The sequence below is a fragment of the Nocardioides anomalus genome, from assembly GCF_011046535.1.
Taxonomy (GTDB): domain Bacteria; phylum Actinomycetota; class Actinomycetes; order Propionibacteriales; family Nocardioidaceae; genus Nocardioides; species Nocardioides anomalus.
This window is the reverse complement of record NZ_CP049257.1, coordinates 3,898,790-4,011,300: the sequence shown is the minus strand read 5'-3', so window position 1 is coordinate 4,011,300 and position 112,511 is coordinate 3,898,790. Positions and strand designations below refer to the sequence as shown.

At 73.0% G+C, this 112,511-nt stretch carries 109 protein-coding genes, 1 tRNA gene and 2 pseudogenes (2 of these 112 running past the window's edge); 71 read left to right on the top strand and 41 right to left on the bottom strand.

Annotation, left to right across the window (positions count from 1 at the left end):
• Both G5V58_RS20015 and G5V58_RS20010 read left to right on the top strand, forming a co-directional pair.
• Positions 1–362: the final stretch of a haloalkane dehalogenase gene (locus G5V58_RS20015; RefSeq protein ID WP_165236627.1), read on the top strand. The gene continues 556 nt to the left of window position 1, outside the view; only the last 362 of its 918 coding nucleotides appear in the window; the start codon falls outside the window, past its left edge; it ends in the stop codon at positions 360–362.
• 4 nt (positions 363–366) lie between these two features.
• Complete coding sequence (locus G5V58_RS20010; protein ID WP_165236625.1) at positions 367–1,458, top strand: Kelch repeat-containing protein; 1,092 nt, start codon at positions 367–369, stop codon at positions 1,456–1,458.
• On the opposite strand, the gene trpS is transcribed toward G5V58_RS20010, so the two are convergent.
• Entirely contained in the window at positions 1,441–2,391 is a 951-nt protein-coding gene (trpS, locus tag G5V58_RS20005) for a tryptophan--tRNA ligase (protein WP_165236623.1), read from the bottom strand. The two genes, G5V58_RS20010 and trpS, sit on opposite strands and share 18 nt — an antisense overlap.
• Positions 2,392–2,554: 163 nt before the next feature.
• Here trpS and G5V58_RS20000 point away from each other — a divergent pair, with 163 nt between their 5' ends.
• The 5 genes from G5V58_RS20000 to G5V58_RS19980 all read left to right on the top strand — a co-directional run bounded on the left by G5V58_RS20000 (position 2,555) and on the right by G5V58_RS19980 (position 6,703).
• Positions 2,555–3,751 (top strand): acetoin utilization protein AcuC, encoded by a 1,197-nt coding sequence (locus G5V58_RS20000; protein WP_165236621.1) that lies wholly within the window; start codon positions 2,555–2,557, stop codon positions 3,749–3,751.
• Positions 3,752–3,933: 182 nt separating this feature from the next.
• Positions 3,934–4,116 carry a helix-turn-helix domain-containing protein gene (locus tag G5V58_RS19995; RefSeq protein ID WP_230486778.1) on the top strand — a complete coding sequence of 61 codons (183 nt, stop codon included), beginning with the start codon at positions 3,934–3,936 and terminating at the stop codon, positions 4,114–4,116.
• A 162-nt stretch (positions 4,117–4,278) separates the two neighbouring features.
• Positions 4,279–4,380: a 30S ribosomal protein bS22 gene (locus G5V58_RS19990; RefSeq protein ID WP_008356322.1), complete on the top strand. Its 102-nt coding sequence runs from the start codon at positions 4,279–4,281 to the stop codon at positions 4,378–4,380.
• A 36-nt stretch (positions 4,381–4,416) separates the two neighbouring features.
• Positions 4,417–5,505 carry an NAD-dependent epimerase/dehydratase family protein gene (locus tag G5V58_RS19985; protein ID WP_165236617.1) on the top strand — a complete coding sequence of 363 codons (1,089 nt, stop codon included), beginning with the start codon at positions 4,417–4,419 and terminating at the stop codon, positions 5,503–5,505.
• Positions 5,498–6,703 carry a lysophospholipid acyltransferase family protein gene (locus G5V58_RS19980; RefSeq protein ID WP_165236615.1) on the top strand — a complete coding sequence of 402 codons (1,206 nt, stop codon included), beginning with the start codon at positions 5,498–5,500 and terminating at the stop codon, positions 6,701–6,703. Before G5V58_RS19985 ends, G5V58_RS19980 begins: the two co-directional genes overlap by 8 nt.
• An 18-nt stretch (positions 6,704–6,721) precedes the next feature.
• Here the strand turns inward: G5V58_RS19980 and G5V58_RS19975 are convergent, their stop codons facing one another.
• The 3 genes from G5V58_RS19975 to G5V58_RS19965 form a co-directional block, all read right to left on the bottom strand.
• Positions 6,722–8,008: a DUF5667 domain-containing protein gene (locus tag G5V58_RS19975; protein ID WP_165236613.1), complete on the bottom strand. Its 1,287-nt coding sequence runs from the start codon at positions 8,006–8,008 to the stop codon at positions 6,722–6,724.
• A gap of 112 nt (positions 8,009–8,120) precedes the next feature.
• The gene (locus G5V58_RS19970; RefSeq protein WP_230487385.1) at positions 8,121–8,903 is read right to left on the bottom strand and encodes a sigma-70 family RNA polymerase sigma factor; all 783 of its coding nucleotides are present in this window, start codon (positions 8,901–8,903) and stop codon (positions 8,121–8,123) included.
• A 101-nt stretch (positions 8,904–9,004) separates the two neighbouring features.
• A complete protein-coding gene (locus G5V58_RS19965) occupies positions 9,005–9,889 on the bottom strand; it encodes an HAD family hydrolase (protein ID WP_165236609.1) in 885 nt (294 codons plus the stop codon).
• A gap of 42 nt (positions 9,890–9,931) precedes the next feature.
• Here G5V58_RS19965 and G5V58_RS19960 point away from each other — a divergent pair, with 42 nt between their 5' ends.
• The 8 genes and pseudogenes from G5V58_RS19960 to hemB all read left to right on the top strand — a co-directional run bounded on the left by G5V58_RS19960 (position 9,932) and on the right by hemB (position 17,600).
• Positions 9,932–11,563 (top strand): class I adenylate-forming enzyme family protein, encoded by a 1,632-nt coding sequence (locus G5V58_RS19960; protein WP_165236607.1) that lies wholly within the window; start codon positions 9,932–9,934, stop codon positions 11,561–11,563.
• Positions 11,560–11,811: a glutaredoxin family protein gene (locus G5V58_RS19955; RefSeq protein WP_165236605.1), complete on the top strand. Its 252-nt coding sequence runs from the start codon at positions 11,560–11,562 to the stop codon at positions 11,809–11,811. Before G5V58_RS19960 ends, G5V58_RS19955 begins: the two co-directional genes overlap by 4 nt.
• Positions 11,812–11,975: 164 nt before the next feature.
• Entirely contained in the window at positions 11,976–12,671 is a 696-nt protein-coding gene (locus tag G5V58_RS19950) for a redox-sensing transcriptional repressor Rex (protein WP_165236603.1), read from the top strand.
• A pseudogene (gene hemA / locus G5V58_RS19945) lies at positions 12,668–13,315 on the top strand (glutamyl-tRNA reductase); the annotation flags it as partial. The gene G5V58_RS19950 and the pseudogene hemA, both read left to right, overlap by 4 nt.
• Before the next feature lie 79 nt (positions 13,316–13,394).
• Positions 13,395–13,958 carry a glutamyl-tRNA reductase gene (locus G5V58_RS26450; protein WP_268991239.1) on the top strand — a complete coding sequence of 188 codons (564 nt, stop codon included), beginning with the start codon at positions 13,395–13,397 and terminating at the stop codon, positions 13,956–13,958.
• Positions 13,955–14,959 (top strand): hydroxymethylbilane synthase, encoded by a 1,005-nt coding sequence (hemC, locus tag G5V58_RS19940; RefSeq protein WP_456237809.1) that lies wholly within the window; start codon positions 13,955–13,957, stop codon positions 14,957–14,959. Before G5V58_RS26450 ends, hemC begins: the two co-directional genes overlap by 4 nt.
• On the top strand, positions 14,956–16,599 hold the full coding sequence (gene cobA, locus G5V58_RS19935; protein ID WP_165236601.1) for a uroporphyrinogen-III C-methyltransferase: 1,644 nt from the start codon (positions 14,956–14,958) through the stop codon (positions 16,597–16,599). The genes hemC and cobA overlap by 4 nt, the downstream gene beginning before the upstream one ends.
• The gene (hemB, locus tag G5V58_RS19930) at positions 16,599–17,600 is read left to right on the top strand and encodes a porphobilinogen synthase (protein WP_230486776.1); all 1,002 of its coding nucleotides are present in this window, start codon (positions 16,599–16,601) and stop codon (positions 17,598–17,600) included. Before cobA ends, hemB begins: the two co-directional genes overlap by 1 nt.
• A 295-nt stretch (positions 17,601–17,895) precedes the next feature.
• On the opposite strand, the gene G5V58_RS19925 is transcribed toward hemB, so the two are convergent.
• Positions 17,896–19,137, bottom strand: a complete 1,242-nt coding sequence (locus tag G5V58_RS19925) for a lytic transglycosylase domain-containing protein (protein ID WP_165236599.1) — start codon at positions 19,135–19,137, stop codon at positions 17,896–17,898.
• A gap of 220 nt (positions 19,138–19,357) precedes the next feature.
• Between G5V58_RS19925 and hemL the strand changes: the two genes are divergently transcribed.
• The 8 genes and pseudogenes from hemL to G5V58_RS19890 all read left to right on the top strand — a co-directional run bounded on the left by hemL (position 19,358) and on the right by G5V58_RS19890 (position 25,617).
• Positions 19,358–20,692, top strand: coding sequence for a glutamate-1-semialdehyde 2,1-aminomutase (gene hemL, locus G5V58_RS19920; RefSeq protein WP_165236597.1), 1,335 nt, complete (start codon positions 19,358–19,360; stop codon positions 20,690–20,692).
• Positions 20,689–21,384, top strand: coding sequence for a histidine phosphatase family protein (locus G5V58_RS19915; RefSeq protein WP_165236595.1), 696 nt, complete (start codon positions 20,689–20,691; stop codon positions 21,382–21,384). Before hemL ends, G5V58_RS19915 begins: the two co-directional genes overlap by 4 nt.
• On the top strand, positions 21,384–21,959 hold the full coding sequence (locus tag G5V58_RS19910) for a TlpA disulfide reductase family protein (RefSeq protein ID WP_165236593.1): 576 nt from the start codon (positions 21,384–21,386) through the stop codon (positions 21,957–21,959). The genes G5V58_RS19915 and G5V58_RS19910 overlap by 1 nt, the downstream gene beginning before the upstream one ends.
• Complete coding sequence (locus G5V58_RS19905; protein ID WP_165236591.1) at positions 21,956–22,714, top strand: cytochrome c biogenesis CcdA family protein; 759 nt, start codon at positions 21,956–21,958, stop codon at positions 22,712–22,714. Before G5V58_RS19910 ends, G5V58_RS19905 begins: the two co-directional genes overlap by 4 nt.
• The gene (gene resB, locus G5V58_RS19900; RefSeq protein WP_165236589.1) at positions 22,714–24,270 is read left to right on the top strand and encodes a cytochrome c biogenesis protein ResB; all 1,557 of its coding nucleotides are present in this window, start codon (positions 22,714–22,716) and stop codon (positions 24,268–24,270) included. The genes G5V58_RS19905 and resB overlap by 1 nt, the downstream gene beginning before the upstream one ends.
• Positions 24,271–24,479: 209 nt before the next feature.
• Positions 24,480–25,022, top strand: a pseudogene (locus tag G5V58_RS26135) (cytochrome c biogenesis protein); the annotation flags it as partial.
• Positions 25,023–25,074: 52 nt separating this feature from the next.
• Complete coding sequence (ccsA, locus tag G5V58_RS26130; RefSeq protein ID WP_230486775.1) at positions 25,075–25,254, top strand: cytochrome c biogenesis protein CcsA; 180 nt, start codon at positions 25,075–25,077, stop codon at positions 25,252–25,254.
• A gap of 3 nt (positions 25,255–25,257) precedes the next feature.
• Positions 25,258–25,617: a cupin domain-containing protein gene (locus G5V58_RS19890; protein WP_230486774.1), complete on the top strand. Its 360-nt coding sequence runs from the start codon at positions 25,258–25,260 to the stop codon at positions 25,615–25,617.
• On the opposite strand, the gene G5V58_RS19885 is transcribed toward G5V58_RS19890, so the two are convergent.
• The 3 genes from G5V58_RS19885 to G5V58_RS19875 are packed head-to-tail and all read right to left on the bottom strand — an operon-like array spanning position 25,614 to position 28,417.
• Positions 25,614–25,805, bottom strand: a complete 192-nt coding sequence (locus G5V58_RS19885) for a hypothetical protein (RefSeq protein ID WP_165236587.1) — start codon at positions 25,803–25,805, stop codon at positions 25,614–25,616. The two genes, G5V58_RS19890 and G5V58_RS19885, sit on opposite strands and share 4 nt — an antisense overlap.
• 28 nt (positions 25,806–25,833) lie before the next feature.
• The gene (locus G5V58_RS19880) at positions 25,834–27,189 is read right to left on the bottom strand and encodes a serine/threonine-protein kinase (protein ID WP_165236585.1); all 1,356 of its coding nucleotides are present in this window, start codon (positions 27,187–27,189) and stop codon (positions 25,834–25,836) included.
• 55 nt (positions 27,190–27,244) lie between these two features.
• Positions 27,245–28,417 carry an acyl-CoA dehydrogenase family protein gene (locus G5V58_RS19875; protein ID WP_165236583.1) on the bottom strand — a complete coding sequence of 391 codons (1,173 nt, stop codon included), beginning with the start codon at positions 28,415–28,417 and terminating at the stop codon, positions 27,245–27,247.
• A 17-nt stretch (positions 28,418–28,434) separates the two neighbouring features.
• Here G5V58_RS19875 and G5V58_RS19870 point away from each other — a divergent pair, with 17 nt between their 5' ends.
• From G5V58_RS19870 to G5V58_RS19860, 3 genes are read left to right on the top strand one after another with little or no spacing between them, the layout of a single operon-like run.
• Entirely contained in the window at positions 28,435–28,908 is a 474-nt protein-coding gene (locus tag G5V58_RS19870; RefSeq protein ID WP_165236581.1) for a hypothetical protein, read from the top strand.
• Positions 28,909–28,920: 12 nt separating this feature from the next.
• Complete coding sequence (locus tag G5V58_RS19865; RefSeq protein WP_165236579.1) at positions 28,921–29,706, top strand: crotonase/enoyl-CoA hydratase family protein; 786 nt, start codon at positions 28,921–28,923, stop codon at positions 29,704–29,706.
• A 7-nt stretch (positions 29,707–29,713) separates the two neighbouring features.
• Entirely contained in the window at positions 29,714–30,814 is a 1,101-nt protein-coding gene (locus G5V58_RS19860; protein WP_165236577.1) for a hypothetical protein, read from the top strand.
• A 655-nt stretch (positions 30,815–31,469) separates the two neighbouring features.
• Here the strand turns inward: G5V58_RS19860 and G5V58_RS19855 are convergent.
• The 8 genes from G5V58_RS19855 to G5V58_RS19820 are packed head-to-tail and all read right to left on the bottom strand — an operon-like array spanning position 31,470 to position 40,184.
• The gene (locus G5V58_RS19855; protein ID WP_165236575.1) at positions 31,470–31,913 is read right to left on the bottom strand and encodes a thioesterase family protein; all 444 of its coding nucleotides are present in this window, start codon (positions 31,911–31,913) and stop codon (positions 31,470–31,472) included.
• Positions 31,910–32,851, bottom strand: coding sequence for a 3-hydroxyacyl-CoA dehydrogenase NAD-binding domain-containing protein (locus tag G5V58_RS19850; RefSeq protein WP_165236573.1), 942 nt, complete (start codon positions 32,849–32,851; stop codon positions 31,910–31,912). The genes G5V58_RS19855 and G5V58_RS19850 overlap by 4 nt, the downstream gene beginning before the upstream one ends.
• Positions 32,848–33,735: a BKACE family enzyme gene (locus G5V58_RS19845; protein WP_230486773.1), complete on the bottom strand. Its 888-nt coding sequence runs from the start codon at positions 33,733–33,735 to the stop codon at positions 32,848–32,850. Before G5V58_RS19845 ends, G5V58_RS19850 begins: the two co-directional genes overlap by 4 nt.
• Before the next feature lie 16 nt (positions 33,736–33,751).
• The gene (locus G5V58_RS19840; RefSeq protein ID WP_165236571.1) at positions 33,752–34,870 is read right to left on the bottom strand and encodes a serine hydrolase domain-containing protein; all 1,119 of its coding nucleotides are present in this window, start codon (positions 34,868–34,870) and stop codon (positions 33,752–33,754) included.
• A 5-nt stretch (positions 34,871–34,875) separates the two neighbouring features.
• A complete protein-coding gene (locus G5V58_RS19835) occupies positions 34,876–36,684 on the bottom strand; it encodes an ABC transporter ATP-binding protein (protein ID WP_165236570.1) in 1,809 nt (602 codons plus the stop codon).
• Positions 36,684–37,547, bottom strand: coding sequence for an ABC transporter permease (locus G5V58_RS19830; RefSeq protein ID WP_165236568.1), 864 nt, complete (start codon positions 37,545–37,547; stop codon positions 36,684–36,686). Before G5V58_RS19830 ends, G5V58_RS19835 begins: the two co-directional genes overlap by 1 nt.
• Complete coding sequence (locus G5V58_RS19825; RefSeq protein WP_165236566.1) at positions 37,544–38,578, bottom strand: ABC transporter permease; 1,035 nt, start codon at positions 38,576–38,578, stop codon at positions 37,544–37,546. The genes G5V58_RS19830 and G5V58_RS19825 overlap by 4 nt, the downstream gene beginning before the upstream one ends.
• Position 38,579: 1 nt before the next feature.
• Positions 38,580–40,184: an ABC transporter substrate-binding protein gene (locus G5V58_RS19820; protein WP_230486772.1), complete on the bottom strand. Its 1,605-nt coding sequence runs from the start codon at positions 40,182–40,184 to the stop codon at positions 38,580–38,582.
• 189 nt (positions 40,185–40,373) lie between these two features.
• On the opposite strand from G5V58_RS19820, the gene G5V58_RS19815 reads away from it, so the two are divergent.
• Complete coding sequence (locus G5V58_RS19815) at positions 40,374–41,087, top strand: IclR family transcriptional regulator (RefSeq protein ID WP_230486771.1); 714 nt, start codon at positions 40,374–40,376, stop codon at positions 41,085–41,087.
• A gap of 25 nt (positions 41,088–41,112) precedes the next feature.
• Positions 41,113–42,216 (top strand): 23S rRNA (uracil(747)-C(5))-methyltransferase RlmC, encoded by a 1,104-nt coding sequence (gene rlmC / locus G5V58_RS19810; RefSeq protein WP_165236562.1) that lies wholly within the window; start codon positions 41,113–41,115, stop codon positions 42,214–42,216.
• On the opposite strand, the gene G5V58_RS19805 is transcribed toward rlmC, so the two are convergent.
• The gene (locus G5V58_RS19805; RefSeq protein ID WP_165236560.1) at positions 42,210–43,061 is read right to left on the bottom strand and encodes an alpha/beta hydrolase; all 852 of its coding nucleotides are present in this window, start codon (positions 43,059–43,061) and stop codon (positions 42,210–42,212) included. The two genes, rlmC and G5V58_RS19805, sit on opposite strands and share 7 nt — an antisense overlap.
• A gap of 136 nt (positions 43,062–43,197) precedes the next feature.
• Here G5V58_RS19805 and G5V58_RS19800 point away from each other — a divergent pair, with 136 nt between their 5' ends.
• On the top strand, positions 43,198–44,688 hold the full coding sequence (locus G5V58_RS19800) for a DHA2 family efflux MFS transporter permease subunit (RefSeq protein WP_230486770.1): 1,491 nt from the start codon (positions 43,198–43,200) through the stop codon (positions 44,686–44,688).
• Between the two features lies 1 nt (position 44,689).
• Here the strand turns inward: G5V58_RS19800 and G5V58_RS19795 are convergent, their stop codons facing one another.
• From G5V58_RS19795 to G5V58_RS19785, 3 genes are read right to left on the bottom strand one after another with little or no spacing between them, the layout of a single operon-like run.
• Positions 44,690–47,416, bottom strand: a complete 2,727-nt coding sequence (locus tag G5V58_RS19795) for a branched-chain amino acid ABC transporter permease/ATP-binding protein (protein WP_165236558.1) — start codon at positions 47,414–47,416, stop codon at positions 44,690–44,692.
• Positions 47,413–48,156: an ABC transporter ATP-binding protein gene (locus G5V58_RS19790; RefSeq protein WP_165236555.1), complete on the bottom strand. Its 744-nt coding sequence runs from the start codon at positions 48,154–48,156 to the stop codon at positions 47,413–47,415. Before G5V58_RS19790 ends, G5V58_RS19795 begins: the two co-directional genes overlap by 4 nt.
• Position 48,157: 1 nt before the next feature.
• Positions 48,158–49,390: an ABC transporter substrate-binding protein gene (locus G5V58_RS19785; protein ID WP_165236553.1), complete on the bottom strand. Its 1,233-nt coding sequence runs from the start codon at positions 49,388–49,390 to the stop codon at positions 48,158–48,160.
• Between the two features lie 257 nt (positions 49,391–49,647).
• On the opposite strand from G5V58_RS19785, the gene G5V58_RS19780 reads away from it, so the two are divergent.
• The 11 genes from G5V58_RS19780 (at position 49,648) to G5V58_RS19730 (ending at position 61,901) form a co-directional block, all read left to right on the top strand.
• On the top strand, positions 49,648–51,903 hold the full coding sequence (locus G5V58_RS19780; RefSeq protein ID WP_165236551.1) for a SpoIIE family protein phosphatase: 2,256 nt from the start codon (positions 49,648–49,650) through the stop codon (positions 51,901–51,903).
• A gap of 70 nt (positions 51,904–51,973) precedes the next feature.
• Entirely contained in the window at positions 51,974–52,198 is a 225-nt protein-coding gene (locus G5V58_RS19775) for a hypothetical protein (RefSeq protein WP_165236549.1), read from the top strand.
• 150 nt (positions 52,199–52,348) lie between these two features.
• Positions 52,349–53,632, top strand: a complete 1,284-nt coding sequence (locus G5V58_RS19770; RefSeq protein ID WP_165236547.1) for an ABC transporter substrate-binding protein — start codon at positions 52,349–52,351, stop codon at positions 53,630–53,632.
• Positions 53,629–54,408 carry an ABC transporter ATP-binding protein gene (locus G5V58_RS19765; RefSeq protein WP_165236545.1) on the top strand — a complete coding sequence of 260 codons (780 nt, stop codon included), beginning with the start codon at positions 53,629–53,631 and terminating at the stop codon, positions 54,406–54,408. Before G5V58_RS19770 ends, G5V58_RS19765 begins: the two co-directional genes overlap by 4 nt.
• Entirely contained in the window at positions 54,405–55,115 is a 711-nt protein-coding gene (locus G5V58_RS19760; RefSeq protein ID WP_165236543.1) for an ABC transporter ATP-binding protein, read from the top strand. Before G5V58_RS19765 ends, G5V58_RS19760 begins: the two co-directional genes overlap by 4 nt.
• The gene (locus tag G5V58_RS19755; protein ID WP_165236541.1) at positions 55,112–55,981 is read left to right on the top strand and encodes a branched-chain amino acid ABC transporter permease; all 870 of its coding nucleotides are present in this window, start codon (positions 55,112–55,114) and stop codon (positions 55,979–55,981) included. Before G5V58_RS19760 ends, G5V58_RS19755 begins: the two co-directional genes overlap by 4 nt.
• The gene (locus tag G5V58_RS19750; protein WP_165236539.1) at positions 55,978–56,997 is read left to right on the top strand and encodes a branched-chain amino acid ABC transporter permease; all 1,020 of its coding nucleotides are present in this window, start codon (positions 55,978–55,980) and stop codon (positions 56,995–56,997) included. Before G5V58_RS19755 ends, G5V58_RS19750 begins: the two co-directional genes overlap by 4 nt.
• A gap of 9 nt (positions 56,998–57,006) precedes the next feature.
• Complete coding sequence (locus tag G5V58_RS19745) at positions 57,007–57,993, top strand: helix-turn-helix domain-containing protein (RefSeq protein WP_165236537.1); 987 nt, start codon at positions 57,007–57,009, stop codon at positions 57,991–57,993.
• A 145-nt stretch (positions 57,994–58,138) separates the two neighbouring features.
• Complete coding sequence (locus tag G5V58_RS19740) at positions 58,139–59,932, top strand: FAD-dependent oxidoreductase (protein ID WP_165236535.1); 1,794 nt, start codon at positions 58,139–58,141, stop codon at positions 59,930–59,932.
• Complete coding sequence (locus G5V58_RS19735) at positions 59,929–60,990, top strand: maleylacetate reductase (RefSeq protein WP_165236533.1); 1,062 nt, start codon at positions 59,929–59,931, stop codon at positions 60,988–60,990. Before G5V58_RS19740 ends, G5V58_RS19735 begins: the two co-directional genes overlap by 4 nt.
• Positions 60,987–61,901: a dioxygenase family protein gene (locus G5V58_RS19730; protein ID WP_165236531.1), complete on the top strand. Its 915-nt coding sequence runs from the start codon at positions 60,987–60,989 to the stop codon at positions 61,899–61,901. The genes G5V58_RS19735 and G5V58_RS19730 overlap by 4 nt, the downstream gene beginning before the upstream one ends.
• A 20-nt stretch (positions 61,902–61,921) precedes the next feature.
• Here the strand turns inward: G5V58_RS19730 and G5V58_RS19725 are convergent.
• Positions 61,922–61,997 (bottom strand) — tRNA-Lys (locus G5V58_RS19725).
• Positions 61,998–62,154: 157 nt separating this feature from the next.
• Positions 62,155–63,666 (bottom strand): right-handed parallel beta-helix repeat-containing protein, encoded by a 1,512-nt coding sequence (locus G5V58_RS19720; protein ID WP_165236529.1) that lies wholly within the window; start codon positions 63,664–63,666, stop codon positions 62,155–62,157.
• Between the two features lie 637 nt (positions 63,667–64,303).
• Between G5V58_RS19720 and G5V58_RS19715 the strand changes: the two genes are divergently transcribed.
• From G5V58_RS19715 to G5V58_RS19690, 6 genes are all read left to right on the top strand, one after another.
• The gene (locus G5V58_RS19715) at positions 64,304–64,507 is read left to right on the top strand and encodes a cold-shock protein (RefSeq protein WP_028650227.1); all 204 of its coding nucleotides are present in this window, start codon (positions 64,304–64,306) and stop codon (positions 64,505–64,507) included.
• A gap of 196 nt (positions 64,508–64,703) precedes the next feature.
• Positions 64,704–64,847 (top strand): hypothetical protein, encoded by a 144-nt coding sequence (locus tag G5V58_RS19710; protein ID WP_165236527.1) that lies wholly within the window; start codon positions 64,704–64,706, stop codon positions 64,845–64,847.
• 67 nt (positions 64,848–64,914) lie between these two features.
• A complete protein-coding gene (locus G5V58_RS19705) occupies positions 64,915–65,208 on the top strand; it encodes a metal-sensitive transcriptional regulator (protein WP_165236525.1) in 294 nt (97 codons plus the stop codon).
• The gene (locus G5V58_RS19700) at positions 65,205–65,423 is read left to right on the top strand and encodes a heavy-metal-associated domain-containing protein (RefSeq protein ID WP_165236523.1); all 219 of its coding nucleotides are present in this window, start codon (positions 65,205–65,207) and stop codon (positions 65,421–65,423) included. Before G5V58_RS19705 ends, G5V58_RS19700 begins: the two co-directional genes overlap by 4 nt.
• Positions 65,420–66,286 carry a hypothetical protein gene (locus G5V58_RS19695; protein WP_165236521.1) on the top strand — a complete coding sequence of 289 codons (867 nt, stop codon included), beginning with the start codon at positions 65,420–65,422 and terminating at the stop codon, positions 66,284–66,286. Before G5V58_RS19700 ends, G5V58_RS19695 begins: the two co-directional genes overlap by 4 nt.
• On the top strand, positions 66,276–68,510 hold the full coding sequence (locus G5V58_RS19690) for a heavy metal translocating P-type ATPase (RefSeq protein WP_165236519.1): 2,235 nt from the start codon (positions 66,276–66,278) through the stop codon (positions 68,508–68,510). The genes G5V58_RS19695 and G5V58_RS19690 overlap by 11 nt, the downstream gene beginning before the upstream one ends.
• A 204-nt stretch (positions 68,511–68,714) precedes the next feature.
• On the opposite strand, the gene G5V58_RS19685 is transcribed toward G5V58_RS19690, so the two are convergent.
• Entirely contained in the window at positions 68,715–69,809 is a 1,095-nt protein-coding gene (locus tag G5V58_RS19685; RefSeq protein ID WP_165236517.1) for a hypothetical protein, read from the bottom strand.
• Between the two features lie 41 nt (positions 69,810–69,850).
• Here G5V58_RS19685 and G5V58_RS19680 point away from each other — a divergent pair, with 41 nt between their 5' ends.
• From G5V58_RS19680 to G5V58_RS19655, 6 genes are all read left to right on the top strand, one after another.
• A complete protein-coding gene (locus G5V58_RS19680) occupies positions 69,851–70,738 on the top strand; it encodes an NUDIX hydrolase (protein ID WP_165236515.1) in 888 nt (295 codons plus the stop codon).
• A gap of 175 nt (positions 70,739–70,913) precedes the next feature.
• Positions 70,914–72,044 carry a phosphate ABC transporter substrate-binding protein PstS gene (gene pstS, locus G5V58_RS19675; protein ID WP_165236513.1) on the top strand — a complete coding sequence of 377 codons (1,131 nt, stop codon included), beginning with the start codon at positions 70,914–70,916 and terminating at the stop codon, positions 72,042–72,044.
• A 108-nt stretch (positions 72,045–72,152) separates the two neighbouring features.
• On the top strand, positions 72,153–73,097 hold the full coding sequence (gene pstC / locus G5V58_RS19670; protein WP_165236511.1) for a phosphate ABC transporter permease subunit PstC: 945 nt from the start codon (positions 72,153–72,155) through the stop codon (positions 73,095–73,097).
• Complete coding sequence (pstA, locus tag G5V58_RS19665) at positions 73,094–74,188, top strand: phosphate ABC transporter permease PstA (protein WP_165236509.1); 1,095 nt, start codon at positions 73,094–73,096, stop codon at positions 74,186–74,188. Before pstC ends, pstA begins: the two co-directional genes overlap by 4 nt.
• A 5-nt stretch (positions 74,189–74,193) precedes the next feature.
• On the top strand, positions 74,194–74,973 hold the full coding sequence (gene pstB / locus G5V58_RS19660; protein WP_165236507.1) for a phosphate ABC transporter ATP-binding protein PstB: 780 nt from the start codon (positions 74,194–74,196) through the stop codon (positions 74,971–74,973).
• Positions 74,974–75,081: 108 nt separating this feature from the next.
• Positions 75,082–76,977 carry a lamin tail domain-containing protein gene (locus tag G5V58_RS19655; protein ID WP_230486769.1) on the top strand — a complete coding sequence of 632 codons (1,896 nt, stop codon included), beginning with the start codon at positions 75,082–75,084 and terminating at the stop codon, positions 76,975–76,977.
• 54 nt (positions 76,978–77,031) lie between these two features.
• Here the strand turns inward: G5V58_RS19655 and G5V58_RS19650 are convergent, their stop codons facing one another.
• From G5V58_RS19650 to G5V58_RS19630, 5 genes are all read right to left on the bottom strand, one after another.
• The gene (locus tag G5V58_RS19650; RefSeq protein ID WP_165236505.1) at positions 77,032–78,054 is read right to left on the bottom strand and encodes an inorganic phosphate transporter; all 1,023 of its coding nucleotides are present in this window, start codon (positions 78,052–78,054) and stop codon (positions 77,032–77,034) included.
• 7 nt (positions 78,055–78,061) lie between these two features.
• Entirely contained in the window at positions 78,062–78,679 is a 618-nt protein-coding gene (locus tag G5V58_RS19645) for a DUF47 domain-containing protein (RefSeq protein WP_230486768.1), read from the bottom strand.
• A 113-nt stretch (positions 78,680–78,792) separates the two neighbouring features.
• The gene (locus tag G5V58_RS19640) at positions 78,793–80,952 is read right to left on the bottom strand and encodes an RNA degradosome polyphosphate kinase (protein WP_165236503.1); all 2,160 of its coding nucleotides are present in this window, start codon (positions 80,950–80,952) and stop codon (positions 78,793–78,795) included.
• 45 nt (positions 80,953–80,997) lie between these two features.
• Positions 80,998–82,473 (bottom strand): hypothetical protein, encoded by a 1,476-nt coding sequence (locus tag G5V58_RS19635; protein ID WP_165236501.1) that lies wholly within the window; start codon positions 82,471–82,473, stop codon positions 80,998–81,000.
• Positions 82,474–82,483: 10 nt separating this feature from the next.
• Positions 82,484–83,548 carry a hypothetical protein gene (locus G5V58_RS19630; RefSeq protein ID WP_165236499.1) on the bottom strand — a complete coding sequence of 355 codons (1,065 nt, stop codon included), beginning with the start codon at positions 83,546–83,548 and terminating at the stop codon, positions 82,484–82,486.
• Between the two features lie 32 nt (positions 83,549–83,580).
• On the opposite strand from G5V58_RS19630, the gene G5V58_RS19625 reads away from it, so the two are divergent.
• From G5V58_RS19625 to G5V58_RS19615, 3 genes are read left to right on the top strand one after another with little or no spacing between them, the layout of a single operon-like run.
• On the top strand, positions 83,581–84,600 hold the full coding sequence (locus tag G5V58_RS19625; RefSeq protein ID WP_165236497.1) for an alpha/beta hydrolase: 1,020 nt from the start codon (positions 83,581–83,583) through the stop codon (positions 84,598–84,600).
• A complete protein-coding gene (locus G5V58_RS19620; protein WP_165236495.1) occupies positions 84,601–85,269 on the top strand; it encodes an SGNH/GDSL hydrolase family protein in 669 nt (222 codons plus the stop codon). It abuts the gene before it with no gap.
• A 25-nt stretch (positions 85,270–85,294) separates the two neighbouring features.
• Positions 85,295–86,074, top strand: a complete 780-nt coding sequence (locus G5V58_RS19615) for an SGNH/GDSL hydrolase family protein (protein WP_165236493.1) — start codon at positions 85,295–85,297, stop codon at positions 86,072–86,074.
• A gap of 4 nt (positions 86,075–86,078) precedes the next feature.
• Here the strand turns inward: G5V58_RS19615 and G5V58_RS19610 are convergent, their stop codons facing one another.
• The 3 genes from G5V58_RS19610 to G5V58_RS19600 are packed head-to-tail and all read right to left on the bottom strand — an operon-like array spanning position 86,079 to position 91,653.
• Positions 86,079–90,413, bottom strand: coding sequence for a hypothetical protein (locus G5V58_RS19610; RefSeq protein WP_165236491.1), 4,335 nt, complete (start codon positions 90,411–90,413; stop codon positions 86,079–86,081).
• Positions 90,414–90,466: 53 nt separating this feature from the next.
• Positions 90,467–90,826 (bottom strand): DsrE family protein, encoded by a 360-nt coding sequence (locus G5V58_RS19605; protein ID WP_196240528.1) that lies wholly within the window; start codon positions 90,824–90,826, stop codon positions 90,467–90,469.
• Entirely contained in the window at positions 90,823–91,653 is an 831-nt protein-coding gene (locus G5V58_RS19600; RefSeq protein WP_165236489.1) for a BKACE family enzyme, read from the bottom strand. Before G5V58_RS19600 ends, G5V58_RS19605 begins: the two co-directional genes overlap by 4 nt.
• A 93-nt stretch (positions 91,654–91,746) precedes the next feature.
• On the opposite strand from G5V58_RS19600, the gene G5V58_RS19595 reads away from it, so the two are divergent.
• From G5V58_RS19595 to ygfZ, 5 genes are read left to right on the top strand one after another with little or no spacing between them, the layout of a single operon-like run.
• Entirely contained in the window at positions 91,747–92,202 is a 456-nt protein-coding gene (locus tag G5V58_RS19595) for a hypothetical protein (protein ID WP_165236487.1), read from the top strand.
• 9 nt (positions 92,203–92,211) lie between these two features.
• Positions 92,212–92,640 carry a D-aminoacyl-tRNA deacylase gene (gene dtd / locus G5V58_RS19590; RefSeq protein ID WP_165236485.1) on the top strand — a complete coding sequence of 143 codons (429 nt, stop codon included), beginning with the start codon at positions 92,212–92,214 and terminating at the stop codon, positions 92,638–92,640.
• Between the two features lie 20 nt (positions 92,641–92,660).
• Positions 92,661–93,155, top strand: a complete 495-nt coding sequence (locus G5V58_RS19585) for an FABP family protein (RefSeq protein ID WP_165236483.1) — start codon at positions 92,661–92,663, stop codon at positions 93,153–93,155.
• 4 nt (positions 93,156–93,159) lie between these two features.
• Positions 93,160–93,567, top strand: a complete 408-nt coding sequence (locus G5V58_RS19580) for a Fur family transcriptional regulator (protein ID WP_165236481.1) — start codon at positions 93,160–93,162, stop codon at positions 93,565–93,567.
• Entirely contained in the window at positions 93,564–94,517 is a 954-nt protein-coding gene (ygfZ, locus tag G5V58_RS19575) for a CAF17-like 4Fe-4S cluster assembly/insertion protein YgfZ (protein ID WP_165236479.1), read from the top strand. The genes G5V58_RS19580 and ygfZ overlap by 4 nt, the downstream gene beginning before the upstream one ends.
• Positions 94,518–94,529: 12 nt before the next feature.
• On the opposite strand, the gene G5V58_RS19570 is transcribed toward ygfZ, so the two are convergent.
• Genes G5V58_RS19570 through G5V58_RS19560 form a run of 3 tightly spaced genes read right to left on the bottom strand, consistent with a single transcriptional unit; the run spans position 94,530 to position 96,908 of the window.
• Positions 94,530–95,282 (bottom strand): hypothetical protein, encoded by a 753-nt coding sequence (locus G5V58_RS19570; protein WP_165236477.1) that lies wholly within the window; start codon positions 95,280–95,282, stop codon positions 94,530–94,532.
• A 53-nt stretch (positions 95,283–95,335) separates the two neighbouring features.
• Positions 95,336–96,160, bottom strand: a complete 825-nt coding sequence (gene mshD, locus G5V58_RS19565; protein WP_165236475.1) for a mycothiol synthase — start codon at positions 96,158–96,160, stop codon at positions 95,336–95,338.
• Between the two features lie 10 nt (positions 96,161–96,170).
• The gene (locus G5V58_RS19560) at positions 96,171–96,908 is read right to left on the bottom strand and encodes a winged helix-turn-helix transcriptional regulator (RefSeq protein ID WP_165236473.1); all 738 of its coding nucleotides are present in this window, start codon (positions 96,906–96,908) and stop codon (positions 96,171–96,173) included.
• A gap of 107 nt (positions 96,909–97,015) precedes the next feature.
• On the opposite strand from G5V58_RS19560, the gene G5V58_RS19555 reads away from it, so the two are divergent.
• Positions 97,016–97,291: a MoaD/ThiS family protein gene (locus tag G5V58_RS19555; RefSeq protein WP_165236471.1), complete on the top strand. Its 276-nt coding sequence runs from the start codon at positions 97,016–97,018 to the stop codon at positions 97,289–97,291.
• An 84-nt stretch (positions 97,292–97,375) separates the two neighbouring features.
• Positions 97,376–98,869, top strand: a complete 1,494-nt coding sequence (locus G5V58_RS19550; RefSeq protein ID WP_165236469.1) for a sensor histidine kinase — start codon at positions 97,376–97,378, stop codon at positions 98,867–98,869.
• On the opposite strand, the gene G5V58_RS19545 is transcribed toward G5V58_RS19550, so the two are convergent.
• Positions 98,866–99,240, bottom strand: coding sequence for a hypothetical protein (locus tag G5V58_RS19545; RefSeq protein WP_165236467.1), 375 nt, complete (start codon positions 99,238–99,240; stop codon positions 98,866–98,868). The genes G5V58_RS19550 and G5V58_RS19545 overlap by 4 nt on opposite strands.
• 12 nt (positions 99,241–99,252) lie before the next feature.
• Positions 99,253–99,672, bottom strand: coding sequence for a VanZ family protein (locus G5V58_RS19540; protein WP_165236465.1), 420 nt, complete (start codon positions 99,670–99,672; stop codon positions 99,253–99,255).
• A 60-nt stretch (positions 99,673–99,732) separates the two neighbouring features.
• On the opposite strand from G5V58_RS19540, the gene G5V58_RS19535 reads away from it, so the two are divergent.
• The gene (locus G5V58_RS19535) at positions 99,733–100,179 is read left to right on the top strand and encodes a TlpA family protein disulfide reductase (protein ID WP_165236463.1); all 447 of its coding nucleotides are present in this window, start codon (positions 99,733–99,735) and stop codon (positions 100,177–100,179) included.
• 30 nt (positions 100,180–100,209) lie between these two features.
• Positions 100,210–101,502, top strand: a complete 1,293-nt coding sequence (locus G5V58_RS19530) for a hypothetical protein (RefSeq protein WP_165236461.1) — start codon at positions 100,210–100,212, stop codon at positions 101,500–101,502.
• A gap of 7 nt (positions 101,503–101,509) precedes the next feature.
• On the opposite strand, the gene gmd is transcribed toward G5V58_RS19530, so the two are convergent.
• Positions 101,510–102,484 carry a GDP-mannose 4,6-dehydratase gene (gene gmd / locus G5V58_RS19525; protein WP_165236459.1) on the bottom strand — a complete coding sequence of 325 codons (975 nt, stop codon included), beginning with the start codon at positions 102,482–102,484 and terminating at the stop codon, positions 101,510–101,512.
• A 280-nt stretch (positions 102,485–102,764) separates the two neighbouring features.
• On the opposite strand from gmd, the gene G5V58_RS19520 reads away from it, so the two are divergent.
• Genes G5V58_RS19520 through G5V58_RS19510 form a run of 3 tightly spaced genes read left to right on the top strand, consistent with a single transcriptional unit; the run spans position 102,765 to position 104,391 of the window.
• Positions 102,765–103,217 (top strand): DUF4395 domain-containing protein, encoded by a 453-nt coding sequence (locus tag G5V58_RS19520; protein WP_165236457.1) that lies wholly within the window; start codon positions 102,765–102,767, stop codon positions 103,215–103,217.
• 29 nt (positions 103,218–103,246) lie between these two features.
• Positions 103,247–104,095 (top strand): sulfurtransferase, encoded by an 849-nt coding sequence (locus G5V58_RS19515; RefSeq protein WP_165236455.1) that lies wholly within the window; start codon positions 103,247–103,249, stop codon positions 104,093–104,095.
• Positions 104,095–104,391, top strand: a complete 297-nt coding sequence (locus tag G5V58_RS19510; protein ID WP_165236453.1) for a DUF1416 domain-containing protein — start codon at positions 104,095–104,097, stop codon at positions 104,389–104,391. The genes G5V58_RS19515 and G5V58_RS19510 overlap by 1 nt, the downstream gene beginning before the upstream one ends.
• Positions 104,392–104,466: 75 nt before the next feature.
• Here the strand turns inward: G5V58_RS19510 and cysN are convergent, their stop codons facing one another.
• Positions 104,467–105,765 (bottom strand): sulfate adenylyltransferase subunit CysN, encoded by a 1,299-nt coding sequence (cysN, locus tag G5V58_RS19505; RefSeq protein ID WP_165236451.1) that lies wholly within the window; start codon positions 105,763–105,765, stop codon positions 104,467–104,469.
• Positions 105,765–106,679, bottom strand: coding sequence for a sulfate adenylyltransferase subunit CysD (gene cysD, locus G5V58_RS19500; RefSeq protein ID WP_165236449.1), 915 nt, complete (start codon positions 106,677–106,679; stop codon positions 105,765–105,767). The genes cysN and cysD overlap by 1 nt, the downstream gene beginning before the upstream one ends.
• Positions 106,680–106,891: 212 nt before the next feature.
• Between cysD and G5V58_RS19495 the strand changes: the two genes are divergently transcribed.
• Positions 106,892–108,205, top strand: coding sequence for a UDP-glucose dehydrogenase family protein (locus G5V58_RS19495; protein WP_165236447.1), 1,314 nt, complete (start codon positions 106,892–106,894; stop codon positions 108,203–108,205).
• Here G5V58_RS19495 and G5V58_RS19490 read toward each other — a convergent pair.
• Both G5V58_RS19490 and cysC read right to left on the bottom strand, forming a co-directional pair.
• A complete protein-coding gene (locus G5V58_RS19490) occupies positions 108,181–109,179 on the bottom strand; it encodes a sulfite exporter TauE/SafE family protein (protein ID WP_165236445.1) in 999 nt (332 codons plus the stop codon). The genes G5V58_RS19495 and G5V58_RS19490 overlap by 25 nt on opposite strands.
• Positions 109,180–109,361: 182 nt before the next feature.
• The gene (gene cysC / locus G5V58_RS19485) at positions 109,362–110,573 is read right to left on the bottom strand and encodes an adenylyl-sulfate kinase (protein WP_230486767.1); all 1,212 of its coding nucleotides are present in this window, start codon (positions 110,571–110,573) and stop codon (positions 109,362–109,364) included.
• A 34-nt stretch (positions 110,574–110,607) separates the two neighbouring features.
• Here cysC and G5V58_RS19480 point away from each other — a divergent pair, with 34 nt between their 5' ends.
• From G5V58_RS19480 to G5V58_RS19470, 3 genes are all read left to right on the top strand, one after another.
• Entirely contained in the window at positions 110,608–111,567 is a 960-nt protein-coding gene (locus G5V58_RS19480; RefSeq protein WP_165236441.1) for an asparaginase, read from the top strand.
• A 102-nt stretch (positions 111,568–111,669) separates the two neighbouring features.
• Positions 111,670–112,104, top strand: a complete 435-nt coding sequence (locus G5V58_RS19475) for a helix-turn-helix domain-containing protein (protein WP_165236439.1) — start codon at positions 111,670–111,672, stop codon at positions 112,102–112,104.
• Positions 112,105–112,109: 5 nt separating this feature from the next.
• On the top strand, positions 112,110–112,511 hold the 5' portion of the coding sequence (locus G5V58_RS19470; protein WP_165227620.1) for a hypothetical protein. 171 nt of this gene lie beyond the right edge of the window; the window shows 402 of its 573 coding nt (coding positions 1–402); the start codon lies at positions 112,110–112,112; its stop codon lies off the right edge, out of view.

Here is a 112,511-nt window from a genome sequence, read left to right as displayed (position 1 = left end):
TGCGCGGCCTGACCGAGGAGGTGCGGGCGGCCTACGACGCGCCGTTCGACACCGAGGCGAGCAAGGCCGGCCCGCGGGCCATGCCGACGCTGGTGCCGACGCGCCCCGACGACCCGGCCACCGGGGCCAACCGGGCCGCGTGGGCCGCGCTGGGCGCCTGGGACAAGCCGTGGCTCAACGCGTTCAGCGACTCCGACCCGATCACGGGCGCGATGGCGCCGATCCTGGCCCGGCACGTCCCGGGCGCGGTCAGCGTGACCATCGAGCGCGCCGGGCACTTCCTCCAGGAGGACGCCGGCCCGGAGCTCGCGGCGGCCGTCCGCGACTTCCTGGGAGCCGGATCGCGGCCGGACCCGTCCTAGCCGGATGCGCCTCCTCGCCGCGCTCCTGCTCGCCCTGGCCCTCGCCGGTTGCGCCGACGCGGACGGCACGGTGGACCGGCCGTCGGCGGGCACCTGGAGCCGGGCCGCCGACCCGCCGCTGTCGGCGCGCTACGGCCCGCTGCTCGCCTGGACGGGCTCGGAGGTGCTGGCCCTCGGCGGTCACACCGGCTCGGGCTGCCCGCCCAGCGCCAGCTGCGTGGACCAGCACGACGGCACCCGCGACGGCGCGGCGTACGACCCGGACCGTGACGCCTGGCGCCCCCTGGCCGACGCACCCCTGGAGGTGGACCGGTTCACCGGGCACGTGGTCGTCGACGGCGTGCCGGTGGTCGGCGACGACCGGCAGTGGTGGTCCTACGACGCGACGGCCGACGCCTGGACCGCGCTGCCGGCGGGCGCGGGGGGCGCTCCCGAGACGGCGCTGGACGGTGTGGTCTACAGCCACGTCCGCGCCCAGGTGCAGGCCCTCGACCTGGCCACGCGGACCTGGAGCGACCTGCCGAGCGACGACCTCGCGCCGCGGCTGCGCGACAGCGGGCTGTTCGCCACGCCCGTGGGGGTGGTGCTCATCGGGGCCGACGACAGGGACACGGCCCCGGACGAGCCGACCCTGACCCGGGCCGACCTGTGGGACGGCACGACGTGGCGGCGGCTGCCCGAGACGGGTCAGACCGGGCCGTTCGTGCACTGGACCGGGCAGCACCTGGTCAACCCCGACTTCGGGAGCGACGACGGCGGCGAGGTCGACGCCTGGGACCGGCCCTACCCCCACGGCGGCCGGCTCGATCCCTCGACCGGAGCGTGGTCGCCGCTGGCCGGCGACCCGCCGGCGTACGGCGACGCCGGGGCCGACGCCTGGCCCCTGGACGCCGCGTCCGGACCGCTCGTCGCCGTCGGCGGCTTCGTCTACGACGACGACGCCGGCACCTGGACGCTGCTCGGCCGCCCCGGCTCCCCGATCCGCCAGGACCTCGCCTCGGTCTGGGCCGGCGACCGGCTGGTCACCGTGGGCGGCACCGACCGCGCCTTCCGGCCGGTCGGACAGGCCTGGGCGCTCTCACAGCCCGATCGCTGACTGCGCCGCGGCCAGCACCGGCGCGGTGACCTCCCGGCACCGCGCGGCGCCCGCCTCGAACACCGAGGCGACGTGCGCCGGGTCGGCGGCCAGCTCGGCGTGCCGCTCCTGCACCGGCGCCAGCGTGGCCACGACCGCATCGGTCACCGCCGCCTTGAGCGCGCCGTACGTCGTCAGGCCGTCGGCCGAGCCACCGCAGGCCACCAGGACCGCGAGCAGGTTGGACACGCCCGGCTTGGCCGGGTCGGAGCGCACCGCGGACGGGCCGGTGTCGGAGTCGGTCACTGCGCGGGAGACCTTGCGGCGCACGACGTCGGGCGGATCGAGCAGGTGGATGGTGCCGGCGGTGTCGGCGGACTTCGACATCTTCCGGTCGGGGTGCAGCAGGTCCATCACCCGCGCGGAGCCGTCGGAGGCGGTGACCACCTCGGGCACGACGAAGACCGGTCCGTAGAGCCGGTTGAACCGCTGGGCCAGGTCCCGGGCCAGCTCGACGTGCTGCTTCTGGTCCGCGCCGACCGGCACGGCGGCGGGTCGGTAGAGCAGGATGTCGGCCGCCATCAGCGCCGGGTAGGTGAACAGCGAGACCCGCGTCGAGTCCACGCCGCGACCCTTCTCCTTGAACTGCACCATCCGGTTCAGCTCACCGGTCGTCGCGACGCACTCGAGCAGGTAGGCCAGCTGCGCGTGCGCCGGGACGTGGCTCTGCCGGAACAGCGTGGCCCGGTCCAGCCCGACCGCGAGGAACAGCGTGGCCATCTCGTCGGCGTACGCGCGGACCTCGGCCGGCGCGTGCGTCACGGTCAGGGCGTGCAGGTCGGAGAGGCCGTAGAAGGCGTCGTCCTGGCGACGCGACATCGGCAGCAGGGCCCCGAGGTAGGAGCCGAGGGTCAGGTGCCCGGAGGGGGTGAGCAGGGAGAGCGTGCGGGTCATGGGTGGAGCTCCTGGTGAGAGAGCCCACGGGTGGGACGCGTAGCGAACGGCCGCCCGTGGGCGGCCGGAAGGAAGAGGTGCGTGAGGACAGGTGGCCGCCGTCAGGCGGGCCACCACTGGGTACGACGCGTCGTCAGCACGCGCCCACGGTAGCGTCGCGGACATGGAGGGGGCCAGCGGGTGCACGGGCCCGAGCGCGGTGGTCTTCGACCCCACGCTGACCGACTACGACTTCGGCCCCGCCCACCCGATGGCCCCGGTCCGGGTCGCGCTGACCATGCAGCTGGCCCACGAGCTCGGTGTCACCACCGGCGGCGCGCTGCGCGTGGTCCCCGCGCGCCACGCCACCGACGAGGAGATCGCGACCGTCCACGACCAGCGGCTCATCGAGGCCGTCCAGCGTGCGGGCCGCACCGGCCGGGCCGAGCTCGAGGTCGGGCTGGGCAGCGACGACAACCCGGTCTTCCTCGGGATGCACGAGGCGGCGGCGCACGTGGTCGGCGCCAGCCTCGAGGCCTTCCGGCTGGTCGGCAGCGGCGAGGCCCTGCACGCCGCCAACATCACCGGCGGCCTGCACCACGCGATGCCCGACCGGGCCAGCGGCTTCTGCGTCTACAACGACGTGGCCATCGGCATCCGCTCCCTGCTCGACGCCGGCGTGCAGAGGATCGCCTACGTCGACGTCGACGTGCACCACGGCGACGGGGTGCAGGCGGTCTTCTGGGACGACCCCCGGGTGCTCACCATCTCCGTGCACGAGACCGGGCAGTTCCTCTTCCCCGGCACCGGCTTCGCCCAGGACGTCGGCGGCCCCGGCGCGGAGGGCTCCGCGGCCAACGTGGCCCTCCCGCCCGGCACCGGCGACGCCGGCTGGCTGCGGGCCTTCCACGCCGTCGTGCCCGACCTGGTCCGCGAGTTCGCGCCCGAGGTGCTGGTGACCCAGCACGGCTGCGACTCCCACGCCGAGGACCCGCTCGCCCACCTGATGCTCAGCGTGGACGGCCAGCGCGCGGCGTACCTCGCCCTGCACGAGCTGGCCCACGAGGTCACCGGCGGTCGCTGGGTGGCCACGGGCGGCGGGGGCTACGCGCTCGTCGACGTCGTCCCGCGCGCGTGGAGCCACCTGCTCGGCGCCGTCGCCGGCCGCCCGGTGGACCCGGCCACGCCGACGCCCGAGGCCTGGCGCGCCTACGTCCTGGAGCGCACCGGCGTCAGCGCGCCGCGCTCGATGACCGACGGCCGCACGCCGGCGTACCGCGACTGGCGCGAGGGCTACGACCCCGACGCGTGGCTGGACCGCGAGGTCAACGCGACCCGGACGGCGCTCTTCCCGCTGCACGGGCTCGACCCGCTGCCCTGAGCCTCCGACCCGTCCGGATCAAGTCGACACGCCCAGACAACTGCAGGCACTTTCGCGAACCTATTCCCCATGAGTCACAACTGCCTCTATTCTCCCTGAGGAGGCAGCGCGATGCTCACCGGTGGGGAAGCCGGTGACGCGAGGCCGAGGAAGAACGGTGCACGATGGTTGGTTCGGGGGACATGTCGGAGGCGAAGTTCCTCACCGTGGCCGAGGTCGCGGCGATGATGCGCGTCTCGAAGATGACGGTGTATCGCCTGGTCCACAACGGTGACCTGCCTGCCGTGCGCGTCGGCCGCTCGTTCCGGGTGGTCGAGGAGGACGTCAACGAGTACCTCCGCAAGAGCTTCTACAGCGCCGGCTGACCTGCGCCGTCCACGCGCGGGGAGGCTGTCGGCCACCTCACGTCTCGCCCATTCGGCGCCTCACGGTGCGGCGGATAGGCTTGCCCGGTCCTGTGGAGTGACCACGGGATGCTGGGGTGCGGCTCGTGGCCGTCCCGGGCTGTCCGTGGCGAGAGGTACACCGTGGGTTCGGTCATCAAGAAGCGGCGCAAGCGCATGGCGAAGAAGAAGCACCGCAAGCTGCTGAAGAAGACGCGCGTGCAGCGTCGCAAGCTCGGCAAGTAACCACCGCCTCCCCGTCCCCCACAGACAGGGTCTGAGATGGCGAGCGCCCAGGGACGGACCCGCGACCGGGTCGTCCTCGTGACCGGGGTCTCCCGAGACCTCGGCCGCCGCTCGGCGCGCGCCATCGCCCAGGACCCGACCGTGGCCCGGGTCATCGGCGTCGACGTCGTCCCGCCCCGCGGGGACGTCGGCGACGTGTCCTTCGTCCGCGCCGACATCCGCAACCCGGTGATCGCCAAGGTGATCGCCAAGGAGGACGTCGACACGGTCGTGCACATGAGCGTGATCTCGACGCCGGGCAGCGCCGGCGGGCGCGGCACGATGAAGGAGCTCAACGTCATCGGCACCATGCAGCTGCTCGCTGCGTGCCAGAAGGCGCCGAGCGTGCAGCACCTCGTGGTGAAGTCGACGACCACGGTGTACGGCGCGAGCAACCGCGACCCGGCCATGTTCACCGAGGACATGGAGCCGCGGCGCGCCCCGCGCTCGGGCTACGCCAAGGACGTCGCCGAGATCGAGGGCTACGTCCGCGGCTTCGCCCGCCGCCGCCCCGACGTCCGGGTCACCACCCTGCGCTGCGCCAACGTCATCGGCCCGCACGTGGTCAGCCCGATCACATCGTACTTCCGGCTGCCGGTCATCCCGACCGTGCTCGGCTTCGACGCCCGCCTGCAGTTCCTGCACGAGCAGGACCTGATGGACCTCCTGGTGCACGCGGTGCGCGCCGACCTGCCCGGCACCTTCAACGTGGCCGGCGACGGCGTGCTCATGCTCTCCCAGGCCCTGCGCCGGCTGCGGCGCCCGACGGTGCCGATGCCCGGCTTCGCGGTCGGCGGCGTCGGCAACGTGCTGCGCAGCGCCCGGCTGGCCGACTTCTCTCCGGAACAGCTCAGCTTCCTCACCTACGGTCGCGGCGTGGACACCACGCGGATGCGCGAGCGGCTCGGCTTCGAGCCGTCGTTCACCACGGCCAGCGCCTTCGAGGACTTCGCAGCCGGCCTGACGCCCACCGGTGGCCGGGTCGAGCGTGCGCTGACCGCCGTGCTCGACCAGCTGCCCTCGCCCACCGACCCGCCCGCGCTCACCTCGGTGACCGGCACCGCCGGGGGCGAGTCGCGTGGGTGACGCCGAGATCATCCCGATCGGCACCCGCGGGCGCCCCGGGCGCGGCCAGGGCAACGGCAAGCCGTCCGCCGCCTCGCGCAGCCTGGCCGGCGGCCCGTCGAACCCGCCCGGGAAGCAGCCGAGCCAGCAGCCGAGCCAGCAGTCGGGCCAGCGGCCGAGCCAGCGGCCGCGCGCACAGGCCGGCGACCGGATCGACGGTGCCGACCGCCCCGCCCCGGTCACGCCCGACGAGCCCGCGACGAGCCCGCCCGTGGCCGAGCGGCCCCGCCCCCCGGCGTACGCCGTCGAGCGGGAGCCCACCACTGGCATCCCGGCCGGCGACTGGCTGGCCGCCTTCCAGCACGCCTCGCGCGAGCTGTTCGGCGAGCAGTGGGAGCCGCAGCTGGCCCGGTTCCTGGCCTTCCTGCGCCGCCGGGTGACCGGTGACTACGTCGTCGACGAGTACGGCTTCGACCAGGAGATCACCGAGCGCTTCTTCCTGGCCGCGCTGCGCCCGATCGCGCAGAAGTGGTTCCGCATCGAGGTCCGCGGCGCCGAGAACATCCCCGCCGAGGGCGGCGCGCTCGTGGTCTCCAACCACTCCGGCACCATCCCGGTCGACGGGCTGATGACCATGGTGTCCATCCACGACACCACCGGTCGCTTCCTGCGCCCGCTCGGTGCCGACCTGGTCTTCAAGATGCCGGTGGTGAGCAGCCTGGCCCGCAAGGGCGGCACCACCCTGGCCTGCGCCGAGGACGCCGAGCGGATGCTGCGCAGCGGCGAGCTGGTCGGCGTCTGGCCCGAGGGCTTCAAGGGCATCGGCAAGCCGTACGCCGAGCGCTACAAGCTCCAGCGCTTCGGGCGGGGCGGCTTCGTCTCCGCGGCGCTGCGCACCCAGGTGCCGATCATCCCGCTCTCGGTCGTCGGCGCCGAGGAGATCTACCCGCTGGTGGCCAACCTGCCCTCGCTGGCGCGGGTGCTCGGCCTGCCCTACCTCCCGGTGACCCCGCTGTTCCCCTGGCTGGGCCCGCTCGGCCTGGTGCCGCTGCCCAGCAAGTGGCTGCTGGAGTTCGGCGAGCCGATCCGCACCGACGAGTTCGACGCCGGCGCGGCCGACGACCCGATGCTAGTCTTCAACGTCACCGACGAGGTGCGCGAGACCATCCAGTCCACGCTCTACTCGCTGCTCATGCAGCGGCAGTCGGTCTTCCGCTAGGAGCGTCGTCCGCGAGGACTACTGGCCGGCGCCGGTCCCGGCGCCACCACCCGTGCCGGATCCGGTCAGACCGCCGGTGAGGCCGCCGGTGAGGCCGTTGAGCAGTCCGTTGACGCTCTCGACGACGCCGGTGACGACCTGGTTGACGGTGTCGGTCACCGGGGTCAGGTCGACGGGCGCGGTCGGGGTCTTGGTGTCGAGCTTGCCGCCCTTGCCACCCTTGCCGCCGTCGCCCTTCCCGCCGTCACCGTTGCCACCGAGGCCGCCGGGCGGGGTGGGGACCACGTCCTGCAGACCCCCGCCGTCGGTGGGGACCACGCTGGGGGTCGGGATGACCGAGGGAACCTGGACCGGGTTGGTGGGTGGGTCGATGCCGCTCGGGTCGTTCTTGCCGCCGCCGATGGTCGCGTCCTCGCTCGGCGGGGGCTGGGTCAGCTGCTCGCCGGCCTCGGTGAGGGCGTCGGCGGCGTCGCCGACCGCGGTGGTGGCGCCGGCCACGAGCTGCGCGGGCAGCTCGGTGATCGGCTCACCGCAGGTCGGGCAGAGGTTGCTGGCGGTGGCGTCCTGGCTCATGACCACGGCGGCCGCGTCGACCAGGGCGTCGTGGGCGCCGTCGGGGATCGCGGACTCGAGGTCGCTCAAGGTCTCCACGCTCTGGTGCGTGAACTGCATGAGGTCCTTGATCGCGCTCTGGTCGCCGTTCTCCTGGAAGTCCTTGATGAGGTGATCGCCCGCCTCGCCGGCCTGGTCGGAGAAGGTGGTGAGCGTCTGCGCGATGAGCTGGGCGTCCGGGTCCGGCTTGCCGGACAGCTCGCGGACCTCGCTCAGGCGGTCCGAGGCGTTGCCGAGCATGGTCTTGCCCTTGGCGTCGTCGCCCACGCTGATGCCGGTGTGGGTGTTCTCGATCGCCCGCTTGAGCGGGTAGAGCGTGTCACCGGGGAGGGCGCCTTGGGAGGCCACCGCCATCGACGTGGTCGCGCCGATGATCGCGACGGCGCCGAGGGCGACGCTGACGCGGCGCTCGCCCCGGCCGCGGCGCGGGGTGATCGTGAGCCGGGCGACGTCGTCGCGGGAGCGGGCGGGGGCCGGGACCAGCTCGGTCTCGGCGGCGGCCATGAGCTGGGCGCGCAGGTCGGAGACGAACGCCGGCCGGGCCTCGGGCTCCGGAGCGGCCCGCAGCGCGCTGACCAGCTCGAGCAGCTCCGCGGTCGCGGGGTCGACGGCTCCTGCGGCGTCGTCTCGCCGCCCGCCCTCGACCAGCTGGTCGAATCGCTCGGCACGGCGTGCCGGGAACAGGGGGGTCATCGCTGCGGTCCTGTCTGGTGGTCGCCGACGCCGTCCCCGTGTCGAGGCGCCGACGCCACCCACAACGAAGCGGGGGCCGCCGGGGTTACGCGCGAACGCAGAGAACCGGGCATCAGCGGATCCCCTCGGGCATCAGCTTGGCCAGGTTGCGCACGCCCCGCAGCTGGAGCTGCTTGACCGCGCCCTCGCTGCGGCCCAGCACGGCGGCCGTCTCGGCGATGCTCATCCCCTGCAGGAAGCGCATGATGAGGCAGTCCTTCTGCTCCGCGGGCAGCTCGGTGAGCGCCTGCAGCAGGACCTCGTTGGTCAGGCTGGCCAGCACGGCGTGCTCGGGGCCCTCGGTGGCGTCGTCGTGCACGCCCATGTCCTCGGTGGCCAGCTCGAGGCGGGTGCGACCGGCCTTGAAGTGGTCGGTGGCCAGGTTGCGGGCGATGGTCATCAGCCAGGCGCCGAAGTCCTTGCCCTGCCAGCGGAAGTTCTGCATGTTGCGCAGCGCCCGGAAGAACGTCTCCGACGTGAGGTCCTCGGCCAGGGTGCTCGAGCGCGTGCGGTAGAAGAGGAAGCGGTAGACCGCGCCCTGGTAGTGGTCGTAGAGCAGTCCGAACGCGTCGCTGTCGCCCTTGCGGGCCAGCTCGACCAGCGCGATGAGGCGGGAGCGGTCCTCCTCGCTCTCCTCGGAGGAGGCGGCCAGGTCGGCGTCGCCGTAGCCCTGCCCGACGCCGCGGCCCTCGCCGACGCTGTCCCGGGCGGCCGCCTCGCTCAGCAGCCAGCCGTCGTGGGCCGAGCGGCTGCGGCGACCGCCGGAGCGGTCGGAGACCTCGGCGAGCGCGAGGGCGGGGGTCCCGGGCTCGAGGGCGCACGCGACCGCGACGCGCAGCGCGTCGAGTCCACGCATCACCTGCGGTCCCCAACCGGGCACAGGAGTCCCTCCCTCGTTCCCCCGTGGTGCAACTACCCGATCCTAGAAGAGTTAGTCACAACACGGGAAGAATCGGCCTACTCCCTCTTGCCGCGCAGCGAGATCCCGGCGGCCACCGCGCCGCTGGCCGCCCCGGCCAGCGCGCCCACCAGGAGCCCGGCGCGGGCCGCCTTGCGACCGGTGCGGTAGTCGCGGACCCGCCAGCCCTGCTCGCGTGCGTAGGCCCGCAGCTTGGCGTCGGGGTTGATCGCGCAGGGGTCGCCGACCAGCTTGAGCATGGGCAGGTCGTTGTAGGAGTCGGAGTACGCCGAGCAGCGGCCCAGGTCCAGCCCCTCCCGGGCGGTGAGGGCCTTGATGGCCTCGGCCTTGGCCGGGCCGTGCAGCATGTCGCCGACCAGCCGGCCGGTGTAGACGCCGTCCACGTGCTCGGCCACCGTGCCCATGGCGCCGGTGAGCCCGAGGCGCCGGGCAATGATCTGGGCGATCTCGACCGGCGCGGCGGTCACCAGCCAGACCCGCTGGCCCTGGTCGAGGTGGAGCTGGGCCAGGGCGCGGGTGCCGGGCCAGATCCGGTGCGCCATGGCCTCCTCGAAGATCTCCTCGCCGAGGTCCTGCAGCTCGCGGACCGTGTGCCCCTCGATGAAGCTGAGCGCCGCCGCCCGGGTCTCGGCCACGTGCTCGGGGTCCTCGACGCCGACCACGCGGAAGTAGAGCTGCTTGTACATCGCGCCGAGGATGTCGCGGGTCGTGAAGAACTCGCGCCGGTGCAGCCCGCGGGCGAGGTGGAAGATGCTGGCGCCCTGCATCAGCGTGTTGTCGACGTCGAAGAACGCCGCCGCCGTGGCGTCCGCCGGGTGGTGCAGGGCGGTCTCGACCTCGGCCGCGGCGGCGGCCGCCTCGCCCGCCAGCGTCGAGCGCTGCTGGAGGTTGAGCGGCGTGCGCGGCCGGTCGGGTGGAGCCACGGAGCGACCCTAGGCCACCGGCGCGTGTGGAATCATCCGTGCATGGCCGAGGGGGCGGATCAGGCGCACGCGGCGCCGACCGACGTCGCGGACCTGCTCGCCCGCGCCGCGGCCGAGGACCCCGACCGGCTCGCTGTCGTGGAGTCCGGCGGGCGCCGGGTGACCTGGGGTGAGCTCGACGACGAGGTGAGCCGGGTCGCGACCGGCCTCGGCGCCGCGGGCATCGTGGCCGGGCACCGCGTGATGCTGGTGCTGGGCAACCGCATCGAGTTCGTCACGACCTACCTCGGAGTGCTCCGGGCGCAGGCGGTCGCCGTACCGGTCAACCCGACGTCGCAGGCCGGCGAGCTGGCCCGCATGGTCGCCGACTCCGGCTCGCGGATGGTGGTCGCGGACGCCGACACCGTGACCGCGGTCCGCGAGGCCGCGCGGATGCTGCAGGAGGCCCGCGCGGTCGAGCACCCGGCCGGCTCGATCGAGGCCGACCTCCTCGCCCGCCTGGTCGTCCCGCGCATCGTCGTCGTCGGCGGCACCCTGCAGCCGGGGGAGCGGTCCTACGACCACCTGCGCGCCGACTCGCCCCGACCCGTGCCGCCGCTGCTCGACCCGGAGAAGCTCGCGGCCCTGCTCTACACCAGCGGTACGTCGGGCCGCCCGCGTGCCGCGATGCTCACCCACCGCGCGCTGCTGGCCAACGTCGAGCAGGTCGCGCAGGTGGACCCGCCCATGGTCCACGGCGACGACGTGGTGCTCGGCGTGCTGCCGCTGTTCCACGTCTACGGGCTCAACGGCGTGCTCGGCGTGGTCATGCGCCACCGGGCCAAGCTGGTGCTGGCCGGGCGCTTCGAGCCGCAGGGCACCCTCGACCTGATCGAGGACGAGGCGTGCTCGGTGGTCCCGGTCGCACCGCCCGTCTTCGCCTACTGGCGCGGTGTCGAGGGGCTGCGCGAGCGGCTCGGGCCGGTGCGCCTCATGCTGTCCGGCTCCGCGCCGCTCTCGCCCGAGCTGGCCACCGAGTTCACCGAGCTGACCGGCATCCCGGTCCACCAGGGCTACGGCCTGACCGAGGCCTCGCCCGTCGTCACCTCGACGCTCTGCTCGCCGTCCCTGCAGCCCGGCTCGGTCGGCGCCGCGCTGCCCGGCATCGAGCTGCGGCTGGTCGACGAGACCGGACGCCCGCCCGAGGGCGAGGACCCGGGCGAGATCCAGGTCAAGGGCGCGAACCTGTTCAGCGGCTACTGGCCCGACGGCTCGCTCGGTCCTGACCAGGACGGCTGGTGGTCCACCGGCGACGTCGGCTTCCTCGACGCGACCGGGGACCTGTTCCTCGTCGACCGGCTCAAGGAGCTGGTGATCGTCTCGGGCTTCAACGTCTACCCGGTCGAGGTCGAGGACGTGATCCGCGAGGTCCCCGGCGTCAGCGAGGCGGCGGTCATCGGTGTCGACGACCCCGAGACCGGCGAGGCCGTGGTGGCCTACGTCGTGTCGTCGGGCGACCCCGCGACGCTCGCGGACGCCGTACGCACCCACTGCGAGCAGCGGCTGGCCCGCTTCAAGCAGCCCCGGCGCATCGAGGTCGTCCCCGAGCTGCCCGTCGGCGTCACCGGCAAGGTGCAGAAGGGCCGGCTGCGCGGCATGGAGCGGCGCCGGGCGCTGGGGCTGCTCGAGCAGTGAGCGCCCGCGTGACGCTCTACTCCAAGCCCGGCTGCCACCTCTGCGACGACGCCCGGGCGGTCATCGAGCGCGTGTGCGCCGACCTGGGCGAGTCCTACGCCGAGCTCTCGATCCTCGACGACCCCGCGCTGCTCGAGCGCTACGGCGAGGAGATCCCGGTGACCCTCGTCGACGGCCGGCAGCACGACTTCTGGCGGGTGGACGAGACCCGGCTCCGCGCCGCCCTGACCGCCCCGGAGAACTTGTAACGCGCAGTTACCGGCACTTCCGACCCGTTGCAACGGGTCGGAAGTGCCGGTAACTGCGCGTTACAAGTGCGCGGCGACGACGTGTCGGAGGACACCTCCGCTGGTTTTGTTCTCTCGTTCACAAACTCTTAGAGTGGCGGTGCCGGCGGAACTGCGATGGCCCGATGGCCTCCCTCCGCGGCTGGAGAGAAGGTCTGGTGAGCGCCCGCACGACCGACAGCGCCCGGGACATCCCCGAGGCCACCGTCGCGCGCCTGCCCGTCTACCTCCGGGCGCTCACGACGCTGGTCGACAACGGCACCGCGACGTGCTCCAGCGAGGAGCTGGCCGCGGCCGCAGGGGTCAACAGCGCCAAGCTGCGCAAGGACCTCTCCTACCTCGGCAGCTACGGCACGCGCGGGGTCGGGTACGACGTGGACTACCTGCGCTACCAGATCGCCCGCGAGATCGGCGTGACCCAGGACTGGCCCGTGGTCATCGTCGGCATCGGCAACCTCGGGCACGCCCTGGCCAACTTCTCCGGCTTCCGCAGCCGCGGCTTCCGGGTGGTCGCACTGCTCGACGCCGACCCGACGCGACGCGGCGAGGTCGTCGCCGGCATCGACGTGCGCGACTTCGCCGACCTCGACGCGATCGTGCGCGAGCACGGCGTCGCCATCGGGGTCATCGCCACGCCCGCCACGGCCGCGCAGGACGTCGCGGACCGGATGGTCGAGGCCGGCATCAGCAGCATCCTCAACTTCGCACCGACCGTGATCGCGGTGCCCGCGGGCGTCGACGTCCGCAAGGTCGACCTCTCCATCGAGCTGCAGATCCTGGCCTACCACGAGCAGCGCAAGCAGGCGGAGGCGACGGCGTGAGCGTCCTGGTCGTCGGCGTCTCCCACAACTCCGCACCGGTCTCGCTGCTGGAGCAGGTCGCGCCGGACGCCGACGCCGTGCCCAAGCTGGTGCAGGCCGTCGCGGCGTGCGAGCACGTCACCGAGGCCGCGGTCATCGCCACCTGCAACCGCGTGGAGATCTACGCCGACGTCGACCGCTTCCACGGGTCGGTCGAGGAGCTGTCGCGGCTGCTCGTCGAGCCGGCCGGCGGCAGCACCGAGGCGCTGGTGCCGCACCTCTACGTCCACTACGACGACGGCGCGGTCTCCCACCTGTTCCAGGTCGCCTCCGGGCTGGACTCGATGGCGGTGGGCGAGGGCCAGATCCTCGGCCAGACCCGCGACGCGCTCCGGCTGGGCCAGGAGCTCGGGACGGTCGGCCCGTCGCTCAACGTGCTGTTCCAGCAGGCGCTGCGCGTCGGCAAGCGGTCCCGGGCCGAGACCGACATCGACCACGCCGCCCCGACCCTGGTCACCGCCGCGCTCGACCGGGCCGCGCGCCACGGCCGCGACGTCGCGGGCGCCCGGGTCGCCGTGGTCGGCGCCGGCAGCATGGCCGCTCTGGCCACCGCCACCGTGGCGCGCCGCGGGGCCGCCGAGGTGATCGTGGTCAACCGCACGCTCGAGCGGGCCCAGCGCCTGGCCGGTGAGTACGCCGGCACCGCGGTCCCGCTGGCCGAGCTCCCCCTCGGTCCTGGGCCGGGTGGATCTGGTCCTCACCTGCGCCGGCGCCCCGGGCCTGCTGGTCAGCCGCGGCCTGGTCGAGGCCACCCGCGGCGAGGGCGACCTGGTCTTCGTGGACCTGGCCCTGCCGCACGACGTGGACCCGGCCGTGGCCGAGCTCGACGGTGTGACCCGCATCGACCTGGCCGACCTGGCCGACGAGCTCGAGGCCAGCGAGGCCGGCCGCGAGGTCGACGAGGTCCGGCGGATCGTGACCCAGGAGGTCTCGGCCTTCCTGGCCGCGCGCCGCTCGGCCAGCGTCACCCCGACCCTCGTGGCCCTGCGCACCATGGCCACCTCGGTGGTCGACGCGGAGATGGACCGCCTCGAGCACCGGCTGCCGGCGCTGACCCCGCAGGAGCGCGCCGAGGTCCTGCACACCATCCGCCGGGTGGCCGACAAGCTGCTCCACCAGCCGACGGTGCGGGTCAAGGAGCTGGCCAACGAGACCGGAGCGGTCTCCTACGCCGCCGCCCTGGCCGAGCTGTTCGCCCTCGACCCCGACGCGGTCGACGCGGTGACCCGTCCCGAGGGCTTGTCGTGAGCACGGTGAGCACCGTGCGCATCGGCACCCGCGCCTCGGTGCTGGCCAAGACCCAGTCCGAGCTGGTCGCCGCGATGCTCCGCGAGCGGCTCGGCCTCGAGACCGAGCTGGTCGAGGTCCTCACCCACGGCGACCGCACCCAGGCCACCGGGACCCCGATCAGCGCGCTGCCCGACTCCGGCACCGGCGTCTTCGTCAGCGCCCTGCGCGACGCGCTGCTGCGCGGCGAGGTCGACGTCGCGGTGCACTCGCTCAAGGACCTGCCGACCGCCGCGCCCGAAGGGATCGCGCTGGCCGCCGTACCCACCCGCGAGGACCCGCGCGACGTCGTCGTGGCCCGCGACGGTCTCACCCTCGGCGAGCTCCCGGTCGGCGCGCGCGTCGGCACCGGCTCCCCGCGGCGGGTGGCGCAGCTGCACGCCCTCGGTCTCGGTTTGGACGTGGTCGGCGTTCGTGGCAACGTCGACACCCGGATCGCGAAGGTCCGGTCCGGGGAGTACGACGCCGTGCTCCTCGCCCGCGCCGGGCTGGCCCGGATCGGCCGGCTCGAGGAGGTCACCGAGGTGCTCGACCCGTTGCAGGTGCTGCCTGCGCCCGGGCAGGGTGCCCTCGCGGTGGAGTGCCGGGCCGACGACGCGCTGGCCGACGCGCTGACCGCGCTGGACGACCGGGCGAGCCGGGCGGCGGTCGAGGCCGAGCGCGCGGTGCTGGCCACCCTCGAGGGCGGCTGCTCCGCGCCGATCGGGGCACTGGCCGAGCTGGTCGAGGGCGAGGACGGGGAGGAGTTGTGGGTGCGCGCGGTCGCGCTCTCCCGCGACGGCGGCCTCTCGGTCCGGATGTCGGCCACCGGCGCCCCCGACGACGCCGCCGGGCTCGGCGCCCGGCTGGCCAAGGAGATGCTCGCCGACGGGGCGGCCGAGCTCGACGCAGGACCCGCAGGACCCGCAGCACACCAAGACGCAGCAACCGACCCAGCCACAGACAGGGTGCACGACGCATGACGCGAGGCAAGACCGCCACCACCACCGAGGCGACCCGCACGACGGGCCGCGGCTGGGTGTCCTTCGTGGGCAGCGGGCCGGGTGACCCCGACCTGCTGACCGTCCGCGCGGTGACACTGCTCGAACAGGCCGAGGTCGTCGTGACCGAGCAGCCCGAGCACGTCGACCTGGTCCGCCGGCTGCTGGCCCTGCCGGCCGAGTGCGAGACCCCGGTCTTCGTCGACGGCGGCTTCGGCGAGGACGGCCAGCCGCTGACCCACGCCGCGCGCGCCAAGGTCGTGGTCAAGCACGCCAAGAAGGGCCAGCGCGTGGTCCGGCTGATGAGCGGTGACCCGTTCCTCTACGCCTCCGGTCCCGAAGAGGCCCAGGCCTGCGCCAAGGCCGAGATCGGCTTCGAGATCGTCCCCGGCGTCTCGTCGGTCGCCGCGGTCCCGGCGTACGCCGGCATCCCGCTGACCACGCAGAAGCACCGCGAGCTCACCGTCGTCACCGCCCACGACAAGGTCGACTGGGCGGCGTACGCCGACGACCGGACCCTCGTCGTGCTCTCCGGCGTGAACATGGTCGGCGACATCGCCAAGGCCCTCATCGCTGCGGGTCGCGCGCCCCAGACCCCCGTCGCCATGACCCGGGTCGGCACCACCACCGAGCAGGTCACGGTCTGCTCGACGCTGGACTCCATCGGCGTGGACGCCCGCGCCGCCCGGATGTCGCCGCCCGCCGTGATCGTCATCGGCGAGGTCGTGGACCTGCGCGAGACGCTGTCGTGGTTCGAGACCAAGCCGCTGTTCGGCTGGCGCGTGCTGGTGCCCCGCACCAAGGACCAGGCCGGCCCGCTCGTCGCGCGGCTGCGCGGCTACGGCGCGGTACCCGAGGAGGTCCCGACCATCTCGGTCGAGCCGCCGCGCAACCCGCTGCAGATGGACAAGGCCGTGCGCGGTCTGGTCGAGGGCCGCTACGAGTGGATCGCCTTCACCTCGGTGAACGCGGTCAAGGCGGTGCGCGAGAAGTTCGAGGAGTACGGCCTCGACGCGCGTGCCTTCTCCGGGCTCAAGATCGCCGCGGTCGGCGACAAGACCGCGCAGGCCATCGCGGCCTGGGGCCTCCGCGCCGACCTGGTGCCCTCCGGCGAGCAGTCCGCCGCCGGCCTGCTCGAGGACTGGCCGGAGTTCGACGACCTGCTCGACCCCATCAACCGGGTCTTCCTGCCGCGCGCCGACATCGCCACCGAGACGCTCGTCGCCGGCCTGATCGACCTGGGCTGGGAGGTCGACGACGTCACGGCGTACCGCACCGTGCGCGCCACCCCGCCGCCGGCCAGCACCCGCGACGCGATCAAGACCGGCAAGTTCGACGCCGTCGTCTTCACCTCGTCCTCGACCGTGCGCAACCTGGTCGGCATCGCCGGCAAGCCGCACGCCTCGACGATCATCGCGGTGATCGGTCCCGCCACGGCCAAGACGGCCGAGGAGCACGGGCTGCGCGTGGACGTGCTGGCCCCGAAGCCGGACGTCGACGCGCTGGTCGACGCGCTGGCCGACTTCGGCGCCGCCCGGCGGCTGTCGATGCTCGACTCCGGCGACCCGGTCACCCGGCCCTCCGAGCGCAAGCCCGCGGCCCGGCGGTCCAAGGCCCGCTGATGCCCGACGACGCCGCCCACCCGGTGGCCGGTCCCCTGGTCCGGCCCCGGCGGCTGCGTCGTACGCCGGTGCTGCGCAGGATGGTCGCCGAGACCGTCGTCGCACCCGAGCAGCTCATCCTCCCGGTCTTCGTCCGCGAGGGGCTCACCGAGCCGAAGCCGATCAGCTCCATGCCCGGCGTCGTCCAGCACAGCCGGGACTCCTTGCTCCGGGCGGTGCACGAGGCCGCCGAGGCCGGCGTCGGCGGCGTGATGCTCTTCGGCATCCCCGAGCACAAGGACGCCGAGGGCTCGGGCGCCCTCGACCCGAACGGCATCCTCAACCTGGCCATCACCGACGTGGTCGGCGAGGTCGGCGACGCGCTCACCGTGATGAGCGACCTCTGCCTGGACGAGTTCACCGACCACGGCCACTGCGGCGTGCTGACCAGCGACGGCCGCGTCGACAACGACCGCACGCTGGCCGTCTACGCCCAGATGGCGCTGGCCCACGCCGACGCCGGCGTCGACATGGTCGGCCCCAGCGGCATGATGGACGGCCAGGTCCGCGTGGTCCGCGACGCCCTCGACGCCGACGGCCACACCGACCTCGGCATCCTGGCCTACTCCGCGAAGTACGCCTCAGCCTTCTTCGGCCCCTTCCGCGAGGCCGTCGACAGCTCGCTCCAGGGCGACCGGCGCACCTACCAGCAGGACCCGGCCAACGGCCGCGAGGGCGTGCGCGAGGCGCTGCTAGACGTCGAGCAGGGCGCCGACATCGTCATGGTGAAGCCGGCCCTGGCCTACCTCGACGTCATCCGCCGGGTCCGCGACGCCGTCGACGTCCCCGTGGCGGCGTACAACATCTCGGGGGAGTACGCCATGGTCGAGGCCGCGGCGGCCCACGGCTGGATCGACCGAGAGCAGGCGATCGTGGAGACGCTCGCGAGCATTCGGCGGTCGGGGGCGGACATCGTGCTGACCTACTGGGCGACTGAGGCTGCGGGTCTGTTCCGGGGTTGATCGCTCTGGGTGCTGCGTCTCGTGGCACCGCTCTCGGGTCCGGTCGCCTGTGGACTGATCCGTCCCGCCGGACCGGGCCAACCGCCGAGGGACAACCGACGCCGTGTTGCACGCGACTGCTCCCGGCCCGCTTGCGTCCGGCGTGCGTGCACCACGCCGCGGGTCCAGCCCTCGACGGTGGGCCCGGTCCGCCGTGCCGGGTCAGTCCACAGGCGACCTGGTCGGCGGCGCCACCGTCGCCTCCGCCCTCACTGGGTTGGGGGTGGGCGGGGCGGGTGGACGCGGGGTCCTGCCTCTACTTCATGTAGTTGTCGAGGCAGGCCTGGAAGGCGTTGGGGTTCAGCAGCTGGTTGAGGCCGTCGAGGGTGCACTGGAGGGTGGCCTGGGCCAGGGTGAGGACGTCGTCGACGGGCGGGATGCTGGTGGTGGGCAGCGGGGGCACGGAGACGTTGGTGCCCGGGACGTGGACGCCTCCACCGCCGCCGTTGTTGTTGCCGCCGCCGCCGCCGCCGCCGCCGCCACCACCGCCGCCGCCGTTGTTGTCGTTGTTGTCGTTGGGCGTCGGGTTGCCGGTGGGCTGGTCGTCGCCGTCGTCGTCGGTGGTCGTGGTCGGGGTGTCGGTGGTGACGTCGTCGTCGTTGCCGTCGTTCTGCGGCGGTTTGATCTGCTGGTCGGGCTTGGGGGAGGCGGGTGCGTGCAGCGGCGGCGGCGTGCGGGTCAGCTCGCCGGCCATGACCGTGCCGTTGGGCACCGAGGTGAAGTCGCCCTCCTCGTAGGCCTTCGTGATGGCCAGGACCAGGTCGACGTAGGACTGGCTGTGGTTGTAGCGGTAGACCGCGGCGCGCTGGCCGGGTTCGGTGGAGAGGTCGTCGTCGCCGGAGCAGAGGTAGACGGCGGTGCCGAGGGCGGCGTCGTCGACGTCCTGCGGGTTGCGCACGCCGTCGCCGTCGGCGTCCACGCCCACGACCGACCAGGTCGAGGGGATGAACTGCATGGGGCCGACGGCGCGGTCGTACTGCGTGTCGTCGTCGAACTGGCCCGCGTCGGTGTCGACGATCTCGGTGGTCTGGTTGGCACCGTTGAGGGCCACGCCGAAGATGCCGGGGGTGGCCACGCCGTCGTCGTTCAGCACGTTGCCGTCGGCGCGGCCGTGGTTGGACTCCACGCGGCCGATGGCGGCGACGAGCTGCCAGGGGAGGTGGCAGGACTCGTCGGCGGCGTTGATGACGGTCTCGGCGCGCTGGTAGGCCGCGAGGGCGGCGGACGGGATGGAGGAGGTCGAGGCGGTGTCGACGATCTGCGCGGCCTGGACGCCGCCGGCGCCGGCGGACAGCACGGAGCCGTCGGTGACGCTGGCCGGGGCCTCGATGGCCTGGGCCGGGACACTGGTGCCGTCGGGCAGCGTCGGGTTGGGCGTGGCCCCGGCGTTGGCGATCGGCGAGCTGACGCCCGCGATGCTGGCGGTCCAGGCGGCCGACAGCAGGGCCATCGGCACCAGGGCGGTGGCCTTGGCCACGCGACCGGATCGGTTCGACATCGCTCTCTCCCAGTGGCACGAGCACGTCCCCTCCGACGTGTTCGCAACCCCCAACGACTAGATGACGGACAAGTTACGCGCTGGTACGACAGCGTGTCCCCGAGTGACCGCCATCACTGCGTGAACGATCGTTCCCCGACCGACGTGACGTGAAACGCTCCCTGTGGTGCAGACCAGTGGCCGGTTGCGGCGTGTTGGGACCGCTCGGCGACAATGAGGTGTGCCCCGGGAGACCCGCGAGTCCGCTGCGCTGTTCGAGCGCGCCCGCGCCGTCACCCCCGGCGGCGTCAACTCCCCGGTCCGCGCGTTCAACGCCGTGGGCGGCACGCCGCGCTTCATCGCCAGCGCCCGCGGCGCGTGGCTGACCGACGTCGACGGCCACGAGTACGTCGACCTCATCTGCTCGTGGGGCCCGATGCTGCTCGGTCACGCGCACCCGGAGGTCGAGGCGGCGGTCCGCGAGGCGATCGCGCGCGGCACGTCGTACGGCACGCCCACCCGGCCCGAGGTCGAGCTGGCCGAGGAGATCGTGGCCCGGACGCCGGTCGAGCGGGTCCGGTTCGTCTCCTCCGGGACCGAGGCCACCATGTCGGCCATCCGGCTGGCCCGCGGGTTCACCGGCCGCGACCTGGTCGTGAAGTTCGCCGGCTGCTACCACGGCCACGTCGACGCGCTGCTGGCCAGCGCCGGCTCCGGGCTCGCGACCTTCGCGGTGCCGGGCACGCCCGGCGTGCCGGCCTCCAGCACCGAGCTCACCCTTGTGCTTCCCTACAACGACCGCGCGGCCGTGGAGAAGGTGTTCGCCGAGCACGGCGACCGGATCGCCTGCCTGGTCACCGAGGCGTCGCCCGGCAACATGGGCGTGGTCCCGCCGGAGCCGGGCTTCAACCGGTTCCTGGCCGAGACCTGCCGCCAGCACGGCGCACTGTTCGTCAGCGACGAGGTGATGACCGGGTTCCGCGTGAGCCGCGAGGGCCAGTGGGGCCTGGACGGCAAGACCGAGGGCTGGCGACCGGACCTGGTGACCTTCGGCAAGGTCATGGGCGGTGGCTTCCCCGCTGCGGCCTTCGGCGGCCGCGCCGACGTCATGCACCAGCTCGCGCCGGAGGGCCCGGTCTACCAGGCCGGCACGCTGTCGGGGAACCCGATCGCCACCACCGCCGGGCTCACCACGCTCCGGCTCGCCACCGACGCGGTCTACGCCCACCTGCACCACGTGGCGGACACGATCAAGGCCGCCACGAGCGAGGCGCTCGGCGCCGCCGGGGTACCCCACGTCGTGCAGGCCACCGGCACCATGTTCTCGGTCTTCTTCACCGACGCCGGGCCCGACGGGGCGGTCCGCGACTTCGACGACGCCCAGCGCACCGACTCCGCGGCGTACGCCGCCTTCTTCCACGCCATGCTCGAGGCCGGCGTGCACCTGCCGCCGTCGGCGTACGAGGCGTGGTTCGTCTCCGCCGCCCACGACGACCGGGCCGTCCAGACGGTCCTCGACGCCCTGCCCGCCGCCGCCCGCGCGGCCGCCGCCGCCGCCCAGGAGGGCACCGCATGAGCCAGACCCCGGACACCGTCGTCCACCTGCTGCGCCACGGTGAGGTGCACAACCCCGAGGGGGTGCTCTACGGCCGCCGCGACGGCTACCACCTCTCCGACCTCGGGCGCCGGATGGCCGACCGCGTGGGCGAGGCCCTGGCCGGCCGGGACATCACCCACATCCGCTCCTCCCCGCTCGAGCGCGCGCAGGAGACCGCGGCCCCCACGGCCGCCAGCCACGGCCTCGAGGTCGTCACCGACGAGCGCGTCATCGAGTCGACCAACGTCTTCGAGGGCACCCGCTTCACCCAGGACAACGTGCTGCGCCGGCCCGGCGTCTGGCGCCACCTGTGGAACCCGTGGAAGCCGTCCTGGGGCGAGCCCTACAAGCAGGTCGTGGCCCGCATGATGTCCGCGGTGCACGACGCGCGCGTGGAGGCGGCCGGCCACGAGGCCGTGCTGGTCTCCCACCAGCTGCCGATCTGGATCACCCGGCTGCACGTCGAGCGCCGCTCGTTCGTGCACGACCCGCGCAAGCGGCAGTGCACGCTGTGCTCGATCACCTCCTTCCACTTCGTCGGCGACGCCATCACCCAGGTCTCCTACAGCGAGCCCGCCGGCGACCTGATCCCGGCCAAGGACCGCCGTGCGCCGTTCTCCGCCGGCGGCGCCCCCGAGGAGGCCGCCCCTCCGGGGACGGGATCGGCCTGATGCCCGTCCGCCGCCTCGCCGCGCTCGCCGCCGTCCTCACGCTGACGGTCGGCGCGGCCACCGCCTGCACCGAGGCCAACGGCACCGAGGGCAAGGACTACGTCGCGGGCGACAGCATCGTCGTGCCGATCCCGGTGGCCCAACGCAAGAGCCCGGTGGAGTTCTCCGGCGAGACCCTCAGCGGCGACCGGCTCGACCTGGCCGACCTGCGCGGCAAGCCGGTCGTGGTCAACGTGTGGTGGTCGGAGTGCCCGCCGTGCCGCAAGGAGGCCCCGATCCTGCAGGAGGCCTCCGGCGAGCTGGCCGACGGCGCCAGCGTGGTGGGCATCAACATCCGCGACACCAGCAAGGACAACGCGCTCGCCTTCGAGCGCACCTTCGACGTCACCTACCCCTCGATCTACGACTTCGGTAGCCAGCAGCTGCTCAACTTCCCGCCGCCCTACAACCCCCGCGACATGCCGAGCACGATGGTGCTCGACGACCAGGGCCGGGTGGCGGCGCTGATCCGCGGCGAGATCCCCTCCAAGACGACCCTGCTCGAGCTGGTCGAGGACGTGGCGGCCGGGAAGTGAACGAGTGGCTGCGGGACACGGCGGGCTCGGGCTCGATGCTGCTCGCCGTCCCGGTCGCGGTGGTGGCCGGGCTGGTCTCGTTCTTCTCCCCGTGCGTCATCCCCCTGCTGCCGGGCTACCTCTCCTACACCACGGGGCTCTCCGGCGCTGACCTCGCCGACTCCCGGGTCACCCCGCACCGCGGCCGGATGCTGGCCGGGTCCGGGCTCTTCGTCCTCGGCTTCGCGGTCGTCTTCGTCAGCCTGGGCGTCGCCACGGCCGGCGTGAGCCGGTTCTTCTTCGAGTACTCCCGCACCTTCAACGTCATCCTCGGCGTCCTCGCGATCGTGCTCGGGCTGGTCTTCGCCGGGCTGCTGCCGATCTTCCAGCGCGACGTCCGGGTGCACCGGGTGCCGGCCGTCGGCCTGGCCGCAGCGCCCCTGCTCGGCTTCCTCTTCGGCCTCGGCTGGACACCCTGCATCGGCCCCACGCTCGGGGTGATCCTCGGCTTGGCGTACGGCGAGAGCGTGACCCGCGGCGGCGTGCTGCTGGCCTTCTACTCCCTCGGGCTCGGGCTGCCGTTCATCCTCGCCGCCGTGGCCTGGCGGCGCGCACTCGGCGCGCTGGCCTTCGTCCGGCGCCACCAGCAGTGGATCACCCGCGCCGGCGGGGTCATGCTGGTCGTGGTCGGCGTGCTGCTGCTCACCGGCTGGTGGGACCAGGGCGTGCAGTGGGTCCAGGGCCACCTCGTCAACGACTACCAGGTGAGCGTCTGATGACCGCGACCCAGGAGCGGCCCACCGCTCCGGCGCCCGAGCGCCGCTCGGGCGAGCTCAACCTGCGCGAGTTCGTGCGCTGGGCCTGGCGCCAGCTGACCTCCATGCGCATCGCGCTGATCCTGCTGCTGATGCTGGCCCTGGCCGCCGTGCCCGGCTCGCTGGTGCCGCAGGAGCGGGTCGACTCGCTGCGAGCGGGGCAGTGGAAGGACGCCCACGAGACGCTCACGCCGATCTACGAGAAGCTCGGCCTGTTCAACGTCTACGGCTCGCCGTGGTTCGCCGCGATCTACATCCTGCTGGTGGTCTCGCTCATCGGCTGCATCCTGCCGCGCTCCTTCGTCTACCTGCGCGGGCTCCGCGCGCAGCCGCCGGCCGCCCCGCGCAACCTGACGCGCCTGCCCGCCCACGCGTCGTACTCCACGCTGGAGGAGCCCGACGTCGTGCTCGAGCGCGCGCGGGCGCTGCTCAAGAGCAAGCGCTACCGGCTGCGCCGCGACGCGGAGGCCGGGACGGTCAGCGCCGAGCGCGGCTACCTGCGCGAGCTCGGCAACCTGATCTTCCACCTCGCCGTGCTCGTGGTCCTGGTGGGCTTCGCCGCCGGGACGCTGTTCGGCTTCAAGGGCGGCGTGATCCTGGTCCAGGGCCAGCCCTTCAGCAACAACCTCACGCAGTACGACGACTTCGTGCCCGGCAACCTGTTCGACCCCGACGGGATGGACCCGTTCTCGTTCACGGTCGACAAGTTCGACGTCGAGTGGCTGCCCTCGGGGATGGCCCGCGGCTTCAGCGCGGACGTGGACTACACCGAGGAGCCAGGGGGGCCGGACCAGCAGTACGACCTGCGGGTCAACCACCCGCTGGCCATCGGGGGCACCGAGCTGTTCCTCATCGGCCACGGCTACGCACCGGTGGTCACCGTGCGCGACGGCGAGGGCAACATCGCCCGCTCCGGCCCGGTGCCCTTCCTGCCCAGCCGGCCGGACCTGTTCTCCTTCGGCGTGATCAAGGCCGCCGACGCCCAGCCCCAACAGATCGGTCTCGAGGGCGTCTTCTTCCCGACGTTCGCCAACGTCAACGGCGACCTGGTCAACCTCGGCGGCAAGGCCGCCAACCCGCTGCTCTCGCTCAACGTCTACACCGGTGACCTCGGTCTGGACTCCGGGGCGGGGCAGTCCGTCTACGTCCTGGACAAGGCCAACCTCACCCCGCTGCCCGGCAAGGCCGGCCAGCCGCTGCGCATCGACCTCGTGCCCGGCCAGACCGTGCAGCTGCCGAACGGGCTCGGGTCGGTGACCTTCGACAAGGTCGTGTCCTGGCAGCGGATCCAGATCAGCTCCACCCCGGGCAAGGACGTCGCGCTGCTCGGGGTCGTGCTGGCCCTGCTCGGACTGATGGGCTCGCTGTTCATCCGCTCGCGCCGGGTGTGGATCCGGGTCCGGCGCGACGGCCAGGGCACCCTGGTCGAGATCGCGGCCCTGGACCGCTCCGGGGGCGCGGACACCGACGCCGTACTGTCGAAGTTGCTGAACCGACTGCAGGAGGGACGACCGTGACCGACGCCGACTGGGGCACGCTGAGCAACCAGGCCGTCGCCGCGGCCGGGGTGGTCTACTTCCTCGCCCTCATCGCGCACCTGGCCGAGTGGTCGTCGCTGCGGCAGGTCGACCGGGCTCGGGTGCTGGTCGGTGCGGGCGCACCGGTCGCGGACGACGCGCCCTCGGGATCGGCCGAGGACTCCGAGCGCCACGAGGTCCGGGTGGCCATGTTCGGCCGGCTCGGCTTCCTGCTCACCGTCATCGCGGCGGCCGCCCACTTCGTGGCCCTGGTCGGCCGCGGCATGAGCGCGGATCCCAACCGGGTGCCGTGGGGCAACATGTACGAGTTCACGCTGACCGGCACCTTCGTGGTCGCGCTGTTCTACCTGGTGCTGTCGAGGAAGTTCGGGCTCTCCTGGCTCGCGCCGGTGGTCGTCGGCTTCGTGCTGACCCTGCTGATGGTCGCGGTCATCTGGCTCTACGACCCGGTCACGCCGCTGTCCGACGCGCTCAGCTCCTACTGGCTGGTCATCCACGTGGTCTCGGCGGTCCTGGCCACGGGCGCGTTCACCCTCGGCGGGATGACGTCGGTGACCTACCTGCTCAAGCGGCGCCGCGGTCCCGACGCCCCGCAGACCGGCCTGTGGGCCCGGGTGCCGTCGCTGGAGCGCCTCGACCTGATCTCCTACCGGATCCACGCCTTCGCCTTCCCGGTGTGGACCTTCGCCGTGCTCATCACCGGCCCCATCTGGGCGCACCAGGCCTGGTCGTCGTACTGGAACTGGGACCCCAAGGAGGTCTGGGCCTTCATCACGTGGGTGGTTGGTCTACGCGGCCTACCTCCACGCGCGCACCACCGCCGGCTGGCGCGGCCGCAACGCCGCGATCCTGGCCCTGGTCGGCACGGCGACGCTGTGGTTCAACTTCATAGGGATCAACTACTTCTCGAGCTCCAGCCAGCACTCCTACGCCCAGAGCGCGCCGGTCATCAGCGAGCGCTGAACCGTGGGCGCCGAGCTCATCCCGCACGCACCGCTGGTCGAGCGCGACGACCTGATGCCCGGGCGCGGGATCGTCGGCGCCGACGGCCCGGCGTGGACCGGGGTGCAGCTGATGGAGTGGGAGCTCACCGCTGCGGAGTGGACCGACCGGCACCCGCACGAGGAGATCAACTACGTGCTGGCCGGCGAGCTGCACGTGACCTGCGACGAGCGGACCGTCGTGGCCGGCCCGGGCGACACCGTGCGGGTCGACGCCGGCTCACGGGCGACGTACGCCGCCCCGGTGCACGCTCGGATGCTCGCGGTCTACGGGCCCAACCCGGACGGCGCCGAGTCGGGCGACTTCGCCTACCGGCGGCTCTAGGCCTCGTCGTCGGCCGGCGCGTAGCCGTCGGTGGCGTTGCGCTTCTCCTCCGGGTCCTGCAGGTCCTCCTCCAGGTTGCCCTGGTCGATGTGCTCCTCGGCCGGCAGGGACTGCGAGGCCTCCGTCGTCGTCTCGCTCGGGTGCACCGACCCGCCGCGGCCGATCAGGCCCTCTCGCTCGTTGCTCATGCGGTGCCGGTAACCGCGCGCCTGCCGGTCAGACCGCTCCGCTGTCGGCGCTGATGAGCCCGTCGGTGACGGTCAGCTCGCGGGTCTCCTGCTCGGTGCGGCCGTCGGTCGTGTAGGTCAGCGTCACCCGGACGACGTCGCCGTCCGCGCTGACCTCGTCGACCGCGACGTCGTCGATGGTGGCCCAGAAGCCGTCGTAGGTGCCGCGCCCGATCCGCGCCTGCATCCCCGCCGAGAGCATCGCCCAGCCGGCGTCGGTGTCGTCGGGCAGCGTGGCGTAGTAGTCCGACACCAGTGACGCCGCGTCGCCCGCGGGCGGCTCCGGCGTCGGGTCCGGGGTGGGGGTCGGCTGCGGCGACCGGCTGGGTGTCCTGGTCGGCTCCGGTGTGCTGCTCGCCGGTCCTCGGCCGGGGGAGGCCGTCGGGGCGTCGGGGCGGTCCTCGCCCTGGGTGAGCCACCACCCGCCGAGGCCGGCCAGGGCGACGAGCAGGACCAGGACGAGCGCCATCACCGGGCCGCGCCGACGCGCCGGCGCCGGCGCCGGCGGTGGCTCGGGGGCGGGCCGGGGCGTCGGTGCCGGCCGGGTCGCCGCGGCGCGCAGGGCCGCGGCGGACTCCTGCATGGTGGCCCGGGTGGTGGGGTCGGGGTCGAGCATCCGGCGCAGCGGCCCGGTGAGGGGACCGGCGCGGGTCGGCTCGGGCGGCGGGTCGTGGGCGATGGCGTTGAGCACGGCCAGGGCGTTGACCTGGTCGTCGTACGGTGCCCGACCCTCGGTCGCGGCGTGCAGCGAGACGCCGAGCGCCCAGACGTCCGAGGCCGGCGTGGGCTCATCGCCGCGGGCCAGCTCGGGTGCGAAATACGCCGGGGTGCCGGTCACGAGCCCGCTGCGGGTCAGCTGCTCCTGGCCGACGGTGCGCGCGATGCCGAAGTCGGCGATGAGCGCGTGGCCGTCCTCGTCGCGGACCAGGATGTTGCTCGGCTTCACGTCGCGGTGGACGGTCCCGAGCGCGTGGGCGGCGGCCAGCCCGTCGGCCACGTCCGCGCCGATCGCGGCCACGCGGGCGGGTGGGAGCGGGCCGTCCTCGCGCAGCATCGCGTCCAGGGTGCGCGAGGCGACGTACTCCATGACCAGCCACACGTGGTCGCCCTCCTCGAGGGCGTCGTAGAGGGCCACGACGTTCGGGTGGCTGAGGGCGGCGGAGTGCCGGGCCTCGCGCAGGGCGCGGGCCAGGTGCAGGCTCGACTCGCCGGGCAGGCCGCCGACCTGCTTGACCGCCACCGGGCGGCCCAGCCGCTCGTCACGGCACAGCCAGACGGCGCCCATGCCGCCGCGGCCGATCTCGCGCTCCACGCGGTAGCGGCCGGCGATGAGGTCACGCGGCACGGCTCACCCCCGCTGGTCGGTCCGTCCCGGGTCCGCTACCCAGCGGACGCCGGTCTCACGCGCCCGGGTGCTCGATGCGGCCGTCGTGGTCCTGGTCGAGCGAGCGGCCGATGACCATGCGCTGGATCTGGTTGGTGCCCTCGAAGATCTGCATCACCTTGGCCTCGCGCATGTAGCGCTCGACCGGGAAGTCGCGGGTGTAGCCGTAGCCGCCGAAGACCTGCACGGCGTCGGTGGTCACCTTCATGGCGTTGTCGGTGGCCACCAGCTTGGCGATCGAGGCCTCGCGGCCGAACGGGAGCCCCTGGTCACGCAGCCGGGCGGCGTGCAGGGTGATGGCGCGGGCGGCCTGGGTGTTGGCCTCCATGTCGGCCAGGATGAACGCGAGGCCCTGGTGGTCGATGATCCGCTTCCCGAACGTCTCGCGCTCCTGGGCGTAGGCCACCGCCTGGTCCAGCGCCCCCTGAGCGAGCCCGGTGGCCACCGCCGCGATGCCGAGCCGGCCGGAGTCGAGCGCGGCGAAGGCGATGCGCAGCCCCTCGCCCTCCGCGCCGAGCAGCCGGTCGCCGGAGATGCGCACGTCGTCGAAGTTCATCGCGCTCGTGGTGGAGCCCGTCAGCCCCATCTTCTTCTCGGGCGGGTTGGCCGACAGGCCGGGCGCGTCGGCCGGCACCAGGAAGCAGGAGATCCCGCGGCTGCCCTCGCCGGTGCGGGCCATGACCTTGTAGAAGTCCGCGAACCCGCCGTGCGTCGTCCAGGCCTTGGTGCCCTTGATGACCCACTCGTCGCCGTCGCGGCGGGCGGTGGTGCGCATCGCGGAGGGGTCGGAGCCGGCGTGCGGCTCGGAGAGACAGTACGCCCCGAGCAGCTCGCCGCCCAGCATGTCCGGCAGCCAGCGCTGCTTCTGCTCCTCGGTGCCGCGCGTGGCCAGCCCGAAGCAGGACAGCGCGTGCACGCTGACGCCCACGCCGACGCTGGCCCACACCGCGCCGAGCTCCTCGAGGACCTGCAGGTAGACCTCGTAGGGCACCCCACCCCCGCCGTACTCCTCGGGGTAGGGCAGCCCCAGCAGACCGGCCTGCCCGAGCTTGGTGAAGATGTCGCGCGGGAAGGTCCCGTCGGCCTCCGCGGCGATCGACCGGTCGGCCAGCTCGTCGGCGGCGATCTGGCGCACGAGCCGCAGCAGGTCGGCGGTCTCCTCGGTCGGCAGCACGCGGCGGGCGGTCACTCCGCCACACTAGTTCGGTGGCCGAGCGGACCGATGAGCTCTGGGAGCAGGACGACGACGCCCCGCTGCGCTGGTACGCCGTGACCTTGTTCGTCCTCGTCGTGGTGGCCGGTTTCGCGGTGGGCCTCTGGTGCCTCGCCGGCTGGGTCCAGGGCTGCACCAACAAGAAGCTGGGCAGCGCCGTCGCCCGGGACTCGCCCCGTGGGGCGCTCTGCCACTCGGCGCACGGGGCGGCGGTCCTGGTCATCCCGGCCGGCTGGCTGCTCGGCCTCGGGCTCGCCTGCGTGGCCCTGCTGCGCTGGGGCGGGGGCGTGCTGCGGGCCGTGCTGTGCGGCGCACTGCTGCTCACCCCGGTGGCCCTCCCGGCCGCGGCCTACGGCGGCCTGCGGCTGTCCAGCACCTCGTGCTCCGACGACGAGCTCGACGCCTACCGCGCCTGGAGCGACCAGGGCGGCCGGGGCACGCCGCCGTACGACTGCCGCACGTTCTGACATCCTGCGGTGATGAGCGACCCCGCTGAGCCCGCCGCCGCGGCCGTCCGGACCCAGGAGCGCGACGGCGTCCTGGTCATCACCATCGACCGGCCCGAGGCCCGCAACGCGATCAACGGTGCGGTCGCCCGAGGGGTCGCCGACGCGCTCGACCGGCTCGACGACTCCGGCGGGCTGCGCGTGGGCGTGCTGACCGGCGCGGGCGGGGTCTTCTCCTCCGGTATGGACCTCAAGGGCTTCCTCGCCGGCGACGTCCCGGTCATCGCGGGCCGCGGGCTCGGCGGGCTGACCGAGCGACCGCCGCGCAAGCCGCTCATCGCCGCGGTGGAGGGGTACGCCGTCGCGGGTGGCTTCGAGCTGGTCCTCGCCTGCGACCTCGTGGTGGCGGGGGAGGGTGCGCGGCTCGGCGTACCGGAGGTCAAGCGCGGGCTCGTGGCCGGTGCCGGCGCGGCCGTGCACCTGCCGCAGCGGATCCCGCCGGCCATCGCCCTGGAGATGCTGCTGACCGGCGACCCGATCACGGCCGGCCGAGCGGCCGAGCTGGGGCTGGTCAACCGCGTGGTGCCCGACGGCACCGCGCTGGACGGCGCGCTCGAGCTGGCCGCGGCCGTCGCCGCCAACGGCCCCCTCGCGGTGGCCGTCACCAAGCAGATCGCGCTGGCGGCCCCCGACTGGAGCCACGCCGAGCGGTGGACCCGGCAGGGCGGGCTCATGGGTCCGGTGTTCAGCTCCGAGGACGCCCAGGAGGGCGCGCGGGCCTTCGCCGAGAAGCGCCCGCCCGTCTGGAAGGGCCGCTGAGCCCTCGATGGACACGACCACCACGCTGGTCTTCGTCGCCGTGGTGGGCGGCCGCTTCCTGCTGCCGCTGCTGATCCCGTACTACCCGCTGCCCGCGGTCGTCGCCTGCCTGCTGCTCGACGGCGTGGACCAGACGATCTTCCAGCTCTTCGGTCACGACCCGCCCGGCTACCAGGCCTACGACAAGGCCATGGACGTCTACTACCTGTCCATCGCCTTCCTGGCCACGCTGCGCAACTGGGCCAGCACCCCGGCGTTCCGGATCGCCTGGGCGCTGTACTTCTACCGGCTCGTCGGCGCCCTGCTCTTCGAGCTGCTGCACGTGCGCTGGCTGCTGCTGGTCTTCCCCAACGTCTTCGAGTACTTCTTCATCGCCTACGAGACCGTCCGCTCCCGCTGGCGCCCGACCTCCCTGCTCGTCGGCTGGTGGCTCAGCGCGGCCGCCGTGATCTGGGTGTTCGTCAAGCTGCCTCAGGAGTGGTGGCTGCACGTGGCCGAGCTCGACGTCACCGACGAGCTCGGCGCCCACACCTGGGTCGTCGGCCCGCTCATCGTGCTCCTCGGCGGCCTGGCCCTGGCCTTCCAGAAGCTCGTCCGCCCCCGCCTGCGCCCCACCGACTGGGACTGGCGCTTCCGCCCCGAGCCGCTGCCCGAGGAGATCGACGAACCGGAGGAGCAGAGCGCCTGGCGGATGCGCTACGACGCCGTGCTCTCGGCCAACACCGCCGAGAAGGTGCTGCTGCTCGGCCTGGTCTCGTGCATCTTCGCCCAGATGCTCCCCGACTTCGAGGGCTCGACCGCCAACCTCTTCGTCGGCGTCAGCGTCGCGGTCGTCCTCAACACCGCCGTCACCCTCGCCGCCGCCCGCCGCCGCTGGACCTTCCGCTCCACCGCCCTGGCCTTCGCCGTGCGGCTCCTGCTGAGCGTCGTCGCGGCGTACGTCGCGAACTGGTTCCTGCGCGGGCGGCTCGACGGGTACGACACCCTGTTCTTCCTCACCATGATCTCGCTGATCACGACGCTGCACGACCGGTGGCGGCCGGTGCGGGAAGTGCGGGAGGTGTTGGCAGAGGGGTTGCCGGTGCCTCGGCTGGACGTGCGGCGGTAGTTGGTCTGGGTGCTGTGTCTCGTGGTGCTGCTCTCTGGTTTCCGGCCGCCTGTGGGCTGACCCGGCCCCCGCTTGACCGCAGCCCCCTCACCGAACGCAACCGACGCCGTGTTGCACGCGACTGCTCCCAGCGTGGTTGCGTTGCGTGTGCGTGCCCCACGCCGCGGGTCTAGCGTTCGGCGAGGGGGCTGCGGTCCGGCGGTGACCGGGTCAGCCCACAGCCGGCCTGGTTCGGCGCGGCACCGTCTCGTCTCCGCCTTCACGGGTGGGGGTGGGGTGCGGTGCGGGTTGCCGCGCCCGGCGCCGAAAGCTTGTAACGCGCAGTTGTCGGATCTTCCGACCCGTTGCAGCGGGTCGACAGTTCCCGTAACTGAGCGTTACAAGTGCGTGGAGGCGGACCTCAGCGTGGTCGCCGAAGGCGGCCGCGCTTTCGTGGGGCGGGGCGCAGCCTCGCCCTCAGCGCGCCCTCACCAGCCAGACCGGGTCCCGCTGTCGAGGACGGACCTGTCGCCGGAGGCCGCCGTCCGCCACGAAGTGGCGCGTAGCGTCCTTGACAGCGGGAGTCGGGCTGGTGAGCGCGCGGCCGCTACGCAATTGGTCCCGCCAAGCTCAAGAAGCTTCGAGGCAGGCGAGAGCCGAGCACGAAGACCGACCTTCAGCGACGAAGGGCGATCTGACCAGACGCTTCCTCGGGAGCCTCGACCAGCAGCGCCCGCGCGGCGGCCGCAACCTCGTCGGGCAGCGGCGACGAGGACCCTCCCGTCACGTGGACCCCAAGGACCTCTTCGGTCGCCCGGAGCCGGCCGTCGGCGTACATCTCGTGCCAGATCCAGAGCAGCTTGCCCGTCACCCCGATGACCGAGGACCGCACCTCGAGGTCCACGCCCAGGGAGACCTCGTCGAGGTAGCGCACGTGCGCCTCGACCGTGTAGAGCGAGGCGTCGTGCTCGGAGCGGTACGCCGGTCCGAGCCCGACCGCGTCCATGACCGCGTCGGTGGCGTGACCGAAGACGAGGACGTAGTAGGGCTCGGACAGGTGGCCGTTGTAGTCGATCCACTCCTCGACGACCGGCTCGCGCCAGATGACCGGCTCGCTCATGCGCGCCCGAGGGCGCGCAGGACGGCGATGACGCCGCGGTCGCGCTCGGCCACGAGGTCGTCGATGGAGCGGCCGTCGGCCTCGCGCTCGCAGCCCTCGACCACGGCGTCGCGCAGCTCGGGCGTGAGCTCGGGCGCCTCCAGGCGGGTCCAGGGCGAGAGCAGCGAGGGCCCGAAGTGGTCGAGCATGTGCGCCATGCCGCCCTGGCCGCCGGCCAGGTGGAAGGTCAGCATCGGGCCCTGGAGGGCCCAGCGCAGGCCGGGGCCGTCGGTGATGGAGAGGTCGATCTCCTCGACGGTGGCCTCGCCGTTCTCCACCATGTGCAGGGCCTCGCGCCAGAGGGCCTCCTGGAGGCGGTTGGCCACGAAGCCGGGGACCTCGCGCTTCATCTCGATGACCGACTTGCCGGCGTGCCGGAAGAAGTCGGCGGTCCACGAGACCACCTCGGGCGACGTCGCCTCGCCGCCGACGACCTCGACGAGCGGGATGAGGTACGGCGGGTTGAAGGGGTGGCCCACGACGAGCCGCTCGGCGTGCTCGGCGCGGGTGGCCATCTCGGTCATGCCGTAGCCCGAGGTGGAGGAGGAGATGACCACGTCGGGCGGGGTGGCGGCGCTGATGTCGGCCAGGAGCGTGCGCTTGAGCTCGAGGTCCTCCGGGGCGGACTCCTGGACGAAGTCGGCCTGGGCGCAGGCCTCGGCCAGGGTGTCCACGACGGTCAGGTGGTCGACCGACGCGCCCGCGGCGAGGCCGAGCTCGGTCAGCGCGGGCCAGGCCGCGTCGACCAGGTGGCGCAGCCGCTGCTCGGCGTCCTCGGCCGGGTCCCAGGCCACCACGCGGTAGCCCTTGGCCAGGAAGTAGGCCACCCAGCCGCCGCCGATGACGCCGGCGCCGACGCAGGTGACGGTGCGGACCTCGGTCGGTGCGACCCGGCTCATGCGCGCGGCTTGAGCGCGAGGATCTCGCGTCCCTCGTCGGGGGTGGCGACCTTGGCGCCCATGGACTCCACGATCGTCTTCGCCCGCTCGACCAGCTGGGCGTTGGTGGCCTTGACGCCCTTGGCCAGGTAGAGGTTGTCCTCCAGCCCGACCCGGACGTGCCCGCCGAGCAGCACCGACTGCGCGACCCACGGCATCTGCATGGGGCCGAGCGCGAACGACGCCCACACGGCGTCCTCGGGCAGCTGCTGGACCATCGACATGAGGGTCATCGGGTCGGCCGGGGCGCCGTACGGGATGCCCATGCAGAGCTGGTACATCGCCGGGGCGTCGATGAGCCCCTCCTCGACCAGCGTCTTGGCGAACCACAGGTGGCCGGTGTCGAAGATCTCCATCTCGCAGCGGACGCCGAGCTCCTGGATCTTCTTGGCGCCCTCGCGCAGCATGTCGGGCGTCGAGACGTAGACCAGCGAGCCCTCGCCGAAGTTCAGCGACCCGCAGTCGAGGGTGCAGATGTCGGGGAGCAGCTCCTCGACGTGCGGCAGCCGGTCGGCGCCGGAGACCAGGTCGGTGCCCTCGAGGAAGCTCGTGGGGTTCTGCGGGTCGAGCACCAGGTCGCCGCCCATGCCGGCGGTGGTGTTGATGATGACGTCCACGTCGGCGGCGCGGACCCGCTCCACGACCTCGCGGTAGAGCGCCACGTCGCGCGAGCCGACCCCGGTCTGGGGATCGCGGACGTGGATGTGGATGATCGTCGCCCCGGCGCGGGCCGCGGCGATGCCGGACTCCGCGATCTGCTCGGGGGTGACCGGCACGTGCTCGGAGCGGCCGACGGTGTCGCCGGCGCCGGTCAGCGCGCAGGTGATCATGACGTTGCGGTTCACGGGAAGGACTCCTTCTTCAACTGGTTCGGCTCGGTACGGCGTCCAGCAGGGCGTGGAGGCCGAGATAGGAGAGGTCACGCGCCTGGCGGTCGACGAGGAAGTCGTCGTAGGGCCACAGCGACGTCTTGACCACGACCGCCCGGGACACGCGGTCGGCGCACGCGAACTGGCCGCGGCTGCCGTCGGCGGTGAGCCGCCGCCCGGTCGCGTCCATCGGCCACCAGTGGTGCCCGAAGCCCGCGAAGCTGGTGATGCTGCTGGGCAGCCGGCCCACGCCCAGGAAGGGGTACGCCGGGCGCGCGGCCGCCTGCACCCAGTCGGGGTCGAGCACCGGCGCGCCGTCGTCGGCCCGGCCGTCGACCGCGAGCAGCGCGACCTTGGCCCAGTCGCGGCTGGTCGCGGCCAGCGCGCCGCCGGCCAGGGCGACACCGGTGCCGTCCACGCCCACGACCGCGTCGTGCGTGCAGCCGAGCTCGGCCCAGAGCGCGGCCACGTCGTCGGCGTAGGCCACCCCGGTCGCGCGCTCGCGCACCCAGTCGAGGACCTGGGAGTCGGCGGTGTTGTAGCTGAACCGGGTGCCGGGCGCGACGCCCGAGCGCACCTCGCGCAGCAGCGCGCGGGAGTCGCCGTCGGGGAAGCGGGCCAGCAGCCGCGAGGCCAGGCTGTCGGGGTCGCGGTGGTCCTCGACCCAGTCCACGCCGGTGGTCATGGTGAGCAGGTCGAGGACCGTCGTGCCGGCGTACCCGCCGCCCTCGAGATCGGGGACGTGCGAGGTCACCGGGTCGGTGGTCGCCAGCGCGCCGGCGCGCACCGCCCGGCCGACCAGGTGGGACAGCACCGACTTGGTCATCGAGGCGCCGAGGAACAGCGTGTCCGGCCCCAGGCCGTCGGCGTACCACTCGTGGACCACGCGGTCGTCCTCGACCACGACCAGCGAGGTCGCCCAGGTCTCGCTGAGCCAGTCGGACAGCCCGCGGACCCGGCCGGCGCCCACCACGTCCACCTCGAGGGGCCGGGCCTCGGCGGGCAGCGCCCGTGGCGCCGTCGCCGGCACCGTCGCGTGACGGTACGCCGGCTCGTGGTGCGGATCGGTGAAGGTGAGGGAGCCGAGCCTGGTCCCGGTGGTGGCGGCCAACGAGGTCAGTCGATGCTCGGGCTGTTGGCCAGGAGCTTCTTGGTGTACTCCTGACTCGGGGTCTCCATCACGGTGACGACCGGACCGGCCTCGACGACCTTGCCGGCCTGGAGGATCTCCACGCGGGTGGCGATCGAGCGGACCAGCGCCAGGTTGTGGGTCACGAAGAGCATCGAGATGCCCCGCTCCACCCGCAGCCCCTCGAGCAGGGCCACGATCGAGCCCTGCACCGAGACGTCGAGGGCCGAGGTGATCTCGTCGCAGATCATCACGTCCGGCTCGGCGGCGAGCGCCCGGGCGATGGCGACGCGCTGGCGCTCGCCGCCGGAGAGCCGGCTGGCCTGGTAGTGCAGCATCTGCGGGCCGAGAGCGACCTGCTCCATCAGCTCCAGCACCCGCTCGGTGGCCGCCTTGCCCTTGGCCAGGCCGAACAGCTCCATCGGCCGCTTGATGATCTGCTCGATCGTCAGCCGCGGGTTCAGCGAGAGGTAGGGGTTCTGGAAGATGTACTGGATCCGGCGACGGTCCTCGGCGCTGCGCTGGCGCGCGCTCCTGGCCAGCTCGCGACCCTCGAAGGTCAGCGACCCGGTCCACTCCTTGTGCAGCCCGCCGACCGACCGCGAGATCGTGGTCTTGCCGCTGCCGGACTCCCCGACGAGCGCCACCACCTCGCCCTTGGCCAGGTCGAAGGTCACGTCGTGCACGACCTGCTTGCGGCCGTAGAACACGTTGAGCCCGTCGACGGCCATGATGACCTCGCGCTTGCGGTCGGGGTCGGCGTCCGGGACGGTGCCGCGGTTGATGTCCCAGGTGCCGATCTCCTCGACCCGGATGCACCGGACCTGGTGGTCGGGCGCGACCTCGCGCAGGGCGGGGACACCCTGGCGGCACTCGTCGATCGCGAAGGCGCAGCGGTCGTTGAACCGGCAGCCGTCGGGGCGCCGGCCCGGCGACGGGGTCCGGCCCGGGATGCCCTTGAGCGCCCGCGCCTGGCTCAGGTGCGGGATCGAGTCCAGCAGCGCCCGGGTGTAGGGGTGCGAGGGGTTGGCGAAGATCGTGTCGCGCGGGCCCAGCTCGGCGATCTGCCCGGCGTACATCACGGCGACGCGGTCGGCGATGTTGGCGATGACCGCGAGGTCGTGGGTGACGTAGAGCGCGCTGACGCCGTAGGTCCGGCACAGCTCGGCCATGGTGTCGAGCACCATCTTCTGGGTGGTCACGTCCAGACCGGTGGTGGGCTCGTCGAGGACGAGCACCTTGGGCTTGGGCAGGAACGCCATCGCCAGCGCGACGCGCTGCACCTGGCCACCGGAGAGCTGGTGGGCGTAGCGGCGCAGGAACTCGTCGTCGTTGGGCAGCCCGACCTCGGCCAGGCCGTCGCGGGCCGCCTGCAGCCGCGACTCGCTGGTGCCGATGCCGCGCAGCTGCTGGAGCTCGACGAGCTGCTTGCCGATGCGGATGCTCGGGTTGAGTGCGGAGGCCGGGTCCTGCGGGACGTAGGCGATCTCCTCGCCGCGCAGCTTGCGGACCTCCTTCCAGGGCAGCTGGAGCACGTCACGGCCCTCGAGCAGCACCTTGCCGGCGGAGATCGTCGCGCCGGCGCGGGCGTAGTTGAGCAGCGAGGTGCCGACCGTGGTCTTGCCGGAGCCGGACTCGCCGACCAGGCCGACGACCTCGCCCGGGCGGAGCACCAGGTCGATGTCCTCGACGATGTCGACGTCCTTGCCGGTCAGGCTCACCCCGAGGTCCTCGATGATGAGCCCCTCGGTCTTCCTGACCTGGTGGCCGGCGTCCGGCGTGGTTGCGGTGCTCATCAGTCGTCCCCTCGCTGGCTGACCTGCGCCAGGCCGTCAGCCATCAGGTTGGTGGCGATCGTGAAGATGCCGATGACCAGCACGGGCGCCAGCACGGCCCACGGCTGGGTCTGCAGACCGAGCCGGTTCTCGTTCATCATCTGGCCCCAGTTGGCCGCACCCGGGTCGGCGGCGAAGCCCAGGAAGCCCAGGGCGGCGACCACGCCGATCGAGTAGGTCAGCCGCAGCCCGGCCTCGGCCAGCAGCGGGCCGATCATGTTGGGCAGCACCTCGGCCACGATCACGCGCGAGCGCTTCTCGCCCAGCGCCTCGGCGGCGACCACGAAGTCGCGCGAGACGATGCCGAGCGCGACGCCCCGGGAGACCCGGGCCACGCGCGGGGCGTGGGAGGCGCCGACCAGCAGCACGATGACCGCCGCGGAGGAGTCCTGCAGCGCGGTGAGCACGACCAGCGCCAGCAGGATCTGCGGGAAGGCGAGCAGCACGTCGTTGAGGCGCATGATCACCTCGTCCCACCAGCCGCCGCTGTAGGCCGCGACCACGCCGATGAGCACACCCAGGACCATGCCGAGCAGGGTGGCCAGCACCGAGATCGCCAGCACGCCCTGACCGCCGTGCATGAGCCGGCTCAGCACGTCCTGACCGATGTAGTCCGTGCCGAACAGCCCCTTGGGGGAGTACGGCGGGCCGGCGGTCTCCTGCTCGCCGTACGGCGCGACGTACGGCGCGAAGATCGCGAAGAGCACGACCAGGACGGTCACGCTGAAGCCGACCGCGAACCGCTTCTGGCGCAGGGCCCGGCGGAAGAAGCCGGCGGGTGCGGGGGTGGTCGCGGCGCTGGGAGGTGTCGTCGTCGTGCTCATGAGGAGATCGCCGTCCTCGCTCGGGGGGTCAACAGGATCGAGAGCACGTCGGCCACCAGGTTCACGATGATGTAGACGCCCGCGATGATCATGCTGAGCGCCTGGACCATCGGGACGTCGTGGTTGCGGACCGAGTCGACGAGCTGCTTGCCGACCCCGGGGTAGGTGAAGAGCGTCTCGACGAGGACCACGCCGCCGGCCAGCCAGGCCAGCTGCAGCGCGATCACCTGGATGCCGGGCACGATCGCGTTGAGCAGCGCGTGCTTGCGCATCACCACCGGCTCGGGGATGCCCTTGAGCCGGGCCAGCTCGACGTAGTCGCTGTCGAGCACCTCCAGCAGGGTGGCCCGGACGATGCGGGAGACGTACGGCGTCACCGCGACCACCAGGGTGGCCACCGGCAGCACCATCCCCTTGGGGGTGTCCCACGGGTGGCCGCTCTGCGAGGCGATGGTGACCGCCGGGAAGATGTGGAACACCGAGGTCGAGAACAGCGCGAGCAGCAGGATGCCGGTGACGAACTCGGGCACGCCGGCCAGCGCCAGCAGGATCGTCTGGATGACCGTGTCGGGCCGCTTGCGGCGGTAGTGGGCGGAGATCATCGCGATGCCGAAGGCCAGCGGGATCATCACCAGCGCCGAGAGCAGCACCAGCACCAGGGTGTTGAGCACCGTGTCGGAGATCTGGTCCCAGACCGGCAGCTGGTTGGCCAGCGAGGTGCCGAAGTCCCCGGTGAGCAGGCCGCCGAGCCAGTCGAAGTAGCGCTGGACGATCGAGTCGCCGACGCCGAGCTGGGCCTCGAGCTGCTCGCGGCGCGCGACGTTGGTGGTGTAGTCGCGCCCGAGGATCGCCCGCACCGGGTCGCCGAGGGCGGCGGTGGCGAGGAAGACCAGGATCGAGACCAGCCAGAGGGTGAGGACCGCCAGGCCGAGGCGGCGTGCGAGCCAGATGCCCCACGCCGCCCCGCCGGAGCGTCCTCGAGGAGGTGCGACCTCCTCGAGCGGATTCGGGAGCGTCGCTACCTGGGTCATGTCAGACCGAGACCTTGCCGAACTTGTAGTTGCCGAGCGGGAGGTACTTGCTCGGTTCCAGGCCCTTCACGTTGCCGGCGTAGGCGTCCACCTGCTGGCGGAAGCCCCAGATGATGAGGCCGCCCTCGTTGTACTCGATCTCCTGGGCCTGGTGGAGCAGGTCCTTGCGCTTGGCCTCGTCGAGCTCCTTGGCCGCGGAGTTCACCAGGTCGCGGTGCTGCTGGTTGTCCCAGTGCGTCTCGTTGTAGGTGCCACCCTCGGCCTCCGGGAACGTCCCGACCACGGCCTGCGGGATGTAGTTGCGGGTGTTCCAGAAGTCCTGGGCGAACGTGTAGGACAGGTAGTCGTCGTCGTAGAACGGGTTCTTCTTGGTCACCTTGACCTCGACGCCGGCCTCCTTGGCCTGCTGGGCGAAGAGGTTGGCGGCCGGCACGGCCACGGTGCCGATGTCGTCGCCGGTGAACAGCTCGACCTGGAGCCCGTCGACGCCGGCCGAGGCCAGCAGCGACTTGGCCTGGTCGATGTCCTGCTCTCGCTGCGGCAGGTCGCTGGCGTAGTCGACGTCCAGCGGCGCGTACATGTCGTTGCCCAGCGAGCCGTAGCCGCTCAGGACCTGGTCGATCATGGCCTGGCGGTCCACGATCAGCCGCATGGCCTGACGGACCTTGACGTCGTTGAACGGCGCCTGGTCGACCCGCATGGTGAAGGGCACCCACTGGCCGCCGTCGGCGATGAGCACGCCCGCGCCGACGCCCTTGATCGTGTCGATCAGGTTGTAGGGCAGGTTGTCCAGGGTCTGGATCTGGTTGGCCTGGAGCGCGTTGACCTTGGCGTTGTCGTCGGCGAAGTCCTGGATGACCAGCTCGTCGAGGAACGCGGCGTCGCCCCAGTAGTCGGCGTACTTGGTGAAGGTGCTGGTCTTGCCGGCCTCGAACGACTTGTACTGGAACGGGCCGGTGCCGACCGGGTTGCTCGGGTCGAACTCGCCGCCCGGGATGATGCCGAGGGTGTACTCGGCCAGGAGCGTGTCGAGGATCGCGTAGGGCGTGGTGAGCACGATCTGCAGCGTCGTGTCGTCGACGACCTTGGTCGACTGGAAGTCGATGATCTGCGAGAGCTGGCCACCGGCCGACAGCGGCGCCTTGGGGTCGGCCACGCGCTGGATGGACTTCCAGGCGTCGTCGGCGGTGACCGGCTGACCGTTGTGGAACGTCGCCCCGGCGCGCATCTTCACGGTCCAGGTGATGGCGTCCGAGGAGGCCTCGACGGACTCGGCCAGCGCGGGCTCGAGCTCGTAGTTGTTGTTCCAGAACAGCAGCGGCTCGTAGAGGTTGTTGACGCGGGCGATGTCGGCCGCGGTCACCGGCTGGTGCGGGTCGATGGTGTCCTTGCTGCCACCGCCGGTCGCGCCGTGGATCAGCTGGCCGCCGGAGTTCTGCGGACCGCCGCCGCTGCCTCCTCCGCTGCCTCCGCTGCCGCCGCTGCCGCCGTCGTCACCGCCGCCGCAGGCGGCGAGGAAGCTGCTGCCAGCCACGGCAGCGGCGCCGATGCCGGAGTAGCGCAGCAGCTGTCGGCGGGAGAATCCGAGGTTCCGGGGCTGGTTCACTTCGTGACTCCTCTGTTTCACTATCCGAACAGGACGGTGTGATCTAGGCAACCTAAAGTCGCCACGCCCGGTGGTCAATGGCTAGGAAGGAGGGTTTCCGTGCCATCTCGCCATGCGCAACAGCGAGTGCCAGACGCAACGGTGGGGCTCTCCGCATCGGTGGTGCAGTCGGTCCAGCGTGCCGCATCGGTGCTCCGGGCCCTGGCTGCCGCGCCCCACGGGCCCGACCGCTCGGCCACGGCCCTCGCTGCGGCGGTCGGGCTGAACCGGACCACGACCTGGCGGATCCTGCACACCCTGGAGCGGGAGCGGCTGGTCAGCCTGGACCGCGAGACCGGGTGGTACTCCCTCGGCTTCGGCCTGGTCGACCTCGCGGGGCAGGCCGCGGGGACGTCGCTCGCGGCGTCCGCGCAGGTCGTCCTGCGGCGCCTCGCCGCGCGCAGCGGGGAGACCGCCGCGCTGGCGGTCCCGCGCGGGGCGGAGCTGACCTACGTCGCCGAGGTCAGCGCGGGCGCGGTGGTCAGCGCCGGCTGGCTCGGCCGCGCGGTGCCGGTGCACGCCACGTCGACCGGCAAGGTCCTGCTGGCCTGGTCCGACCCCGCCGACGCCCGGGTGCTGCTCGACCTGCGGCGGGGCGGTCGGCTGGCGCGGCACACGCCGACGACCCTGGTGACCCTGGCCGCGCTCGAGCAGGAGCTGGCCGAGACCCGCGAGCGCGGGTACGCCGTGTGCCGCGGCGAGTTCGAGAGCACGGCCTGGGGCGTCTCGGCGCCCGTCCTCGACGCGGGGGAGCGGGTCGTGGCCGTGGTGAGCGTGTGGGGGCCGTCGTCCCGACTGACCGAGGACCGCTTCGAGGCGCTCGGCGCCCTGGCGGTCGAGGCGGCCGCGGAGATCGCGACCTGACCCGGTCCCGACCTAGCCTGGCGGGATGCGGTGCGGCTACTTCGAGTCCGGCCGGTGCCGCTCGTGCACCTGGCTGGAGTGGCCGTACGCCGACCAGCTGGCCACCAAGGTCGAGCGCGTGCGCGCGCTGCTGCCCGACGGCGTGGACTGGCGCTCGCCGGTGCCCAGCGCGCAGGAGGGGTTCCGCAACAAGGCCAAGATGGTGGTGGCCGGGAGCGTCGACGCCCCGACCCTCGGCATCCTCGACCCGTCCGGCCACGGGATCGACCTGCGCGACTGCCCGCTGCACCAGCCCGGGCTGCACGACGCGCTGCCCGTGCTGGCCGACTTCGTGGCGCGGGCCCGCGTGGCGCCGTACGACGTCGCGACGCGGCGCGGCGAGCTCAAGCACCTGCTGGTCACCGAGTCGCCGGACGGCGAGCTGCTGGTGCGCTTCGTGCTGCGCTCGCAGGAGCCGCTCGCGCGACTGCGCAAGCACCTGCCGGACCTGCGCGAGGCCCTGCCCGCCGCCCGCGTCGTGAGCGTCAACCTCCAGCCCGAGCACAAGGCGGTGCTCGAGGGCGACCGCGAGATCGTGCTCACCGAGGCGGCCACGCTGCCGATGCGGCTGGCCGGGGTCGAGCTCGGGCTGCGGCCGCGCAGCTTCTTCCAGACCAACACCGCCGTGGCCGAGGCGCTCTACACCGAGGCGCGGGGGTGGGTCCACGAGGTGGCGCCGGCGTCGCTGTGGGACCTCTACTGCGGCGTGGGCGGCTTCGCGCTCACCACCACCGCACCGGGCCGGGACGTGCTCGGCGTCGAGGTGAGCGACGAGGCGGTGCGCAGCGCGACGGCCGCCGCACACGGCGCGGCCCGGTTCGTGGCCGGCGACGCCACGGCGTACGCCCGCGAGCACGAGCCGCCCGACCTGGTCGTGGTGAACCCGCCGCGGCGCGGTCTCGGCCCCGAGCTGTCGTCCTGGCTCGAGACCAGTGCGGTGCGCCACGTCGTCTACTCGTCGTGCAACGCCGAGTCGCTGGCGCGCGACCTGGCGCTGATGCCGTCGCTGCGGCCGGTGCGCGCGCGGTTGCTCGACATGTTCCCCAACACCGCGCACTACGAGGTGCTGACGCTGCTCACCCGCTACTGAGCAGGCAGGTGCACCTTCACCCAGTCGCGCAGGTCGCCGAGGACCAGCTCCTTCTCGGGCTCGTTGAAGACCTCGTGGAACAGCCCGTCGTACTCCTTGAGCGTCTTGTCGCTCGAGCCGGCCAGCCGGTCGACCAGCCGCGCGCCCTCGGGGTTGACGATGGTGTCCCCGGTGCCGCTGAGCACGAGCAGCGGCAGCCGCAGGGACGGCAGCCGGGCCGGGAAGGTGTCCATCGTGCGCAGCATCGCGCCGCCGACACCGGCCGGCAGCTTGCCGCGGTAGTTGAGCGGGTCCGCGTCGTAGGCCGCCACCACGGCCGGGTCGCGCGAGATCGACGCCGAGCTGAGCTTCTGGCCGGGCAGCCCGGGCACCACCTTGCCGAGCACCTTGGCCACCCGCATGAGCAGCGGGCTGATGTCGTCGCCGGGCAGCACGGCCGGGGCGGACAGGACCAGCGCCTCGAGGACGTCCTGGTGGTCGAGGGCGTAGTCGAGCGCGATGCAGCCACCCATCGAGTGGCCCAGGAGGTACGTCGGACGCCCCTCGAGCAGCTCGAGCGAGCGCAGGGTCTCCAGGTCGGCGGAGTACTCCGACAGGTCGCGCACCAGCAGCCGCTTGCCGCCGGAGCGGCCGTGGCCGCGGTGGTCGGGGACGACGACCTTGAGCCCGAGGCCGACGAGGACCTCGGCCACGTGGCCGTAGCGGCCCGCGTGCTCGGCCACCCCGTGCGCGACGAGCGCCACCCCGACCGGTTCGCCGCCCGGCGCAGCGGCCGGCTCGTAGACGTCGTACACGATGTTGGTGCCGCCCACTCCCGTGAACGACTTCTCGACCGGGGTCGTCATGGCGTCATCATGCCGCGCGTCGCGGCGCCTCGCGCCGCGCGGCCGCCAAGACCTGTCTTGTGAACCTGCCCACAGGGCACGCTCCGGGCCCGGAAACGACGTGAAGAGTGTCGGCGCCAGCCCCTACCGTGGCCGGGTGACCACGCAGACCTCCCCCACCCCGGCCACCCCGACGCCGAGCGGCGACGACGGCGGCGGCCTCGACCGCGGCGTGCTGCTGGTGGCCGGTGTCGTCGTGCTCGGCGCGATCATGTCGATCCTCGACATCACCGTCGTCTCGGTGGCGCAGCCGACCTTCCAGCGCGACTTCGACGCCACCCCGGCCGAGACCGCGTGGACCATGACCGGCTACACGCTGGCGCTGGCCACGGTGATCCCGCTCAGCGGCTGGGCCGCCGACCGGTTCGGCACCAAGCGGCTCTACATGATGGCGGTGCTGCTGTTCACGGCCGGCTCGGTGCTGTGCGCCGCGGCCAACAGCATCGAGATGCTCACCGCGTTCCGCGTCCTGCAGGGCCTCGGCGGCGGCATGCTGATGCCGGTCGGCATGACGATCATGACCCGTGCCGCCGGGCCCGACCGCGTCGGTCGCGTGATGGCGGTCCTGGGCGTGCCGATGCTGCTCGGCCCGATCTTCGGCCCGATCCTCGGCGGCTGGCTGATCGACGTGGCCAGCTGGCACTGGATCTTCCTCATCAACCTGCCCATCGGCCTCGGCGCCCTGATGTACGCCGCCCGCGTGCTGCCCAAGGACGACGTCGCGCCGTCGGAGAGCTTCGACTTCCTCGGCATGCTGCTGCTCTCGCCCGGGCTCGCGCTGTTCCTCTTCGGCGTCTCCTCGATCCCCGAGGAGGGCACGGTCGCCTCGGCCCGCGTGCTGGTCTCCGCGGCCATCGGCCTGGCCCTGGTCGGCCTGTTCGTCTTCCGGTTCTTCGCGCGCAGCCTCGAGCACCCGCTCCTCGACCTGCGCCTGTTCGGCAACCCCCGCCTGACCGTGGCCGTGGTGGCGATGAGCCTGTTCGCCATCGCCTTCTTCGGCGCGAGCCTGCTCTTCCCGCAGTACTTCCTGCTGATCCGCGGCGAGGACACCCTCAAGGCCGGTCTGCTGCTCGCCCCGCAGGGCGTCGGCGCGATGCTGACCATGCCGGTCGCGGGCATGCTCACCGACAAGATCGGACCCGGCAAGATCGTGCTCGGCGGCATCGGGCTCATCGTGCTGGGCATGGCCGGCTTCACCCAGGTCGCGCCGGACACGTCCTACCTGTTCCTGCTCGGCTCGCTGTTCGTCATGGGCCTCGGGATGGGCGGCACGATGATGCCGATCATGACCTCGGCGCTGCAGACGCTGCGCGACCACGAGATCGCCCGCGGCTCGACGCTGATGAACATCACCCAGCAGGTCGCGGCCTCGATCGGCACGGCGCTGTTCTCGGTGCTGCTGACCAACGGCTTCAAGGACGTCGAGGCGTCCACCCCGCAGGGTCAGCTGGGCGGCATGAGCGACGCCTTCGCGTCCTGCTTCGTGGTGGGCACGGTCCTGGTCGCGGTCTGCCTCGTCCCGGCCTGGTTCCTGCCGCGCCGCAAGGCCACCCGCGAGCTCGACCCCGCGGCGGTGATGGGGCACTGAGTCAGGCCGGCGCCTCGGCCTCCTCGCCGAGGTAGGCCTGGCGCACGGCTGGGTCGTCGCGGACCTCGGCGGGGGTGCCCTCGGCGATCTTGTGGCCGAAGTCGAGCACGACGACGCGGTCGGCGTTCTCGAGCACCAGGGCCACGTCGTGCTCGATGAGCAGCACGCCCATGCCCCACTCGTCGGCCAGGCGGCGCACGAGCCGGCCGAGCTCGGCGCTCTCGGTCTCGTCCAGCCCGGCGGCGGGCTCGTCGAGCAGCAGCACGCTGGGGGAGGACGCGACGGCGCGGGCGATGGCCACGAGTCGGCGCTGACCGTAGGAGAGGTCCTCGGCCCGCCGGTCCAGCAGCGGGGCCAGCGAGAGCTCCTCGACCGCGGCCACGACCGGCGCCGGCAGCGGCGGGTGGCCGGGCCGGACCAGGTCCACGACGTACGCCGAGCGGTCGCGCGGGTCGGCGGCGGCCAGGAGGTTCTCGCGGACGGTGAGGTCGTCGAAGAGCTCCAGCGACTGGAAGGACCGGGACAGGCCGGCGCGGGCGCGGCGGTAGGGCGCCCACCGGGTGATGTCGGCGCCGTCCCAGGTCACCGAGCCCGCCGTGAGCCGGTTGTTGCCGGCCACGCAGTCGATGAGGGTCGTCTTGCCGGCGCCGTTGGGGCCGAGCAGTCCGACCACCTCTCCGGGCCCGACCGTCAGCGAGACGTCGGTGAGCGCGGTGAACCCACCGAAGCGCTGGGTCAGCCCGGAGACCGCGAGGGTCCGGGCCGGCACCGAGGTGCGCACCGCCGCGGGCAGTGCCGACGGGGGAGCGGACCGGAGCCCGGGGATGCGGGCGCGCAGCGGGCGGGTGAGGGCGTCGAAGCGCTCGGCCACGCCGTTCTGGTTGAGGATCAAGATGACGAGGAGCAGCACGCCGGTGAGGAGGGGGAGGTACTGCTGCCACGACGAGGTCTCCTCGACCGCGGCGTTGACCGGCTCCGACGAGGTGAGCGTGACCAGCCCGCCCGGTGCGAGCAGTGAGCCCACGACCGGTCCGACCAGGTAGCCGGCGCTGCCGATCACGGTCAGCGTGAGCACCGAGATCGAGGCACCCGGCTGGAAGATCGACTGGAACAGCACCGCGCCGTACCCGAAGCCGAAGAGCACGCCGCCGAGCCCGGCGATGCCGGCCGAGAGCGTGAAGCCGTAGAGCTTGGCCTCGAAGACGTTGACACCGATCGCCGCGGCGGCGCGCTCATTGGTCCGTACGGCGAGCAGCCGCCTGCCCGCGCGGCCCCGGCGCAGGTTGGCCACCGCCAGCGCGGCCAGGACCAGGAAGGCCAGGCAGACCACGGCGTAGTTGCGGGCGTGGCCGACCGGGTCGATGGGGATCCCGAACAGCGAGAGGTCGGTGGGCAGCACCCGCGCGTCCTCGGTGTAGGCGCTGTTGCTGAAGACCAGCTGGTTGACGGCGAAGCCCAGTCCGAAGGTGACGACGGCGAGGTTCACCCCGCGCGTGCGCAGGGCCGGCAGCCCGAACAGCAAGCCGACCGCCATGGCCACGAGGACGCCCACCAGCAGGGCCGGCTCGAAGCGCCAGCCGTGCGCGGCGACCAGCTTGGCCGCGGCGAAGGCGCCGATGCCGGCCAGGGCGTACTGCGCGAGCGAGAGCTGACCGGTGTAGCCCACCAGCACCACCACCGACAGGCCGATGATCGCGAAGGTGGTGCTGATGACCACGGGGGCGTACCAGTCCTGGGCGGCACCGACACCGACCCACAGCACGGCGAGCGCGGCGACGACGGCCACCAGTCCGGGTCGCACCCGACCGGTGCCGACCCGCGGCAGCCGGTCGGTGATCGAGCCGCGCAGCGGCAGGCCGCGGCCGCGCACCACGAGGACGACGATGATGACGAGGAACGGCACGGCGTCGGGGATGCCCGGCCGGTGCGGCGGGTCGAGGAGCTGGTTGCTCCAGCGCGTGGCCAGCGACTGCGCGACGCCGAGGAAGACGCCGCCGACCAGTGCGAGCGGGTAGGACCGGAAGCCGCCGAGCAGCGCGGTCGCGAGCGCGCCGATGACCAGGATGGAGAAGGTGATCGGCGAGATGAAGCCGGCGGTGGTGGCCGGCATCATCGCGCCGGCCAGGGCGGCGAGCCCGCCGCCCACGGCCCACGTGACGCCGGCCAGCAGGTCCGGTGACCAGCCGAGCGCGGAGGCCGCCCGCGGGTTCTCGGCCGCCGCGGAGATGGCGTAGCCGAAGCGGGTCCGCGCGCTGGTCACCGTCAGCAGCACGGTCACCAGGGCCGCGATCGCGACCAGGTAGAAGCCGTAGCGCCCGACGACCACGTCGCCGAAGGTCACCGCCTCGGTCGGGACCGGGGACTTCGAGATCACCGCCCGGGCGCCGTACTCGAGCACGACGGCCTGGGTGAGCACGGTCAGCACGCCGAGGGTGGCGATGACGCGGGCCAGCGGGCTGGCCGTGCGCAGCGGCTTCATCACCAGGAAGTGCACGGCCACGCCCAGGGCCGCGCACAGCAGCACGGCCACGACCAGCGAGAAGGCCAGGCCGTGCTCCTGCTCGACCTGCAGCCGGTAGACGGCGTACGCCCCCACGAGCGCGAAGCCGGACTGCGCGAAGTTGATCACGCCCGAGCCGCGGTAGATGACGACCAGGCCCAGACCGAGCAGGGCGTAGACCCCGCCGGTGCCGAGCCCCAGCAGCGCGAACTGGAGCAGCTCGGTCACGACGCCTCCCCGGTCAGGTAGTGCGCGGCGATGCCGGCGGCGTCCGCCCGGAGGTCGGCGGCGGCCCCGGACAGCACGACCCGGCCGCGGCGCAGCACGTGCACGCGGTCGGCGACCGCGAGGGCCTGCCGGACGTGCTGCTCGACCAGCACCACAGCCAGCCCGTCGTCGGCGGCGGAGCGCACGGCGGCCAGGAGCCGCTCGACGACCATCGGCGCCAGGCCCAGGGACAGCTCGTCGGCCAGCAGGACGCGGGGACGGGCGGCGAGCACCCGGCCCAGCGCGAGCATCTGCTGCTGGCCGCCGGAGAGCAGCCCCACCTTCTTGTGCAGGTGCTCCTCGAGCTCGGGGAAGTGCGCCAGCGCGTCCTCGGGCCGGCCGCGGCCGAGCCGGAGGTTCTGCCAGCCGGTCAGCCCCATGAAGACGCAGCGCTCCTCGGTGAGGAAGCCCAGGCCCTGCCGGGCGCGCTGGTGCAGCCGCCGGCGCCGGGCGTCGCCGTGGAAGGCGACGCTCCCGGCGATCGGCGTGACCTCGCCGGCCAGGGCGAGCAGCGTCGTCGTCTTCCCGGCGCCGTTGGCGCCGAGCAGCGCCACGACCTCGCCGGCGCGGACCTCGAGGTCGACCTCGTGCACGGCCGGGGTGCCGGCGTAGCCGGCGGTGAGGCCGTGCGCCTCGACGACGACCTCGCCGGCCCGGGCCGGCTCGGCCGCGGTCCGCTCGGGCCGGGCGGTGGTCGTCATCTCAGGACGCGGGGACGAGCGCGGTGCGCTGGTCGACGTAGTCGTCGCCGTCCTGGGTCAGCTTGCCCCCGTCGATGGTGAACTTCAGCTCCTGGTAGTTGAAGACCCGGTTCAGCCCGGGCGCCGGGAAGTCCTCGGCGAAGCTGAACGGCGGCGTGAACCCGTCGGTGTCGACCGAGGTCGTCGCGTCCAGGGTCGCCTTGACCCCGGCGGCGCTGAAGTCGTCGTTGTTCTTCACCAGGGAGAGGAAGGTCCGGTAGCCGACCCAGGTGTTCTGGAGGTAGAGCGCGGACCAGCCGCCGTTCTCGTCGTCGCCGAGGTCCCCGACGGCGTCCTTGGCCGAGTCCCAGATCTGGTCGTCGGCGCCGGGGAAGTTCGACAGCGTGACCGCGCCCTCGATCGCCTCCCCGCCGGCGGCGGTGACCGCGTCGGTGAGGCCGCCGGGGACGACGTAGTACTTGGTCTCGCTGCCCAGCTGGGCGCCCGAGGCGGCGATGCCGAGGAACGGCTGCGGCGGCGTGCCGACCACGGCGCAGTCGTACTCGCTGGTCTCCTGGGCGATGGTGCTGAAGTCGGTGGTGGTCGGCGGGACCTTGATGAGGTCGGACTTGTCGTGGCCCTCGCTGGCCAGGCCGATGTCGACGAGCTGGCCGATCTGGCCGGCCGAGGGCAGGTCGTAGTTGACCGAGGCGACCTTGTCGCAGCCGTCCTGCGCCGCCATCTGGCCGAGGCCGGCCAGGCCCAGCACGCCGGAGGTGATCGGGTAGCTGTCCTCGCTGGACAGCTCGGCCGCGGAGATGCCGGGCGGGGCGAACCACGGGATGCCGGCGTCCTCGAGGATCGGCATGATCGCGTCCCCGTTGGCGGTGAAGCCCCCGACCATCGCCGCGACGCCCTCGTCGACGGCCTGGCGGGCGCAGTCGGCCGCCTTGTTGGGGTCAGCGCCCTCGTTGCAGGTGATGAGCTGGAGCTCGTGGCCGCCGAGGCCACCGGCGTTGTTGATCTGGGTGACCGCGCCCTGGGCGATGTCGAGGATCGCCTTCACGTTGAGGGTGTCGGTGTCGTACGCCGTCAGCGTCATCACCTTGACCGGGTCGCCGGTGAAGGTGACGTCGGGGTCCTGGGACGCCTGGGCGTCGCTGTCACTGTCGCTGTCCGACCCACCGCAGGCCGCGAGGCCCAGCAGCAGCATCGTCGCGCTCGCCGCGGCGAGCCCCCGGGTGCGTGTGCGCACGGTCCTCATGTGTGTCCCTCTCCGTTTCCCTCACCCGGATGTGCCCCTCGGACCACGCCGCGTCGTTGCGGGACGTCGGTGTGATCGGCGACACTCTGCCAACTAGAACGTGTTCTCGTCTATGGCTCGCCGGGGTGGTTGGCCAGGTGGCGGGGGTCCGGGGCCGGCTGGGGTCCCTGCGCGTCCGTCGCGGGCCCCGGGGAGGCCACGCACCGCGCCTGACCTCGCCTTACGGCGTACGCGGGTTAGAGTGCCGCGTGACCTCGGGCGCCTCGCACACCCCCGCGTACGTCGAGGTGGACCTGTCCACGTGCGACCGCGAGCCGATCCACGTGCCCGGCGCGATCCAGCCGCACGGCGTCCTCCTGGCCCTCGACGAGGACCAGCGCGTGGCCATGGCGTCGGTGAACGTCGGCCTGCTGCTCGGCACCGCGCACGAGCAAGCCCTGGGCGCCGACCTCTACGCCCTGCTCGGCCGCAGTGCCGCCGAGGCGGTCGCCGAGCGGATCGCCGACTGGACCCCCGCCGAGCCCCTCGTCCTCACCCTGCCCGGCGAGCTCGGCGGTGTGCTGGCCGGTGAGGAGGTCGACATCACCATGCACCGCTCCGGCGGTCGGGTGGTGGTGGAGATCGAGTCGCTGGGCCGCCCGCGCTCGACGTTGCTGTCCTACCAGTCGGCGCGCTCGGCGATGGCGCGGCTGGCCGCGTGGCAGCGGGTCGACGGGCTGCTGGCCCAGCTCGCCGTCGAGATCCGGCAGCTGACCGAGTTCGACCGGGTGATGGTCTACCGCTTCGACCGCAACTGGAACGGCGAGGTCGTCGCCGAGGAGCGGCGCGACGACCTCAACCCCTTCCTCGGGCTGCACTACCCGGCCAGCGACATCCCGGCCCAGGCGCGCCGGATGTACACCGTGAACTGGACCCGGCTCATCGCCGACGTCCGCTACCAGCCGGTGCACCTCGACCCGGTCCTGGACCCGGACACGGGCGCGCCGCTGGACCTCACGCACTCCACGCTGCGCAGCGTCTCACCGATCCACCTGGAGTACCTCTCCAACATGGGCGTCACCGCCTCGATGTCGGTCTCGATCGTCATCGACGGCGAGCTCTGGGGCCTGGTGGCCTGCCACCACTACTCCGGCCCGCACCGGCCCAGCCGCGACGCCCGCTCGGCCGCGGAGTTCCTCGGCCAGGTCACCTCCTCCCAGATCGCCGAGCTCGAGCGCGCCGAGGCCCGCGAGGACGCCCTCGCCGTGCAGGGCACGCTCTCGCGGATCTCCGCGCGCGTCTCGGCCTCCGACGAGGCCCCGCTCACGCAGCTGATCGACGATCCCGAGGTGCTCGACCTGGTCCGCGCCTCCGGCATCGCGATCTGCTACGGCGACGAGATCAGCACGCGTGGCGACGTCCCCGACGAGAGCGCGCTGCGGCGCATCGCCGACAAGCTGCTCACCCCGCCGTACGGCGAGCCGGTGGCCAGCGACTCGCTCCCCGAGGTCGACCGCGCCCTGGGCCTGGTCGCCGACGTGGCGGCCGGCGCGCTCGGCATCGGCTCCTCCGACGACTCCTGGATCCTCTGGCTGCGCCCGGAGCTCCCCGAGATCGTCGACTGGGGTGGCGACCCCCGCAACAAGGAGCTCTACGCCGCCGAGGGTCAGGAGGTGCGGCTGTCGCCACGCAAGTCCTTCGACCTGTGGCGCGAGGTCGTGCGCGGGCACAGCCAGCCGTGGGCGGAGTGGGAGCTCGACGTGGTGCGCTCGCTGCGCACCTTCATGAACGCCGTGCTGCTCCAGCGCTCGCGCGAGCAGATCGCGGTGGCCGAGTCGCTGCAGCGCACGGTGCTGGCCTCCGACGCCCCGCACCTCGACGGCATGGACGTCGCCGTCCGCTACGAGTCGGCCTCCTCCTACCGCCTCGGCGGCGACTGGTGGGACGCCCTCAAGCTCGACGGCGGCCGGATCGCCTTCGTCGTCGGCGACGTGGCCGGGCACGGGGTCTCCGCCGTGGGGGCCATGACCCAGGTCCGCGCCGCGCTGCGCGCGCACATGCACGGCGGCGCCTCCGCCTGTGAGTCCCTCGACCTCCTCGACTCCCTCGTCGTCGACCTCCTGCCCGAGCAGGTCGCCACCGCCGTGGTCGCCGTCGTCGACCCCGCCGCCGCCACCATCGAGATCTGCTCCGCCGGTCACCCGCCGCCGCTGCTCGTGCGCGCCGACGGCACCATCGCCGAGCTGCCCGTGCAGAGCCGCCCCCTCCTGGGCGTCGGCGCCGGCGAGAGCACCCCCACCTCGGTCGACCTGCGCTCCGGCGACACGGTGCTCCTCTACACCGACGGCCTGGTCGAGCGCCGTGACGACGACGTGACGAGCGCCCTCGAGCGGCTGCGCCGCGCCGGCTTCCAGGCCCGCCCGGGCAGCGTCGACGAGCTCGTCGACCAGCTCCTCGCGGGCCTGCCCGGCACCGGTGACGACGACACCACCATCTTCGGGCTCCGCCTCGACCACGCGCGCTGACGGTTTCGCGGCGCCCGCCGTCCGGCGTACCGTGGTGGGACAGTCGTCTCTTCTTCTCGGGTTGGTCCACGTGCCGTTCGACCGGTTGTCCACGCCGCAGCTCTGCGCGCTGTGGCGCAAGAGCGCCGCGGCCCTCGCCGGAGCCCGCACGCCCGCTTCGAAGGCCCGCGTGGCCGGGCTCCGTGCGGCCCTGCTCGACGAGCTCGAGGGTCGCGAGCCCGAGGCCATGGCCGCCTGGCTGGCCGACCCGACGGGTGAGCCGCTCGGCCCGTCGGCGTACCTCGTGCGGCACTGACCTCTCGGCGCGTCCGCACGCGCCGCAGGTCCGCGGATCGGCCACGGCTCTCCATTTCGGACCAGAGCCGCGCCCGCCGGTGACGACGGTCACAGCACGCCTCCACGATGGCGGCACGGGCCGCGCCTGCGGCCTCGTCGAGGAGGCGACATGAGGACACCGAGGACCATCGCAGCCGGCGCCGCGGCGCTGACCCTGGCCCTGGCGGCCTGCTCCGGCAGCATCGGCGGGGACGACGAGGGCGGCGGGGGCGGTGGCGGCAACACCACGCTCACCATCGGCTTCGTCTCGACCGACACCGGAGCGCTGGCGCCGTTCGGCGAGGCCAACGCGTTCGTGGTGGACCAGATGAAGGCGTACTTCGCCGACAACCCGCTCGAGGTCGGCGGCGAGGACTGGGACGTCGAGATCATCAGCAAGGACGCGCAGAGCGACTCCACGCGCGCCGGCGAGGTGGCCGCCGACCTCATCAACAGCGACGGGGTGGACGTGATCGTCTCCTCCGGGACACCCGACATCGTCGACCCGGTCTCCGAGCAGTGCGAGGCCAACTCGATCCCGTGCATCACGACCGTCGCGCCGTGGCAGCCGTTCGCGATCCGCGACGGCAGCGCGCCCGCGGACCTGAAGTACAGCTACCACTTCTTCTGGGGCCTCGAGGACGTCGCCCAGGTGTACGCCGACATCTGGAGCAAGGTGCCCAACAACGGCGAGGCCGGCGGGCTGTTCCCGAACGACCCCGACGGCCAGGCCTGGAGCGCCAACTTCCCCGACCTGACCGCCGACAGTGGCGTCAGCATCGACAACCCGGGGCTCTACACCAACGGCACCAAGGACTTCTCCGCGCAGCTCTCGGCGTACCAGGGCAAGGACGTGCTGCTCGGGGTCCCGATCCCGCCGGACTTCACGACGTTCTGGAAGCAGGCCAAGCAGCAGGGGTACTCGCCCAAGGTCGCGACCATCGGCAAGGCGCTGCTGTTCCCCTCGGCCGTGGAGGCGCTCGGCGACATCGCCGACGAGCTGTCCACCGAGGTCTGGTGGACCCCCACCGCGCCGTACACCAGCTCGCTGACCGGCCAGTCCGCGCAGGAGCTCGCCGACGCCTACGAGGAGGGGACCGGGCAGCAGTGGACCCAGCCCCTCGGCTTCGCCCACGCGCTGTTCGAGGTCACCGCTGCGGCGGTCCAGAAGGCCGGCTCGACCGACCCCGAGGACATCACCCAGGCGCTCTCGACGCTGGAGGTCTCGACGGTGGTCGGGGACATCGCCTGGGGCCAGGACGACAGCGTGCCGCCGTACGTCGCGAAGACGCCGCTCGCCGGTGGTCAGTGGCGGCTCACCGACGGTGGGGACCACCCGTTCGACCTGGTCGTGGTGTCCAACGTGCTGGCTCCGGAGGTCCCGGTGGCCGGCGAGGTCGAGCCGCTCCCGTGAGCGGTGCTGCCGCCGCCGAGCTCCTCGCGGTGCGAGGCGTCTCCAAGCGGTTCGGCCGGGTGGTCACGGCGACCGACGTCTCCTTCCACGTCGCTGCCGGTGAGGTGCTCGGGGTGGTCGGGCCCAACGGTGCCGGCAAGTCGACGATGCTCGACCTGGTCAACGGCACCCAGCGGCCCGACGCCGGCGCGGTCCTGCTCGACGGTGAGGACGTGACCGCGCTCGGCGCCGCCCAGCGCAGCCGGCGGGGGATCGGGCGGACCTACCAGGTGCCACGGCCGTTCGCTGGCCTGACCGTCTTCGAGAACGTGCTCGTCGGGGCGAGCTTCGCCGGCGGCAAGCGGGGCAGGGAGGCGCACCGCGCGGCGGTGGCGGCGGTGGAGACCGCCGGGCTGACCCACGTGCTGAACACCGACGCCGGTGCGCTGCGCCTGCTGGACCGCAAGCGGCTCGAGCTGGCGCGGGCGCTGGCCACCCAGCCCCGGCTGGTGCTGCTCGACGAGATCGCGGGCGGGCTGACCGAGGCCGAGCTCCCGCAGCTCGTCGCCCTCATCGGCGACCTGCGTGCGGCCGGCCTCGGCGTGGTCTGGATCGAGCACATCGTGCACGCACTCCTGCAGGTGGTCGACCGGCTGATGTGCCTGGCCACCGGGGTCGTCGTGGCCACCGGGGATCCGCACGAGGTGATGCGCAGCCCCGAGGTCGTCGAGGTCTACCTCGGCAGCGTCCCGGAGGCGCCCGAGGCCGAGACCGAGCCGGGGGAGGCCCGCCGGTGAGCCTGCTCGAGCTGGAGGGCGTCGACGCCCACTACGGCGAGCTCCAGGCCCTCTGGCAGCTCGACCTCCGGGTGGACGAGGGCGAGACGCTCGCGGTCGTCGGCGCGAACGGCGCCGGGAAGTCCACGCTGCTCAAGACCATCGCGGGGGTGCTGCGACCGACGGCGGGCGCGGTCCGCTTCGCCGGTCGCGACGTCGCGGGCGTGCCCGACCACAAGCGGGTCCGGCTCGGCATCTCGCTGGTGCCCGAGGGACGTCGCGTCTTCCGGTCCCTCACCGTCGAGGAGAACCTGCTCGTCGGCGGCTACCGGCGCCGACCGGGTGAGTGGGACCTGGCCGCGGTCTACGAGGCCTTCCCGCTGCTCGAGGACCGGCGCAGCCGCACCGGGGCGCACCTGTCGGGTGGCGAGCAGCAGGCCACCGCGATCGGTCGCGCGCTGATGGCCAACCCGCGGCTGCTGCTGCTCGACGAGGTCTCGCTCGGCCTCGCGCCCGTGGTGGTGCAGGACATCTACCGCGCTCTGCCGCGGATCGCCGAGCGCGGCACCACGGTGCTCGTGGTCGAGCAGGACCTCGGCCAGGCGCTGGCCGTGGCGGACCGGGTCCAGTGCTTGCTGGAGGGCCGCACGGCGCTCGAGGCCCCGGTCGGCTCGGTCACGCGCGAGCAGGTGGCCGCGGCGTACTTCGGCCTGGAGGAGGCCTCGTGAGCTGGCTCAACGCGGTGGTGCAGGGGGTGCTGCTCGGTGGGCAGTACGCCCTGCTGGCCTGTGGGCTGTCCCTCGTCTTCGGAGTCATGCGCATCGTCAACCTGGCGCACGGCGCGCTGGCCGTCGCCGCGGCGTACCTCACCCTGTGGCTGACCGAGCACACCGCGCTGCCGGTGTGGCTGGGCCTGGCCGTCGCCGTGGTGGTCTTCGCCGCCGTCGGCTACGTGCTCCAGCGCGGGCTGCTCAACCACGCGCTCGGTCGTGGTGAGCTCGCGCCCCTGCTGGTCACCTTCGGGCTCGCGGTGATCGCGGTCAACGCGCTGCAGGAGGCGGCCACGGCCAACTCGCGCAGCATCCCCGTCGGCTCGATCGGCACCGCCAGCGTCCGCCTCGCCGACGGGCTGTCGGTCGGCGTCTTCTCGCTGCTGACCTTCGCTGTGGCGCTCGCGGTCGTCGGGCTCATCCAGGTGTTCCTGGCCCGCACCGCCACCGGCCGGGCCATGCGTGCGACGAGCGACGACCCCGGCGCGGCCCGGCTCATGGGCATCGACGACCGGCACGTCTACGCACTGGCCACGGCGATCGCCGTCGCGAGCGTGGCCGTGGCCGGTGGCTTCCTGGGCATGGCCACGCAGTTCACGCCCGGGTACGGCGACCTGGTCCTCATCTTCGCCTTCGAGGCGGTCATCATCGGTGGCCTCGGCTCGCTGTGGGGGACCTTCCTCGGGGGCCTCGTCCTCGGGGTCGCCCAGACCGTCGGCGCGCAGGTCGAGCCGGCGTACGGCGTGCTGGCCGGCCACCTGGTGTTCCTCGCCGTGCTGGCCTTCCGGCCGACCGGCCTGCTGCCCCGGATGGTGACCGCATGACGACCGTCCCGACCGCGCCCACGGCCACCGCCGACCCGCACGTCACCCGGGGCAGCGGCCGCTCCTGGATCGGCTCGGCGGTGCTCGTCGCCGGCGTCCTCGTGCTGGCCCTGTGGGTGCCCTACCACGTCTCGCTCGGGACGCTGTCCCAGCTCGTCGGGCTGTTCGCGCTGATCATCCTGGCCACGACCTGGAACCTGCTGGCCGGCTACGGCGGCCTGGTCTCCATCGGCCAGCAGGCCTTCATCGGCGCCGGCGGCTACGGCGTCGTCTACCTCTCCGACCGCGTCGGGCTGCCGATCGTGGGTGCCCTCCTGGCCGCCGCCGTCGTGTGCGGCCTGCTCGCCCTGGTCACGTCGTTCCTGGTCTTCCGGCTCGTCGGCGGCTACTTCGCGATCGGCACGTGGGTCGTGGCCGAGGTCTTCAAGCTGCTCACCACCCAGGTCGACGCGCTGGGCGGCGGTTCGGGGCTCTCGCTCACCGCGTTCCGCGGGGTCGACCGGGTCACCCGCGTGGCCACCGTCTACTGGATCGGGCTGGCGCTCGCCGTCGCCGTGGTGGTGCTGACCTACCTGCTGATGCGCTCGCGCACCGGCCTCGGACTCACCGCCATCCGCGACGACGTCAAGGCGGCGTCCAGCCTCGGTGTCGCCGTACGCCGCTCGCAGCGGCTCGTCTACGTCGCCGCGTCGGCCGGTGCCGGACTGGCCGGCGCGCTCATCGCCCTCAACACGTTGCGGGTCAGCCCGGACTCCATCTACTCGGTGCAGTACAGCGCCTTCATGGTGTTCATCGTGGTCATCGGCGGGCTCGGGACCATCGAGGGTCCGGTGCTGGGCGCGGTGATCTTCTTCGTCCTCCAGCAGCAGCTGGCCGACCAGGGCACGTGGTACCTCATCGCGCTCGGCGCGGTGGCGATCCTCGTGGTGCTGCTGGCTCCGCGCGGCCTGTGGGGTGCCCTCACCCGCGGTCGGGTCCAGCTCTTCCCCGTGGGGCACCGGGTGCGGGGCCGTTAGTCTGTGGACATGACGCAGGTCACGTCGGGGGGACGGGACCGGGCCGGACCGGTCGCCTTCTCGACCGTCGGCCTGCCCGAGGCCCAGCGGGTCGAGCTGTGGGAGAGCCACAACGCCGACGCCCTGATCGGGCTCAGGTGCCGCACGCTCGACGCCGGCGTCCTCGAGGCGACCGAGATCAACGTCCAGCTCGAGCGGGTGCACCTGGCCCGGGTCCGCGGCAGCTCGCACGTCGTGGAGCGCGACCGCGACATGGTCACCCACCGCCCCGCGGAGTCCGTGGCGCTGTTCTTCAGCCTGGCCGGCGAGGCGTTCTTCTACCACGACGACGGCGTCCGGATCGTCCAGCCGGGACAGCTGCTGGTCTGCGACGCGGACCGGCCCTTCATGCGCGGCTTCTCCCGGGGCCTGGAGGAGCTGGTCCTCAAGATCCCGCGTGCGGTCTTCGCCGAGAGCACCGGGATCGAGCACGTCGACAGCCCGCGCGTGGTGGCGTTCGCGGCCGGCACCAACTCATACGCCCACACGCTGGCCCGCCAGATCGGCCGCGCGGTGCGTGACGAGGACGCGGCCCCGGCCGACGAGGCGACGCTGCTCGAGCTGGTCGCCGCGCTGACCGGCCGCGTCGGCGACGCCGACCTCGGCGCCGCGCACCGCAGCGCGGCGCAGAGCTTCGTGGAGCACCACCTCGGCGACGCCGGACTGTCCGCGGCGCAGGTGGCGGCCGCGGTCGGGATCAGCACCCGGCACCTGTCGCGGGTCTTCGCGCAGGCCGGGACGTCGTTCCCCAAGTACGTCCTGACCCGCCGGCTCGAGGCCGCCCACGCGCTGCTGCGCAAGCCGGCCGCGGCGTCGATGAGTGTCGCGGAGGTCGCCCACCACTGCGGCTTCACCTCCTCGGCGCACTTCTCCGGAGCCTTCACCGCCCACTACGGCGAGCGCGCGAGCGACGTGCGCCGCCGCGCGGCCGCGGCCCGCTCGGTGCCGCTGGTCTGACGCGGAGGCTCCACGGGAGGTGCGTGGATCGGCCACGCTTGCCGCTTCCCGCCGAGATGGTCGTCACACCGTCGACGGCCCACCGTGCGCGACGAACACTGGACGACGTACGTCGGCGCCGGGCCGGCGGAGGAAGGCGGCGCAGATGCCCTCGTTCGATGACGGCCAGAAGGAGACCGAGCTCCCGACCTCGGCCACCGTCGAGACCGACGTCCTCATCGTCGGCTCCGGTCCGGCCGGCGCGTCGGCGGCGCTCTACCTCGCGACCCTCGGCGTCCCGACCATCATGATCACCAAGTACCGCTGGACCGCGAACACCCCGCGGGCCCACATCACCAACCAGCGGGCCATGGAGATCTTCCGCGACATGGGCATCGAGGAGCAGGTGCTCGCCGACGCGACGCCGCACGAGCTGGTCGGCGACACTGTGTTCTGCACGTCCCTCGCCGGCGAGGAGATCGGCCGCATCCACACCTGGGGGACGCGCCCCGACCGGGAGGGCGACTACCGGCTCGCCTCGCCGTCGCTCATCGTCGACATCCCGCAGACCTACCTCGAGCCGATCCTGGTCCGCAACGCCACCGCGCGAGGGGCGCAGTCGCGCTTCTCCACCGAGTACCTCTCGCACACCCAGGACGCCGACGGCGTGGACGTGCAGGTGCTCGACCGGCTGACCGGTCAGGAGTACACCATCCGCGCGAAGTACCTCATCGGCGCCGACGGCGCGCGGTCCAAGGTGGCCGCGGACATCGACCTGCCCTACGAGGGCCAGATGGACATCGCCGGCTCGATGAACATCACCTTCAAGGCCGACATCAGCGCCTACTGCGACCACCGCCCCTCGGTCCTCTACTGGGTCGTCCAGCCCGGGTCGAACGTCGGCGGCATCGGCGCCGGCCTGGTGCGGATGATCCGGCCCTGGAACGAGTGGCTCATCGTGTGGGGCTACGACATCAACGAGGCCCCGCCCACCGTCGACGAGGCCGCCGCCACCCAGATCGTGCGCAACCTGCTCGGGATGCCCGACCTCGAGGTCGAGATCACCGGGACGTCGCTGTGGGGCAACAACGAGATGTTCGCGACCCACCTGCAGCAGGGCCGCGTCTTCTGCGCCGGGGACGCCGTGCACCGGCACCCGCCGAGCAACGGCCTGGGCTCCAACACCTCGGTGCAGGACTCCTACAACCTGGCCTGGAAGCTGGCGGCGGTGCTCCGCGGCCAGGCCGCACCGTCGCTGCTGGAGACCTACTCCGCCGAGCGCGCCCCGGTGGCGCGCCAGATCGTCACCCGCGCCAACAAGTCGAGCCGCGAGTTCGTCGACCTGTTCGTCGCGCTCGGCGTCACCGAGGCCGAGACCGAGGAGGAGATGGTCGCGGCGATCGAGGAGCGCAAGGCCAACACCCCCGAGGGTGCGGCCAAGCGGGCCGCGCTGGTCAAGGCGATGCAGCTGAAGAACTACGAGTTCAACGCCCACGGCGTCGAGCTGGGCCAGTTCTACGAGTCCGACGCGGTGGTGCCCGACGGCAGCAGCCGGCCCGATCCGACCCGGGACCCCGAGCTCTACTACACGCCCTCGACCGTGCCGGGCTCGCACCTGCCGCACGCCTGGGTCGGCGACAACCGCACGAAGCTGGCCATGCTCGACCTCGCGCCGTACGACCGGTTCACGGTCCTCACCGGCGTCGCCGGCGAGGCCTGGGCGGCGGCGGCCGCGGCGGTGGGCGCCGAGCTCGGGGTGCCGGTCGAGACCGTGGTGATCGGCCCGGGCCGTGAGGTCACCGACCTGTACTACGACTGGGCCAAGCTGCGCGAGGTCGAGGAGAGCGGGGCGCTGCTGGTCCGCCCCGACAAGCACGTCGCCTGGCGCTCGCACGCCCTGCCCGACGATCCCGAGACCGCGCTGCGCGATGCGCTCGCGCGGGTGCTGGGCCGCGCATGAGCTGGCGCTTCGACCACGAGACGCTGCCGCAGCGCGTCCGCTTCGCCAGCGGGGCGGCGGCGCAGGCGCTGGCCGCCGAGGTCGCGGACGTCGGCGCCTCGCGGGTGATGGTCATCGCCTCCGCGGCCGAGGCCGACCTGGCCCGGCGGGTCACCGACGGGCTGCCGGTGGCGCTGGTCCACGACGAGGTCGTCATGCACGTGCCCGTCCCGGTCGCCGAGCGGGCCCGGGCCGCGGCGCGCGAGCACCACGTCGACCTGGTCGTCAGCGTCGGCGGCGGGTCGACCACCGGCCTGGCCAAGGCCGTGGCCCTGGAGACGGGGCTCCCCGTCGTCGCCGTCCCCACGACGTACGCCGGCTCGGAGGCCACGAACGTCTGGGGGCTGACCGAGGGCGCGACCAAGACCACCGGCGTCGACGCCCGCGTGCTCCCGCGCTGCGTGGTCTACGACGCGACGCTCACCCTCTCGCTGCCCGTCGACCTGAGCGTGGCCTCGGGGCTCAACGCCCTCGCGCACTGCGTGGACTCGATGTGGGCGCCGCGCACCGACCCCATCGACCAGGCGATGGCCGGCGAGGGCATCCGGGCCCTGGCCGCCGGGCTGCCGCGGGTCGTCGCCGACCCCGGCGGGCTCGAGGGACGCGAGCAGACGCTCTACGGCGCCTACCTCTCGGCGGTCGCGTTCGCCTCGGCCGGCTCCGGGCTGCACCACAAGATCTGCCACGTGCTCGGCGGTCGCTACGACCTGCCCCACGCCCCGACGCACGCCATCGTGCTGCCCTACGTGCTCGCCCTCAACGCGCCCGGCGCCCCTGAGGCGGACGCCCGCATCGCCGCGGCGTTCGGCACCGCCACCGGCCTGGAGGGCCTGCAGGCGCTGCGCCGCCGGCTCGACGCGCCCCGCGCCCTGCGCGACGTCGGCTTCCGGGAGGACCAGGTCGCGGACGCCGTCCAGGCCGTCCTGCCCGTCGTACCCGAGAGCAACCCCGTCGCGGTCACCGCCGACGACCTCACCCGACTGCTGCACGACGCCTGGGAAGGAGCCGAGCCCCGATGAGCACGACCCACCTCCCCGACGAACAGGTCGCGCGTGAGGAGGAGCTGGTCCAGCGCGTCGTGGACTCCTTCGCCGGTGCGGAGGACGAGCGGCTGCGGACAGTGCTCGGCTCGCTGGTCCGCCACCTGCACGGCTTCCTGCGTGAGGTCCGCCTGAGCGAGCAGGAGTGGAAGCAGGGCATCGACTTCCTGACCGCGGTCGGCCACCTCACCGACGACCGGCGGCACGAGTTCATCCTGCTCTCCGACACCCTCGGCGCCTCGATGCAGACCATCGCCATCAACAACGAGGCCTACGCCGACGCCACCGAGGCCACGGTGTTCGGTCCGTTCTTCGTCGACGACGCCCCCGAGGTCGAGCTCGGCGGCGACATCGCGGGCGGCGCGTCCGGCCAGCCCTGCTGGGTCGAGGGCACCGTCCGCGACACCGACGGCCGGCCCGTCCCCGGCGCCCGCATCGAGGTGTGGGAGGCCGACGAGGACGGCTTCTACGACGTGCAGTACGTCGACGACCGGACCGCCGGGCGCGCCTGGCTCACGAGCGGACCCGAGGGCGAGTTCCGGTTCTGGGCGGTCACGCCCACGCCGTACCCCATCCCGCACGACGGGCCGGTCGGGCGGATGCTGGCCGCCACTGGCCGCTCCCCGATGCGGGCCGCCCACCTGCACTTCATGGTCACCGCACCCGGGCTGCGCACGCTGGTCACCCACATCTTCGTGCGCGGCGACGAGCTGCTCGACCGCGACAGCGTGTTCGGGGTCAAGGAGTCGCTGGTCAAGGACTTCAACCCGCACCCGGCCGACGAGCCCACCCCCGACGGCCGCGACCTCGGCGGTCGCGACTGGTCGAGCGTCCGCTTCGACATCGTGCTGGCCCCGGCCGACGACCAGCCTCGCCAGGGCGATCACTGACGTCTGGTCCGCGCGGTTCCTGGTAGGCCCTGTCGGGCTCGAACCGACGACCAGCGGATTAAAAGTCCGACGCTCTACCAACTGAGCTAAGGGCCCCTGCTGCGGCCGAGCCTACGGCCGCGCACCCCCGCACGCAGAAGCGCTCCGGTCCCCCTGGACCGGAGCGCCTGCGGATCCCGGCTCCTGCCACCCCCGGGCCGGAGGCAGGAGACGGGATCCGGTGCGGAAGCGGAGGCCTCCGCGTGGCCGGGAGTCAGACTCCCAGCCGAGCCCGGGGAACCCCGACCCCTTGGGGTCCCCCGGGCTGGGTTCTCAGGAGAGGCGACCCTTGGTGTGGTGCCCCTGGTGGGCCTTGGCGCCGTGGTGGTGCTTGCCGCCGTTCTCGTGGCCCTTGCCGTGGTGCTTGTGGCCGTTCTTCTTGCCGTCCTTCTTGCCGCCCTTGTGACCCTTGTGGCCCTTGCCGTGGTGGCCCTTGCCCTTGCCCTTGGCCTTGCCCTTGCCCTTGCCGGGCTTCTCGTAGGCGCCGATGTCGGTGCCCTTGCGGCCGTCGCCGTTGCCGTCCACGCCGACCTTGGTGCCGTCGAGGTCGGTCTTCATCGAGCCCGAGACGCCGCTGTCGACGAGGGGGGGAGCCCGGACCGGGGACGAGCTCGCCGTCCTTCCACATCGGGTCGGTGTAGCGGTCGCCCGGCATCAGCTTCAGGCCGGCCATCTGGCCGCGCCAGTAGACGTTGTTGCCGCCGTTCATCGAGCCCTCGAGGTAGCCGATGCGGCCGGCCACGTCGAGCACGTTGTTGTAGAGGGCGAAGTAGCCGGGGGTGCAGCCGGCGTAGCAGGAGAAGCCGAGCGAGTTCGAGCCGGTGAGCTTGACGGTGTTGTTGACCGCCACGGTGCCGCGCACCGGGCCGAAGTAGTCGGCGTCACCGCGGGTGATGAGGAACTCGGTGTCCTTGAGGTCGGAGGTGACCTGGTTGTAGGCGAACGTCGTGTCCGCGGAGCGGTTGTTGCCCAGCTCGGTGAAGGTCCGGTTGTTCGAGGCCACGTTGTGGTGGACCAGCGAGCCGATGCCGCCGTAGATCTCGACCGCGGAGCCGTCGGTGCCGAAGTCGGCCGAGGGCGCCCAGTTGTCGGTGATGGTGTTGTAGGCGACCTCGGTGTTGTCGCCCTGGACGACGACGCCGACGGCGCCGTAGTCGTCGAACGGGCCGGGCGTGTTCGGCGCCATCCGGTCGTTGTTGTGCAGGTAGTTGCGCAGGACCTTGGTGTTCTTGGCCTGCTCGGCGACGTCGATGCCGTGGATGTTGTGCGTGGCCTCGATGCCGGTGATCACGTTGCCGGTGCCGTTGGTCCAGATGCCGTTGGTGGAGCAGCCCGACACGGTGAAGTCGGTCATCGTGATGTAGGAGCCGCCGACCTCGAGGCAGTCGCCGGTGAAGACCGGACGGGCGCCGTCGCCGTAGGCACCGATCGTGATCGGGTTGCCGGCCGCGCCGGACTTCCAGACCGCGAGCTTGCCGGAGAACGTCGCGCCGCGCTGGAACAGGACCGAGTCGCCGGGGCCGAGGTTGAGGCCCGAGGCGCGACCGACGGAGCGGATCGCGGAGCCGGGGGAGGTGCCGGCGGCGGCGTCGTTGCCGTTGGGCGAGACGTAGTACGTCGTACCGCCCGCGGCGTGGGCCTCGGCTTGGGGGAGCGCCACGGTGGCGCCGGCCGCGGCGACCGCGAGGACCGCGATGCGGGTGCAGGTGCTGAGGAGCTTGGACATCAGGGGCCATCCATCTCGGGGGTCGGGATCCGCAGACGCGAGCCGTCGGGGGTACGGCTGGGGGTTCACGTCCTGCGGACCGGGGGGGTCTGTGACCTCGGGGGAAGGTCACGACCACAAGGTTGGCCGTTCGGTAACGGTGAGTAACCCCCTCCTGTTGATGATCAGTGGATCGGCACCCCCATGGCCCGATGTGACTAGGTCGTTCGTACGACTGTTTCGGGACAGGAGTTGCCTCCTGTGACTCACGAGACGCTCGGTGTGTGGACATGTCCAGACCGGATCCACAACGGCGCCACGCCAAATCCACAGAACGGTGACAACGGATGGGGCGGCGGTACGCCGGCGGCGCCGAGTCGCCAGGCCGTCACGGCGCGGTGGTCCCGGCATCGTCGCCGCCGCGGCGCCGGGCTCGTCCCAGGAAGACGCCGCGACTGGTGCTCGCGTCGACATCCCTTGGTACTGTCTGCAGCAGCAAGAGGTGCAACATCCAGCTGGTCTGACGCCGGTGGGGTTTTGGGACCAACGGCGTTTCTGCTTGTAGGAGTTCCTGCGGGTCGGGAGCGGCGAGTCACCGCATCAATTGCGGGGCCGTTGAAGTGACGGCCTCACGCCCCGACTAAGGAGTAATCGAGCAATGGCTCAGGGCACCGTGAAGTGGTTCAACGCCGAGAAGGGTTTCGGCTTCATTGCGCAGGAGGACGGCGGCGACGACGTCTTCGTGCACTACTCGGCGATCCAGTCGCAGGGTTACAAGTCCCTCGACGAGAACCAGAAGGTCGAGTTCGACGTCACCCAGGGCCCCAAGGGCCCGCAGGCGGAGAACGTCCGTCCTCTCTGATCCTGGACGACACAGTCACGAGGCTCCACCCGACGGGTGGGGCCTCGTGCTGCGTTCGGGTGGTCCATCTGGGCCACCGCGCCACCCGTTTTGACCACTGCGGGTTCCGGGTGGCGCGCACTACGCTGGGTGTCACGGGGCGTCTGGGGGTACCCCTACCCGTAGGCAGTCGCCCCAGTCCGAGAGGAGTCCGCGCGTGCACGACCAGTTCGACGTGACGCTCGAGGACGCCGATCTCCTGGGCGAGGTGGAGCTGACCACCAACCTCATCATCGCGGCCAGCGAGGCCGACGAGCACCTCTCCACCGCGGAGATCGACCGGATCCTCGGGGTCCGCTGAGCTCGTCCCGCTCGGCGGCGTTCGCGTGCGCCCTTGTCTTCATACCCTAGGGGGGTACGGTAGACACATGGAAGCGAGCACGCACGGCTACGCGCACCGCAAGGACGACGTCCTCAAGCGGCTGCGCCGCATCGAGGGCCAGACCCGCGGCCTGCAGCGGATGGTCGACGAGGACACCTACTGCATCGACGTCCTGACCCAGGTCGCCGCGGTGACCAAGGCGCTCCAGGCGGTCTCGCTGAGCCTGCTGGAGGACCACATGAACCACTGCGTCGTCGACGCCGCCCGCGCCGGCGAGCAGGAGGGCCGCCAGAAGGTGACCGAGGCCGTGGACGCCATCACCCGGCTGGTGCGCTCATGACGCAGCCCGCGGCCCACGAGGAGACCTTCGACGTCGTCGGCATGACCTGCGGCCACTGCGAGATGTCGGTCCAGGAGGAGGTCGGCGAGCTCGCCGGCGTCCGAGGCGTCAGCGCCGACCACGTCTCCGGACGCGTCACCGTGACCAGCGCCGAGCCCCTCGACCGCGCGGCGGTCGCCGCCGCCGTCGCGGAGGCCGGCTACTCGCTGGCGTGAGCACCGTGACCCGGCTCGTGGCGTACGTCGCGGGCTGCGCGGCGCTGTTCGCGCTGGCCCTCGGCGTCGGCCGGGTCGTCGGCCCGGTGGGCTCGGACCCGGCCGCCGCAGCGGAGCACGACGACATGGGCGCGATGCCCGGGATGGGCTCGAGCGGCCACGACGTCGGTGGCCTGGCGGCATCGGCAGACGGCTGGACCCTGGCGCTGGACGCCGCCGAGGCCGCCCCCGGCCCGCAGCGGATCGCCTTCACGATCACCGGTGCGGACGGAGCCCCGCTCACGGCGTACGACGAGCAGCACGAGCGCGACCTGCACCTCGTCGTGGTGCGGCGCGACCTGACCGGCTTCCAGCACGTGCACCCGACGCTGGACGCCGACACCGGCGAGTGGAGCGTCGACGGGGTGGAGCTCACCCCGGGCGCGTGGCGCGTGGTGGCCGACTTCGTGCCGGCCGGTGGTGAGAAGACCGTCCTCGGCACCGACCTGCTGGTCCCCGGCGACTTCGCGCCCGAGCCGCTCGGCGCGGACCGTCGCACCGCCTCGGTCGACGGCTACGACGTCACCCTGGCCGGCGACGTGGGGGACCACGTCGAGACCGTGCTGACCGCGACCGTCTCGCGCGGCGGCGTGCCGGTGAGCGACCTGGAGCCCTACCTCGGCGCGCACGGCCACCTGGTCGCCCTGCGCGACGGCGACCTCGGCTACCTGCACGTCCACCCCGAGGACGACGGCGGCGCCGGGCCGGAGGTCGCGTTCCGGACCTCCTTCCCCTCGCCGGGTCGCTACCGCCTCTTCCTGGACTTCCAGCACGCCGGGACCGTGCACACGGCGAGCTTCACGGTGAGCGTCGATGACCACTGACGTCCACCCCGAGCTCACCACCGAGCTCGACATCACCGGCATGACCTGCGCCTCGTGCGCGAACCGCATCGAGCGCAAGCTCAACAAGCTCGACGGCGTCACCGCGAGCGTCAACTACGCGACCGAGCGGGCGCGGGTGACCTACCCCGAGACCGTGAGCGCCGAGGACCTGCTGGCGACGGTGGCCGCCGCGGGCTACGGCGCCACCCTGCCCACCACCGAGGCCACCGAGCCCACCGCGCTGGAGGCGGACGCGCGCGACCCGGAGCTCGACGTGCTGCGCCAGCGGCTGCTGGTCTCGGCGCTGCTCACGGTCCCGGTGGTGCTCGTGGCCATGGTCCCGGCCCTGCAGGTCGACGGCTGGCAGTGGCTGTCGCTGACCCTGGCCGCGCCGGTCGTGGTCTGGGGCGGCTGGCCGTTCCACCGCGCGGCCGCGGTCAACCTGCGCCACGGCGCCACCACGATGGACACCCTCGTCTCGGTCGGCACGCTCGCGGCCTTCGGGTGGTCCCTGGTCGCGCTGGTGTACGGCGACGCGGGGGTCATCGGCATGACCCACCCGTTCCGCTTCACCCTGGAGCGCGGCGACGGTCTCGACGACATCTACCTCGAGGCCGCGGCCGGCGTCACGACGTTCCTCCTGGCCGGGCGGTGGTTCGAGAAGCGCTCCAAGCGCGCGGCCGGCGCCGCGCTGCGCGCCCTCATGGAGCTCGGCGCCAGGGACGTCACGATCCTGCGTGGCGAGGCCGAGGTGCGGGTGCCGATCGGGGAGCTCGGTGTCGGCGACAGCTTCGTCGTCCGCCCGGGCGAGACCGTGGCCACCGACGGCGTCGTCGAGAGCGGTACGTCGGCCCTGGACGCCTCCGTGCTCACCGGGGAGTCGGTCCCTGTGGACAGGGGCCCCGGGATGTCGGTGGCCGGTGCCACCCTGAACACCTACGGACGACTCGTCGTCCGCGCCACCCGGGTGGGCAGCGACACCCAGCTGGCGCGGATGGCCCGACTGGTGGAGGAGGCACAGCACGGCAAGACCCAGGCACAACGACTCGCGGACCGCGTCTCGGGCGTCTTCGTCCCCGTGGTGATCGCACTGTCGGTGGCGACGCTCGGCTTCTGGCTCGGCACGGGAGCCGGTGCGGCGGCGTCGTTCACCGCGGCGGTGGCGGTGCTGATCGTCGCGTGTCCCTGTGCCCTGGGGCTGGCCACGCCGACCGCGCTGATGGTCGGCACCGGCCGGGGTGCCCAGCTCGGCGTCCTGGTCCGCGGCCCCGAGGTGCTCGAGGCCACCCGACGCATCGACACGGTCGTGCTCGACAAGACCGGCACGGTGACGACCGGCGAGCTGGCGCTGGTCGACGTCGTCGCCGGGGCGGGCGAGGACGCCGCCGTCGTGCGCCGGCTGGCGGGCGCGGTCGAGGCGGCCTCCGAGCACCCGGTCGGGCGTGCAGTGGCGCGGGCCACCGCGGGCGAGCCACGACCTGAGGTGACCGGCTTCCGCAACCTCGAGGGCCGGGGCGTGCGTGGCAGCGTCGACGGCCACGACGTGGTCGTCGGCCGCCCCGAGCTGCTCGCGGACGAGGGCCTGGTCGTCCCCGACGACCTCACGGCGGCAGTGCAGCGCGCCCGCGCGGCGGGCCGGACGGTGGTGGTGGCGGGTTGGGGCGGGAAGGCCAGAGGTGTGCTCGCCGTCGCCGACACGGTCAAGCCGACGTCGGCCGAGGCCGTGCGCCGCCTGCGCGCCCTCGGCCTGAGCCCGGTCCTGCTCACCGGCGACCACGAGCAGGTCGCGCGCGCCGTCGCGGCCGAGGTCGGCATCGACGAGGTCGTGGCCGGCGTGCTGCCCGAGGGCAAGGTCGCGGCCGTCCGCGTGCTCCAGCAGCGCGGCTGCGTGGTGGCCATGGTCGGCGACGGCGTGAACGACGCCGCCGCCCTGGCCACCGCCGACCTCGGCATCGCCCTGGGCACCGGCACCGACGCGGCCATCGCGGCCTCCGACCTCACGCTGGTGAGCGGGGACCTCCGGGTCGCCGCGACCGCCGTACGCCTGGCCCGGCGCACCCTCGGCACCATCCGCGGCAACCTGTTCTGGGCCTTCGCCTACAACGTCGCCGCGCTGCCGATCGCGGCGGCCGGGCTGCTCACCCCGATGCTGGCCGGCGCGGCGATGGCCCTGTCCTCGGTCTTCGTGGTCTCCAACAGCCTGCGCCTGCGCCGGTTCCACTGATCCGCGGCCCCACCGGAGATCCTCCGGAGCCCGACAGAACTACCCCGAAGGGTGAGAGAGCGGCCCTGATCGGGTGGGCACTGTGGTGCCGTGCTCCTCTGGGTCCACCGCGTCCGCCGCGCTCTCGCGCACGCGCTCTGCATCGTCTGAGCCGCGTCTGCCCCCTCCGTCCCGCCTGACCCCAGGCGGGCCGCAGGTGTCCGCTCAGCAGGTCGCGAACAGCACGGGCCCGGTCGACAGGTCGGACAGCACGGCGCTGCCGTCGCGCGGCTCGAGCGCCATCGTCACGACCCGCCCGTCGGCCGCCACCCGCCCGAGCGCGAACCGGTCGCCGAAGTCGCCGCCCTGCCCGGGAGCCGGTCCACCGGCGAGCTCGGCCCGGCTGTCGGCGTTGCGGCGCGCCTGGTCGTCGTCCTCGAAGGCCAGCCCCACGCGCACCGTGCCGTCCCGCTCGGCCGCCATGGCGAAGCCGGTGAGCGGGTCGACGCCCCCCGCGGCGGCGATGAGCTGGTCGGCGCTCGCCTGGTCGCCGTCGTCGGCCTGGGCCATGGCCAGCGCCTTGCAGGCGTAGTCGCCGGTGTACACCGCGGCGGACAGCGGCGACCCGACCGCGCCGGCCACGTCGCGCAGCCCTTCGTCGGAGATCGAGTCCGGCAGCGAGCCGGCGGCGTCGCGGAGGTACGCCGAGGAGTCGCTCGCGAGCAGCAGGTGCTGGTCGTCGTCGAGCGCGAGGTACTGGAACTGCGGCGAGAGGCTGCCACCGTTGCTCTCGGCGATCTGCGCGACGAGTTGCTCGCCGCCCTGCCAGACCCCGCCGGAGGTCTCGTCCGAGGACGGGGGCGTGTAGCCCAGCCCCTCGAAGTCGTCGGCCAGGTCGCCCACGTCCAGCGACGAGGGCAGCCCGACGACGAGGACCGAGCCGGTCGCGCTCTGGGCCAGCAGCTCCCAGGAGACGTCGGCGGGGGAGAAGCCGAACGCCTCCTGGAGCACGGTGGTCGACTCGCCCATCGCCGAGCCGGAGGTGAGGTCGGCGTCGTACCCGTCGAGCAGGAAGTCCTCCACGTCGGAGGCGGGCGAGCGGGCGTCGAGCGAGGCGTGCAGCTCGCGGCGGATGGCCGCCCAGTCGGTCCAGGAGTAGCGCTGGGTCTGCGCCGGTGCGTACCCCATCGCGCGCTCGAGCTCGGTGCGGTGCCGGTCCTGCCACCAGCGCACGCCGACGACCGCGGCGCAGGCGAGGAGCACGAGCGCGACGGCGATCGCCCCGGCGAGGGTGAGCCGGCGTCGCCACGGCTTCGCCACCGGGTCTCCTCCCCGTCGCCTGCGGATGGTTGACTCCCATCATGCCGTCCGGTCACGTGCGCGAGGTGGTCTCGGCCGGCGCGGTGGTCCTCGGTCCGCAGCGCCAGGTGCTGCTGGTGCACCGCCCCAAGTACGACGACTGGTCCTTCCCCAAGGGCAAGGTCGACCGCGGCGAGCACCCGACGGCGGCGGCGGTGCGCGAGGTCGAGGAGGAGACCGGGCTGCGGGTGCGGCTGGGCGTGCCGCTCGGCGGTCAGCGCTACCGCATCAAGGCCGGCGCCAAGCGCGTGCACTACTGGGTCGGCCGGGCCACGGCCGGGACCGACGTCGGCGACTACCAGCCCAACGACGAGATCGACGAGGTCGCCTGGTTCCCCTACGACAAGGCCCGGCGGCGGCTCACCTACCAGTTCGACGTCGAGACCCTCGACGAGGCGATCGGGCAGCGCCCCAAGACGCGCACGCTCGCGGTGCTGCGCCACAGCCGGGCGCGCTCGCGCAAGAGCTGGCGCCACGACGACCGCGACCGGCCCCTGCTCGCCGAGGGCGCGCAGCAGGCGGCGCGGCTCGCGCCGGTCCTCGCGGCCTACGACCTGCGCCGCCTGGTCAGCTCCGGCAGCACCCGCTGCGTCCAGACCCTCGCGCCGTACGCCGAGCAGCGGGACCTGCGGGTCCGCGAGGAGCCGGACCTCAGCGAGGAGGACGCCACCGACGACGGCGTCGAGCGTCTCGTCCGCCGGCTGACCGAGCGGCTCGAGGACCGGCCGGCCCAGGCCGGCGGTCTGGTGCTCTGCACCCACCGACCGGTGCTGCCCAGCGTGTTCGGAGCCCTCGGGCTCGACGACCCGGGGCTAGCGCCGGGCGAGCTGGTCGTGGTCCACCTCCGCAGGGGCGACGTCCGCGCCAGCGAGCGTCACCTCGTCGGTTGAGGCACGCCCGGACGGGCCCCACGGGGTCGTTCACGTGGTGTACGTCTCACGCCCGGCTGAGCGCCATCAGACGGACCGGCTCCGTTCACGCCTCGTTCACCCGGGCCCGCCGGACCAGACACCTCGGCTCCCTACGTTCACGGCGTAAGTCCCGAGACGACTCAGGAGAATCGTTGTGAACAGCTTGTCCATCCGTCGTGCCGTGGTGCCCGGCATCGCCGCGCTCGCCTTGGCCCTCACCGGCTGCGGCGCCGCGAACGACTCCGACGACGACGGCGGCAGCGCCAGCGACGGCGGAAGCAGCAGCAGCACCGACACGGGCGGCGGCGACCTGACCGGCACCCTCAACGGTGGCGGCTCGTCCGCCCAGGAGTCCGCGCAGGGTGTGTGGCGCGCCGGCTTCCAGAGCGCCAACTCCGGCGCGACCGTCAACTACGACCCGGTCGGCTCCGGCACCGGGCGCGAGAACTTCATCTCCAAGGCCTACTCGTTCGCCGGCTCCGACTCGGCGCTGAGCACCGACGAGGGCGAGCTCGACGCCGCCAAGCAGCGCTGCGGTGGCAGCGTCATCGAGGTCCCGGCGTACATCAGCCCCATCGCCGTCATCTACAACCTCTCCGGCGTGGACGAGCTGAACCTCAAGCCCGAGACCATCGCGGCGATCTTCGACGGCCAGATCACCAAGTGGAACGACGACGCGATCGCGGCCGACAACCCGGACGCCGACCTGCCGGACACCGCCATCACGCCGGTGCACCGCTCCGACGACTCCGGCACCACGAGCAACTTCACCGACTACCTCTCCAAGGCCGCCAACGGCGCCTGGACCTACGACCCGGACGGCGTCTGGCCGATCCAGGGCGGCGAGGCCGCTGAGGGCACCTCCGGCCTGGTGGCCGCGGTGAAGTCCGGCGACGGCACCATCGGGTACGCCGACGAGAGCCAGGCCGGCGGCCTCGGCATCGCCTCGCTCGGCGTGGGCGAGGAGTTCAACAAGCCCTCGGCCGAGGGTGCGGCGCAGGTCGTGGCGAACTCGCCGCGGGCCGAGGGTCGCGACGACACCGACATGGCGATCGAGATCGACCGCACCGACACCGACTCGGGCGCCTACCCGCTGCTGCTCACGTCGTACCTGCTCGCGTGCCCGACCTACGACGACGCCAACGAGGGGGCGCTCGTCAAGGGCTTCCTCTCCTACGTCGTCTCGGAGGAGGGCCAGCAGGCCGCCGCCGAGCAGGCCGGCTCCGCGCCGCTCGACTCCTCGCTGGCCGACGAGGCCTCCGGGATCATCGAGCAGATCAAGTAAGGCCCGAGAGGTCCTCGACACCGTGGAGCGGCGAGTCGGCCAGCCGGCCGGCTCGCCGCACCGCGGTCCGGGACCGATCACTGTCGGACCCCATCCAGCAGGAGCAGCGTGACCACCACCACCGAGACTGAGCCGCCCCAGGCCGGGCCCGCGACGCAGCGTGGCGACCGGATCTTCCGCGGCCTCGCCACCGGCGCCGGGTTCGTCATCCTCGGAGCCCTGGCGGCCGTCTTCATCTTCCTCGCCGTCGAGGGCATCCCCGGCATCAGCAAGCCGGCGGGCAACTACGCCCCGCTCGACAGCTTCTGGCCCTACGTCGGCCGCCTGCTCTTCGGCACGATCTTCGCCGCGCTCATCGCGCTGGTGATCGCGGTGCCGTTCGCGCTGGGCATCGCCCTGTTCATCAGCCACTACGCGCCCCGCGCGCTGGCCGTGCCGGTGGCCTACGTGATCGACCTGCTGGCCGCCGTACCCTCCGTGGTCTTCGGCCTCTGGGGCGCCCGCACCCTCGCGCCGCACCTGGTCACCGTGCAGCAGTGGCTCGACGACAACCTCGGCTTCATCCCCTTCTTCAAGGGGCCGGCGTCGGTGACCGGCAAGACCGTGCTCACCGCCGGGGTGGTGCTCGCCATCATGATCCTGCCGATCATCACCGCCATCTCCCGCGAGATCTTCGCCCAGGCCCCGCGCCTGCACGAGGAGGCCGCGCTGGCCCTCGGCGCGACGCGCTGGGAGATGATCCGCTACGCCGTCTTCCCGTACGCCCGCTCGGGCATGGTCTCCGCGATCATGCTGGGCCTGGGCCGGGCCCTCGGCGAGACCATGGCGGTCGCCATGGTGCTCTCGGCCAGCCCCGTCATCACCCTCAACATGATCAGCAACACCAACCCCGCGACCATCGCCTCCAACATCGCCTCGAGCTTCGCCGAGGCGACACCGGCCAAGCTCGCCGTGCTGATCGCGACCGGCCTGGTGCTGTTCGCCTTCACCTTCGGCGTCAACTTCGCCGCCCGCGCGGTGGTCGCCCGGTCCGAGCGGAAGCTGACCCGATGAGCACCGTCGACGCACCGCCCAGCTCGCGGGCCTCCCTGCCGCTGACCGCGCCGCGGCTGCCCACCTGGGCGCCCGGCCTGGTGGCCGTGGTCGCCTTCGGCGCCGCCGGGCTGCTGGCCCTGCTCCTGGGCTGGGGCATCCCCGCCTTCGTCGCGCTGACCGCCGTCCTCTTCATCGTCGGGCTGCCGCTCTGGTCGGCCAGCATCGAGGGCCGCCGCGGTGCGGTGGACCGGCTGATGACCTCGCTGGTGTGGACCGCGTTCGGTGTGGCCGTGATCCCGCTCGTGTGGCTGATCTACACGGTGCTGAGCAAGGGCCTCGGCGAGATCAACGGCGCCTTCCTCACCTACGACATGCGCAACGTCGTGGGCGACGCGCAGGGCGGCATCTACCACGCGATCATCGGCACCCTGCTGGTCACGCTGGCCGCCGCGATCATCTCGGTCCCGGTCGGGCTGTTCTGCGCGATCTACCTGGTCGAGTACGGCAAGGGCACCCGCCTCGCGCGCTGGATCACCTTCCTGGTCGACGTGATGACCGGCATCCCCTCGATCGTGGCCGGTCTCTTCGCGCTGGCGCTGTTCGTGCTGATCTTCGGCCCGCAGATCCGCTTCGGCTTCGGCGGCTCGGTGGCCCTCTCGCTGCTGATGATCCCGATCGTCGTGCGCTCCACCGAGGAGATGCTGCGCCTAGTCCCCGACGACCTGCGCGAGGCGTCGTACGCCCTCGGCGTCCCGAAGTGGCGCACCATCGTCAAGGTCGTCGTGCCCACCTCGCTGGGCGGCATCATCACCGGCGTCATGCTCGCCATCGCCCGGGTCATCGGCGAGACCGCCCCGCTGCTGGTCATCGCCGGCAAGACCGACTCGGTGAACTTCAACCTGTTCGGCGAGCGCATGACGACCCTGCCGGTCTACATCTACTACTCGTTCACCCAGCCGGGCACGGTCGCCTTCGACGCCCCGCCCGGCGCCGAGGCCCCCGGCATCGCACGGGCCTGGGGCGCCGCCCTCGTCCTCATCGCCATCGTGATGGCGCTCAACCTGCTGGCCCGCCTCGTCGGCCGCATCTTCGCAGTCAAGAAGGGCTGATCACCATGGCCAAGAGCATCGACGTCTCCGACCTGGACATCTACTACGGCGACTTCCTCGCCGTGCAGGGCGTCAACATGACCATCAAGGCGCGGTCGGTGACCGCGTTCATCGGCCCCTCCGGCTGCGGCAAGTCCACCGTGCTCCGCTCCCTCAACCGCATGCACGAGGTCATCCCCGGCGCCCGCGTCGAGGGCAAGATCATGGTCGACGGCCAGTCCCTCTACGACCACGCGATCGACCCCGTCGCCGTACGCCGCCAGATCGGCATGGTCTTCCAGCGCCCCAACCCGTTCCCCACGATGTCGATCTACGACAACGTCCTCGCGGGCAACCGGCTCAACTCCAAGCGGATGAAGAAGGCCGAGCAGGACGCCATCGTCGAGAAGTCGCTGCGCGGCGCCAACCTCTGGAACGAGGTCAAGGACCGCCTCAACAAGCCCGGCATGGGCCTCTCCGGCGGTCAGCAGCAGCGCCTCTGCATCGCCCGCGCGATCGCCGTCCAGCCCCAGGTCCTCCTCATGGACGAGCCCTGCTCGGCCCTCGACCCCATCTCCACCTCGGCCGTCGAGGACCTGATCCACGAGCTCAAGTCCGAGTACACGATCGTCATCGTCACCCACAACATGCAGCAGGCCGCCCGCGTCTCCGACGACACCGGCTTCTTCAACCTCAAGGCCGCCGGCCAGCCCGGTCACCTGGTGGAGTTCAACAGCACCAAGAAGATGTTCAGCAACCCCGACAACGAGGCCACCGAGGCCTACATCTCGGGCCGCTTCGGCTGAGACACGTCCTCAGGACCACCACGGCGGGCCATGGTGCTGAGGGCCGAGACCGCCTAGCGTGCCCGTCAGTCCTCACCCGCTCGGGTGAGTGATCACCCTGGGGGCACCGTGCGCACGCGTCATCTCGTCCTGTCCACCGCGACCTCGGCACTGCTGGCGCTCGGCGTCCTGGCGACACTGCCGTCGCCCGCTCACGCGGCCGACACCGACGTCAAGATCAACGAGATCGAGTCCCAGGACGGCTTCCCCGACGACTGGGTCGAGCTGATCAACACCGGCGGTTCGCCGGTCGACATCTCCAGCTACGTGATCCGGGACTCGGGCAACAACATCTTCACCATCCCGGCCGGCACCACGATCCAACCGGGCGCCCTCTTCACCCTGGACGTCGGCAGCCTCGGTGACAGCGACAAGGCGCGCTTCATGACTCCGGGGAGCGCCTCCGAGCTGGACAGCTTCACGTGGACGTCGCCGGCCCACGGGACGTACTCACGGTGCCCCGACGGCACGGGCGGGTTCGTGGACGCCACGCCCAGCAAGAACTCCGCCAACGTCTGTGGCCCGGCCTCGCCATGGCCGGGAGGCAACGCGACCGCTGTGGCCGACGGCGCCAACACGTTCACCGTCGGGGCCGCGAACGCGGCCGGCGACGACGTCAGTGGATTGGCCTACCAGGCGGCCGACGGCGGCAACCCCGCGACGCTGTGGGCGGTCCAGAACACCGAAGGCACGCTCTACAAGCTGGTCAGGAGTGGGGCCACCTGGGTCCGCGACACGACCTACGGCACGAACGGCGCCAAGACCTTGTTCTTCCCGGGCGGCGTCACAGCGCCCGACACCGAGGGGTTGACGCTCACCGGCGCCGGCGTCGCGGGTGGGTTCTTCTCCTCCACCGAGCGTGAAGCCGTCAGCAAGGTGAGCCGCCCGTCGATCCTGCAGTTCGTGGACGGCCCCGGCGCCACCCTGACCGCCGCGCACGAGTGGAACCTCGCGGCCGACTTGGCCTCGGACATCCCCGTTCTCGACGACAACATGGCGCTCGAGGGCGTCACCTGGGTGCCGGACAGCTACCTGACGAGCAAGGGGTTCAGGACCGGTGGCGGGCTGGTCTACGACCCGGCGAGCTACCCCCACCACGGCACCGGCCTCTTCTTCGTCGGCGTGGAGCAGACGGGGACCGTCTACGCCTACGCGCTGGACCTCACCGGCTCGGCCTACACCAGGGTGGCCTCGTTCCCGAGCGGCTTCCCGAGCGTGATGGACCTGACCTACGAACCGGGCACCCGGAAGCTGTGGGCCGTCTGCGACGACACCTGCGGCGGCCGCACGGCGACGTTCGAGGTCAACGCCTCGGGCGCCTTCGCGCGGACCGGGTTCTTCGAGCGTCCGGGCAACCCCGGCTCTGCGAACCTCAACAACGAGGGCTTCGCCATCGCCCCGCAGAGTGAGTGCGTCAACGGGCTGAAGCCGACCTTCTACGCCGACGACAGCAACACCGACGGCCACGTGATCCGCGTCGGGACGCTCAACTGCTCGCTTCCCCGCCTCACCGCATCGCTGACCTCGGCCAAGGCGAAGACCGCCGCCGGCTGGTACGGCGCCCCGGTGACCGTCACGTTCGCGTGCACCGCGGGCTCCCTGCCGCTGAGCGGGGGCTGTCCCGCGCCCGTCACGCTGGGCGGCTCGGGAGCCGACCAGTCGGTGACCCGGTCGATCTCCGACACCGGGGGCACGACGGTCCAGGCGAGCGCGACCGACATCGACATCGACACCGTGGCGCCGACGGTGGCGATCAAGGGCGTGAAGAAGGGCAAGGCCTACCCCAAGAAGAAGAAGCCGACGTGCGAGGCCACCGACACGCTGTCCGGCGTGGCCGGCTGCACCATCACGCAGAAGAAGAAGGGCAAGAAGTACGTCGTGACGGCGACGGCCACCGACCGGGCCGGCAACACGACGACCACGACCTTGACCTACAAGCTCAAGGCCAAGAAGAAGAAGAAGTAGCCGACCAGCACCGCAGACCGGTCCCGGCCCGCAGGGTCGGGGCCGGTCGTGCGCTCAGGGCAGCTGGAAGACGAACCGGCAGATCAGGTAGACCACCGCGGCGGCGGAGCCGGCCATGGGGAAGGTCAGCACCCAGGCGGTGACGATCGAGCGGGCCACGCCCCAGCGGACGGCGGAGAAGCGCTTGGTGGCGCCGGCGCCCATGATCGCCGACGTGATGGTGTGGGTCGTGGAGATGGGCGCCTCGAAGACGAAGGCGGTCGTGTAGAGCACGATCGTGCCGGCGGTCTCGGCGGAGAAGCCGCGGGCGGGGTCGAGGTGGATGATGCGGCGGCCCAGGGTGCGCATGATGCGCCAGCCGCCGGAGTAGGTGCCGAAGGAGATGGCGCCGGCGGAGGCGAGCACGATCCACAGCGGCAGGCCGTCCCGGGGCTCGCCCGCGGCGTTGGTGTAGTAGCCGGCGGTGGTCACGGCCAGGAAGATGACGCCCATCGTCTTCTGGGCGTCCTGGAGGCCGTGGCCGAGTGCGAGCCCGGCGGCCGAGAGGGTCTGCATGATCCGGAAGCCGCGGAAGACCCGGTGCGGGTTGCGGCGGCGGAAGATCCACATGATCGCGAGCATGATCGCGAAGGCCAGCGCGAAGCCGACGATCGGCGAGGCCACCATCGGGATGATGACCTTGTCGAGGATCGTCGACCACTCGATGGTCACGCCGCCGGCGAGCCCGGCGCCGACCAGGCCGCCGATGAGGGCGTGCGAGGAGGACGACGGCAGCCCGAAGTACCAGGTGATGAGGTTCCAGGTGATCGCGCCGAGCAAGCCGGCGAGCACGATGACCAGGCCGTGGTTCTCCGAGACGCCGTCGATGGTCAGCACGCCCTGGACGGTCTTGGCGACCTCCTGGCCGAGCAGCGCGCCGACGAAGTTCATGACCGCGGCCAGGGTGAGCGCGATGCGGGGGGTCAGCGCACGCGTCGACACCGAGGTGGCGATGGCGTTGGCGGCGTCGTGGAAGCCGTTGGTGTAGTCGAAGGCCAGGGCGACGACCACGACCGCGATCACGATCGCGAGCTCCATGTGGGGCTCAGCTCTCCTTGACGGCGATCTGCTCGACGATGTTCGCGACGCTCTCGAAGGCGTCGATCGCGCCCTCGAGCGCCTCCACGATGTCCTTGAGCTTGAGGACCTCGATGGTCTTGAACTCACCCGAGAACAGCTTGGCCAGGATCCGGCGGTGGTTCTTGTCGCCGGCGTTCTCGAGCCGGTTGACCTCGATCCAGAACTCCTCGAGGTTGCCCGGCGTGCGCAGCCCCGGCATCGCGGCCGCGGTGAGCTCGGCACAGCGCTGGAGCACGTCGACCTGCTCGGACAGCTCGGCGGGCAGGACCTTGACCTCGTAGAGCAGGATCAGGTCGACGACCTCGTCCATCATGTCCATGACGTCGTCGAGGCCCGACCCGAGGCGGTAGATGTCCTCGCGGTCGAACGGCGTGACGAAGGTCGAGTTCACCCGCTTGAACAGCGCGTGGGTGGTCTCGTCGGCCTCGTGCTCGGCCTGGCGCATGCGTGCCGCGACGTCGGCGTGGACCGCGGTCTCGCTGAGCATCTCGGCGAGCAGGGCGGCGCCGACCACCAGGTGCTGGGCCGACTCGGTGAACAGGTCGTAGAACGACGTGTCGACCGGGCGGAAGCGCAGGGCCACTGACTCACTCCTGGCGGTTGGGCGGTACCGGTTGCGACCCTCGGCCGGACCGGCCTCTGGACCGCCGAACAGCCTAGGGGGTGTCCGGCCGAGGAGTGCAAGTCAGGGCCTGTTCACCCACCCGTACGCCGGCGCCGGTGGCGCTCGATCAGCGCCTCCTGGTACGCCGTGCGGCCCGCGCCGCGCACCCAGTCGCCGTCGCTGCGCAGCTCCCACGCCGCCGTGTCGGGCGCGAACGCGAGGTCCAGCATCCACCCGACCTCGCCGACCAGCTCGACCTCCGGGAGCCGCACCAGCACCTCGACGCGACGGTCGAGGTTGCGGTGCATCATGTCCGCCGAGCCGATCCAGGCCTCGGGCTCCCCGCCGTTGTCGAACCAGTAGACCCGGCTGTGCTCGAGGAACCGGCCCAGGATCGAGCGGACCTCGATCGACTCCGACAGGCCGGGCACACCGGGCCGCAGCGCGCACATGGCGCGGGTCAGCAGCTGGACCGGGACGCCCTGCTGGGCCGCGAGGTAGAGCGTGTCGATGACCCGCTCGTCGACCAGGGAGTTCATCTTCATCCGGATCCGCGCCGGGCGACCGGCCTGGTGGTGCTCGATCTCGCGCTGGATGCGGGACACCAGCCCCGAGCGCACGGAGTCCGGCGCGACCAGCAGCTGCTCGTAGGACGGGTTGCGCGCGAAGCCCGAGAGGTTGTTGAACAGGTGCGCGACGTCCTCGCCGATCAGCTCGTCGGTCGTGAGCAGCCCGAGGTCCTCGTACATCCGCGCGGTCTTGGAGTTGTAGTTGCCGGTCCCGATGTGGGTGTAGCGGCGGATGCCCTCGGGCTCGTCGCGCACCACCAGGGCCAGCTTGCAGTGGGTCTTGAGCCCCACCTGGCCGTAGACGACGTGGCAGCCCGCCTGCTCCAGCTTGCGGGCCCAGCGGATGTTGGCCTCCTCGTCGAAGCGGGCCTTGATCTCGACCAGCACCAGCACCTGCTTGCCGGCCTCGGCGGCGTCGATGAGGGCGTCGATGATCGGTGAGTCGCCGGAGGTCCGGTAGAGCGTCTGCTTGATGGCCAGCACGTGCGGGTCGGCCGCGGCCTGCTCGATGAAGCGCTGCACCGAGGTGGCGAACGAGTCGTAGGGGTGGTGCAGGAGCACGTCGTGGCGACGGGTCGCCTTGAACACGTCCACCGGCGCGGACGACTCGACCTCGGCCAGCAGCGGGTGCGTGGTCGGCACGAAGGCGGCGTACTTGAGCTCCTCGCGGTTCTGGTCGGCGATGCCGTGCAGCCCGCGCAGGTCCAGCGGCCCGGGCAGCCGGACCACCTCCTGCTGGCTGACCCCGAGCTCGGTGACCAGCAGGTCGAGCACGCCCTGGGAGATGGTCTCCTCGACCTCGAGGCGCACCGGCGGGCCGAAGCGGCGGCGCAGCAGCTCCTTCTCGAGGGCGGCGAGGATGTTCTCGGCGTCGTCCTCCTCGACCTCGAGGTCCTCGTTGCGGGTCACCCGGAAGGTGTGCACCTCGAGGATCTCCATGCCGGGGAACAGCCGCTTGAGGTGCTCACCGATCACGTCCTCCAGCGGCACGAACCGTTGGTTGCCGAGCGGCACGAACCGGTCGAAGATCGGCGGCACCTTGACCCGGGCGAAGTGCTCCTTGCCGGTCTTGGGGTTGCGCAGCGTGACCGCGAGGTTGAGCGAGAGCCCGGAGATGTAGGGGAACGGGTGCGCCGGGTCGACGGCCAGCGGCGTCAGGACCGGGAAGATCCGGTCCTTGAAGAGCTTCTTGCAGACCTTCTGCTCGTCGCGGTCGAGGTCGGCCCACCGGACCAGCTCGATGCCGGCCTCGCGCAGCTCGGGGACCAGCACGTCGGCGAACAGCTGCGCGTGCCGCTCGCTGAGCACCCGCGAGCGCTCCCAGAGCCGCTCGAGCACCTCGCGCGGCATCATCCCGGACGCCGCCCGCACCGCCAGCCCCGCCGCGATCCGGCGCTTGAGCCCCGCCACCCGGACCATGAAGAACTCGTCGAGGTTGCTGGTGAAGATGGCCGCGAACCGCACCCGCTCGAGCAGCGGCTGGGCCTCGTCCTCGGCCAGCTCCAGCACCCGCTGGTTGAGCCGCAGCCAGGACAGCTCGCGGTCGAGGAAGCGGTCGTCGTACTTCTCCACCGCGGCCAGCGCCTCGTCGCTCACGACGTACGGCGGCTCGACGTCGAAGGGCTCCTCGGGGACGCCGTCGCCGCGGTTCGCCACGGCCGGGTCGGCGCTGTCCAACGTCATGGGTGCAGTCTGGCACCGGACGGTGAACGGCAGGTGCCGCGTCGCTCAGAAGCGGCGCGACCCGCTCGAGCGCGAGGACGAGCGCCGCGACGACCCGCCGCCGAACGAGCTGCGGTGCCCGGAGCTCCCCGAGAAGCGGCGCCCGCCACCGCCGCCGCCCCAGCCGCTGCCGCCGCCGTTGTCGTCGCTCTCCCACACGAACTGGAACGCCGGGCGCTGCACCGCCCGCGAGACGGCAGGGGCCGAGCCGAAGCGCTGCCGCTGGAAGGTGGCGTCGGGGAAGGTGCGGTTGCGCCAGTAGCCGTTGACGTAGGGCCGGCTGTAGCGGTCCCACTCCCAGTAGGGCCTGACCACGTCGCCGATGCGGATGCTCCGCGTCGGCGGGACCTCGCCGGCGGCGAGCCGGTCGCGGCAGGCGGCGCAGACGGGCACCTCGCGCTCGCGGCCGCCCTCGGGGGTGTACGCCGCCTCGGCGACGCTGGGGCCGTGCCGCGGGTCGAAGAAGCAGGGCGCGGTCTTGTCCGGCACCGGCCGGCCGTGCCGCAGGGCGTCGATGGCGGTGAGCTCGTAGCGGGCGTCGCCGAGGCGCTGCACCACCATCTCGACCTCGCTCGGGGTGTCGACCCGCCGCTCGCCGTCGGTGACGTCGAGCCGCTGCCGGGCCTCCTCGACCAGGTCCAGCACGGTGCGGGTGCGCGTCGCGATCTCCGGCGGGTCCGAGGCGGACGCCGGCGGCAGCGCGCCGACCGTGGTCTCGAGCTCGATGACCTCCTCCTGCAGGCTCGGCCGCAGGGCGTCGGCGACCTGGGCGTCGTCGGCCTTCTCCCGGCGCCGGCGCAGCAGTCGCCGCCCGCCGAGGAAGAGACCGAGGGCCGCGCCGGCGCCGCCGACGATCCAGCCGACGATGGGCCACGGGTTGGTCTGCTCGTCGCCGGCCCGCTCCAGGAACGCCGTCAGCATCGCCTCGTAGTCCGGCGCGCAGCAGTCCACGGCGTGGTCGACGGCCTGCTCGACCCGGTAGAACGGGCGCTCCTCGGAGAACTGCGTCGCCGAGAACGACCGGCCGTCGTAGGACGAGGACGCGTCGACGAGCACGGCGTAGGTCCCGTCCACGCCGACCCGGTCGTAGAGCTGCCCGGGCAGGTCCGCGTCGGGGTAGGCGATCTCGTTGGTCTCGTAGTAGTAGTCCGACGGGGGCTCGGCCGGGTCGTGCTCGCGCAGCGCGTCGGCCGGTACGACGAGCACCCGGACCGGCCCGGGCGTGTCGGCCGCGAGGTCGGAGAGGCGGGCGGCGTCGGCCGCGCTGATCGAGGTGACCGCCGGGTCGACGTACACCCCGGGCCGGGCGAGCCGGGTGGCCGCCTGGTCGAGGTAGGCGTCGGCGCGGCTGGTGTCGGCGTAGGTCCAGTCGTAGCTGTCGTCGACGCCGGTCTGGCCCGACGAGCCCTGGGCGAGCACCCAGAGGAAGCCCACGAAGAGCACGCCCAGCCAGGGCACCACCTTGGCCAGGTTGATCCTCATGCGTGTCCTCTCAGGTGGCGGTGAGCCGCTCGTAGCAGGCCCGGCAGACCGGTACCGGCCGGAGCGTGCCCCCCGGGGGCGCCCACGACACGTCGGCCACCGACGGGCCGTGCTGGGGGTCGACGAAGCACGGCAGCCGGCGCGGGGGAGGAGGGGTGCCGGCGAGCAGCGCCTGGGCGGTGTGCAGCTGCCAGCGGGCGTACTCCGTGGTCTGTCCGAGCGCGCGGAGCTCGTCGTCGGTGGTGAGCGCATCGACCCGGCGCGAGGCGTCGGCGTAGGCGTCCAGGGCGGCCTGGACGTGCGCCGCGACCGCGGGGTCGCTCAGCGGCGGGTCCGCGGCGTCCAGCTCCTCGCCGAGCCGGGTCACGTCCTCGCGGGCCAGCGCGGCGCGCTCCTGGACGGTGTCGGTCTGGTCGCCGTAGGTCGGGAAGCTGGGGGCGTACGCCGCCGGCCCGGCCACGCTCTCACCCGAGGCCCGTCGGCGGGGGAGCGCGCGGCGGCGACGCCACAGCAGGAGCCCGCCCGCGCCCAGGGCCGCGACGACCAGCGCCGCGACCAGCACCGGCACCACCGGGAAGCCGTCCCCGCCCGGGGCGCCCAGCTCGTCGAGGGTGCCGTTCAGGGTCTGGTCGACCTGGCCGAGGGTGTGGTCACGGACCTGCCCGGCCACGATCCGGCCGACGTCGTCGGCGCCGGGTGCGTCGCCGTACCCCGCGGCGTAGGTGCCGGCGCCGCTGAAGCTGACCAGGTAGACGCCGTCCTGCTGGCCCATGCCGACGTAGAGCTCGTCGAGCAGGTCCGAGGCCTCGTCGGCGTCGTCGCCCGGCCCCTGGCGGACCGCGGCCGCCGGCAGGACCGCCACGAAGACGTCGTCACGCCAGCCGTCGATGCGGCCGGCCAGCGCCTCGGCCTGCGACTCGGTGATCGCGCCGCTGTCGGGATCGAGGTAGACCGGCTGGCCGCCCTGCCAGGTGGCCACCACGTCGTCGACGTACTGCTGCGGATCGGCGTGGCCCGGGGCCGGCCCGAGCACGGCCACGAGGGTGCCCAGCACCGACAGCACCATCTGGCTCACCCGGCGAACCTAGGTCATACGCTCCTGTGTCCATGCGGACCAGGGCACACGTGGAGCGGCTCGGCGTCCGCGCGGTGACGGCGCTGCCGGCCGCGGCGCAACGGCGACTGGCCGGGCGACCGGTGCGCCTGGACGGCAACACCCTGGCCACCGACCTACAGCTGCTGCTACGGCTGCAGCGGGCGGTCCGCGCCCCGGACCCGGCCACGGTGCCGGTGCCGCGGGGCCGCGCGCTGGTCCGCGAGACCGCCTGGGAGCTCGGCGGCCGCCAGCCGGTCGGCGAGGTCCGGTCGCTGCGGGTGGCGGACCTCCCGGCGCGGCTGTACGTGCCGGACGGAGCGCCCGCGCGCGGTCCGCTGCTGGTGTTCTTCCACGGCGGCGGCTTCTGGGCCGGCGACCTGGACAGCCACGACGCGGCCTGCCGGTTCCTGTGCCGCGAGGCGGGCGTGAGGGTGCTGTCCGTCGAGTACCGCCAGGGACCCGAGCACCCGTTCCCGGCTGCGCACGACGACGCGGTCGCGGCGTACGGGTGGACCCTCGAGCACGCGGGTGAAGTCGGCGCGGACCTCACCCGGCTCGGGGTGGGCGGCGACTCGGCCGGCGGCAACCTGGCCGCGCACGTGGCCATCGAGGCGGCCCGCTCGGGGTGGCCGTGCGCGGTGCAGCTGCTCGTCTACCCGGCCACGCTCTCGCGGCGCGACACGCCCAGCTCGCGGCTGTTCGCGCACGGGTTCTACCTCACCGAGGAGTTCATGGACCGCGCCACGCTCCTGTACGCCCGGTCCACGCCGCCCGACGAGCCGCGGCTCTCCCCGCTCCACGCCGAGCTCCCGGCCGGGCTGGCGCCGGCCCTGGTCCACACGGCGGGCTTCGACCCGCTGCGCGACGAGGGCGAGGCGTACGCCGACAAGCTGCGCGCCGCCGGGGTCGAGGTGCGCGCGACCCGCTTCCCCGACCAGATCCACGCCTTCCTCAACATCGTCGGGGTGCCCGGGACGTCGCGTTCGGCGGTTCGTCGGATCGCCCGGGAGCTGGCCACTAGCCTCGGGTAGGTGCGTCGCGCCCTGGTCCCGGTCCTCACCACCCTGCTGCTGCTGCTCGGTGTCCCGGCGGTGCACGCCGCGCCGGACCCGGCCGCTCCGGCCGTGGCGAAGGCCTCGAAGCGGGCGCTGTGGTTCGGCGACTCCTACTTCGTGGGCGGTGGCTGCAGCCCGGACGAGTTCCGCGGCATGGCCGCGAACGCCTCCTACGAGCTGGGCTACGACCCGGTCATCCGCGGCGCCGGCGGGACGGGGTTCGTCGCGGCGAACCCGGAGTACGGCATCCCGCCGTACCTCGCCCAGATCCGGCAGGGCGCCTTCGACGTCGGCGACGTCGACCTGGTGGTCGTCGAGGGCGGCTCCAACGACATCGGCCGCTCGCTGAGCAAGATCCGCCGCAACACCAAGCGGGTCCTGCTCATCGCCAAGAAGCGCTTCCCGGGCACGCCGATCATCGTGGTCGGGCCGATGCAGACCTACGGCCCGTGGTCGGACACCGACGGCATCCGCGACGCCATGAAGGCGGTCTCGCGCAAGCTCGGGCTGCGCTTCGTCAACGACCAGAAGTGGACCGCGGGCCACGACGACTGGCTCTGCTCGGACTACGTGCACCCGACGTACGCCGGCCACCAGCAGCTCGGCCACCGCCTGGCGCAGGCGCTGGCCAAGCGGGGGGCGTGACCACCCGGTCCCTACGCTCGGAGGCGTGCTCTCGAGGCGTGCCGCGGCGGTGCTCTGCGCAGCCTCGGTGACCCTGCTGGCGGGGTGCGGCGGCGGCGACACCAGCAGCGACACCGGCAGCACCGTGGCCGGCGACCGGACCCCCGCGGCCGCGCCCAGCGCGTCCGCCCCCACCCTCTCAGCGTCGGCCGCACCCAGCGCGCCCACGACGCCTTCCGCGCTGCCCACCGCGGCCGGGACCAGGGCGCTGTTCTTCGGCGACTCCTACTTCGTGGGTGGCGGCACCACGACCGCCGACAACTCGATGGCCGCCGACGCCGCCCGTGACCTGGGCTGGGCCCCGGTCATCAAGGGCGGCGGCGGGACCGGGTTCGTCTCGGGCAACCCCGAGTTCGGCCTGGAGAACTTCATCGGCCAGATCCGCGGCGGTGCCCTCGACGTCGGTCCGGTCAGCTGGCTGGTCATCGAGGGCGGCGGCAACGACAAGGACGACGACCCGGCGCTCATCCAGCAGCGGGCGGTCGAGGTGCTCCAGGAGGCGGCGTCCGAGCACCCGGAGGCGCAGCTCGTCCTGGTCGGCACGCTCGACCCGACCGTGGACGGCTTCACCGACACCGACGGGGTGATCGGGGCGCTGCGGGCCGCGGCGGAGCAGCAAGGTGTGCCGTACGTCGACGCCCAGCGCTGGCTCGAGGGCCGCCCCGAGCTGATCGGGCCGGACTTCGACCACCCGACGGCCGAGGGTCACCTGCTCGCCGGGCAGAAGCTGGCCGACGCGCTGCTGGCCGTCGCGGCCGGCTCCTAGGCCGTCAGGCCTCGGCTTCCTCCAGCTCGCGCAGGCGGGTGCGGGCCTCGGCCAGCTGCTCGGCCAGCTCGGTCGCGCGCCGCTCGGCGGCGATGCGGGCCTCGACGGCCTCGCGCAGCTCCTGGGAGTGCTCCTCCTTGGCCACCTGGAGGTCGGCGAGCGCCTCGGCCGTGCGCCACTCGGCCGTGGCCCGCTCCTTGCTGGCCCGCGTGGCGCGCTCGGCCTGGGCGCGGGCGGCCTCCTCGGCGGTGCGCCGGGCCTCCTGCGCCTCGCTGGCCGCGCGCTCGGCCTCGATCCGGGCCTGGTGGGCCTCGGTGGCGGCCGTGGCCTGGGCCTCGGCCAGCGCCTCGGCGGCGGCGCGTGCCTGGTGGGCCTCACGGGCCCGGTCGGCGTGCTCCTGAGCGGTGGCGTGGGCGTGGGCCTCGGCGGCCGCCGCGACGGCGGTGAGCGCGTGCTGGTCGCCGGTCCGCGCCTCGGCCTCGGCGCGGGCGCGCTGGGCCTCCTCGGCGCTGGTCGCGCTGGCCGTCGCGGCCTGCTCGGCGGCGGTGCGGGCCTCGTGGGCCTCGCGCGCCTGGTCGGCGTGCTCTCGAGCGGTGGCCTCGGCGGCCTCCCGGCCGCGCAGGGCGGTCTCGGCGGTGCGCTCGGCGTCGGTCCGGGCCTCGGCGGCGGTGGCGGCCTCGGTCGCCGCGCTCGCGGCGTACCCCTCGGCGGCGGTGCGGGCCTCGTGCGCCCGGGCCGCCTCGGTCGCGCGCGCCTCGGCGGCCTGGTGGGCCTCGGCCTCGGCCGCGGCGGCCCGGCGCGCGGTCTCGGCGTGGGTGGCGGCCGCCTCCTCGGCGAGGGAACGAGCGGCGTGTGCGCTCGCCGCCTGCTCGGCCTGGAGGGCGGCGACCTGCTCCGCCGCGGTGCGGTCGGCGACCGCGGACCGGGCGGCCTCGGCCTGCGCGGCCGCGGCCTCCTCCGCCTCGTGGTGCGCCTGCAGCGCGGTCTCGGCGGCGGCGGCGGCCGCGGCGTACCGCTCGGCTCCGGCGCGGGCCGCCTCCGCGTGCTCGGCCGCGGCGCGGTCGGCCTGCGCGCGGGCGTCGTGGGCGACCCGAGCCGCCTCGGCCTGCGCCGCCGCGGCCTCGTGGGCCGCCTGCTCGGCCTGCGCCGCCTGGGTGGTGCGGGCGGCCTGCTCGGTGGCCCGGCGCTCGGCGTCGGCGCGGTCGTCATGGGCCTGCTGGGCCGCCTGCTCCGCCTCGGTGCGCGCGGTGTGGGCCTTGGCGGCCCGCGCGGCCTGCTCCTCGGCGGCGCGCTCGGCCTCGATCCGCGCGGTGTGCGCCTCCCGGGCCCGTGCCTCCGTCTCGGCGCGGGCGTCGTGGGCGGCCCGCGCGGCGTCGGCCTGCTGGCGGGTGGCCTCCTCGGCGGCCGTGCGGGCGACGTGGGCGGCCCGGGCCTGCTCGGCGTGGTCGGAGGCGTTCTCGTGGGCGGCCTGCTCGGCCTCGGCGGCCTCGGTTGCGGCGGAGGACTGGGCGGCGGCCGCCTCCTCGGCCTCGCGGCGCCGAGCGTGGGCCTCGTCGGCGGCCCGCTCGGCGACCAGGCGGGCCTCGTGCGCGGTGCGGGCCAGGTCGGCCTGCTCGGCGCCGGCCTGCTCGGCGTGCTGCCGCTTGAGCTGGGCCGACTGCGCGATGTCCTCGGCCGTGACTCGGCCCTCGTGGGCCAGCCGGGCGGCCCAGGCCTGCTCGGACGCGTGCGCGAGCGCCTCGGCCGCCTCGCCGGCGCGGGCCGCGGCCGCCTCGTGCGCCTGGGTCGCCTCGGCCGCGGCCGTCGCCGCGCGCTCAGCGTTCTCGCGGGCGGTCCGGTCGGCCTCGCGGGTGCGGCCCTCGGCCTCGGTGCGGGCCCGGTGCGCGGCCTCGGCGGCGGTGGCGTGCTCGGCGGCGGCGGTGTCGGCCTGCGTGCGGGCCGCGCTGGCCTCGCGCGCGAGCTCCTCGGCGGCGCTGCGGGCCTCGTGCGCCGTGGTCGCGGCCTCGGCGTGCTCGGCCGCCCGGGCCTCGGCCTCGGCCCGCGCCGCCTGCGCCTGCGCCGCCTCGCTCGCGCGGGCGGCGGCCTGCTCGTGCGCCGCCCGGGCCGAGGCGGCGGCCTCGGTGGCGCTGACCGCGAGCGCGCCGGCCGACTGCTCGGCGGCCAGCCGGGCCGTCTGGGCCTCGTCGGCCGCACGCTCGGCCGCCACCCGCGCCTCGTGCGCCGCGCGGGCGAGCTCGGCCTGCTCCGCCGCGGTCTCCTCGGCCGACGTGCGCTTCATCTGCGCGGACTGGGCGATGTCGTCGGCGGTGGCGCGGCCCTCGTGCGCGGTCCGCGCCAGCCAGGCCTGCTCGGCCGCAGCGGCCTGGGCCTCGGCCGCCTCGGTCGCGCGCGCCTCGGCGGACTGGTGCGCGGCCAGGGCCTCCTGCGCGGCCAGGCTGGCCAACTCGGCGTGCCGTCGGGCGGAGTCCTCGGCCCCCGTGCGCGCCTCGGCCGCCTCGCCCGCCCGGGTCTCGGCCTCGGTCCGCGCGCGGTGGGCCTCCTCCGCGGCCCGGGCGTGGTCGCCGGCCGCGGTGTCGGCCCGGGTGCGGCCCTCGAGCGCCTCCCGGGCCAGGACCTCCACCGCCGCCCGCGCCTCGGCGTGCTCGGCCGCGGCGTCCGCCGCCTCGCGCGCCGCCTGCGCGGCCTGGCCCGCGGCGGCGGCCTGCTCGGCGTGCTCGCGGGCCTGGTCCTCGGCCGCGGCCCGGGCCTGGGCGGCCTCGGCGGCGGCGGTCTCGGCGGCCGCCCTCGCGGCGTACGCCTCCTCGGCGCGCTGGGCGGCCGCGCCGGCCGCGGTGTCCGCTCCGGTGCGGGCCTCGAGCGCCTCGCGGGCCAGGGTCTCGGCCTCCGTGCGGGCCGCGTGGGCGCGCGCGGCCTCCCCGGCGTGCTCGGCCGCGGCGTCCGCCGCTTCGCGCGCGGCCTGTGCGGCCTGGCCCGCGGCGGTGGCCTGCTCGGCGTGCTCGCGGGCCTGGTCCTCGGCCGCGGCCCGGGCCTGGGCGGCCTCGGCGGCGGCGGTCTCGGCGGCCGCCCTGGCGGCGTACGCCTCCTCGGCGCCCCGGGCCGCCTCGCCGGCCGCCGTCGCGCGGTCGGCGTGCTCGCGGGCCGACTCCTCGGCCTCCGCCCTGGCCTCAGCGGCCTGCGCGGCGGTCGTCTCGGCCGCGAGCCGGGCGGCCAGCGCCTGCTCGGCCTCCTCGGCCCGGCCGCGCGCGGCCTCGTGCGCCTGGGTGGCCGAGGCGGAGGCCTCCGCCGCCGCCTGGCCGTGCTCGAGCGCGGCCTGCGCCGCCTCGCGGGTCTGTGCGGTCAGCGACTCGGCCAGCCGCAGCGCGTCGCCCGCCTGCTTCTCGGCTCGGGCGATGGTCGCGCGCGCCCGCTGCTCGGCCTCGGTGACGACCGCCCGCGCGGTCTCCTCGGCCGAGGCCACCAGGTCGCGGGCGCTCTCCTCGGCGGCCATCCGCGCCTGGTGCGCGAGGGCGGCGTGGTCGGCGTGCCGGGTCGCGGCCTCGTCGGCGATCTGCCGGGCCTCGGCGTGCTCGGCGGTGGCCCGCTCGGCCTGCTCCCGCAGCTCGGCCTGCTGGCGGGCGGCGGCCTCGGCGCGCTCGCGGGCCAGCGCGGAGACCTGCGCCTCCTCGAGGGCCTGGGCGCGCACGGTCTCGAACTCGGCCGCCAGCTCCGCGAGCCGCGTCTCGGACGCCCGTCGGTCACGGAAGGCCCGGGCCGCGCTCGCGGCGTGCTGCCGGGCCTGCTCCTCGGCCTCGGCCCGCGCCCGCAGGGCGGTCTCCGCGACCTCGTGCTGCTCCAGGGCCCGCTCCTCGACGCCCGCGCGCGCCGTGCTCGCCTCGTGCGCGGCCTGCTCCGCGACCAGCCGGGCCTCGGCCGCGGTCGCCGCCGCCTCCTCCGCCTGGGCCCGCGCCTGCGCCTGCGCGGTGGCCGCCGCCTCGGCGGCCTCCCGGGCGCGGGCGTGCTGCTCGGCCGCCTCCTCCGCCGTACGCCGACCCTCGGCCAGCTCGGCGCTGGCGCGCTCCAGCTCCGCGCGGGCCTCGTGCGCCTCGCGCGCGGCCGCGGCGTGGTGCGTGGCCAGCTCGTCGGCCTCCTGGCGCGCCCGCGCGGCCCGTTCGGCGGCCTCTTCTGCCGCCAGCCGGTCCGCGGCCTGGGCCGCCGCGGCCTCCTCGGCCGCCCGCCGCAGCTGGTTGGCCCGCTCGGCGGCGCGCGCGTGCTCGCGCAGCCGCGCCTGCACCGCGTCGGAGGCCTCGGGCGACTCGTCGGGGGCGGACGCGGCCGACGGAGGATCAGCCGCTCGAGTCATCGCGGCGAGTCTAGTTGCGCCGGAGCCCGCCTAGCGACTCACGATTTCGGCGCTCAGTAGACGAGCGCCTGCGCGTCCGGCCGCAGCGCCTCCTCGACGAAGACCACCGACCCCGCGATCCGCACCCCGGGCCGGACCTCGTCCTCGGTGATCCCGCGCCGAGCCGCGCACTGCGAGCACACCGTCACCTGGCCCCCGGCCAGCACCGCCTCGAGCAGCTCGGCCAGCGGCGTGGCCAGCGCGAGGTCGAACCCCTCGGCCCGCCCCGGCACCCCGAACCACGCCGCCTCGCCCGTCAGCCACAGCGACACCTCCGCGCCGGCCGCCAGCGCGGTCGACGCCACCGTGAAGCCCTGGTTGCACCGCTCCGGGTCCTCCGTGCCGCAGGTGACCTTGACGACCAGTGGCCTCATGCCGGCGTCAGCCCGAGCAGCGCCCGGGCGCCCGCGCCGTCCATCGGCTCGCGCTGCGCGACCCGCCCCGCCTCGACCGCCCGCTCCACCAGCTGCCGGTTGGACTCCACCGGCACGCCCTTCGCCATCGTGAGCACGTCCTCCATGCCCACTCGCAGGTGCCCGCCCTGGGCCAGCGACGCCAGCATCACGGGCAGTGTCGTGCGCCCGATCCCCGTCGCTGACCACGACGTCACCTCCGCCGGCAGCGCCGCCACCCCCGCGACCAGCGCGGCCGCCGTGCCCGGCATCCCGCCCGGCACCCCCATCACGAAGTCGACGTGCACCTTCCCGCCGTACGGCAGTCCATACTTCCCGAGCAGCCGCTCGAGCGAGGCCACGTGGCCGAGGTCGAAGAGCTCGAACTCCGGCACCACGCCCCGGTCCTGGGTCTGCTGGTAGAGCTCGCAGATGAACGGCCACGGGTTGGAGAACACGTCGTCGCCGAAGTTCGTCGTCCCCATCGTCAGGCTGCACGAGTCCGGCTCCGCGTCCAGCACCCGCAGCCGCAGGTCCAGCGGGTCGTGCACCGAGCCACCCGTCGAGAGCTGCACCACCAGGTCGGTGCTCTCGCGCAGGGCCGCCACCGTGTCCTTGAGCCGCTGCCCGTCCAGCGTCGGCTGGTGCTCCCCGTCGCGGATGTGCACGTGGATCATCGACGCCCCCGCGGCCTCGCACTCGACTGCCGTCGCCACCAGCTCCTCGAGGGTGGTCGGCAGCTGCGGCACGTCCGCCTTGGCGCTCTCGGCTCCAGTGGGGGCGACGGTGATGAGGAGGGGCTCGGGCATGCGACGCATCGTAGGCGCGCCCCTCGGCGGTTTCGGCCGCCGAGTCCTCGGGTATCCGGTGCTGGTCCGACGACCGCGCCGAGAGGGGCACCGATGACCCAGTCCGCTCGCAGGGCCAGCTCCGTCCGTCGGCGCACCGCCATGGTGGTCGCGGCGGCGATCGCAGCGCTGGTGGCGCTGCTGTCACCGGCCCCCGCCCAAGCGGCGCCCGGCCAGGTGACGGTGCACTTCTACGAGGGCTCCACCGACCACGAGTCGTGGACGCACGCGTTCGGCCCGAAGTTCACGATGTGGATCAACGTCTACGGCTGCAGCAGAGACGGACACGTCCAGTGGTTCGTGTACGACCCGACCAAGCAGACGCCGCCGCCCCCCGGCGGCGTGGGGCTGCTCAAGCCGTGGTGGAGCAACCCCACGAACCCGGCGGGCAACGGGGTGTACTCCAAGTACAGCGCGGCCGCTCAGCACATCAAGTACGAGATCGACACCTCGAACGGCTGCAAGTACCGCATCCGGGTGACCGAGTACCGCGCCAGCGTGCCCAGCTGACCGCTCGTCGTGCGAGCAGTGGTGCAGCGGGTCCTCTCGGCGTCGGTCACCGTCGACGACGAGCTCGTCGGCGCCATCGACACCCCCGGCCTCCTGATCTACCTCGGCGTCACCCACAGCGACACCCAGCGCGAGGTCGACTCGCTGGCCCGCAAGATCCACGGCCTGCGCATCCTGCGCGACGAGCAGTCGGTCAGCGAGACCGGAGCACCGGTCCTGGTGGTCAGCCAGTTCACCCTCTACGGCGACGCCCGCAAGGGCCGGCGCCCCACCTGGCAGGCGGCGGCGCCACGCGAGCTGAGCGAGCCCCTGTACGACGCGTTCTGCGGGGCGCTCGGAGGACTGGGGACCAGGACGGAGCGGGGCCGGTTCGGAGCCGACATGCGTGTGGAGTCGATCAACGACGGTCCGATCACGGTCCTCCTCGAGTCGCCCTGATCGGCAACTAGGCTGGGGCGGTGCCGTTCGAGCTGCCCGACGACCTCCACCCCGACTGCGCGCCGGTGGCGTGGCTGCTGGGGACGTGGCGCGGCAACGGGCACCTGGACTACCCGACGATCGAGCCGCACCAGTTCGGCCAGGAGCTGATCTTCACCCACGACGGCCGGCCGTTCTTCCACTACTTCTCACGCAGCTGGATCGTCGACGAGAACGGCGAGAAGGTCCGCGACGCGGCGCTGGAGACCGGCTTCCTGCGCTGCCGGCCCGAGGGCAAGATGGAGTTCCTGCTCACGCACAACACCGGCTTCGTCGAGATCTGGTACGGCGACGCGGCCGACGGCAAGCTCGAGCTGCAGACCGACGCGGTGGTGCGCACCGACAGCGCCAAGGAGTACGTCGCGGGGCACCGCCTCTACGGCAACGTCGAGGGCGACCTGCTCTACGCCTTCGACATGGCCGCGATGGGCCAGGCCCTCCAGCCGCACACGTGGGCCAGGCTGCAGCGAGCATGAGCCCATGAGCGACTGGCGGAGCACGCTGCGGGAGAAGGGCTACCGGCTCACGCCCCAGCGCGAGCTGATCCTCGACGCCGTGGACACGCTCGGCCACGCCACGCCCGACGAGGTCCTGGCCGAGGTCCGCAAGCACTCCGAGGCGCTCAACGTCTCGACGGTCTACCGCACCCTCGAGGTCCTCGAGGAGCTCGGCCTGGTCCGCCACGCGCACCTGTCGGACCGCGCGCCGACGTACCACTCGGTCCGCGACCACGAGCACTTCCACCTCAAGTGCCGGAATTGCCACCGCGTCATCTCCGTTGACCCAGAGGTGCTCGAGCCGCTGCTCGCGCGACTGCGCGCGGACCACGCGTTCGAGGCGGACGTCGGGCACCTGACCGTCTTCGGAACCTGCCAGGAGTGCCCATGACCAGCCCGTCGACCAGCCCGTTGCTCGCGCTGCCCGGGGCGGTGGCCGGCGACGGCGTCGACGCGCCCGTGGCCGCGCACTACGGCTCGTTCAACCTCGAGCAGCGCGCGCTGGAGAACGGCGAGGGCTTCGTCGACCTCTCCCACCGCGAGGTGGTCCGCATCTCGGGCCCCGACCGGCTCACCTGGCTGCACTCGCTGACCACGCAGTTCCTCCAGGGCCTCCAGCCCGGCGTCACGCTGCCGGGCCTGGTCCTCGACCCGCACGGCCACGTGGAGCACGCCTTCGTCGGCACCGACGACGGGGAGGCCTTCACCCTGCACACCGAGCCGGGCCGCGCCGCCGCGCTCGTGGGCTTCCTCGAGCGGATGGTCTTCATGACCCGCGTCGAGATCGCGATCGTCGACGACCTGGCCGTCACCTGGCGCCCGAGCCGCGGGGCGGCGTACGACCGCTTCGAGCTCGTCCCACGCGACCAGCTGTCGGCGTACGCCGAGGCAGCCGGTCCGGCGGCCGGCCTCTGGGCGTACGACGCGCTGCGGATCGCGCGCGGCGAGCCGCGCTTCGGCGTGGACACCGACGAGCGCACCATCCCCAACGAGGTCGGCTGGATCAACGACGCGGTGCACATGGACAAGGGCTGCTACCGCGGTCAGGAGACGGTCGCGCGCGTGCACAACCTCGGCCGCCCGCCGCGACGCCTCACCCTGCTGCACCTCGACGGCTCCGAGAACCGCCTCCCGGCCCCCGGCTCGGACCTGCTGAACGGCGACAAGGTGGTCGGCTCCGTCGGCTCCAGTGCCCGCCACCACGAGCTCGGGCCGATCGCGCTGGCTCTGGTCAAGCGCAACGTCGACCTGGCCGCCGAGCTGGTCGTCGACGGCATGCCCGTGGCCCAGGAGGTCGTGGTCGACCCCGAGGTCGGGCTGCACGTGCGCCCGCTGCGCTGAGGCCGCTGAGGCTCAGGCCTCCGGACGCCAGCGGCGCACGGCGGTCACGAACCGGTCCACGTCCACGACCGACCGGTCCACGGTGACGGTGGGCTTGCCCTTGCGGAGCAGCACCACCCGCCGCTCGGGGCCCGCGCCGACCAGCTCGACCAGCGTCCGCTCGTCGGTGAGGTCGGCGCGCTCGGTGCCTCCGGGCCGGGTCACGACCACCGTGCCCTGCTTGATGGCGACCGAGGACTCGGGCCGGTCCCCGATCCGCAGCGAGGCGGCCAGCGCGATGGTGACGGCCACGGCCAGGAGACCGGGTGCGGTCGCCAGGCGGTCGTGGTAGGCCAGGTAGACCGCGACGGCCGCCGCCGCGAGGTCGGCGAGCGCCAGGACCACGACGACACCCGCGCCGCGGCGTACGGGCGCGAAGGCGACGTCCCCCGGAGCCGGACGGGCGGGAGCGGTCGGGGCGGGCTCGGGAGCCTCGACGGCAGCGGTCTCGCCGGTCGCCTCGAGCTCCGCCTCCAGCTCGGCCACCCGCCGCAGCGCCTCGTCCCGCTCGCGGGCCAGCGCGGCGGCCGTGGTCTCGGCGGCGACGCGGACGGCCTCGGCCCGCTTCTGCTCGGCCAGGGCCTCCTGCGCCTTGAGCTCGGCCTCGCGCCGCGCGGTGTCGGCGTCGATGCGCGCGGACTCCGCCTCGGCCACGCGCTCGGAGACCGGGTCACTCCGCAGCTTGCGCACCCACGGCGAGGGCTCGCGCTCGAGTGGACTGCTCACGGGGGCTCAACGAGCCTCGGCCGGAGAGGTGACGCGATACCCGGCCAGGTATGTCAGGGACGGCGGTACTGCACGTGCGTGTCGGCGTCCGCGTGGGTGAAGCCGAGCCGGCTGTAGGTCTTCACCGCCGGCTCGTTGTCGGACTCGACGTACAGCAGGACCTCCTCGACGCCCAGGCCGTGCAGGTGGTGCAGACCAGCCAGCGTGACGACCCGCCCCAGCCCGCCGCCCTGCGCGGCCGGGTCCACGGCCACGACGTACACCTCGCCCAGCCGCGCGTCGTGCTGCTTGGTCCAGTGGAACGCCGCCAGGGTGCCGTCCCCGCGGTCGGCGACGAGCAGCCCGGCCGGGTCGTACCACGGCTCGGACATCCGCCCCGCCAGGTCCTCGGCGTCCATCGACCCCTGCTCCGGGTGGTGGGCGAACGCGGAGGCGTTGACCCGCAGCACCTCGTCGCGGTCGGCGTCGCGGTAGCCGCGGATCTCGATGCCGTCGGGTACGACGAGCTCGGGCAGCGGCTCGGCGGCCGGCCGCCGCATCACCCACAGCGCCCGCGCCCGCCGCAGTCCGTGCCGCTCGGCCAGCGCGGCCGCCGCGGGGTGGTCCCCGTGCGACCAGGCGGTGACCGGACCGGAGCCCGCGAAGGCCTCGGCGGCCAGCGTGCCGCCCACGCCCCGGCCGCGGGCGCCCGGCGCGACGGCCAGGTCCACGGCGCCGGCGTGGGAGAACGCGAAGCCGTCCTCGCCGGAGGTGGCCAGCGTGCTGCCCTCGAGCCCGTGGTGCTTGAGCCGCAGCTGCGAGGCCTCGTCCAGCGGGTCCTGCTCCCCGGCGTCGACGCAGGCGGTGCGGACGGCGGCGACGACCTCGAGCGGCTCCACGCCCCGAAGGCTAGGCGTTCGAGTCCTCCGACACGTCGGTGCTGACGTCGGAGCGCGCGTCCTTCTCCTTGCTCGGCACCACGAACCGGTAGCCCACGTTGCGCACGGTCCCGATGAGCGTCTCGTTGTCGGGGCCGAGCTTGGCGCGCAGCCGGCGCACGTGCACGTCGACGGTGCGGGTGCCGCCGAAGTAGTCGTAGCCCCACACCTCCTGCAGCAACTGCTGGCGGCTGAACACCCGCCCGGGGTGCTGGGCCAGGAACTTGAGCAGCTCGAACTCCTTGAACGTGAGGTCGAGGTGGCGCTTGCCGATCTTGGCGGTGTACGTCGCCTCGTCGACCACGACCTCGCCGGAGCGGATCACGTGGGCGTCGGGATCGGCGGCCTCACGGGCGGCGACGAGCCGGCCGATGGAGAGCTTGATGCGCGCCTCGAGCTCGGCGGGGCCGCAGGTGTGGAGCAGCACGTCGTCCATGCCCCAGTCGTGGTGCACGACCGCGAGGCCGCCCTCGGTGACCACGAGCAGCACGGGTACGTCGGTCCCGGTGGTCCGCATCAGCCGGCACAGGTCGCGGGCGTGGGCCAGGTCCTGGCGGCCGTCGACCAGCACGAGGTCGGACTCCGGCGCCTCGAGGAGCGCGCTGCCCTCGGCGGGCAGGATCCGCACCTGGTGGCCCAGCAGCGCCAGCCCCGGCAGCACCTCGACCGAGGGCTGGAGAGCGTTGGTCAACAGGAGCAGCGTGCTCATCAGGGGGTCCTCCCAGGACTGGGTACGGACCGAGGCACGACGTCGGGCTCCGGCTTGTGAGGGAACAGAATAGGTAACCCAGCGGACCAATTGGAAGGATCCAACCCGTGCTTGAGACGAACGTCATCCACGTCCGTTACTGGGCCGCCGCGAAAGCCGCCGCCGGGACGGGCTCCGATGACGTCGCGGTGAACGGACCCCTGACGCTGGCCGAGCTGCGCCGTGCGGTCGTGGCCCTGCACCCTGACACCCGGCTCGCGGAGGTGCTGGCGGCCTGCTCGACGCTGGTCGGCGAGCAGCCGGTCGGGCGAGCCGACCCCGCGACGTACATCGTCGAGCCGGGCGCCTCGGTGGAGTTCCTGCCGCCCTTCGCAGGCGGCTGACCGGCGGATCCGCTCCCACGCGGGCCCGGTTTCTGCGACCGTGGTCCTGTCGGGGTGGGCGCGCAGGTTCCGGAGGGGGCTGGCATGACCGTCGAGCCGGTCGAGTCGGTGGAGCTCGTCGGCGGCGAGGTGCTGTGGCGGATGACCGTCGAGCACTCGCCGGTCGGCACCACGCTGGTCGCGCCCGACGGACGGCTGCTGAGCGCGAACCGCGCGCTGTGCGAGATGCTCGGCCACACCGAGGAGCAGATCCGCGCGCTCACCTTCCAGCAGATCACCCACCCCGACGACCTGGCGGCCGACCTGGCCCTCGTCGCGGCCACGCTGGCGGGCGAGCGGTCGTCGTACCGCCTGCGCAAGCGCTACCTCCACGCCGACGGCCACGTCGTGCACGGCGACCTGTCGGTCGCGCTGATCCGGGGTGCGGACGGCACGCCGCTGCACTTCGTCTCGCAGATCCTCGACGTCACCGAGGCCGTGCAGTACGCCGAGCGCCTGGCGGCCACGTCGGACGAGCTCGAGCGCCAGCACCGCTACCTGCAGGCCGTCCTCGACTCCGTCGACGTGGGCGTGGCGGTGCACGAGACCGGCGGGTACGTCGTGACCAACCGCCGGCACCAGGACTTCATCGAGCTCGCCCACCCCGAGGGCGCCGACGGCCGGGCGGGTCGGCCCGGCGACCTGTTCAGCCCCTCGGGACGTCGCCTGGAGGCGCACGAGCTGCCGTCGAACCGGGCGGAGGCGGGGGAGGAGTTCGACGACCTCATCATCGAGGTCGGTGCGGACCCCGCCACCCGGCGCGCCCTCGCGGTCTCCTCGCGGGCCATCCACACGCCCGAGGGCGACCACCTCGGCGCCGTGCTCGCCTACAACGACGTCACCGACCTGGTCCGCGCGCTCGCGGCCAAGGACCACTTCGTGGCCGCGGTCTCCCACGAGCTGCGCACGCCCCTGACCTCGGTGCTCGGCAACCTGGAGCTGCTGCGCGACCTCGACGACGTGCCCGCGCACGTGCACGACCGTCTCGACGTCATGGAGCGCAACGCGATCCGCCTGCGCGAGCTCGTCGCCGACCTGCTCACCGTCGCGCAGCTGACCGACGGCCGGGTGCGGCTCGCGCGCTCAGAGGTCGACGTCGGTGTGCTCGTGGTCGAGGCGGCGGACGCCGTGCGCCCCGCCGCCGTCGCGGCCGGCCTCGACCTCTCCGTCGACGTGCCCGCCTCGCCCGTCCTCGCCGACGTCGACGGCCCGCGGCTGCGCCAGGTGGTCGACAACCTGCTCGGGAACGCCGTGAAGTACACCGAGCCCGGCGGCTCGGTCGCCGTACGCCTCGACGCCTCGCCGGACGGCCTCGAGCTCACCGTCGCCGACACCGGCATCGGCGTGGACCCCGACGAGGTCGGCCGGCTGTTCAGCCGCTTCTTCCGCGGCGCCGACGCCGCCTCGCGCCACATCCCCGGTGCGGGCCTCGGCCTCTCGATCGTCCGCTCGATCGTCGACGCCCACGGCGGTCGCGTCAGCGTCACCGGGCGCCCGGGGGAGGGCAGCACCTTCCGCGTCGAGCTCCCGCTGGGCTAGACGTCGAGCTCACGGTCCATCTCGGCCTGGAGCCGCCCGAGCTGCTCGAGGACCGACCTGCGGTGCTCGGCCCGTGCCTTCCGACCGACCACCGGCAGGTCCAGCCGGATCCGCAGCTTGCGCGCCCGCTCGTTCCACGCGGCCGCCCGGTCCCGCTCCTCCGGCGTACGGGCCTCCGCGGCCATCCGCTCGGCCAGGAGCGCGGTCACCTCGACCTTGGCCGCGAGCTGACGGCGCGGCGACCGCGCGGCCAGGCCCTTCCCGGCCTCGACCAGCCGCTCACGCGTCTCGGCGTCGAGCAGCTTCGGCGCCAGCAGGGCCAGCGTGGGCGCGGCCTTGCGCACCACCGCCAGCGCCCGTCCGGTCTGCACCTCCCGATCCTGTCACGCGGACCGGCGCCGCACCCTCCGCACGACCTCGACCACGAGGGCGCCCGCCAGGCCGCCCAGCGTGTTGGCCACGACGTCCACCGTGGACGGCGTGCGGTGGCTGAGGAACAGCCCCTGGAACAGCTCGACGCCCGTGGACAGCACGAACGCGATCGCCGTCCAGTCCTGCCACCGGGTCCGCGCCCACAGCAGCGACCCCAGCGCCGACACCGGCGCCAGGATCGCCGCGTTGGCCAGGAACTCCGCCCGCACCGGTGTCGCCGTCTCCGGCGAGAACCCCAACCGCAGCCCCACGTCCCGCACGTGCTCCACCAGCGCCGACTGCTCGGCCGACGACGGCGCCAGCAGCGCCAGCGCCAGCACCCCGCACCACACCAGCAGGGCCGCCCACAGGACCCGACGTGGCACCAGCACGGACCGAGGGTCGCACGCACCCGCGGGAATGCGGCGCCCGGCGCCCCCGTTCCCCCACACGTGGGAACGGGTCTGGTCGTCATCGCCGTCGCGGTCGTCGCCGCCCTCGGCCTCGGCCTCCACCGCGCCGCCTCCGACGGCCGCTTCCGCGGCACCCGCGCCGTCCGCGGTGCCGCCCCCACGTCCGAGCCGACGGTCGCCTCCGTGCTCGCCGGCACGGCGTACGACGGTCAGCTGGGCGAGCGCGCCACCCTGCTGCAGTTCTCCAGCGCCTTCTGTGCCCCCTGCCGCGCCACCCGCCGCACCCTGGAGGACGTCGCCCGCATCGTCCCCGGCGTCACCCACCTCGAGGTCGACGCCGAGCACCACCTCGACCTGGTCCGCCGCCTCGGCATCTTGCGCACCCCGACGACCCTCGTCCTCGATCCAGACGGACGCGAGGTCACCCGCGCCTCCGGCGCTCCGACGAAGCAGGCCGTCATCGCCTCGCTCGCGCCGCTGGCCTGATCCGGCTCCGCCGGCACCTACGCTCGCGCTGTGCCCAGCGCCGTGGTCCGCGCGAGACGGCTGGTCCTCGGCCTCGTCCCCACCATCAAGACCGTCTACGTCGGCGCGCTGACGATCTACGCACTGCTCGGAGCGCCCGTGCTCTCACCGTGGGTGAACGTCGTCGCGGTGGCGGGGATCCTGGCAGCGGTGCCCGTCGGTGTCGTGGTCCTCAACGTCCTGACGGCACCGCGCGACGAGGTGGCGACCCTCCTGCGCCCCACCGCCGACCAGCGCGGCACCCCCGCGCGGGAGATGGACCGTGCGCACTCGCAGGGTGTCGGCACGTGGTGGTCGGAGATCGCGGACCGCGCGCGGTGGTTCGACGAGTACTTCGCTTACTGGTGGAAGTACGTCGGCATCCCGGCGGACGACATCCACATCCGTCTGACGCACCCCGCTCTCACTCCCTCGACCTACGAAGGCGTCCCCTCCGACCTGGTCGAGCCTCGCCAGCCGCACCGGAAGAAGGCGGCTCTCGTCCGTGCGTCCAACCTCCTCAGCGACTCGGTGCACGAGCTGGACTGCGCACCGTTCGACTACGAGCTGGCCACCTGGGTCAGCCACCACCCTTCGGCCTTCGCCTCGGCCAACGGCGACGTCTCGGTGTTCGGACTCGACGAGTCGATCCCCTACCCGGGGGTCCTGTGCTCGCACAACGTCCTCATGACGGCGGACGGCTGGGTGGTGTGGTCGCTGCGGAACAGCCGCACCGACTTCCACCCCAACGCCTGGTCGGTGTCGTTCGAGGAGCAGGTCGAGGTCGGCCGGCGACTCGACGGCGCGCAGCAGCTCGACCTCACCCTCGGCGACACGGTGAGGCGGGGCGTCGCCGAGGAGTTCGGCCAGGAGACGTCCGACGCGATCGCGGCGCTCCACACGGTGGCGATCGGCAGCGAGATCGTGGACACGCCGGCGCGTTCGGTGCGTGGCGGCGCACCCCTCACCGTGGTCGAGCTGTCGTTCAGCCGTGCCGAGCTCTGGCGCAGCCTGCGGCGCCCCGCCGCCATCAGGGACGCCGATGAGGCCACGGCTTGGATGGCGATCCGGTTTGCCCGGGCGCAGGACGCCGTGGCGCTCCTCACCGGCTTCCCGCCGAACTCGCGGAAGCTGCACCCGCAGCGCATCCGGGAAGCCGGTCGGATCGCTGCCGAGGTGAGCGTGCACCCCACGAGCACCGAGCGTCTCGCCGAGGAGACCGGTTTCGGCTGGCACCCCACCTCGCGGGTCCGGCTGCTGCTCTGGTCGCAGTGGGCCGTCGCCCACGGCTACCTGAGCGACTGAGTGGGGGTCAGCTGCCGAGCAGCCGGCGCAGCTGCTCGATGTCGGCGTCCACCATGAGCCGCGCCAGCTGGTCGGGGTCGGTCTCGGCCTTCCAGCCCAGCACCTCACGCGCCCGGCTCGGGTCGCCGATGAGCGAGTGCACCTCGGTCGGCCGCTCGTACTGCTCGTCGTGGGTGACGTACTGCTCCCAGTCCAGCCCGGCGTGCTCGAACGCGGTCTGGACGAACTGCCGCACCGTGCGCCCCTGGCCCGTGGCCAGCACGAAGTCACCGGGCTCGTCCTGCTGCAGCATCCGCCACATGCCCTCGACGTACTCCGGCGCGTAGCCCCAGTCCCGCACCGCGTCGAGGTTCCCGAGCTGCAGCGAGTCGCGCACCCCCAGCACGATCGCCGCCACACCGAGCGTGACCTTGCGGGTCAGGAAGTTCTCGCCGCGTCGCGGCGACTCGTGGTTGAAGAGGATCCCCGAGCACGCGAAGACGCCGTACGCCTCGCGGTAGTTGGTCGTCACGTAGTGCGCGTAGAGCTTGGCCGCGCCGTACGGCGACCGCGGGTGGAACGGCGTCGTCTCGTTCTGCGGCGGTGCGCTCGCTCCGAACATCTCCGACGTCGACGCCTGGTAGAAGCGGCAGTCGATCTCCGCGGCCCGGATCGCCTCGAGCAGCCGCAGGGCCCCGATGCCGTCGGTCGACGCGGTGTACTCCGGCATCTCGAAGGAGACCTTGACGTGGCTCTGCGCGCCGAGGTTGTAGACCTCGTGCGGCTCGATGGCGTGGATCAGGTTGACGATGCTCACGCCGTCGGTCAGGTCCCCGTAGTGCAGGTGCAGGTCGGGGTCGGCGATGTGGTCGATCCGCCCCCGGTTGATCGTCGACGAGCGCCGCACGAGGCCGTGGACCTCGTAGCCCTTCTCGAGGAGCAGCTCGGCCAGGTACGAGCCGTCCTGCCCGGTGATGCCGGTGACGAAGGCGCGCTTGACCACCCGAGGAGGATAGGGCGTGCTCGAGGCGTCTCATACCGTGGAACACCTGTCCACAAAGCGAGACGTCGGTTGGGCCGGGCTACCGGTCGCGCCCTACTCTCGAAGGGTGTCGACGACCATGCTGACCCGCCGCCGCGCAGTGGACCACTGCCGCGTGCGCTCGTCGCTGTGTCGGCCCTCCTGACGCACTGCCGCTGACCGTCGCTCACGACGGCCGCACCGCAGTACGTCGCACGCCCGGGACCAGCCCGTCCCGCGACCGCACGCGATCAGGAGAGCCATGACCACCACCGCGCAGCAGCGCACGCCGGCGTCCGCCGGCATCGACCCGCGCGGGCCGCAGTTCACCGCGGGCCTCACCGCCGTGGTGCTGGTGGTCGTCCTGCTGCTCCCGACCACCGCCGCGGCCGTCCTGACCGGCGTCCAGGCGGTGCTGTTCGCGGTCGGCGCGACCCGCGGCGTGCAGCACACCCCGCACGCGTGGCTGTTCCGGACGTTCGTGCGTCCGCGCCTGGCCGCACCCGACGAGCTCGAGGACCCGGCGCCGCCGCGGTTCGCGCAGGCGGTCGGGCTGGTCTTCACCTTGGTGGCGCTCATCGGCTTCGGGAGCGGTCTGACCGTCCTCGGCCAGGTCGCCATCGGCTTCGCGCTCGTCGCGGCGCTGCTCAACGCGGTCTTCCGGTTCTGCCTGGGCTGCGAGATGTACCTCCTGATCAAGCGCGCCGCGCACTGACACCAGAGAAACACAGAGAGAAGGAACAGATGACCCGCGAGAGCTCGCTCGTCACCGCCCAGTGGGTGGAGGAGCACCTGGACGACCCGAAGGTCGTGCTGATCGAGGTGGACGAGGACACCACGGCGTACGACAAGGGCCACATCAAGGGCGCCATCAAGCTCGACTGGACCACCGACCTGCAGGACCAGGTGCGACGCGACTTCGTGAACAAGGCGCAGTTCGAGGCGCTCCTGTCCGACCGCGGCGTGGCGAACGACGACACGATCGTGCTGTACGGCGGCAACAACAACTGGTTCGCGGCCTACGCCTACTGGTACTTCAAGCTCTACGGCCACCAGGACGTCAAGCTCCTCGACGGCGGCCGCAAGAAGTGGGAGCTCGACTCGCGCGAGCTGACCGACGACGCCGTGAGCCGGGAGAAGACGTCGTACACCGCGCAGGAGCAGGACAGCAGCATCCGCGCGTTCCGCGACGAGGTCGTCGAGGCCATCGGCACCCAGAACCTCGTCGACGTCCGCAGCCCCGACGAGTACGCCGGCCGCCTGCTCGCCCCGGCGCACCTCCCGCAGGAGCAGGCCCAGCGCGGCGGCCACATCCCCACCGCGGCCAACGTCCCGTGGTCCAAGGCCGCGAACGACGACGGCACCTTCAAGTCCGACGACGAGCTCAAGGAGATCTACTCCGACGCGGGCGTCGACTGGGACAAGGACACCATCGCCTACTGCCGCATCGGCGAGCGCTCCTCGCACACCTGGTTCGTCCTCAAGGAGCTCCTCGGCCAGGACAACGTCAAGAACTACGACGGCTCCTGGACCGAGTACGGCTCGCTCGTCGGCGTCCCCGTGGTCCTCGGCGACGAGAAGGGCGACGCCTGATGTGCGGCGCGACCCGCGGCGGCCTCTCCCTCGACGGCGTCGACGTGGCCAAGGAGGCCGTCATCCAGGGCCAGGTCGTCCGCGGTGAGGAGCCCGTCGGCAATGCCTACGTCCGCCTGCTCGACCGCACCGGCGAGTTCACCGCCGAGGTCCCGACGAGCGCGACCGGCCACTTCCGCTTCTTCGCCAACGAGGGCGACTGGACGCTGCGCACCCTCGCGCCGCGCACCGACCCGGTCGACCGCAAGGTGCACGCCCAGGTCGGCTCGGTCGCCGAGGTGACCGTCGCGATCTGAGCTCCGACACCGACACCTCGACACCGGTCGCCGACGTACGGCGGCCGGTGTCGTCGTCTGGTCAGACGGCTGTGCTCAGCTGCCGCTGTTGATCATGCCGGCGCCGACGGTCACCCCGGTGGCCTCGTCGATGAGGATGAACGAGCCGGTGGTGCGGTTCTTGGAGTACGGGTCGCACAGGAGCGGCTGCGTCGTGCGGAGCTGGATCCGGCCGATCTCGTTGACGCCGAGCTCCTTGGTCTCCTGGTCGCGGTGCAGCGTGTTGACGTCCAGGCGGTACTGGATGTCCTTGACCAGTGCACGCGCCGTCCGCGTGGTGTGCTTGATGGACAGCTTCTGGCGCGGGCGCAGCGGCTGCGTGGTCATCCAGCAGACCATCGCGTCGATGTCCTGGCTGGGCTGCGGGGCGTTGTTGACGCGGGCGATGAGGTCACCGCGGGAGACGTCCACGTCGTCCTCGAGCCGGACCGTGACAGACATGGGCGGGTAGGCCTCGGAGATCTCACGGTCGAAGAGGTCGATGCCGGCGATCTTGCTGGTCATGCCGCTGGGGAGGACGACGACCTCGTCGCCCGGCTTGAGGACGCCGCCGGCGACCTGGCCGGCGTACCCGCGGTAGTCGTGGTGCTCATCCGACTTGGGACGCACGACGTACTGCACCGGGAAGCGGACGTCGACGAGGTCGCGGTCCGAGGCGACGTGGACGTGCTCGAGGTGGTGCATGAGGGTGGGGCCGGAGTACCAGCCCATGTGCTCGGAGCGCTCGACGACGTTGTCGCCCTTGAGGGCCGAGATCGGGATGACCTCGAGGTCGGGGATGTTGAGCTTGGTCGCGAACGAGCGGAACTCGGCGTGGATCTTCTCGTACGTAGCCTGGTCGTAGTCGACGAGGTCCATCTTGTTCACGGCCAGCACGAGGTGCGGGACCCGGAGCAGCGAGAGGATCACCGCGTGGCGGCGGGACTGCTCGGTCAGGCCCTGGCGGGCGTCGACGAGCACGAGGCCGAGGTCGGCGGTGGAGGCGCCGGTGACCATGTTGCGGGTGTACTGCACGTGGCCCGGGGTGTCGGCGATGATGAACTTGCGCTGCGGCGTCGCGAAGTAGCGGTAGGCCACGTCGATGGTGATGCCCTGCTCGCGCTCGGAGCGCAGGCCGTCGGTCAGCAGCGCGAGGTCGGTGTAGTCGTAGCCCTTGCTGAGGCTGGTGGCCTCCACCGCCTCGAGCTGGTCGGCGAAGATCGACTTGGAGTCCAGCAGCAGCCGCCCGATGAGGGTGGACTTGCCGTCGTCGACGGAGCCTGCGGTGGCGAAGCGGAGGAGGTCGGCGTCGCGGCCGGCCAGGCCCTGGACGGGGGTCTCGGTGGTGTCGGCCATCAGAAGTAGCCCTCCTTCTTCCGGTCCTCCATGGCGGCCTCGGAGAACCGGTCGTCGCCACGGGTGGCGCCGCGCTCGGTGACCGTGGCCACGGCGACCTCGGCGATGATCTCGGGGATGGTCGACGCCTCGGACTCCACGCAGCCGGTCAGCGTCAGGTCACCGACGGTGCGGAAGCGGACGGTGCGCTCCTCGACGGTCTCGCCAGAACGCAGCGGGTTGAAGTCCGACTCGGACAGCAGCATCCCGTCGCGCTCGAAGACCCGGCGCTGGTGGGAGAAGTAGATCGAGGGGATCTCGATGTCCTCGCGACCGATGTAGTCCCAGATGTCGAGCTCGGTCCAGTTGCTGATCGGGAAGATCCGCATGTGCTCGCCCTCGTGCAGGCGGCCGTTGTAGAGGCTCCAGAGCTCGGGACGCTGGTTCTTCGGGTCCCACTGGCCGAACTCGTCGCGGTGGGAGTAGACCCGCTCCTTGGCGCGCGCCTTCTCCTCGTCGCGGCGGCCGCCACCGAAGGCGGCCGTGAAGCCGCCCTCCTCGAGGGCGTTCAGCAGGGTGCCGATCTGCAGTCGGTTGCGGCTGGTCTTGCCGTCGTCGACGACCACGCCGTTGGCGATCGCCTCCTCGACCGAGGCCACGATGAGGCGCACGCCGAGCCGGTTGACCCAGTTGTCGCGGGTCTGGAGGACCTCGGGGAAGTCGTAGCCCGTGTCGACCTGCAGCACCGGGAACGGGATCTTGGCCGGGAAGAACGCCTTCTCGGCCAGTCGCATCATGACGATGGAGTCCTTGCCGCCGGAGAACATCAGGACCGGCTTCTCGAACTCCGCCGCGACCTCGCGGAAGATGTGGATCGACTCGGCCTCGAGCTGGTCCAGCTGGCTCAGGCGGTAGTCGGCGTGGGTGACTGACATCAGGTGCGAGAGACCTCTTCTGGCATCGGGGCGCGCTGCGGATGTGCTGGGCAGCAGCCCTCAGGGTATCGGCCGCCCCGTACGGCGGCGAACTGATGGCCAAACTCTGGCAAGGAACTGCAGTTTCGCGCGCCACCCGGTGTGCGGGCAGTGGCCACCTCGGCGTCACGTCGTGCTCAGCCGCGCGACGCTCCGCTCCCTACACTCCGGGTGTGCAGATCTCCGTGTTCGGCTGTGGCTACCTCGGTGCGGTCCACGCCGCGTGCATGGCGTCGCTGGGCCACGAGGTGGTCGGCGTCGACGTCGTCGAGGAGCAGATCGCCGCCCTGGCGGCCGGCCGCCCGCCGTTCCACGAGCCAGGGCTCCAGGAGCTGCTGCGCGACGCCCTGGCCACGGGGCGGCTCGAGTTCACCACCGACCCGTCGCGGGCGGCGGGCGCGACGGTGCACTTCATCTGCGTGGGCACGCCGCAGAAGAAGCACGAGAACGCCGCCGACCTGACCTACGTACGGGCGGCCACCGAGACGGTCTTGGGGCTGCTCAAGCCGGGCGACGTCATCGTCGGCAAGTCGACGGTGCCGGTCGGGACCGCCGAGTCGCTCGCCGAGTGGGTGGAGGAGCGGGAACCCGCCGCGGAGCTGGTGTGGAACCCCGAGTTCCTGCGCGAGGGGCACGCGGTCCAGGACACGCTGCACCCCGACCGCATCGTGTACGGCGTGCGCCCGGGGGAGGGCGGCGTGCGGGCGGCGGCCGTCCTCGACGAGGTGTACGCCGCGGCCCTGGCGGACGGCACGCCGAAGATCGAGACCGACCTGGCGACCTCCCAGCTGGTCAAGGTCGCCGCGAACTCGTTCCTGGCCACCAAGATCTCCTTCATCAACGCCATGGCCGAGCTGTGCGAGGCCACGGGGGCCGACGTGACGCAGCTGGCCGACGCGATCGGCTTCGACGACCGGATCGGGCGGAAGTTCCTCAACGCCGGGGTCGGCTTCGGCGGCGGTTGCCTGCCCAAGGACATCCGGGCCTTCATGGCCCGCGCCGGCGAGCTCGGCGTTGACCAGGCGCTGAGCTTCCTGCGCGAGGTCGACTCCATCAACCTGCGCCGCCGGGTGCGGATGGTGGACCTGGCCCGCGAGGTGTGCGGCGGGTCCATCGTCGGCCGGCGGCTGGCCGTTCTGGGTGCGGCGTTCAAGCCGGACAGCGACGACATCCGCGACTCGCCGGCGCTCAGCGTCGCGGCGCAGATGCAGCTCCAGGGTGCGCAGGTCACGGTCACCGACCCGCAGGCCATCGACAACGCCCGGAAGAAGTGGCCGGACCTGACGTACGCGGAGACGGTCGAGGACGCCGTCCGCGACGCCGAGGCGGTGCTGCTGCTCACCGAGTGGCCGGAGTACGTCGCGCTCGACCCAGCGACGCTCAGGGGTCAGGTCGCAGTGCCGCGCCTCATCGACGGCCGCAACTGCCTCGATCCCGCCGAGTGGCGCGCGGCCGGGTGGACCTACCGCGCGCTCGGGCGGCCCTGAGCCGGCTCCCGGCGTTCGCCCTCGAGCTCGGCGACGGTCGGCGCGCCGAACATCGGCAACCCCTGCTGGCGGCGCAGCAGCCCCCAGATGAGGGGGACGAGCACGATCATCGCGACGCCGATGCCGGCGATGAGGAGCGGGTGCGTCTCGTCCTTGCCGAGCGGGGCCCAGCCGGCCTTGTCGAGCAGGGCCACCCCGCTCATGGTCAGGACGACGACGATGCCGCGGCGGATGAAGGACTGCGGGACACGCGGGGCGATGGCGCTGCCGATGAGGGTGCCGGGGACCGAGCCGATGACCAGCGGGATCAGCAGGTCCCAGTCGAGGCCGTTGAGGGCGATGTTGGAGATCGCCGCGGCCAGCACGAGGGGGACCGCCTGGACCAGGTCGGTGCCGACCAGGCGCACGGCGCTGAGGCCGGGGTAGAGCATCAGCAGGGCGACCATGATGACCGAGCCGCTGCCGACGCTGGTGACGCCGACGAGGAGACCGCCGAGGGCGCCGACGAGCAGGGTGGGTACGGCGCGGATGGGCGGGTTCGGGTCGGCCTCGGCCGCGCCGCCGCGGACCCGGCGCAGGTTGATGTAGAGGCGCAGGGCGTACGTCGAGGCGGCGAGCAGCAGCGCGAAGCCGATCGCCATCTTGAGCACGTAGTCGAGCTGGTCCTCGTCACTGGTCAGCCCGGCGACCAGGTGCGGCCCGAGCAGCGCGAAGGGGACCGAGCCCAGGATCAGCCACTTGGCCAGGGGGAGGTTGGGCGAGCCCTCGCGGGCGTGCACGACCGCGCCGCCGGTCTTGTAGACGGCGGCCGCGGTGAGGTCGGCGGTGACGACCGTCGCGGCGTCGCCGACGCCCAGGAAGATGAGCGCGGGCGTCATGAGGGCGCCGCCGCCCATGCCGGTCAGCCCGACCACGACGCCGACGAAGAAGCCGGCCGCCAGGATCGACAGGGCGGTGGTGGTGAACAGGTCCATCCGGAGCTCTTCCGTGCGCGCGGGCGCGTCAGCGGGAGAGTGCAGGCACCAGCGCGCCCGCCAACTCCTCGAGACGCGCCACGCACCCTGAGGCGGCCTCTGTCCCCGACGATAGGGGTCGCGTCCATCGAGCGTGAGATCGGCGTCGCCCTCACGCCGGGGCGACGTGCTCCAGCAGGCGGCTAGGGGCGGCCGAGGTCGACGTACCCGGCGTCGCGCAGGCCCACGAGGACGTCGTTCAGGGCGTCCGGGATGGTGCGGCCGGTGGTGTCCACGCGGACGTCGGCGTCCTGGGGCTCCTCGTACGGCGAGGAGATGCCGGTGAACTCCGGGATCTCGCCGCGCCGCGCCTTGGCGTAGAGGCCCTTGCGGTCGCGCCGCTCGCACTCCTCCAGCGGCGTGGCCACGTGCACCAGGAAGAACGCGCCGCCGGCGTCCTCGACCATCCGCCGCACGTCCTGCCGCGTCTGGTCGAACGGCGCGATCGGGCTGACCACCGCGACCCCGCCGTGCCGGCTGATCTCGGCGGCCACCCAGCCGATCCGGCGGATGTTGGTCTCGCGGTCCTGTTTGGAGAACGTCAGGCCGGCGGAGAGGTTGCGGCGCACGACGTCGCCGTCGAGCGAGGTCACGGTGCGCTCGCCCTGCTCCAGGAGGAGGTCCACGAAGGCGCGGGCCAGCGTGGACTTGCCGCTGCCGGACAGGCCGGTGAAGAACACGACCAGGCCCTGGCGCTCGGGCGGCGGCCGGTCGTGGTCGACCACGGCGGCTACCTCGCCCGGGTAGTCGTCGTCCGCGTTGTCCAGGGCGTGCACGGGGTCGCCGGCGGCGAACGCCTCCACCACGCGTACGCCGAGGGCGTGGTCCGTCTCCGCGTCACCGTGGGAGGCGAGCGGGGCGGTCACCACGACGGCGTCCGGCAGCAGGCGGGCGGCGGCGCGGGTGGCGCGCACGAGCCCGACCGGCGAGAGCCACGGCGTGCCGGTGCCGGTCAGGGCCAGCAGCGTGACCGGCCCGAGCGGGGCGAGCTCCTCGAGCTGCGCGGTGGTCAGCGGCTCGGTGACGGGGACGACCGTGCGGCCGGCGTACTGCTCGCGGTACGCCGCGGGGGCCAGCGCGAGGTCGCGGAACGGGCCGTACTGCGGGTGGGTCAGCGGCTCGACCACGCCCTCGGGCCAGGAGACCCGAGCCAGGGGCAGCCCCTCGGGGTCGACCAGCTCCACGGCGCCGACGCTGCGGGCCTGGGCGGCGACGTCGTCGGGGAGCGCGAGCGTGACCGGGCTGCCCGGCTCGTTGAAGGCGCGGAGGTCGCTCAGCGCGCCGGTCGAGAGCAGCTCCAGGTCGTCCAGCTCCACCGGTGTCGGGTGGTGCTGCGGCACGGGTGGGGTCGGCACGAGCGCCATCTTCTCAGGCGCCTAGCCTGGCGCGGTGAGTGAGCCTGTCGTCGTCGCCGAGGTCGTCCGCAACGGGTTCGTGGAGTGCCGCCACCGCGGCTCGCTCGTGGCGCTGGCCGCCGACGGGTCGCCCGCGTGGTCGGTCGGCGACGTGTCCTCGCCGGTCCTGCCGCGCTCGAGCAACAAGCCGCTGCAGGCGCTGGGCATGGTGCGGCTCGGACTCGACCTGCCGCCGGAGCTGCTGGCCCTGGCCTGCGCGTCGCACAGCGGCGAGCCGTTCCACATCGAGGGCGTGCGCCGGATCCTGGCGGTGGGCGGGCTCGAGGAGTCCGCGCTGCAGAACGTGCCGGACTACCCGCTCGACGACGCGGCCAGGGAGGCCGCGATCCGGGCCGGTGAGCAGCGGCGGCCGGTGCTCATGAACTGCTCGGGCAAGCACGCGGCCATGCTGCTCACCTGCGTGGTGAACGGCTGGGACACCGCGACGTACCTCGACCCCGAGCACCCCCTGCAGCGGGGCATCGCGGAGACGTTCGCGGAGGTCACCGGTGAGCCGGTCGCCGTGACCGCGGTCGACGGCTGCGGCGCACCACTGCTGTCGGCGTCGCTGACCGGGCTGGCCCGCGGGTTCCGGGCGCTGGCGGTGGCCACCGAGGGCCCCGAGCAGCGGATCGCGGACGCGATCAGGAGCCATCCCGAGTACGTCTCCGGTACGACGCGCGATGAGCGGAGGCTGCTCACGGCCGTGCCCGGGGCGATCGGGAAGGCGGGGGCCGAGGCGTGCTACGCGGTCGCGTTGCCGGACGGCCGCGCGTACGCCCTCAAGATCGACGACGGGGGAGCCCGGGCCCGGCCGGTGGTGATGGCCGAGGCGCTGCGTCGCGACGGCGTACCGACCGAGGCGGGCGTGGACGCCGCGGCGCTGACCGACACCGGTCACGTGCCCGTCCTGGGTGCCGGGGAGCCGGTGGGCGAGGTGCGGTCGGCGTTCTGATTGCTGCTGCTAGCGCCGGGATGGCCCGGCCCCGCTGGCCTTGTGACGCGACGCACAGCGCCTCAGCTTGCTTCTGCTAACTAGAGCAAGCACCATGGAGACATGGCCAAGGGACGAGTCGGCGAGGTCGGCGAGCGCGTCGGGGAGCAGGTCAACAAAACCGCTGGCGCGCTCGGCGAGTACCTCAAGGAGCAGCGCCTCTCGGCGCGGCTCTCGCTGAGGCAGCTGGCCGAGCAGGCAGGGGTCTCCAACCCCTACCTGAGCCAGATCGAGCGCGGCCTGCGCAAGCCCTCCGCCGAGGTGCTGCAGCAGATCGCCAAGGCGATGCGGATCTCCGCGGAGTCGCTGTACGTGCGAGCCGGGATCATCAACCCGGCCGACGGTGTCGGGGGCTCGGTCGAGCTCGCCGTCCTCGGCGACACGCAACTGACCGAGCGGCAGAAGCAGTCGCTGCTCGACGTCTACGCGTCGTTCCTCGCGCAGAACGGCATCCACTCGTCCCCGGCTGCCGCCACCACCACCAAGGAAGAGGAGTGACCACCATGGCCACCACCAAGTTCGACATCAAGACCGAGGCCACCAAGACCCTGCACGCGGGCGTCGGCGCGGCTGACCTGGCCCTCGAGGCCGTCAAGGAGTACGTCGCCGAGGCGCAGAAGCGCATCGAGACCGTCCAGAAGGACGCCGTCAAGGCGTTCGTCGAGGCCCAGAAGTCGGTCCGCGGCCTGGACCTCCAGCCCAAGGCGCTGCGCAGCCAGGCGACCACCGTCGTCACCGCGCGCGTCGACGAGCTGTCCAAGGACGCCCGCGCCCGCCGCACCGCCATCGAGAAGCGCGTCGCCGAGCTGCAGGGTGACGCCCAGAAGCTCGTGAGCACCAGCGTCGCCACCGCGACCGGCACCTTCGACTCGCTGGCCAAGCGCGGCGAGCGCGTGGTCAAGCGG

What these genes read in the sequence shown, in the direction of transcription:
- hemB (WP_230486776.1), top strand. Translation starts at nt 16,599, where the DNA reads ATGCCCGACGACGCCGCCCACCCGGTGGCCGGTCCCCTGGTCCGGCCC.
- G5V58_RS19735 (WP_165236533.1), top strand. Translation starts at nt 59,929, where the DNA reads ATGAGCTGGCGCTTCGACCACGAGACGCTGCCGCAGCGCGTCCGCTTC.
- G5V58_RS19690 (WP_165236519.1), top strand. Translation starts at nt 66,276, where the DNA reads ATGACCACTGACGTCCACCCCGAGCTCACCACCGAGCTCGACATCACC.
- G5V58_RS20010 (WP_165236625.1), top strand. Translation starts at nt 367, where the DNA reads ATGCGCCTCCTCGCCGCGCTCCTGCTCGCCCTGGCCCTCGCCGGTTGC.
- G5V58_RS19605 (WP_196240528.1), bottom strand. Translation starts at nt 90,826, where the DNA reads ATGAGGCCACTGGTCGTCAAGGTCACCTGCGGCACGGAGGACCCGGAG.
- G5V58_RS19855 (WP_165236575.1), bottom strand. Translation starts at nt 31,913, where the DNA reads ATGAGCGAGCCGGTCATCTGGCGCGAGCCGGTCGTCGAGGAGTGGATC.
- G5V58_RS19835 (WP_165236570.1), bottom strand. Translation starts at nt 36,684, where the DNA reads ATGAGCACCGCAACCACGCCGGACGCCGGCCACCAGGTCAGGAAGACC.
- G5V58_RS19860 (WP_165236577.1), top strand. Translation starts at nt 29,714, where the DNA reads ATGGACACGACCACCACGCTGGTCTTCGTCGCCGTGGTGGGCGGCCGC.
- cysD (WP_165236449.1), bottom strand. Translation starts at nt 106,679, where the DNA reads ATGTCAGTCACCCACGCCGACTACCGCCTGAGCCAGCTGGACCAGCTC.
- G5V58_RS19610 (WP_165236491.1), bottom strand. Translation starts at nt 90,413, where the DNA reads ATGACTCGAGCGGCTGATCCTCCGTCGGCCGCGTCCGCCCCCGACGAG.
- G5V58_RS19550 (WP_165236469.1), top strand. Translation starts at nt 97,376, where the DNA reads ATGACCGTCGAGCCGGTCGAGTCGGTGGAGCTCGTCGGCGGCGAGGTG.
- G5V58_RS19490 (WP_165236445.1), bottom strand. Translation starts at nt 109,179, where the DNA reads ATGGACCTGTTCACCACCACCGCCCTGTCGATCCTGGCGGCCGGCTTC.
- G5V58_RS19560 (WP_165236473.1), bottom strand. Translation starts at nt 96,908, where the DNA reads ATGAGCACGCTGCTCCTGTTGACCAACGCTCTCCAGCCCTCGGTCGAG.
- G5V58_RS19925 (WP_165236599.1), bottom strand. Translation starts at nt 19,137, where the DNA reads ATGTCGAACCGATCCGGTCGCGTGGCCAAGGCCACCGCCCTGGTGCCG.
- G5V58_RS19635 (WP_165236501.1), bottom strand. Translation starts at nt 82,473, where the DNA reads ATGAGGATCAACCTGGCCAAGGTGGTGCCCTGGCTGGGCGTGCTCTTC.
- pstA (WP_165236509.1), top strand. Translation starts at nt 73,094, where the DNA reads ATGAGCACCGTCGACGCACCGCCCAGCTCGCGGGCCTCCCTGCCGCTG.
- G5V58_RS19720 (WP_165236529.1), bottom strand. Translation starts at nt 63,666, where the DNA reads ATGTCCAAGCTCCTCAGCACCTGCACCCGCATCGCGGTCCTCGCGGTC.
- G5V58_RS19715 (WP_028650227.1), top strand. Translation starts at nt 64,304, where the DNA reads ATGGCTCAGGGCACCGTGAAGTGGTTCAACGCCGAGAAGGGTTTCGGC.
- rlmC (WP_165236562.1), top strand. Translation starts at nt 41,113, where the DNA reads ATGCGGTGCGGCTACTTCGAGTCCGGCCGGTGCCGCTCGTGCACCTGG.
- G5V58_RS19790 (WP_165236555.1), bottom strand. Translation starts at nt 48,156, where the DNA reads ATGACGACCACCGCCCGGCCCGAGCGGACCGCGGCCGAGCCGGCCCGG.
- cysN (WP_165236451.1), bottom strand. Translation starts at nt 105,765, where the DNA reads ATGGCCGACACCACCGAGACCCCCGTCCAGGGCCTGGCCGGCCGCGAC.
- G5V58_RS19750 (WP_165236539.1), top strand. Translation starts at nt 55,978, where the DNA reads ATGACGACCGTCCCGACCGCGCCCACGGCCACCGCCGACCCGCACGTC.
- G5V58_RS19580 (WP_165236481.1), top strand. Translation starts at nt 93,160, where the DNA reads ATGAGCGACTGGCGGAGCACGCTGCGGGAGAAGGGCTACCGGCTCACG.
- G5V58_RS19680 (WP_165236515.1), top strand. Translation starts at nt 69,851, where the DNA reads ATGCCGTCCGGTCACGTGCGCGAGGTGGTCTCGGCCGGCGCGGTGGTC.
- trpS (WP_165236623.1), bottom strand. Translation starts at nt 2,391, where the DNA reads ATGACCCGCACGCTCTCCCTGCTCACCCCCTCCGGGCACCTGACCCTC.
- ygfZ (WP_165236479.1), top strand. Translation starts at nt 93,564, where the DNA reads ATGACCAGCCCGTCGACCAGCCCGTTGCTCGCGCTGCCCGGGGCGGTG.
- G5V58_RS19950 (WP_165236603.1), top strand. Translation starts at nt 11,976, where the DNA reads ATGGCCTCCCTCCGCGGCTGGAGAGAAGGTCTGGTGAGCGCCCGCACG.
- cobA (WP_165236601.1), top strand. Translation starts at nt 14,956, where the DNA reads ATGACGCGAGGCAAGACCGCCACCACCACCGAGGCGACCCGCACGACG.
- G5V58_RS19770 (WP_165236547.1), top strand. Translation starts at nt 52,349, where the DNA reads ATGAGGACACCGAGGACCATCGCAGCCGGCGCCGCGGCGCTGACCCTG.
- G5V58_RS19625 (WP_165236497.1), top strand. Translation starts at nt 83,581, where the DNA reads ATGCGGACCAGGGCACACGTGGAGCGGCTCGGCGTCCGCGCGGTGACG.
- G5V58_RS19825 (WP_165236566.1), bottom strand. Translation starts at nt 38,578, where the DNA reads ATGACCCAGGTAGCGACGCTCCCGAATCCGCTCGAGGAGGTCGCACCT.
- G5V58_RS19740 (WP_165236535.1), top strand. Translation starts at nt 58,139, where the DNA reads ATGCCCTCGTTCGATGACGGCCAGAAGGAGACCGAGCTCCCGACCTCG.
- G5V58_RS19805 (WP_165236560.1), bottom strand. Translation starts at nt 43,061, where the DNA reads ATGACGACCCCGGTCGAGAAGTCGTTCACGGGAGTGGGCGGCACCAAC.
- G5V58_RS20000 (WP_165236621.1), top strand. Translation starts at nt 2,555, where the DNA reads ATGGAGGGGGCCAGCGGGTGCACGGGCCCGAGCGCGGTGGTCTTCGAC.
- G5V58_RS19730 (WP_165236531.1), top strand. Translation starts at nt 60,987, where the DNA reads ATGAGCACGACCCACCTCCCCGACGAACAGGTCGCGCGTGAGGAGGAG.
- G5V58_RS19995 (WP_230486778.1), top strand. Translation starts at nt 3,934, where the DNA reads ATGTCGGAGGCGAAGTTCCTCACCGTGGCCGAGGTCGCGGCGATGATG.
- resB (WP_165236589.1), top strand. Translation starts at nt 22,714, where the DNA reads ATGACCGCGACCCAGGAGCGGCCCACCGCTCCGGCGCCCGAGCGCCGC.
- G5V58_RS19520 (WP_165236457.1), top strand. Translation starts at nt 102,765, where the DNA reads ATGACCACCACCGCGCAGCAGCGCACGCCGGCGTCCGCCGGCATCGAC.
- G5V58_RS19830 (WP_165236568.1), bottom strand. Translation starts at nt 37,547, where the DNA reads ATGAGCACGACGACGACACCTCCCAGCGCCGCGACCACCCCCGCACCC.
- G5V58_RS19700 (WP_165236523.1), top strand. Translation starts at nt 65,205, where the DNA reads ATGACGCAGCCCGCGGCCCACGAGGAGACCTTCGACGTCGTCGGCATG.
- G5V58_RS19595 (WP_165236487.1), top strand. Translation starts at nt 91,747, where the DNA reads ATGACCCAGTCCGCTCGCAGGGCCAGCTCCGTCCGTCGGCGCACCGCC.
- G5V58_RS19705 (WP_165236525.1), top strand. Translation starts at nt 64,915, where the DNA reads ATGGAAGCGAGCACGCACGGCTACGCGCACCGCAAGGACGACGTCCTC.
- G5V58_RS19960 (WP_165236607.1), top strand. Translation starts at nt 9,932, where the DNA reads ATGGCCGAGGGGGCGGATCAGGCGCACGCGGCGCCGACCGACGTCGCG.
- G5V58_RS19975 (WP_165236613.1), bottom strand. Translation starts at nt 8,008, where the DNA reads ATGACCCCCCTGTTCCCGGCACGCCGTGCCGAGCGATTCGACCAGCTG.
- G5V58_RS19600 (WP_165236489.1), bottom strand. Translation starts at nt 91,653, where the DNA reads ATGCCCGAGCCCCTCCTCATCACCGTCGCCCCCACTGGAGCCGAGAGC.
- G5V58_RS19915 (WP_165236595.1), top strand. Translation starts at nt 20,689, where the DNA reads ATGAGCCAGACCCCGGACACCGTCGTCCACCTGCTGCGCCACGGTGAG.
- G5V58_RS19850 (WP_165236573.1), bottom strand. Translation starts at nt 32,851, where the DNA reads ATGAGCCGGGTCGCACCGACCGAGGTCCGCACCGTCACCTGCGTCGGC.
- G5V58_RS19910 (WP_165236593.1), top strand. Translation starts at nt 21,384, where the DNA reads ATGCCCGTCCGCCGCCTCGCCGCGCTCGCCGCCGTCCTCACGCTGACG.
- G5V58_RS19885 (WP_165236587.1), bottom strand. Translation starts at nt 25,805, where the DNA reads ATGAGCAACGAGCGAGAGGGCCTGATCGGCCGCGGCGGGTCGGTGCAC.
- G5V58_RS19865 (WP_165236579.1), top strand. Translation starts at nt 28,921, where the DNA reads ATGAGCGACCCCGCTGAGCCCGCCGCCGCGGCCGTCCGGACCCAGGAG.
- G5V58_RS19650 (WP_165236505.1), bottom strand. Translation starts at nt 78,054, where the DNA reads ATGGAGCTCGCGATCGTGATCGCGGTCGTGGTCGTCGCCCTGGCCTTC.
- G5V58_RS19475 (WP_165236439.1), top strand. Translation starts at nt 111,670, where the DNA reads ATGGCCAAGGGACGAGTCGGCGAGGTCGGCGAGCGCGTCGGGGAGCAG.
- G5V58_RS19510 (WP_165236453.1), top strand. Translation starts at nt 104,095, where the DNA reads ATGTGCGGCGCGACCCGCGGCGGCCTCTCCCTCGACGGCGTCGACGTG.
- G5V58_RS19640 (WP_165236503.1), bottom strand. Translation starts at nt 80,952, where the DNA reads ATGACGTTGGACAGCGCCGACCCGGCCGTGGCGAACCGCGGCGACGGC.
- G5V58_RS19985 (WP_165236617.1), top strand. Translation starts at nt 4,417, where the DNA reads ATGGCGAGCGCCCAGGGACGGACCCGCGACCGGGTCGTCCTCGTGACC.
- G5V58_RS19515 (WP_165236455.1), top strand. Translation starts at nt 103,247, where the DNA reads ATGACCCGCGAGAGCTCGCTCGTCACCGCCCAGTGGGTGGAGGAGCAC.
- pstB (WP_165236507.1), top strand. Translation starts at nt 74,194, where the DNA reads ATGGCCAAGAGCATCGACGTCTCCGACCTGGACATCTACTACGGCGAC.
- G5V58_RS19970 (WP_230487385.1), bottom strand. Translation starts at nt 8,903, where the DNA reads ATGCGTGGACTCGACGCGCTGCGCGTCGCGGTCGCGTGCGCCCTCGAG.
- G5V58_RS19745 (WP_165236537.1), top strand. Translation starts at nt 57,007, where the DNA reads ATGACGCAGGTCACGTCGGGGGGACGGGACCGGGCCGGACCGGTCGCC.